We start from the raw sequence: 115343 nt of genomic DNA, 5'->3' as shown, positions 1-115343 counted from the left end.
CCGACGTTCTGCCCGAATCAAAACCGGCGGCTCCTGCAGCTGAAGCCAAAAAGCCCTCTATCCGGCCCCTGGCGCCAAGGCCTGACGCCGCGAAAGTTGAACCAAAGCCGGCGGAAGACAAGCCAACGGCCGACCACGACACGACTAACGATCGCGTAAAAGAATTAGAAGCTCAATTATCCACCGCCAAAGATGAGCTGACGCTCATCAGATCAGAAGTCGGCGACGCCAATACACTTAGAGATTCGATTAGCAACTTAAACGGCGAGCTAAAAACGGCGCGGGAAAAATTAACCGAAGCCGAGGCAAAGCTTAAAGAGCAGGCAGGGGCAAGCGCCCTCCTGGAGAAAGCTCGCGAAAACATGCTTAAAGCAAAAGAAGAAAGTGAAGGGCTCACAGTCGAACTGAAAAAAACTCAAGCGGAACTGCAGGCCGCGCTGGCCAAAGTCGCCGTCGAAGATTTGCTCGGTAAAATGGAAGCCGAGCTGGAAAGCGTCCTGCTTGAGTGGAAAAGCGTCGCTTCAAGCATCACCGAATTGACGGCTAAGGGCGATGAGCTCTCGTCCAAAATGGCGGTCTTGCGCAACGATCTGGAAAGCTATCGGAGCGACGTCGTAAAAATCAATCAATATTATCGAGCCCAAATGAAAAACGAAGCGCATGATTATCGGGCCAAGGTGCTTAAAGATCATCCCGGTTTTGCCCGCTCGCTGGCGCGGCTCAAAGAATTAAAAGCGGCGCAGGCCGAGCCCGAAGCGATCGCCGAAGTCAGGGAACTGATCCAGGCCAGGAGCGCGCCTCTCATTCAAAAGATCAAGCATGATATTTTAGCCGAGCTGAAAGCCGCTAAAACCGGCGAAACAGCCGCGATCGAAGCCGCCATCGGCAAGATCGAAACTCGGTTGAATGGGGTCAGGGCCGAAATAAAATTGATCAACGAATTATTGCTGGAGCTCGAACAGAAAAAGAGCGATCTGTCAGCGCGCGCCGATTCTCTGCGCGGCGAAACCGGAAGAATACGCGCCGAACAGCTTGGCCGGATGAGCGGCATCAGTTCACGTCTGGATAATATAGCTAAGGGCGTCTCCACGGTCCTGCCCGAGAAGAAATCATAAAATATAGTGAAATTTCGCAGATAAGTGACCGATAATCATATGGATAGGATTGGTCCGTCCTCAAGAACGGACAAAACGGAGGAATAAACATGGTTGGAGGAATAAACATGGTTGAAAGTATAAGTAATCTGGTTAAAAGCGTGACTGCCTCGATAGTCAATAAAAAGGCTGAAGATGTAACAATAGGAGACGAAGCTAAGGTCATCGGCGGAGGTATTGTCGCCGCCGTTACTTCTCCGATTTGGGCCCCGATCGCGCTTTCATCGATCCCGGTTGTCGCTCTATTAACTATACCGGGCTGCGGCGAGAAAGATATCACTCCGACACAAGGTCCCGGTGGAGAAAAGTTGAAGCAAGACGGCGGAGTTGAAATTTCACCCGATGGCGGCTGGCAGATGCCGACGCCCGACTCTGCCGCTGACGCGGCCAAAGATACCGCCAAGCCCGATGTCATCACTCCCGAAGCGGCGGCCGATGGTCCAAAAGTTCCCGAAACCGGCTACGAGGATGTTCAGCATCCGCCGATCCCTTTCTTTCAATCATTTTCGCGCGGTTTCATTCTCTTGGGCTGTGACCCGAACCCGACTCCGGACGCAGGAACAGGGAACGGCGTGGAATTTTACGCGAACTGCAACGCAGAATATCAGGTCAAACAGATGCCCGATATCGATATCCAATATTCCGGCCTTGGCACACTTAACAAATTGACCCTGACTATAACAGCTAACCCCAAGCTTTTTGATCCCAAGGCCCCCTGCCTACCCGGAGCCATGGCAGAAAATTGCCAAAAATCGGACGCTGGAATCAAGATAGAAGATTATACTTGTTCGTTGAACCCTGATATCAATCCGGAATATCCAAGCAACCGCTTGCCTGTTGCTCCGTACGCTTACGGAGTTATCGACAATGTGGCCAAAAAATCTTATCCTATTAACAACTATGACTCGGCTCAATGGTGGAACAACCAGTTTGGCGCCCAATGCAAAGCCGGCGATGGCGGCACAGAATCTTCCGGCAACCCTATCAAGATCGTATTGCCGGCTGATATAATCCATCATGATAACGGCCAGGGCACCGTGAATGTGGACACCAAGGTCCTGTGGGCCAATGTCATCGGCACCAGCAATTATAACGGCCTGATGTACGGCTACAGACAGGAAGGCACTTTACAGGGTGAATAAGATCATACAGGGGGAAAAAGATGAATAAAATGAAAAATATTTTAAAGATCGGAGGGTTGGTGTTCGGGCTGGCTTTGGTCCTGATGGCGGTCGCGGGTTCGGCTAACGCTTCCGTTGTTATCCCCAGCAAAAGCGTTATCAATCCGGTAACGCAAACCGTCTATGTCCCGAACAACGGCGCTTCTCCTTCCGAAGTCAGGATCTATTACCGTTCCGGCAATGGTTTGAATTCCACTTGGCTAGAAACAAGGAAAATAAGCATTACCACCTCGACCACCGCCAAGGTTTACGGCCTGGCGATCTCGGCGGACGGCAAAAGATTGTTCGTTTCGATCAACGACTCTTATCAATCCCAATTGAGAATTTATGACCTTGATATAAATAACTACGGGATCCCCACCTACAATTATAAACTCGCCCAGTGGACCCCTGCCAGTAACAGTTCGCCAGCGGGTGTTACGGTTGTCGATAATCGCGCCTATGTGGCGGATATGGGCTCGGCACGCGTCCATATTTTTGATTACGACGGCTCGAACTGGAAAAAGACCGGCGAGATCACTGAAGGGCTGACTGGTTTAGGCGCCATCTATGATGTCGCAACAGGCCCTAAAGTAGATAATAAATTTGGCTATAGTTACCCGATCTTTGTTTCCCGCAAGACCATTGCAGATGGAGTCACCAAACAGCTTTTCATGTATTCCTATAATTACGCGATCAACTTTCAAACTAAAGTTGTCACCACCTCCATTAACTTTTTATCTTCGGCCAACGTCGAAACTCCGACTTACATGAAGGTCGCGAACGGCAAGCTTTATGTCGCGGTCAAGGATTCCACCGCCGATGTGAAGATATTCGATTACAGCGGGGGAACACTGGTCGAAGACACAACTCCGATCAACAACGGCACTAATTTCTATTACGGCTGGGCCGGGCTTGACCTCGCGCCCGACGGCAGCGCTCTTTACTACACGCAGGCGCAGAATTCAAACGAAAACCCGACCAAGCTGATCAAAATCGTGCTGCCCGGCACCAATCCTATTATCAAAGGCAGCCATGCCGCCCCCTATGACGGTCTGGTCATCTCAACGGATAATATGTACGCTATCTCGACCTACAGCTGGAGCGGCACGATCCAAGCTGACGTGATAAACAACGATCCGATCCAACCGGTCATTACCAGCGTTTCGCCGACCCAAAGCGTTTACGGAGTGAACGTCGAGGCGACCGTAACGGGCAAAAATTTCATAAACGGTAGTACATCGATATTTTTTGGCAGTATGCAAATGCCAGTCAACGTCGTTTCATCGACCCTGGCCAAAATAACTGTTGATAATGGCTTCTATAGCCAGTTCGTGTCACAGTCACAGGTCAAACATGTTTTCGAGCTCTGGAGCAGGAACGAGGGCGGTCTCGCACTTTTCAAGCCGTCGGGTGTCTTTTTTACCGTTAATCCGTCGACGGCTAACTGGCCCACCGTTACCTCGATCGACCCGAACAACGGCGTGCAGGGGCAGACGGTCAATATCGTTAATTTAATAGGTACGAACTTTGTTAAGGGAACTACGCCGGCTGATTCGACCACGGTCAAACTTTATCGGGCCGGCACCAATACCACGATCAATGCGCTCGTTACGGTGGTCGACGACAAGCATATCATCGGCGCGATCCCGATCAAATTAGCCGATCCGATCGGTTCATATGATGTGGTCGCAACCAATCCGGACTCAAACGTTGGCACACTCCCCGCCGGCTTTACCGTTTTCGCTCCGGGTACCGCGCCGACTGTAACTAAGATCGATCCCAACCTCGGGCTGATCGAGAGCAGTATTTCGGGTAAAATAACCGGCACGAATTTCCAGGCCGGCGCGACCGCTTATCTTTCCAAAGCCGGACAAGCCCCTATCCCGGTTAACCTATCAAATATCACTCCGACCTCAATGGATTACAGCATCGCCAATCTGGGCGACATGATCGGTCTCTGGACCGTCAACGTCAAGAATCCCAACAATCAGATCGGCTCGCTCTACAATGGCTTCAACATCGTTGTGAACGCGGATAAAGTGCCGACCATCACGGCGGTCTATCCGTCCAAGGCGCCCAACACCGTGGACACCAATATCATTATAGAAGGCACCAATCTCGATACAGCCACTGCGGCCGATATCCAGATCAATCCGACCAAGCCGTTAACCAATCTTAAGGTGATCTCCGCGACCAAGCTGTCGGCCACCTTTCCTGCCTTGACCTACACTCTGCCGGCTGGGACTTATCATATAACCGTTTCCAACAAGTTTGGGACTTCGGCCCAGACCAAGGCCGACGTTTTCGAGGTGACGAAAGGGCTGGAAGACCCTGCTCAACCGTCGCAGATTCAAAATTTTACCGCAGCCGATAATGAGGACAAACAATCGACTTTACATTGGTTCAATCCGGCCGATAATGACATGGCAGCAATCGAAGTCCGTCGCTACGCCAGCGCTTATCCCGCTTCTTATGATTCTTCGGGCACGCCGGTTTATGGGGCCAATATTATTCCCAAGCCGAGCGAAGAGATTACCTTTCCTGACGCTCCGCTGACTAACAACACAACTTATTATTATGTTGCGTTCATTAAAGACACGTCCGGCAACTGGAGCACGGTGCAGATCGGCAAGAATGCCGATACGGCAACCCCTGGGACTGGTGGTAGCGCCGATGTCCCGCGCAATCTAATGGCGGTGAAGTCGGGAAATGATGCTATACTTACCTGGGATGCGCCTCAAGCAGGCGAACCCGGAGGTGGCTATCGCGTGTACCGCGGCACCAGCCCAACCACGATCACTAATTTAGTTGGAGAGGTCCTCGCAGGAACCCACACATTACCCGATACAGGAGCAGTTATGACAACTGACTCGTACTACTATGTGGCTAAGGCATTTACCGGCCCAACCGAATCAGGGCCATCGAATATGGCTAGTATAGTTAAAATCAACCTTGTTAAAAATCAAACTACCGGAAGTAAATATTGGATTTCGATCCCTTATTTAAATTCATATGCAACATTGGCAAGCATTATTGATGATATGAATGGGATTGGAGACATCACAACTGGCGCCGGATTAACAACTGCGCCAACAAATTGTGATTACATTGCCAGATTAAATCCGACTACCCAGCAATTTGAGGCAGTATGGTGGGACGGCCAAGTTTGGAACTCTGCAACAGATGACGGTAATACCCCTGCACTCGAAACCCCGGCAAATATAATTGGGGAAGGATTTGAAATCTCTGTGCTTAAGAATTTCACAATGGCATTTGCTGGCGGCAATGATCCTAATTTCACCTTTACTTTGACCAAAAATGCAACCATTGGGAATAAACATTGGATATCGATTCCCTATACGACAACTTATACCACTATAGCAAGCATCATTGGCAATATTAATGGGATTGGAGACATCACAACTGGCGCCGGATTAACAACTGCGCCAACAAATTGTGATTACATTGCCAGATTAAATCCGACTACCCAGCAATTTGAGGCAGTATGGTGGGACGGCCAGGTTTGGAACTCTGCAACAGATGACGGTAATACTCCTGCACTCGAAACCCCGGCAGTCGTAATTGGCGAGGGATACGAAATGTCGATTCTAAAAGATATAAGCTGGAAACCGCTTAGTCTGTAATATATTCACAGGAGGAATAAAATGAAAAAGATTAAATTATTTGCGATTATTTTGGGGGTGATTTTGGTTGCGGCAGGAACAGCCTTTGCGGCAGGCGGGAGCCATCCTGTTAAGGGGTATATTTTACCGACTGCGACAAATTATACACCTGCTAACTATCAAATGTGGAAATCAACAGATGCCACAAAAACAAGTTCAGGCGCCTGTTCGTATAATGCGGCTCTGACTAAAACCCAATATTTGGATAACGTTGGCAATTGGTATGGTGCTTGGAACAATGGAGATGTATTAATTGCCAAAGTCGAAAAAGCCAATGCTGCTGAAGTCGGAGCAGGTCTTTACGGCGTAAGTAATTTAATCTTATCAGATGGTACGCCTTCCCAAAATTTCGCGGACATGGCTGCGCTTGCGAATATTCCGCAACCCACTGCTACACCAAATGCCGGTGCAGGAAGAATTGATCTTTCCTGGACTGCAGCTTCTGGGCCGGCTGGAACAATTGCCGGTTACAATGTTTACCGCAGCACTGACGGAACAACCTGGGGCTCCCCGTTAAACGGTGGCACGCCTGTAAGCGGCACAGCTTATAACGACACGTCCGGGACCTCTGGTGCAACTTATTATTATGCCACCAAAATCGTCTTTACCGGTGGTGTTGAATCAACTTATCGTTCTGTAAAAGCGGGCCCGGTAACTTATCCGGCCGCACCACCGGTTATCAGCGTCGCTCCGGCTAGCTTGACTTTTAATGCAGTAGCCGGCGGCTCTAATCCGGCCAGCCAGAACCTTAACATCACCAACACCGGCGGCGGCACGCTCACCGTTTCCAATGCGACCAAAACCAACGCCTGGCTGACCCTCAATCCCACTTCGGGAACCGCGCCGTTCAGCATCGCGGCTTCTATCAATATTGTCGGGCTCACTGCCGGAACGTATAACGATACGATCAATATCACCTCGAACGGCGGCAACAAGGCGGTGCCGGTGACCCTGAATATCACTGCAACACCGCAACCGACGATCACTAGGAATCCAACATCATTTGATCTAACCGTGACTTTGGGACAAAATCTAACTAACCAAACCTTTACGGTCGGCAACAGCGGGACAGGGACGTTGAACTATACGATCACCAAAACCGACGCGTCATCCCTTATCTCTAATATCAACCCGGCCAGCGGCAGCATACTTTCGGGCGGAGCGAACCAGACCATCACGCTCACCTTCAGCACTGCGGCTTTGGCTGTCGGCAATTATAGTGCGACGATCACTATTACTGACGCCACTGCGACCAACAATCCGCAGACCATTCCGGTAACAGTTCACGTAACCGCCGCAACTCTTTCTTCCATTGCCGTTACGCCGGCAAACCCGACGATCAACGTCGGCGCAAATCAGCAGTTCATCGCGACCGGAACATATTCCGACAGCTCAACCCAAAATATCACCACTCAGGTAACCTGGACTAGTGGTACACCGGCCACTGCCACCATCAACACCAGCGGTTTAGCGACTGGTGTGGCGGCGGGATCAAGCCAGATATCAGCTGCTCTCTTGGGCAAGACGGGGACGGCAACTCTTAATGTTAGTTCCGTCGCAACCAATTCCCTGACCCTCACCTCTCCGAAAACCGGGGATATTATTTATGGCGGGTCGGCCGTCAAACTTTATTGGACCTCGACTGGAACGATCGCCAACATAAAGATTGAATTATCACCTGATGGCGGGTCGACCTGGGGAGCCTTTGGAGCTACCGTGCCAAACACCGGAAGTTTTGAAAGCAGCATGACCTGGGCCAACACGACAGAAGCGATCACAACCATGCAATTGAGGATCAGCGATGCCACTAATCCGGCTACCTCAAGTACTTCCGGCAACTTTACTCTAGCTCCCGCTGTAACCCCGACCGCTATCGTCATCGACGATTTTGAAGGCGGGAGCGTCGGCACCTGGCAGGCGCCTAACGACAAATCCGGCTACTACGCCTTCGGCAACGGCATGATCACGCCTGACAAGGACCATATCACGGCGGATGGACCGGCTGCTGCCGCGGCCAAGAACGGCGCCAAGGGGATGAAAGTCCAATACTCTTACGTCCATAATGCCGACCCGAACAAAGATTGGGGTGACGGCTGGGGCGCCAAGCTCATCAAAACCCTTGACCTGACGGCGCTGAAGAGCGTAACCATGAACGTCAACTGGGACGGCTCCAGCAACAACATCAACTTCTCGCTCAAGGACAGCGACGGCACGGCCATGGCCGCGAATGTTTCGAACGCGACTTTGCTGGCCCTCGGCGGTTATAACAAGGTCTCGATCGCCAGGTCGGCCTTCGCCTACGACGCCGGCGGCAGTGACACCGGCGCCAACAACACCTTCGATTGGACCAAGGTCGCCAGCTATAACTTTGTTTACAATACCAAGGGGACCACGGCCAACGCTCAAAATATCGACGATATTACGGCCGTGCTCACCGACGAAGCGGTCCTGCCGCCGCCACCCGCGACCGGTGAGGCCCCGGCGATCACCACGATCAGCCCGACCGCGGCTCCGGCCGGCACCATGATCACCGTCACCGGCGTCAGGTTTGGCACCCCGCAAGGCGGCAGCCACCTCGACTTCGAGAACCAGACGACCAAGGTCTCGTACCAGGCACAGATCACCGCCTGGAGCGACACGTCAATTACCGCCTACGTGCCGAAACTGGCCGCCACCGGCACCTATGAAGTGAAAGTGGTCCGCGTCGCCATCGCCGCCGGCACCGGCACCATCACCGCCCTGCAGTCGAACCCGGCTAATTTCCAGGTTACGGCTTCAGGCGCTGGCGATCTCGCCATCATCTGGCCCAATCCGTTCAACCCGAACAGCCAGACAGTCTCGATCGCCGTGACCGACACGGCGGGGGCGAGCCGGCTCGGCTTCTACATCTTCGACATGACCGCCAAGCTGGTCTATAAAGAGGTCATCACCTCCGGTAACCAGATCAGCTGGGACGGACATGACCAGGCGGGAGCGATCGTCGCCGACGGCGCTTATCTCCTGCGGGCCATCAATGATGAGACCAAGTCCCTGCTCGCCAAAGGCAAGATCCTCGTGATCAAGCATTAAGGTGAAATTTATGAACAAATCTAACGATAAATATACGGGAGATAAAATCATGAAAAACAACACCTTGACCAAAAACCATATGGAGCCTGCGACTAAACGTCGCGGCTCCATGAAAAAAGGAACCGAGACGTTCAGTCTCAGGTTCCTTTTGATAGCACTCATCACTCTCTGTTTCACCTCGGCCGCCCTGGCCGAAGGATTGCCCGACCCGATGATGATCGGTGTCGGCGCCCGCTCGCTCGGTATGGGTAAGGCCTATGTCGGCGTAGCCGAAGACGGCGACGCCATCTTCATGAACCCGGCCGGTATCGCCCGGATCGCCACGCCGAAGCTCTCCAGCATGTACACCTCACTCCTCGGCGATGTCAATTACATCGTCGTCGGCGGGGTTTATCCGTACGGCGAGCGGTCGGCCATCGGGGCCGGCTACATCGGCGCCAGCGTCGGCGAGATCCCCTTGACCAACACGACCGGCGCTTCGCTCGGCTCCGGCAGTTGGGGAAACAACGTCATGTTTCTCTCCTACGGTACATATCTTAACGAGCTCCCCGGCTTAAAGCTGGACTTCGGCCGCGACGTCCTCGTCGGCGGCAGTCTCAAATATTACAGCGTCGGCGGCACTGGCACCGGCGTGACCGACGGCTCCGGTTCCGGCTACGACGCCGACCTAGCCGTCCTCTTCCCGGCGACCAATTATATGACCGTCGGGCTTAACGCCCAGAACTTCCTGCCGGCCTCAATGGGCGGCAAGATCACCAATAAGTCGACTGGCCAGTCCGACGGCCTGCCGCTGAACGTCAAGGTCGGGACCAAAGTTGCCCTGATCGGCCCGGACGGTTCCGCCATTTCCACGAACGGCAGCCGCAAGCTGAACGGGTTGGTCGATTACGACACCCTCGGCGGCGCGCTCCATGCCGGAGCGGAATTCTGGCCGACCGGCAACCTCGCCCTGCGCGTCGGTTCCGACGACCAGAACCTGACCGCCGGCGTCGGCATCAAGGTCTCCGGGGTTGAGTTCGATTACGCTTACCACCCCTATGCCGGGATCAACGAGAACACGACCCACTTTATTTCGATCAGCTACCTCGGCGAACCGCGCAAGCGGGAGCTGAACATCAGCCTGGAAGGGCCAAAAGACAAAGCGGTCATTTATGAAGACCACGTTACTGTCAAAGGGAAGGTCGAGATCAAGGAAGGGGACGAAGACGCGCCTAAAGGCCCGCTCTCCGTCAAGGTCAACGGTGTCAGCGTCGTCACTAATCCCGACGGCAGCTTCACTTCCGAGATCCCGGTCGAGGCTTACGGCAAGAAACTGGTCCAGGTGGAGGCAGTCGACACCGCCGGCAACGTGGCGCAGAGTGAAGCGCGGCTCGTCCGCCTGACCTCGTTCGCCGACGTCCCGGACGGTTACTGGGCCAAGGCGCCGATCGAGAACAACGCCACTGTCGGTTTGGTCCAGGGTTACCCTGACCAGACCTTCCGCCCGGAACGGGCCCTGACCCGCGCGGAGCTCGCCACCCTGCTGGTGCGCGCCAAAGGGATCAAACTCCCCGTAACCCAGGCCCGCCAGGTCTTCAAGGACGTCAAGCCGGGCTTCTGGGCGGCCAAGTACATCGAAGTCGCCCAGCGCGAAGGGCTCGTCAAGGGCTATCCTGACCGGACCTTCCGCCCTAACAACAAGATCAATAAGGCCGAGGGGATCGCGGTCTTGGTCCGCTTCGACCAGCTCCGCCTGGCGGAAGTTGATTCGAAACCATACTGGGACATCGGCACCAACCACTGGGCGGCCAAGTATATCCAGGCGGCCAAAGATAACGGTATGCTCAAGTTCATCGAACGGAACCGCCTGCGGCCGAAAGAGGCGCTGGTCCGCTCCGAGTCGGTCGAGATGCTAGGCAAGACCAGCCTCGCCGGCGGCAAGATCAAGGACCTCTATACCTGGGAGAAAGGGTTCAAGCCAGGGACCGAGACCCGGCCGGACATCAAGGCTTCGCTCGACTAAGCAACTCACCCCCCAGCCCCCTCTCTTAAAAAGAGAGGGGGTGGAAGAAGCCTGTTAGAGCCCCCGGGAAACCCCGGGGGCTTTTTGTTACACCCCTAACCCCTCTTCTCCCCTTCCCCCTTACTAAGGGGGAAGGGGATGGGGGATAGGGGTTTTAAAATTAAACTGAAATTTCCCGCCAACTTATCGATAAATACCCGGGAGTGATTTAACCATGATAGGCAATATCTCACACATACGTTTCGATTACCGGCCGACGGCTTTTAATCTCGGTCTCAACCGGGCGTTCAGGAGCGGCGGCAGCGGCGCTGTCTCGGGGGCAATCTGCCCGAGATTCCCTGATGACAAAGTGCCAGGGAAAAAAGGCGTTTACACTATATTAGCGCCGCTGACAGACTTTAACCCCGACGCCGAGGGGGGTATGTCAAAGGTCTATCTGGCCCTAGACCCGGAGGACTACCAATGTGTTTTAAAGGTCATGATCGACATTTCGGGCTTCCTGCCGGGACCGGCCAAGGAAATAACCTTGCGGTTCGTTGAAGAAGTCAATACCACGGAAAGGGTCAACCACAAAAACGTGATCGGGATAATCGACCGGGAGCCGAGCCGCGTCCCCGAATATTACTTCATGGAATACGTGCCGGAGAACCTGCGCAACTTTATTGAAGAAAAAGAACAGGCCAAGCCGCTCGCGGCCAGCCATATTATCTTAAGGATACTCCGGGGACTGATCGCCTTCAGCAATGCCTTCGGAGCGGACAGCCCGGACAAATGCGCCCACCGCGATCTTAAGCCGGAAAATATTTTCATAGAACGGGACGAGGACGGCAAGTCGATCATCAAGGTGAAAGTGGCCGATTTCGGCCTCGTCAAAGTGCCGGACAGCGAAAAGACCCGGACCGGCATGATCACCGCGACCCCCGAATACTGCGCCCCGGAGATCATCCTCAATGGCTCCAAAATAGCCGATCAGCGCTCGGATATATTTGTTCTGGGGCTCATACTTTATTATCTTTTGACCGGCAAAGACGCGCTCGATCTTGGGGAAAATAAGCGGGATTTTAAGGCGTATCTTGATCAGGTCCGAACCCTGCCCGAGCGGATCAAGAACAGAGAGTTCGGGGAACTTAAGCATCCTGTGCCCGATGAGTTTTGGAATATTGCTTTAAAAGCAGCGCAAATGGAGCCGAACGACCGGTTCCAGTCCTTCCAGGAATTTAGCGGAGCGGTCGAAGCGGCCATCAAAAAATTCACGATAAAACGCTGAACCCGCGCAGGGCTTGGCAAATAAACTGAAATTATCCTAAAGAGCCGTCGAAATATAAACGGATGGAATCTGAATGGCGGTTTGGAAACCTGCGAATAAACTTCGCGGTTTCCAAACCAAGAAGAAAAAAGCGAGGAAACCGAGACGTTCAGTCTCAGGTTTCCGAGAATAGGAGAAAGCATGAACGTTAGAGTGAGACCGGTACAAGCAGACATGATGAGGGCCAGAACAAGTCATCCCCTGGTGGCGTTAAAGCGAACGGCAACCTATTTGGGCGCCGCCGCCCTGATGGGCTGTGGAGCGGAAATGGGCGCCCCCGCGACACCCTGCCCCACCCCCTCTGCCGCTCCGGCACCGTCAGCTTCCGCTTCGGCCGCTCCGGTTAAAGAGGAAAGGGAATGTTCTTCAATTGAATTGAGAAAAGCGGCCGACATCATTGTTTTTGACAACTACGTCCCGTACCTTCCTCCTTATCACCAGAAAGTCCTGATCGAGGCAATTCTAAATAAAATCGGCGATATAAAGGATTCACTCTGCGATCATGAACAGTTTCTGGCTTACTCTCTCCCCCGCGATAAAAATTTCACCGTTGCAACAGCCCTGGAAGTTGTGCAATGGGCAGGGCAAAAAGTCGAAGCGGGGACCGAAAAAGTTGTCCCGGGCAAAGATTCTAAGATAACGCTAAAACTTAATCCCGAAAAAGTGGCGGACAAAACCGTCCCATATGACCCTGATTGGGGCTATGAAATCGAAGTTGTTTCGAATGTCGTTGGCCCGTCACAGCGAAGCTCCTTTTTCCCGGCCGAATTTAAAGGCAACACCTTAACCGCCGTGGTCAAGCTTGATAAAGAGCAATTAAAAAAACATAATGTTAATGTTTATTATTACCCTAAAAAAACAGTCAAGGACGGACGATTTTACATCGCTTCCCTGGGAAACCCCTTTGTTGCCGGCCCGGCCGCCAAACCGGCTCAAAAACCGGCCCAAAAGCCCGAGAAAAAACCCGAAGCCAAATCCACGACTACGACAACCGCGCCGGTCAAGAAAACTCATTGCAGTGAGCACCCGGAGGATTGTTTATAAAAAGCCGATCTCGACCAATAAAACAAATAATATGAACACAAAATTTAGTAGAATGAATTTAGTTACATTGGTCGGAATGGGCACGGTCTGCTTCGGCGCGGCTTATGGCGCCAACCGCTGTTCTTCCGGGAATAAGTCCGCCGTGCTACCGGCTCCGTCAGCTTCTGCCAGCACCTCGCCTGCTGCGCCATGTAATCTAAAAGAGCTTTATCCAACCATTAACCTCACAACTTCAAGCAAAGTGCAATTAGGCGTATTTAAGAAAATTGAAATTAATTTGCCGTCCGACGCTCAACCCCCAAAAGACGCGCGTTATTTTCTTGCAATCCAATATGAAAAAGATAGTATAGTGAATGGGCCGGTTTTTCAGGCTGAATATAACTCACAAAGCAATACCCTGACCGCGAATGTCCTCATTGATAAATATATGTCTAACTACTACCAAGTCAGTATCTATTACACCATAGCCCCTTTGCCAAACCATATTTTATTCTTGGGCGAACTACCACCCTTTACTGTTCAAGAGAAATCGGTGCCGATTCCTACGGCTTTAGCCACAACCAAAACGCCTCCGCCACCAACCGCAACCCCAACGGCAACTGCGACAGCAACAACGCCGACTACAACTATAAAAAAACAAAGATGTACCCCCAACGACCCAAGCGAAAAATGCAATTTTTAAAAAGAGTGAAATTATTGCCGGATTCTGTCGATAATAATATGGGAGAGAAATAGGAGGAGTATGAAATGGCTTTAGAAAGAGTTGGATTAAGGTTAACAAGGAATTTACGCGCGGCGGGCTTTGCCCTGGGCTTAGGGGTCGTGGGGCTGGCGGCCGGCGGCTGTCAGTGTTCCAAGACGCCGATCGTCAAACAAGGCGACGCGAAAAACATATTAATATACGATCGCGAGCTTTTGCCGGTCATCGAAGACAAGAATGCTCTCGGCCGCGAACGCTGTAATGGTTCAGAACCCCTCAAGGAGCTGAAACTGGAAGATACGCTAAAATCCGGGCAAACTGTGGCGGCTACCCTGGCCCGAATTGCTCTGGAGAGAGAACAAGGGGACAAATTTACCGGCCTGCCCATGGGCAAACAACTTGTCGCTATCAATTATCTGGCGGCAAAGATCGGCAGCGACAATCTTTTGGATAGGCTTGACGGCAAGCAAAAAAGCGAATATGCCGATTATTGTTCGTCTCGCGAGGCCAAATGGGAAAAGACAGTTGGCCAATTTCCGTCCCAGATCGATCTAAAAGTCAGCAAAGATGAGATCGATAAGGCCATGGAAGCGGCCGGCGTCAAACCTTCGGGACAGCAGCCGGCGGTTGCCTACAAGATCATACGGCCTGCGGCTCCCGTGCCGGTTGAACTCAACGAAGAAAAAGACATCACGCTGGTCATCTCGAACAAACTCACCGATGCTTATCCGGACAAGGCCAAATTAAGCATCGAGCCGGTATCCAATGTCAGCGTTACAATTTCTGACGTCAAATACTGCGATCCGGCCGCCAAGTGCCCGCCGATCGATGGAGCAGATGTCAACAATCAGACCCTGGTTGCCCTTAGAGTAAAGCCGAATAGCAGCGCCGTGCCGGGGACCAAGGTATTTACTTTGAGCTATAACGAGACTCCGGACAAAAAACAATCGATCGACAAAAAGGATGTCATCAGAGTGGTTGGCCCGTCGGTCCCAACGGCTACGGCCTCGGCCAAAGCGCCTCCGACAGCTACGGCTACGGCGACCGCAACAACTACTGCGCCGCCTCCGACGGCGACGGCAACGGAAAAAACACCGCCACCGCCAAAATCGGGTCATTGCAAGGAACATCCGGAAGATTGTTTATAATTACCACCGAAGGAGAGAAATAAAATGGATGGATCAGTTTGGTTCAAAACAGGGGCCGTAGGCAATCGCCCCCCACTGGGGAAAATTGTTGGCGAAGCAAAAACTAGATTTGAAACTAATCAGTGGGACACTTCTGAATTAACGAACATCGGTACGTTTGCTGAAGAGGAAGGGAATCCAATAATCAGCAAGGAGATAGATGGTCTAACCGCTCCGCAAAAAGAGGCCTATAGTGAAGCCCGCGTAGAAGTTTTCAGGGAGCGCTGCGCTCAAATAGAATCCACTCAAAAGCCGATTCGACCTTCCATTTTGGAGATCGTCGAACGCGCAAAACAAAAATTCACGAAAAAAGGCTGGCCGACAACTCGTCTTGACAGGATTAACTCCTATGTCGAAAAGAAAGGAAACGACAAAATCTCTTCTCATCTTGGCAATTTAACCGGCGAACAAAGGACAGAATATACCACTACCGTCAAACGCGTTTTTGCCGCAAGCTGTGGCTACGAAGAGATCAAGGCGCCGTCAGTTACCGGCTCAGTTGAGATCAAGGCTGGAGAAACCAAGCAAGTCACGCTTAAGGGCGCCGATTTCATTGAAGGCTCGACTGTCGTCCCGGCTGACAGCTTAAGATATCTGGTCAAGATCGATTCGGTTGCCGTTAATCAAGCCAAAGACGAAATTTCGTTCAGGATCAGCGCCGACGCCAAAACGCCGGCCGGTCAATTAGCTCTCTATATTGCTCCACCCGAGCCGTATATCAGCCAGGAAGCGGGCGCCGGCCTGATTGCCCAGGCGCCGCTGAAAGTGATAAGTTCCGCCATTGCCATGACCACCGAGCCCTCGGCCATCAAGGTCGGCGTCCCCGAAACGATCTTTATCACACCGGCTAAAGAGGCCGATCCCGCACTGCTCAAAACGGTCAAGAAGATCGCTATCTTGGACGAAAAGAACAACATCATCAAGGAATTTGATGCCCCGGCCATCAAACCGGGCGAAAAATTCTGGGTGGATACGATAATTGAACAGGAAAAATTTGATAACGCCGATCTTTCGGCCTCTCCCGTGGCCAATGTCTATGGAGGGGCCAGAGTGGTCATGTTGGCCTATCGTTCCACGAAAGAGCTGGCCAGCGCCCCGCTTGGCCTCATCGGTAAAAAGCAGAGCAATGAAAAGACCTGGTATCAGCGGCACGAATTACAGTTAAAACTCCTGCCCAATATCCAAGTTTCTCCCGATCCGAACGGTTACCAGCTGCCCATTATCGCGGCGGCCCGGCCCAACATCAAGCTCGGCCGGCAGTTGGAATTGTTTGCCACGCCTCACGCCATAGCCAGCGTCAACGGCCAGAATAAGGACCATGACGTTTTTCAATGGGGAGCCGGCCTGGGTCTCGGCGTTTCTTATCTGCTCAATCCCAAAGGTAAAGTTACTGTTGCTCCAGTTTTGACCGGGGGCTACAGCTACGCGACCGGCAATTTCTTGTTCCAGAACCCTTATTCTTACGCGGCCGGCCGGCATCATCTGCCGGTCCGCTTTGGCTTTAATATCGACGCCGGCAATGACAAGAGTAAGAATCACTGGCTGCATATACAGCCCTACGGCGAAGTAAGCACCACCTGGTTCAAAAACGGCGACACCGTCAGCGGCCATGACCACCGGGTCAGGGTCGGAATCGACTCAAAAGTGGTGTTCTACCCCGATCCCAAAAGAAAGCCCGGCGTGCCCAATATATACGTTAATTTCGGCGTCGTCCCTTCGGCCAACACTTATACAAAGGACAAAGCTTATCCCGAAGTGATCAATGCCGGCAGTTATCATTACAGCGGCCAATCCGTCCATGAACAAAGCCGGAAATTCAGCGGCGTCGATCTGTTGATGGCACTTAGCTGGGACAAAGCCGCGCAACACATTTATTTTAATCCCTCGCTCTGGGCCCAGGTCGGCAATACCAGCTCCGACGGCGTAACCAGGGGAGCGATCGGCGTCGGCCTTGATTTCAGCCAGCTGGTCGGCGGGGCGATCGATAAACTTATTGGCGGCTCAAAAGCCAGCGCTTCGGTCAACACGGAGAGTAATTCAAAACCTGCGACCGCAAGCAAACCGGCAGCTCCGGCTGATCCTAAAAAAAAACAACCGTAGAGCCGCCGAAACCGGAAAATAAGACCGCGGCCACACCGCCGGCCGAGCCCCCAAAGGCCGGCAGCAAGCCGGCCATCGATAGCAACCTCCTTTACCAGGGCGCTCCCAAATCGCTTTATCAAATAATTACCGATGACAGAATTGCCCGCCCCTTTGCCGACCTCGGCACTCCGCCTCTGGTTTCCAGCGTCAAAAAGATAAACGAGGAGACCTTTGAGATCGTAATGGCGGAAAATCGCGGCCCAATAACCGTCTACAACTCCAACGTCATAACGGACACCAAAAAGATCAATGTCCAAACCGGCTACAGGATCATGATCGCCGACTGGAAAATAACCCGGATAACCGACCGGAGCGGCACGGTTAAGCATGAGTACAAAGGACCGAACGGCTCGGGGCTGGCAAGCATCGGCAATACCGGCGGCTCCACTCAAAGCTTCTCGATCGATCTTTCCGCCAAGGATTCTTTTGCTTCGCCGCCGATCCAGGCCGGCAACTATTCCGACACGAGCAGTTACCGCCGGGCGGTCCTCGGCGTCATCGCCCGCTACGGCAAAGAAGGGAAGATCCCCCGCAATATCACAAAGATAGCGGTCCTGTTCACTTTAAAGAGGTTGCCGACCGATGAGGAGGTCAAAACCTGCAATTCTATGGACACGAACAGACAGCTCAAATCGTTGATCGAAATGTCTCCCGTCAAAATCGTTTTTAATGACGGCAAAGCCGACGATAAAAGTTTTCGGGAAACTTTATTGAACGACGGCGACCTGAAAGCGCTCCAAGACAAGATCGGCTGCGGCGTTTTTGTCCCCAAGAACCCGAACGATTCTTTCTTCAACCCGCTGGTTGTTTTGGCGGAAATAAAGCACGGCAAATAGACTGGAATTTCCCGCGCCATTTTTAGGCGCCCCCGGCCAAGAACGCTTAATTCTTTGAGAAATTAAGGCCGAACTTGGGTGGTTCGGGCGAGTCTTTGACCGGCCCGAAATTCTTCTCGAACCTCTCCAGATTCTCGCGCAACGCCTTGAGCAGCCGCTTGGCATGGGCCGGCGAAGTGATGATCCGTGAGGTCACGACCCCCTTGGGGGGATGGGCAAAGATAAAGTCCAAAATGAACTCGTTCTCATTATGGGAAATGACCGCCAGGTTACTGTAGTGCCCGGCCGCCGCTCGTTCGTCAATGTCTATCCTGATCTCTTCGCTCATTATAGGGCTCCTTTTCTTACTATTTAGTCGTTAAGCCAAGGGGGAGGCCCTTCTTCGCCACTTTGCGCTTCCACCTTCTCGGTCGCGACCGCGGCTTTCTTTTTCGAGGAAGCTAACCGCCGATAAACCTTTCTGACCTCGCCCCGGGTCGCCTGGGGAGCTACTTTGACCACCTCTTTCTTGACCAGCAGTGATTTGACCTCGGCCTCCTGCTTGGCTTTAATGGCGGCGATCTCCGCGTCCTGTTTGGCCTTCAACGATTCGAGCTCCATCTGCAGTCGCGCCCTTTCCTCTTCGGCCGCGAGCTGACCGGCCTGTTCATTGGTCGTGGCGATCTCCAGCCATTTGTCGCCGTCAAATAACCAGCTCTGGCCGCTTTCGGTGTCGATCTTAACGGGAGTATCGGCAATGTCGGGCTGGGACCCTTTTATGATAGCCACCTGGTAGCGGCCAACTTTAACCGGCGGTTTAGACAAGAGCAGACCGGAAACAACGAGGATCAAGACCAGGGCGACGGCGAACAAGGACCAAGGCAACGCATTCTTCATCATTAATCCCTCCCTGTGGACGTAATGGGGGGTTAATCAGGAGTTAATCACTGGTCATTACTATAGCATCTTTAACGCAACGCGTCAAAAGTTACGTCGTAGACGTTGCGGGCGTTCCAGACCAGGAAACCGGCCACCTTGGCGTCGTCGCACGCCCGGACCTGTTCCCGGATGTAATTCGGGCCGTAATTCGGCGACTTCATGTTGAACCCCTGGAGCCAGGGGACAAGCGCCGTCGTCTCGCCGGAAAGGAGTTCCTGGGCTTTCAGCAGGCCGGTATGGATAAAATAGTAGGGATAGGAACCGGGATTGGCATAGCCATCATAGCCGTTGTGGAAATGCGAGGGATACAACATCGGCGAGATGACATCGAGGTAGGGGGCCATCCGCTTGAGGTCCTGCCCCAGGGTCTCGATATCGACCTTGCTCTGCCAGGCGGTCACGCCAAAAATATCGACCGCCAGCGAGGTGTTGTATTTGGCGACCCGCTGGCGCGCCCCCTTCAGGAATTCGCAGATGATATCGACCCGGCTGACCCCCTCTTTCTGGTGGGGATAATTGGCGTAACGGGCGCTCCCCTCGGCCGGGAAACGGATGTAATCGAACTGGACTTCGTCCACGCCCGATTGGGCGGCACTCTCGGCGATCAATTCATTGTATAAGCGGACCTCATCGGAATAAGGATCGGCCCATTTTCCCCCCTTGCGGTCGCGATAGAGGCCGCCGTTCAAGTGGACCCCAAGATCGGGCCTGGCCAAGACCAGGTGGTCATCTTTAAAAACAACGATGCGGGCGGTCAGGCGGAGCCCGTCCTGGTGCAAGTCGTTCGCCAGCTTGGCCAGCCAGGGGCTGGGGGCCGCCTTAACCTCCGGCGTCAATTTTCTTTGCCGGGCCAGGGCCAGATAAGGTTGGCTGATCACTTCTTTGGCATCGATCACCATGGTGTTCAGCCCGGCCCGCTTGGCCGCGTCTTTTAAGGCGTTGAAGCGGACCGGCAGTTGGGCCACGTAAGCGGTGACATAGATCCCCCGCCCCGAGATCCGCTTCTGTTTGGGGAGAAGTTCCTGGATATCCGGCTTAAAATTGAACGAAAGCAACGTAAGAAAGGCCAAAAACAGGATAAGGCCGCTGAATATTTTTATGACCGCTCGTAACATCGAAGTAATTATAACACGCTTCGTGTTCTTAGCACCCTCCTCACCCCCTTCCGTCCCCCTCTCCATCGAAGATGGAGAGGGGGAAACCCCGAATGAGAATGAGGGGAGGGGGTGAGGAGGGTTGCTTTCACTAAAGTTTCATGCGAAAATAAGCACCTGGAGGTGCCCAGTATATGTCTAAACCGGTTGTCATGGTGGTTGACGATGAGGTCGATGTCGCTAATTCTATCGCTAATGTCATTAAAGATACCAGCCGCTACGAAGTGATCACCGCCTACACGGCCAAGGATGCCCTGGAACAGCTGGGCAAGAACAAGGTCTTCTTCGGCCTTGGCGGCAACCGGATCCGCCTCATCCTGCTCGATATCAAGATGCCGGAAATGGACGGGCTCCAGCTCCTCGAACGGGTCCGCAAGGACTACGGCGAGGATATCGGCATTGCCATGCTGACCGCCTGGGAAGATGAAGATAAATGGGACCGCGCCACCTCCGGTTTTGTCGTCAACTATATCAAGAAGCCGTTCAAGACCGATGAGCTGGTCGGCACGATCGACAGTTATTTCGAGGGGAAAGAAGGGAAGATGGTCCTCGACACTTTCGAGAAGCATATTCAGAAACGGGACGAGTGGAAAGCTAAGCCGTAAGTCAGAAGATCAGTTTAAGCGTCGTCCCCTGCCCGATCTCGCTCTCGACCTTGATGTCGCCGCCATGTTCGCGCACGATCCGGTAAACGATCGATAACCCTAACCCTACCCCGTCATGCCGCGTGGAAAAGAACGGATCAAAGATCTTTTCCCTGATCTCGGCCGGAATACCTTTACCCGTATCTGATACCTCCACCGCTACATGGCCGTCATCCCGATATGTCTTCAGGGTTAAGGTGCCGTCTTCTTGCATCGCCTCGAGGGCGTTCTGGATCAGGTTAACAAAGACTTCTTGTATCTCGTCCGGGTCGCCCTTGATCGGCGGAACGGGCCGAAGATCGCGGACTACCTTGAGCCGGCCAAAGGCAAAGCATTGCAGGGTCGTTTCGATTATTTCATTGAGGAAGACCTCGGTTTCACAGTGTTGTTTTTCTTTGGCCAGGCCGAGCATCCGGTCCACTATCCCGGCGATCCGGTCGATATGTTTCAGGAGAAGCGCCTGGTATTGCTTCAGGTAATCAAGGTCGCGCGGCTGATTGGTCAGGCGTTCCGTCTCGGAGCGGATGACCGTCAGCGGGTTCCTGATCTCATGCGTCACGCCGGCGGTCAGGGTCCCGATCGCCGCCAGGCGCTGGGAACGGTTCAACTGCTTCTCCGTCTCCTCCAGCTCGGTCCTGATCTTTTCGTAAGAACGGGTGTGATCCAAGGCCATCGCCACCTGGTTGGCCAAGATCTTCAATAGCCTGATATCTTCGTTGGTATAGGCTTCTTCAGAAAGTTTTGGCCCGAGCGCGAAGAAGGCGATCAGGCGGTCCTCAAGCAGACAGGGGATAACCAGGTCGGCGCCCAGATCTTTTTTGTCATGAAGCAGTTTTCGCCCAGCAATCAGTGCTTTGACCAACGGATCATTTAATTCGACTTTTTGGCCGTCCGGTTGGGGGGCGAAGGATTCCTTGTCGTAGACCACGTAATAAGCCGACGTTTTATCCGCTTCGGTAAAATATTCCGGCAGAAAAATGCGGGGATTGGAGATCTCCACCACCTCATGGAACGTGTCATAAAGCACTTTCAGGATCTTAGCCAAAGACAGCTTTTCCCCGACGCGCGCGCTGGCGTCAGAAAGCGCTTTATAATAATCATATTTGCCGCGCAGGAATAATTTTTCGGAAGTGGTCTGAAAGAAAGTCCTGATGCCCTGATGCGTTTGACCGACAATTATTCCGTAGACCACCGTCCAAACAATAAAAAGAAGATCAATATTTGAAGAAAGATAGGCCCGATAAAGCCAGACCAGGGCGAGGTAAATGATCCCGTGAAAAATGATCGCCAGGATTTCCGCGACAAAGCGGCTGATCGCCACCGAAATGTCCATCAGGCGATTTTTAACTATAGCATATGCCATAAACCCAATTAAAAATACGGTGGAATAAGGTCCGAATGCCCAAAATTTATCAACCCCTAACACTGGTAGCACGACATCAAAGGCTATTGCAAACAAGGCAGTTGAGAAAAAACCAAGGAAGATATATGCGATACCTATTTTCTCTCTACCTTTTGATCTAAAATGTTTTTTCAATAATATTAAAAATGCAGCCCCAAAATAAAATAAGAAGTAGATTGAATACAAGGGGTATAAGGGGCCCTGCAGGACTTCTTTCGCGCCGCTTGGGAGGATAATCACGGTTTTTATAAGTTGGTCGAGAGGAATTGTTATTGTAAAGAACAATGCCGGCAAAAACAATAACCCCACATGAAATAAAGGGTTTTCATTTTTTTCTTTTGGATAAATCCAGGCAAAAAGGAGGAAGAAGACCGTTAAATAAGCTCCTAATAAATGTGAGGCTTTTAACCATAAAAGAGATAATTCCGGGCTGCTGCTACTTGCGGCAAAAAAAACCGCGGCAGTCCACAAGCCCAAGCTTATTGCAATCGCGGAAAATAAGCGATTAATTCTACTTTCAATGTTTTTTAATAAAACGAATACTCCTAAGATAAAATTAGTTGGAACAACATATAGGGGGGGGATAAGTTCCATTCTTCCACTTAGGACAAACGAACTAGTAGCCGTGAGGGCGAACAAAACAATAAATATATTCAGAACTTTTGCCCTCATAAGTTTATAACATAATCATAACAATGTTGGACCGCCTAGTACAAAACAATGACATTCATCCTTTGTTAATTCTTACTACCATATCTTGTGTCGCCTCAGCATTTCCGTTAAGAATATTTTTACGGCTTAACATCGCAAATTCCGCAAAAGAATACCCGCCCTTTCTCGCCATTAAGGCTTCTTCGTCCGTTAACATAGGAATCCCTTCCTGTCGTAATCGCTGGAAAAGAGTTTGTGTCTCTGCTATGTAATCTTTAAATCCTCTCCATTGGTTATTATAATACACTTGCCAAGGCAAAGCATCCCAATTCTTAGGTGGGACCAAACGGCGAATTTCATACTTTGCCAAATATTGTATCAAATCTGGATGTTCATAATAGGCGGGCCCGATCAATCCAATTGAGGCAAGAAAGTTCTTAATCCCAGAGGGATATCTCATACGTATTCCATTTTCTTCCGGATTCTCTGCATAATCTGTCCCTCTAAAAACCCCCACGGGGTTACACAGCGCAGATTGCATTCCTGTTTTTCTAATAAAAGCCATATTCATCTCAATTGTTGAAGCTGTTGAAAAAGGGGCGGGATAAATAAAAGAACCAACTGAAAAAATACCTTCCCCTCGACAAGCACTTACTATTTCCTCCGCTTTACCAATTGCAATGTTTTTATTCATAGCATCCAACTCTATTTGATTCGCAGATTCGATCCCAAAGAATAAAGCAATCAACCCGCTTTCTCTTAATGTTGGCAAAATAGTCGGATCAATATCTAGGCGGGCAAAAGAAGACCAGTTAATCTTCATTGTTCTTCGGATAACCTCTTCAGCAAATTCCCTTAAATATTTCCCTGGAGAGGTTGACCCGCCAAATCTTGCCGTATTGATCCCATATTCATTAATATTGTTTTGAAATTCATCGGCCACTCTTGCCGGGCTTTTTTCCCTGCGTTGCCTTCCCGCAGCAAAACCATGGATACAAAATCTACATCCTTGACCACATCCCCTCCCATCTTCAATCACAACAACACGTATTTTCCCATCCCCCTCCATTTCTAAATAAATCCCTGGATCATAAGTTGGGAAAGGAATATCGCTCATTTTCCCGACAAAGGCATCTTGGGTATAATTAAACCCATTTGTTCCACGATCACGAACGAACGCATTGGGAACTTCCAATAAAGATCTTCCAACCGAAGCTTCGGCTAAAGGCACGATAGCGGGCTCGCCATCTTTGATGCACAATACATCAAACACTCCGTCATCTAAACTCAATCCTGGGATATGTTCCCGATAAGTGTTTACTTGCGGCCCCCCCGCCGCAATCAATAAATCAGGAAAACGCCCCCTCAGCTCTTTTGCGATATGAACTGGGCCAGAAAATCCTGGCCCATGGAATGTTTTAAAGCCGACAAGAGTCGCTTCTTCCGCCCTAACTACGCTGGTGATTTTTTCCGCTATATTTTTCTCTTCCTGCCAACGAACAATATTTAAGATTTTCTCTATGCCCCTCAACTTCATCCCCGCCATCATTAATCTTGCCTTTTGTTTAGGCGATGGTTTTTTTTCTTGCATAACTTCTAATATAGTCTTATAAGCATCTTCAATTTTTCCTTGTAATATGGGGGGGACATATTTCCTCATTTGATCGACCGTATTAAAATCCATAATCTTAACCCTTATCCCGGCTCGATTAAGGATTGCCGCCAAAGTTGCCAGGCCATTATCTGGCATAAAATTAGCAATAGAAGTTGGATAACCGGACGAAGTTACCAGCACAACCGAAGGTTTTTTCAGGGGTCTAACATGTGTCGTAATATATGCCATACTATCAATGTTCTCTTTTTTTTAAGCCCGAACCTTATCCTTCTTTAAAAGTTTTACGATCCGTCCCAATAAATTCTGAAAAATAGTCGGGAGTGCAATATTAAAAACGACAACGCCCAAGGTAGAATACCCCACCAAAAACACAGCACCTCTTTTTCCAATTTTATTATCAAATAAATCATCTAATGCCTCATACTTGCGAAACCGACTTGTTTTATAGCCAAATATATTAAAAATTGATTTGTGAAGCCAGCCTAATTTATTAACGAACTTGATTTCTTCTTCTTCTTCTCGAATTCGAACTGCCCCCTTATAAACATCCTTCATGATATACCCGTTTTTTTCTAACTCCTCAATAGAAATCCCCTCATCCTCCGATAGACGTTTAATGAGCCCCTTCATTTTTTCATCTGGGTCGGAAATTGGCGCCCAGAGATTTTTCAGCCTCAACATCCCAATTGCCGGCCGCTTGCTTTGGACTCTTACTGCAATTGGAACGCCTTTTGTCATTAAACGCCAAAGCCCCCTAAAGCCGTCGTCTTTTAATGTCTTATAGATTGATTGTTTAATAAATTCCAGCCCGCAACGGACCTGGAATTTATTTCCTCGCGCTTCTCCTTCTGCCATCATAATAGATATGTAAACAAGCTTACCTGTTACAGTGGTTTCTCGACCGACTGTTTTTAAATAAGCGGCGCCTACCGCATTTACCTCTTCGCCTCCGGTTTTTTGGCCGAACATGACATAACTTGCGCTTAAAACTCTTCTTTCAATGCCATCTAAATCAAGCGCCTCATGAATCTTTTCTGAAGATTGATCTTTATATTCATCCGTCTTACCGTAGATCCTTAACATTAATTGCTGGAGCCAATCTTTCATTTGGGAGCGGCATCTAATAAATTCTTCAATTGGTTGCGTATAAAAAGATATTTTCCTGCCGGCATAGCCTCTTTCACCGCTGCTCAGAAAAGATCTTTTGTCTAAAACTTTAGAGTCAATGACTGTCATTCCTTGTGATTGGCCCTCTTTCCCTTCATCAACTTTCACCAGACTAGTAGTAGTCGGTGTTGGCGTTGGTGTCGCTATTGCGTCTTGCCCGGGGGAAGAGTAGCTTCTTCGTGCCCCGGAGTTCTCTTCTTCCTCGGCAATTTTACGCGCTTCCGCTCGCCACATTTCTTGAAAGTCACGACCGGCGGTCAGCATGCTGATCCTCTCCCCCACTTTACGCAAAACCAGCGCATACAATTTGGAAGCGATATCCGGGTCTGTATTATTTTTAGAAAGCGGCTCCGCGGAATAGAGCCCAGGGTATCTGCCGACCAGGGCGGCGCCCTCTTCATCGTTAGGGACGCGGTTCGAACCGAGCCAAAATCCAAAGATGCTGTTTTCCCGTAGCGCTTCAATATCCTCGGCGTACCGGGCCTTGATCGTTTCTGTCCTAAAAGCAAAAACACCGTAAACCAATTTTCCGGGATTGCCGGGGATTAATTTGAACTTATCATAGTCGTCCTTAATGGAATCATAATCGGTTATCGTTTCTTTTTCTCTTCCGGCCAAATGCAACTGTTCCTGTTCTTTAAGATCGACCACCGAAAGAGTTCTTGGGTCTTTGCTCTTAGCATAGCTTCGCCTGGCCTCCTCAAAAAGACTTCTCAAAGATCTCCAATCCGCATAGTTAGATTCCTTCGCGTCACGCTCGATCCCGGAAGCCAGTATCGCCAGCTTTTTTTGCGGATCATACAGATACAGCCTCGGAGCCACCCAGAGTTCCGACATTATCTGCGTGGCAATGTTAAATACAGCATGAAGGGTCGAGGCTCTTTTCAGTCCCCGATGCAAACCGGCCGCGGCATCCCCGATCAATTGTTCCTGATCAACGGCCTTGAAAGTATCGTTTTCATCGTCTGGTTGAATATTCTGGACCTGAACCATATATTTGCTCAACAAATAATTAAGAAGGGTTTCATAGTCAATGGAAATTCTTTTTCTACCACACCATTCTTTATATTCCTTTTTAGTGAAGATCCCATTATTACTTTCACTCATGTCAGAGATTAAAGGCATTATTTGCGTCGCTTCATCAACAATAGATAAAATTGGCCTGGCTACAGGCGTAGTCCGGCCGGTCATGAAAACGGTTTGCATTTCAAGATCACGCGCGCTTTTAATAGGAGCGGTCGCCAATGCCGGCTGAAGAGCGGCGGAAGGATTAAGGCCTTGAAGTTTTAGTGCTTTGACCCCTTGGCCCCTTGTCTGATTATATATATGGCTGTATGCCTTGGGATTGAGCGTCCACAGATAATTTCTAATCGTTTTTGGCATGATTTAAACGTTTTTCCCCTCATAATGTTGTCGGCCGCAATTTCAGGAAATTTCACTCAAAATTGAAGAAAAACAGAGTTCTATGGGCCGGCCAGGGATAGGCGGGTTCAGGCCTTAGCGTGATTTTGCTATTCTTAACTTGCCTGCCGGGCGCTTTTATGTGAGAATTAGGGCCATGAACCTATATGCCTTGCCCCCACTAATAGCGGGAGTCATTATTTCCCTGATCGGGTCATTCGGTTTGGCTGATGAGAAAAAAAACACGGCCAATGCCCTCTTCAGCCTTTGTTGTCTAAGCTTGGCGGCCTGGTTTCTAAGCTATTCCCTGATGTACCTGAACGACTCTAGCCCCTTAATGGCTTTGCGTTGGGCCAGGATCGGATTTTTCGGAATAAGTTTCCTCCCGGCCCTAGCCTATCATTTCGCTAATGCCTTCCTTGGCCGCGCCCCGGCCAAGTGGACTTTGCCGTCCCTCTATTCCCTGGCTTTCTTATTCACTTTTTTTAGCCAAACGGACCTGATCTACCGCGGCGTGGACCATTACTTCTGGGGCTATTACCCGGCGGCCGGGGAACTTTATTCTTTTTTCCTGATCATGTTCGCCGCCCTCTGGAGTTACGGCGTTATTCTGCTGCTGTTCGCCTGGAAAGAGGCCAGTCGGCTGGGGGAAGGGACAAGGTCCCGGCAAATTCTCTATGTTCTGATCGCTTTTGCCGGAGGAACAACCGGCCTGGTCGACTTCACTACCTTCGGCCGCCCCGGCAGTTACCCTTTCGGTTATCTTTCGGCCCTGTTCTTTGCCGCGGTGATCGCTTACGCCATATTGCATCGCCAATTGGCCGCGATCGAGTCGGTCATCAAAAGGACCGCTGTCTATTCGTTACTGACCGCCGTCATCACCGCCCTACTGGTCCTCTTGATCTTGATCAGCCAGCAGTCGTTCAACAGCCTTTTCGATTTTAGCCCGCTCTGGGCGAGTTTGACCGGCGCCTTTATTATCGCCCTGCTTTTCAAACCCTTACACGAAGGGGTCCAGGATTTTGTTGACCATCTTTTCTTCCGCGCGCGCTATAATTATCAGCTGGTCCTGAAAAAATACAGCCACGCCCTGGCCCAGCCGTCAAAAGATCTCGACCGCTTCGTTAAGCTGGCCCCCTACCTCCTTTTGAAGACCTTAAGGCTGGACAGTGCCGCCTGCCTGGTGTTTGACCGGCCAAACAACCGCTACGTTGTCATGGGAGCGATCGGCGATCGGGCCCAGACCAACGGCCAAGCGGTCCCAGGCACCTCCCCGCTGGTCCGGGAATTGACCGTCACTAAGCTGGAGTTGAGCCGGGATAATATAGCTGACCGCGCCATCCACCAGGCGATGATCGAACTGAAGGCCGAGGTCATTATCCCTTGCGTTTCGGGAAGTGAATATTTTAAGGAGCCGACCTTACTAGCCGGGCTGGTCCTTGGCCACAAACTCTCCGGCGAATCCTTCTCGAGAGACGACCTCGATTTCCTAAAAGCCTTAGTCGATCAGGCCGCCGTGAGCATTGAGTACGCTTTTATGTTTCAGGAGTTAAAACAACGCTAGGCGTTTCAAAAGATTGGCGGGAGGACGGAACATCAACAATAATATTTTAAAACCCATTCGGTCATTTATCGATTGGCTCTTCGCTTTATTATATAAACGGACCGCCGCCTACTCGCTCCAGACCATTCTGAACAAATACAGCCACTCTCTCGCCCGCCCGATGCAAGACCTTGACCGCTTCGCCAGGTTGGCCCCCTACCTCCTCTGGAAATCGATGCGGCTCAAGAGCGCCTCTTTCCTCGTGCTCGACCGGGAGAGCAAGCAGTATATCGTCCGCGCCGGGAACGGTGCGGCGGGTGCCCTGGTGGGGAAAACGATCGCGGCCGACTCGGCTATCATCCGGGAACTACTCTCTAATTTCAAGGAGATCAACCGCGAAGAGCTCGACATCCGGAGCGAAGCGCTCGCGGAGCTGAATGAGCTGGAGGCCGACCTGGTCATCCCGAGCATTTCGGAGAGCGAATATTTCAACCAGCCGACCCTCCTGGCGGCCCTCGTCCTCGGCCGCAAGATGTCTGATGAATCGTTCTCCAAACAGGATATTGACTTTCTGGAAACCCTGGCCAACCAGTCGGCGATCAGCATTGAATACGCCTTTATCCTGGAAGAGCTGAAGCGGAACCAGGCGCAGATCGTCAGATCGGAGAAACTGGCGGCGCTCGGCACCACCACCGCCGGCATCGCCCATGAACTGAAGAACCCGCTGACCTACCTCTGGACCGTCAGCCAAGCGCTGGCCGACAGCTGGGACAACCCCAGCTTTAAAGAGAGCGTCGTCAGGCTGCTCCCGTCCGAGGTCGAGCGGATGAAGCTGATCATCGAAGGGCTCTCCGATTACTCCAAACAACATGAGCTCCGCCTCGAGCCGACCGACCTCATCCCGGTGCTGGATAAGACCCTGGCGCTCCTCGCTTACGAGATCAAACGGAATAACATCGTCATTATCAAGCATTATCCCGCTGACAATCGGGCGGTCGCCCTGGCCGACAAGGACCGGCTGGTCCAGGTCTTCATGAATATCATCGGCAACGCCATCCAGGCGATCGGTGCCAAGGGGGGCGACGTCTCTCTCACCGTCCGGGTCGAAAATAACGAGGTTCGCGTCTCGATCACTGACAGCGGCCCCGGCATACCCCCGGAAGTGCTGGCCAAGATCTTCGAACCGTTCTTTACCACCAAAGAATCAGGGACCGGCCTCGGCCTCCCGATCACCAAGCGGCTGATCGACGAACACCACGGCTCGCTCTATATCGACAGCCACCTCGGCAAGGGGTCCACCTTCACGATTTGTTTGCCCACGGCATAAATGCTAAAATAGGTACTTCTTATGGAGTACAAATCGACCCTTAACCTGCCGCAAACCGACTTCCCGATCAGGGCCAACCTGGCCAAGGTAGAAGAGGAAATGCTCGGCAAGTGGGAAAAAGAAGATATATACCACAAAATTCTAGCAAAGAATAAGGTGCCAGGGACCAGGGGCCAGGTACCAGGGACCTATATTCTGCATGACGGGCCGCCCTACCCGAATGGAGACATTCACCTTGGCCACGCGCTGAACAAGACCCTCAAGGATATCATCGTCAAATACAAAGCGATGCAGGGCTTTTATGCGCCATATATCCCCGGCTGGGACTGCCACGGTTTGCCGATTGAAACCCAGCTCTTGAAAGAACTTCAAACTTCAAACTTCAAACTTCAAAATATTCTAGAATTCAGAAATAAATGCAAAGAGTACGCCTTGAAATACGTCGACCTGCAACGGAATGAATTTAAAAAACTCGGTATCTTCGCCGATTGGGCCAAGCCGTACCTGACGATCGACCACACCTACGAGGCCAAGATCATCGAGCTCTTCGGCGTTCTGGCGGCCAAAGGGTACGTCTACCGCGGCCTCAAACCGATCCACTGGTGCCCGACCGACATGACGGCCCTGGCGGAAGCGGAAATTGAATACGAGGACGACCGGTCACCCTCAATATACATAAAATTCGAAATACTAAACCCGAAATCCGAAATAAATTCGAAACTTAAAAACCCCAAACTCCCCTTGGACAAGCCGTGGTCATTGATCGTCTGGACAACGACCCCCTGGACCTTGCCGGCCAACGTCGCCGTGGCTGCCCATCCGGAGTACGAATACGTCTTCCTAGATGTCGGCCCGGAGGTTTATGTTGTCGCTGAAGGGCTACTCGACAACTTTGTCAGCAAGCTGGAGCTGAAGGAACACCAAATCATCGATAAGACCAAAGGGAAGTTCCTCGAAGGGATGCTCTGCAAACATCCGTTCATCGCCCGCGAAGTGCCGGTCGTTAACGACGAATACGTCACCCTGGAACAAGGGACCGGCTTTGTTCATATCGCCCCCGGCCACGGCGCGGAGGACTATCAGGTTGGCTTGAAATACAAACTGCCGATCCTGATGCCGGTCGACGAAAAGGGTTATTTTGACGATACCGTCCCCGACTTCATCCAAGGGAAGCATTACGACGAAGCGAACAAGCTGATCACGGAAAAGATGAAGGAGAACGGCTCCCTGCTCAAGCTCGAGTTCTTCAAGCACCCCTACCCGCATTGCTGGCGCTGTAAGAAGCCGGTCATCTTCCGGGCGACGGAACAGTGGTTCATCGCGGTCGACCATAAAGAGCTGCGGCAAGAGGCGCTTAAGGCGATCACTAAAACCAAGTGGTTCCCCGGCTGGGGAGAGAACCGGATCCGCGGGATGATCGAGACCCGCCCCGACTGGTGCGTCTCGCGCCAGCGCTCCTGGGGGGTGCCGATCCCGGCCTTCTATTGCGTTAAATGTAAAAAGCCGCAAATGACCGGGCTGTTCAATCAAGCGATCGTCGAGCTGGTCAAAAAAGACGGGACCAACGGCTGGTTTGCTAAAGAGGCTAAGGATATCCTGCCGGCCGGGACAAAATGCCCTGATTGCGGCGGGACCGAATTCACCAAGGAGACCGATATTCTCGACGTCTGGTTCGAGTCCGGATCCTCTCATGCGGCGGTGCTGGAAACGCGCGAGGAGCTCTCCTGGCCGGCCGACCTTTATCTGGAAGGGTCCGACCAGCATCGCGGCTGGTTCCAGTCGTCCCTCCTCCTCGCCATCGGCTATAAGGGTCGCGCCCCTTTCAACGCCGTCCTGACCCACGGCTTTACGATCGATGACAAAGGAAAGAAAATGAGCAAGTCGCTGGGGAACGTCGTCGATCCACAGGATGTTGTGAAACGCTACGGAGCCGATGTCCTGCGCCTCTGGGTCGCTTCGACCGACTTCCGCAACGACATGGCGGCGTCGGAGAAGATACTGAAGCAAGTCCAGGAAGCCTATTCCAAGATCCGCAATACTTGCCGGTTCTTGTTAAGTAATCTTGGGGATTATCAGGTACCAGGGACCAGGTACCAGGTACCAGGGGAATTACTTGAAATTGATAAATGGATCCTATTGAAGTTAAACCGCCTGATCGAACGGACCACCAAAGCTTATAACGAGTTCGAGTTCCACCTGGTCTATCACGCCCTCTACGACTTCTGCGTCAACGATCTCTCGGCCTTCTACCTCGATATGTCAAAAGACCGGCTCTACTGCGGCGGGAAGAATTCCGTGGAGCGCCGCTCGGCCCAGTTCGCTATGAACGAGATACTTAACGCGATGATAAAACTAATGGCTCCGATACTTTCTTTTACTGCTGAAGATCTGCTTAAATACAGAACACTGAACTCGGAACTCGGAACACAGAACTCGGTTTTCTTGCTCGAGATGCCCAAAGCTGACCCGAAGTATCTCGATACGAAGCTCGAGGAACGCTGGGAGAAGATATTGAAGCTGAAAGAAGAGGTCTATCGCGAGCTGGAAGCGGTGCGCGGGAGAAAAGAGATCGCCGCGTCAACCGAAGCGCTGGTCGAGATAGGCACCAAAGGCCGCGAGTGGGCCAAAGAAATTGAAGCCTTACTGCCGCTGGTTCTGATCGTGCCCCAGGTTAAATTAGTGGCCGGCGAAGCGATCACCGTCAAGCACGCCGCCGGCGAGAAGTGCGTTCGCTGCTGGCTGTGGAAAGAAGACGTGGGGAAAGAACCTGAACATAAAACTTTGTGCGGGCGCTGCGCGAACGTAGTAGCAAAAATTACCCCCTAAGCGCTTAACCCTGATAGTATCATATGATACTATCACGCCATGTATTCACCTTTTCAAAACCATTTCGACCGCAACCGCCAGCCGCAACCTGCTCTTTGGGGTCAAGCAAAAAATTCTTAAAAAAAGCGGGGCTAGGGCCTTAACCCAGTATCGGTTTACCACCACGCCTTGAAAACGCCCTGCGGGCGCTGCGCTTCGGTGGTAAAGGCGCAGCGATAGCCTTCATTGAGCTCGGCTAATTTTTCATGGTATAATTGAACTCAAATTCAAAACTAAGGAGATAACAATGATCAAATACGATATTAAAGATAAAAAATTGGCGGCCAAAGGTAAATTACGGATCGAGTGGGCCGAGCGCGATATGCCGGTCCTCTCCCAGGTCAAAGAAAAGTTCAGTAAAAACCGGGTGCTCAAGGGATTAAAAATGAGCGCCTGCCTCCACGTCACCGCCGAGACCGCGAACCTTGTCCGGGCCCTAAAAGCGGGCGGGGCCGATGTCGTCCTTTGCGCTTCCAACCCGCTCTCCACCCAAGATGACGTCGCCGCTTCACTCGTCTTCGACTACGGGATCCCGGTCTACGCCATCAAGGGCGAAGACAACAAAACATATTTTAAACACCTGACCGCCGCGATCGAGCACTCGCCCGTCGTCACCATGGACGACGGCTGCGACCTCGTCTCCGCCATTTCGACCAAATACCCGGCGATCGCCCGGCAGATCATCGGCAGTATGGAAGAGACGACGACCGGCGTCATTCGCCTGAAAGCGATGGAGCGCGACGGCGCCCTCAAATTCCCGGTCATCGCGGTCAACGACGCCCAGACCAAAAATCTTTTTGATAACCGCTACGGGACCGGGCAATCAACGGTCGACGGGATCATCCGGGCGACCGACATCCTGCTGGCCGGTAAAAATGTCGTTGTCGCCGGCTACGGCTGGTGCGGCAAAGGGTTTGCCCTCCGCTGTAAGGGGATGGGCGCCAACGTCATCGTCACCGAGATCAACCCGATCAAAGCGATCGAAGCGGCCATGGACGGCCACCGGGTCATGTCGATGGCTGAAGCCGCCTCAATTGGTGACCTCTTCTGCACCTTGACCGGCGACATGCACGTTATCCGGCCGGAACATTTCAGGAAGATGAAAGATGGGGCGGTCGTCTGCAACTCCGGTCATTTTGACATCGAGATCGACCTCATCGGGCTGGCCAAAATGGCCAAGAAGGTCCGCAAGAACGTCCGTAACTTTGTCGATGAGTACCACCTGGCCAACGGCCATCGGGTCCATATCCTGGCCGAAGGGCGGCTGGTCAACCTGGGTGCGGCCGAGGGGCACCCCGCCTCCGTCATGGACATGAGTTTCTCCACCCAGGCGCTGGCCACGGAGTATGTGGTCAATAACCTTGGTAAATTGCGCGCCAGGGTCTACAATGTCCCCGAGGAGATCGAGAACTGGGTCGCCACGGCCAAACTGAAGTCGATGGGGATCACGATCGACAAGCTGACACCCGAACAAGCCAAATACCTCGCTTCCTGGCAAGAAGGGACCTAATGGAAGACGAAAAATTACTCGAAGCCCTCGAACAGGTCCGCCGGGACAAGCATGAGCCGTGGCGTTATATTCTCTTCACTTTTTTAAACGGCATCGCCCAGGGGCTCGGTATGGCGCTCGGTATGACCCTGATCCTCGGTATTTTGATCTACTTACTGACCATTATTCTATCGCACATGATCAACTTCCCGGTCGTCGGGTACTATGTCGGCGAACTGATCAAGATCATGGACACAACCATCAGGCAGGGCGGCAGGGCCCACTAAGTCAATGTTTTTCTATCTTAACGCCCTGGTCGTCTTTGCCATCGACCAATTCCTGAAACACCTGGTCCATAAGTTCATGCATTTTGGCCAGTCGATCCCGCTGTTTACCGACATCGTCCGGCTGACCTACGTCCGCAACACCGGAGCGGCCTTTTCGCTCTTCGTCGGCTTCTCCCCCTATCTGGCGGTCGTCGGGGTAGTCGTCGCCATCGGGGTGATCTATTTTCACTACAGGATCCCGGCCAACAATTATCTCCTGCAGACCGGCCTCTCCTGCCTCCTCGGCGGGAGTATCGGCAACCTGGCCGACCGCCTGGTCCGCTCCTACGTCATCGATTATATCGACATTACCATCTGGCCGGTTTTTAACTTTGCCGATATAATGATCAATGTCGGCGTTTTACTTATCGCGCTCAATTACCTCCGTTCACCCGACGAAGGGAAAACTTAAGATGCATCCAATCTTGCTCCAGCTGGGGCCGCTCACCCTCCATTCTTACGGCCTGATGGTCGCGCTCGGTTTCCTCTCCGGCATCGCGCTCAGCATCTACCTCCTGACCAAGTCGGGGCTGGACGGGCCGAGCTACCTCGACCTGGCGATTTACATCATGCTGGCCGCGATCGTCGGCGGACGCGCTTTTTACGTCATCGGCATGTGGAATTATTTCGCCGTCAACCCGCTGGAGATCATCATGGTCCAGACCGGCGGGCTCGTTTATCTCGGCGGTCTTATCTTCGCTGTCCTGACCGCGGTCGTCTACCTTTTGGTCCGCCGCCAACCGGTCCTCCAAGCGCTCGACGCCATTACGCCAGGGACAGCGCTCGGTTATGCCATCGGCCGGATCGGTTGTTTCTTGACCGGCTGCTGCTTCGGCCTGCCGACCACCCTCCCCTGGGGGATAGTTTTTCCGCCCGCCTCGCTGGCCGGCGAGTACTGCCCGGGCCAAGCGGTCCATCCGACCCAGCTCTATTCATCAATAACCATGTTCATCGTCGCCTATGTATTGTACCGGCTCTGGCACCGCCGCCATAACCCTGGCGAGGTCCTCTGTTGGGGCTTGTTCCTTTATTCACTCTACCGTTTTCTGGTCGAGTTTTTGCGCTACAGCCCGATCCACTGGGCCGGGCTGACCCCTTCGCAATGGCTCGGGCTGGTGATCGGCTCGGGAGCCGCGGCCGGACTCTTCTACCTGCGCCGCCAACATGGAAAAGTTTGAACTGACCGTCGCGGCCGAACAGGTTGGCCGGCGTCTCGACCAAGCCTTGGCTGACAACCCCGCACCACCCCTCTCCCGCTCCCGGGCCAAAGGGTTGATCGACTCGGGAAATATCACGGTCAATGAAGAGGCAGTCGCGCCAAGTTATAAGCTAAAAGCTAACGACCGGATCAAGATCACTCTCCCCCCGCCGGTCGGTTCGACAGTCAACGCGGAAAAGATCCCCCTGGAGATCGTTTATGAGGATGACCAGATCATCGTGGTCAACAAGCCAAAAGGGATGGTCACCCACCCGGCCCCCGGGCATTACTCCGGCACCCTGGTCAACGCCCTCCTCGCCCATTGCGACCACCTGGCCGCGACCGGCGCGCCGCTCCGCCCCGGCATCGTCCACCGTCTGGACAAAGATACTTCCGGCCTAATCGTTGTGGCTAAAACCGACCCAGCCTATTATTCCCTGATCAAGCAGTTCAAGGACCGGACAGTGGAAAAGACTTACTTCGCGCTGGCGCAGGGGATCATCAAGAATGACCAGGGAGTGATCGAAGCAAGCATTGGCCGTCATCCTGTTAACCGAAAAAAAATGACCGTCGTTCGAACCACGAATCATCCCTCGCCTTCGCTCGGGACAAGCGAATCACGATCCACTAAAGGCCGCGCAGCCTTGACGGAATACCGGGTACTGAAACGGTTCAAAAAACACACGCTGGTCGAAGTTAAAATAAAAACGGGGCGGACGCACCAGATCCGTGTTCATCTCAGCCATCTCGGTTATCCGCTCGTCGGCGACCCGACCTACGGGGGGCAGAAGAACACGCTCGGGGTCACCGGACAAATGCTCCACGCGGGCCAATTAAAGTTCGTTCATCCGCTGACCGGGGAAAAGTTAGAGTTTACGGCCGCGTTGCCGGTCGAGTTTAGAGCAGAGCGTAACTGGTAAAAACGGCGAGAGAGAGCGGCAGACCGACCATCACCACAATATCTTTCAGGCCGATCCCCAGATGGAAAAAGCTAATAATAAAGTAGAGCCCGAGCGCGGCGATCGCGGCTAGGGCGACCGCGTTAAGAACCAGCTGGAAGTGGTTCTTCGCCGGCGGGAGCTCAACCGGGGCCTGACGCTTCGGCGGCTGCGCCTTGTCCGCCGGCTGGATTATCCTGACCACAACATCCTTGCTGTTCATATGATTGGTACCAGAATATTGTCGGCCGATCCAGGAAAAAATTTCAGGTAAACCTCTAAATCAGAGTTTTTTGATGTGGGGGGTCAGCGGGTAAGATAACCGATCAACTTATAGGCCAGTTTGGCGATGGTAAAATCAGCGGCAGGATCGCCCGGCCGGGGAGCCAGCTCGACGAGGTCAAAACCGACCACCTCCCTTTGGGTACAAGCCGCCTGGAGAATATTGAGGAGATCGGGCCAGAACAAACCGCCCGGCTCCGGCGTACCGGTCGCCGGGATGACCGACGGGTCGAACACATCAACATCAATGGTAATGTAGACTTGTTTCTTCAGCTGGCGAACGATCCGGCCGGTGTCCATTTTGCCGGCAAAATGGACCTTCGCTAGTTGGCCGCTCCCCTTCGCCCAAGCGTACTCCTCGCTGGAGATGCTCCGGATGCCGGCCTGCACGACAGGACAGATCTCCAAGACCCGGCGCATGGCGCAAGCATGGCTATGCTTCGTCCCCCGGTAAGAATCACGCAGGTCGGCGTGGGCGTCGAGTTGCAGGACGGAAAGATCTTTATACTTGCCCGCGACCGCTTTGACCGCGCAAGGGGTGATCGAGTGCTCCCCGCCAAGAATGACCGGGAGCTTATTATCCTTGATAACTTTGGCAACTGTCGACTGAAGAGTGCCGATTGACAACTGTTTTAAAGTATAGATCCAGCCGCGGCGATAAGGCTCGTACCCCAATTCGTGGTCAAAAGTCTCCACCTGTTGCGATGCCCGCAGGATCGCCGCCGGACCCCGCCTCGTCCCCCGGCCATAGCTGACGGTCGCTTCATGCGGACAGGGGATGACCACAAACCTCGCTTTGTTAGCGTTGTAGTATTCGGGCTCGATCTCCAGGAAACGAGCTGGGCGTTTCATCGCTCGTATTTAATTCCCAAATTATCGTCTCCCCAGGTGAAGCGCGGTTTCGGCCGCCGAGTAGCCAGCTTTTCTTTTTCCGCCAGCCCCTGGGCCAGGAGCGGCAAGCCGATCGTGACGTCGCAGGAACACTGCACCGTCTTGGCGTGGCGGGCGATCTTCCCCCAGCTCTGCGCTTCGGCAAAAGTGCAGCCGGAGAGGCCGCCGAATTGCGGGCTGTCGGTGGTCAGCTGGATGGCGTATTCATGTCCCGGCAGGCTATGGCCAAGGATCAAACTCAACAGCTCCGTCTGCTGGATAAAGTTCTTCGGCACGCCGCCGCCGAGGTAGATGACCGCTGAATGCGGCGTCTTCTCGGCGATCCGGACCGTCTCATCGGTATCTTTCATCTGGTCGATATAACGGAAAACTTTCTTCCCCGTCTGTTTAAAGGTCCGGCCGTCGGCCGCGTCGCTGATGCCGCGCCGGGCCATGACGAAAGAATAGCCGATCGAACTGTCGCAGAGGGCCGGGGCAAAGACCGGCACCCCGGAGCGGGCCGCCTGGACGAGGAAAGAATCGCGCGCCTGGCCGTGCTTCCCCAAATACTGTCCGAGGAGGAAGAGGAATTCGCGCGAGGAATACTGGTAACCCTCGTCCAGCGTCTCGATAAAATGCTGGATCTGCCGGTCAACCCGGCGCTGTTGATGTTCCTGGACCAGAACGTCGTAGAAGCGATCGATCCCTTCGGCCAATAAAGCCTGATCGTCGGCCAGGGCGGAACCGCGATAATGGACCACGCCGAGCGCTTCGGCCGCGTCGTGGAAAACCTGGGCGCCGGTCGAGACGATCACGTCGACGAACCTTTTTTCGATCAGGTAAGCAATGATCCGGCGCATCCCGGCGGGGATGATCGCCCCGGAGATCCCCAGCCAGATGGTGATCTTTTTCTGGCGGAGGATCTCCTGCCAGATGGCAAAGGCCTCGCCGAGCGCCTTACCCTGGAAACCGGTCAGGAGCATCTCATCGAGGATAGTCGCCGCGGTCTTGCCCGGTTTAACCCGGAAGGGGACGGTCGGATGCTTAAGGAAGGAGGAAGCCATCAACTAATGGTAGACCCTGGGCCGTTCGCCCAGGCCGACCCGCTCGCGGTTAACGAGATCGGCCGCCCGGCGGATATTTTTCGGGAACTCGACGCCGCGGTTGAGGAGGATCACTTCGTGGTGGGTCGCTTCAAAGATATTGAGCAATTCACGGCGGGCGTAATCGGTGTCAAAATCCTTGCAGGAAAAGATGTCGATGAAGGCGTGCTCCTTGTCGGGAAAAGTATGGATCGAGATGTGGGACTCGGCGATCAGGACGACGCCGGAGACCCCCCAATCTTCGGGCACTTTGCCGACGTATTTAAAAACGTACGGCGGCATGATCTTGGTCATCTTGATCTTAGCGGGAAAGTCGTCGAGGGTGCGGCAGATCAGGTCCATGTCGGCCAGTTTCTCTTTGGGACAACCGTAACAATCGAGCATCAAATGCGGGCCAAAACCGTATTCAATTTGATTCGCCGTTTTCACTCAATTAATTGTATGACTTACAGAATATTTGTCAAGCGGAACTTTGGCCCCCCTTATCGAACAAACGAACATTGTCACGGCTCCGTCAGACGAAGTGCGTTGCGCGTTCCGCCCGACGCGCTTCGCCCCCGTTAACCGCCTTTCGCTCCTCCATGCTGGGGAACCACCGTTTCCCTTTTCCCCACCTCAAACCCGATCGCCTCAACTATTGGCGGATCCAAGATCTTGTTGATCTCGTCAATGATCTGGCTGATCGTTTCGTCATGGTCGCCGACCCTGGCCTCCAGAACCCCAACCTTCTCCGCCAGCTCATTATTGAGAGCCAGGGTTTGCCGCAGACGGACAAAGGCTCGCATAATCATGATGTTGACCTGGATGGCTCGGTCGCTGTTTAGTATGCCCGAAAGCATCGCTATTCCCTGTTCTGTAAAAGCGAACGGCTTTGCGCCACCTAAGCTTGACCTGTAGGGTGTGCCAAATTGGCACACCAGTTCAGCAATCTCTTTTTCGCTTAAAATAAACATAAAATCATCAGGAAATCGCTTGATGTTTCTTCTAACTTGCCTTTTTAAATGCCTTGTTTCAACCATGTATAGGGTAGCCAGGTCATGATCCAGCATCACCTTTAGCCCCCTAAGTAAATAAATCTTGCTCTCGACCCTCTCGATCGGCATCATTTCGTTCATTTTTGCCTCCTTAGCTCCCTAGCACATAAGCAATAGCAAAGTTATTGCCAGCTCCGGCACGAGGAAAAGAGGGCTAAAAACGACGAAATCTCGTCACTTGTGGCGGAGGGGGCCCGCTTCGACGAGCGAAGCGAGGCGAGCAGGTAGTCAAATAATGTTACAATTGGCAAGCTGGTATTAATTACCAATAACCAAGATACAATTACCAAACAATGAAACGATTAGCTAAACTTTTACTGTTTCTGTCGGTCATTCCGCTCTTGTCAGCCTACCCCACCCTAGCCGCCCCTGTAAAGTCAGAGCATATTCTTTATGGACTTCCTGGGACAAATGGAACAATCCTCTACCGTAAAGGGTACGCGCTGGCCCACAATAATGGGAAAAAGGTTGCCTCTTGGGTAAGCTATCACTTAACCGATGCCTATCTGGTCCATAATGTCCCTAGATCGAACGATTTCCGGCCCGATCCCGATCTCCCCAAAGGCCAGCGGTCGGAGCTTAAGGACTATAGAAAGAGCGGCTACGACCTGGGCCACTTGGCACCGGCGGAGGATATGAGGAGGGATGAACAAACAGAATCCGAGACCTTCCTCCTTTCAAACATGGCGCCGCAGGTCGGGCTGGGCTTCAATCGACGGATCTGGAAGAATCTGGAAGCCAAGGTCCGAACCTGGGCCAAAAAGCGCCATAATATCTATATCATGACCGGTCCAATCTACTCTGATAAGAATTATCCGACCATCGGGCCGGATAAGGTCGCTGTCCCCTCCCACTTTTATAAGATCATCGTTTCCTGCACACACAAAGGAGACAATCTCGATGTAATCGCCTTTATCATGCCCAATAAAGACCTGGGCGCAACGCCGATTAAGAGCTACATAACCACGATTGATGAGGTGGAAAAAGAAACGGGGTTAAACTTCCTGCGAGGGCTTCCCGACCCTATCGAAAAGAAGCTAGAAGCAAAGAAGGCGGGGATGTGGGAGTAAAGGGGATCATTGATTCCGATATTAGGGAGATACCCAGAAAAACAAAAAGAAACAAGTAGGACTATGTAGCATGACGTTACTCGCTCGAAAAATCCGCCAGATAATATTTTTACTCGTTCACTATCACATTCGCAATTATTCTTGATAGCATTGGAGGGACCGCGTTGCCAATTTGTCGAGCTATAGTTACGACACTACTCCCAATAAATTTGTATCCTCGGGGAAATGTCTGAAGCGTCGCCCCCTCTCTCAAAGATAAACCCCTGTTTTCTTCTGGATGAGCAAATCGTCCATTAGAAATACTGATAAATTTAGTCGTTATTGTTGAAGACGGCTTATCCCAGCTTAATCTGCCATATGTATCTCTGAAAGTATTGTCCTTGCCGCAATATGCGGGGATTTGCAATTCGGGATCATCTTTCCAAGAAAGTCTGTTCCCGCCATTTTTAGGGGTACATTTTAATCTTCTTATATTTGTCTCAGACAACCTGGTTGTCGTATGCATAAAATCAGTTAAATCCTTAGTGCCCGCTTTTATTTTCGGGAAATTATTATGCACGCCTATAAAATATTTCACCTTTGCGTACTCCGAGTTATTAAACTCCGGGATAGTTATTTTTGCCCTAACACGAGATGCTACGAGCAAAAATCTGACTCTATTCTGAGGGACCCCGCAATTTCTCGAATTAATAATTTTATAATCCACCGAGTAACCCATTCTATTAATCGCTTCCAGAAAAAAAGGCAAATTACTTGTAGCGGATTTCTTAAATATACCGGGGACGTTTTCCACGACAATATAACCAGGCATGTAATATTCTACAAATCTCAGGAAATCCATAAGGAGATTTTTAGATTTTTCAGATTTTTTTTTGCTTGTAACAAGACGCGTCCAATATTGACAGGGGCTACATCCAATAAAGACCATATTCTTGTCATTTTTCTTTATTCTTATGCTTTCAGCAAGCTCTTCAACTTTCATTTGCGTTATATCTCTCAAGATATATTTCGAGGATGGATTATTTGCTTCGTACGTTCCCTTGCATTCGGGATCAATATCTATTCCGGCGATCACATCAATTCCGGCGGAAGACATCCCAAAGGTCATGCCACCCGCACCGCAGAAAAAATCAATCGCCCGCAACTTACTGCGCGCCATTCTTCCCTCTCACTATATAAATAGAATAAAGATAAATCATCGGGCGTCCTCACTCTTTATTTCATCTCTCCACGAAATAAAATCCCTATCCGGCAACCCAGGGCGACAAGCAGACTGCAAATAGGCCCATGAAATAAAATTTCGAAACGGGTTGTCCAATGATGCTATTCTAATGTAATCTTTTTCTGGGCCGATATTCTCTATGGGGATCAGATTAAGCTTCTTTAAGTCAACCCACATTAATGGGATCTTGTTAGTTAATTTTGGCATGGGAACATATTCCATATAATATCCTTGGCTAAGAACCAGTTTGTTAAGCTTTTCGAGTAACCAACCACGATCTGTTCCACATAACTGTAATTTAGCTAATATTTTATCAACCCCAACCTTGACGGTTACGCATTCTGCCACTAAAACCTTTTTCACCTTAGAATGTCCAGTTACAAGATCACACGAAGCAGTTAATACGAGCCTAAAATTACTTGGATTGTCATTTGGCGTACCTTTAAGTTGAAGCAAATCGCCAAGATAAATTTGTTCTGGAAAAGGAGGATATATATAACCTTCCCAACTCGCCAGATTACCCTCCGGGGTATCCATCGATGCGGCCAAACGCCTTCTGGCACTACGCAATACTCCATCTTTTTGTTTCTCTGGATCGGTCTCCTGCGCAAAGACTTGGGGGGCGACTTCTTTAACTTGCATGTTTAATGAATTCTGAATATGTTTCTGTGTAACATTAAGCGCCTCAATATGATTGTTAAGGTTTTTAAGCTCTGTCTCAACCGCTTTCTCGCTATCTTTTCCTTTCTTGACTATTTTAACAAACGGATGGTTGCCCCAATCACCGGAAGCCAAAGCCTCCGGGAAAGCAGAATAAATAATTACCGGGCAAAATCTACTGTTCCAAATAAATCCCATTGTTTCATTGCCCGTATATTCCGGCCGAAAGCCGCCATCCTGCTTAAGATCAAGGATTACCACGTCTGGAACAAAAGCATTTATTTGTTTTTCAGCTTCGGCAAATATTTCACAGAATTCAACAACATACAAATCTTTTCGGCTACCCAATAAAGCCATAACAGGTTTAACGCTATTCTCATCATCGTCAATGAATAATACTTTAACCATTATCTCCCCTATCTCTCGCCATTAAGTAGTTAATGGGACATCAAAACTAAAAGCGATGCCCATCTTTGAAGAATTGGACTCGTTATACATTTTCCCGCCGTATTCCGCAACAATTTCCGAAGCTACGGTCAATCCCATTCCAATCCCCCCCGGCTTCTTTGTGTGACCAGGCAAGAAAACAAATTCTCGATCTTCTTCTGGAATCCCGGGTCCGTTATCTTCTACGGAGATTAACATTCTTTGATTACTGCTTGAAAGATGTTTCCAAACAACTCTTATCCGTCTTTTGCGATCTTTTATTTGTCCCAACCAATAAATGGAATTAGCGATAAGGTTTAATAGTATCGCATCTAATTCGCCCGGATCAACCGCAACTTTTGTTTGCCCGGTTTTTGGCAATTCAAAATCAATCTCTTTAGATTCAAGCTCGCCCTTCTGCAAATCTATGCAGGCAAGTATTCTCTCTTCAAGTATAGAATGACGCATGCGCCGCCTGAAGCCCCTACTGGCCAAAGGAGCAAAAGTATCCGCCAATCTCTCAAGAGAGTTTACGCTGTCATCGGCCAGAGTATATTTTTGCATAAATAAAGCGTCTTTTGCTAAAGACGCTATTTCTTTTACATGTGCTAAAAGGGCCCCCAATGCGGTCGTTCTGTTTCTAATCTCGTGGACCAACATTTGCGCAATCGTGCCAACCGTGGCCAAGCGGCTATAGTAAACAAATCTTTCTTGGATTGCGATTTTTGTCTTTTCTAATTGCGCATTATGACTTTCTACGGCCGGCAATACCTCCGAGATATTGGCCCCCTCTTTTTCTAATGCGGAAACTTCCGCAACAAGTTTATCGGCGGAGATTTCGTCAAACAGATTTTTAAAAGGCTCAATTTTTTCTCGTTTATCTTTGTCAATTTCTCTTTCTGTTTCTAACAATCTTACAATTTCCATGAGAGTTTCTTCAAATTCCCCAACAGCAAGATTAGACACTAACCGTTCACGATCACTAGTATCCTTGATATCAGGATTGTTATCTGCAGACAAATCAACATATCCAACTATCTGACTGGTGCTTAAACGCCGTCCAAGTAGACTTATTCTTCGCAAATCTAATCCGAGCCAATCACGAGCCGTCTCCGATTTTGGTAGAACTAAAATTTCATCACGATAAACGGAAATCCCCTTATGAACGCGAATCGCTTGTCTAATCTTCGCTTTTTTTATCCCATATTTATCGGTAATTTCCTGAGTATCATCAGAGCCAATATCCCAAGCACGTATTTCAAATTGAAACTCACCGCAATGAAATTCTTTCGGAGAAAAAGGATATCTGGTTTTGTCGTTGATGGCACCAAATGTCTGCTCCCAAGAATGCTCAAGCGTTGTTGAACGGGGCTTTCCATCTCGAACAGGAAAATATTTGTATAACGCCTTAATACGCCCTTTATTATCCACCTTCCCGGCAATACTATACTTCGGCTGCCTAATAAATTCTGGCGCTAGTATTTCAACGGGCTGGGGATTCTTATCGTTTTGCGAACCGAAGTAAACATGAAAATCGCTGGTTTTTGAAAATGGCGAAACCAATCGAGACATATTATCTTTCAAATCGTCGACTTTCGAATCGTCCCATTTCTCGTTTAGGTCATATATTCTCAAAATTGTCCCTGATTTCTTAAACGGCGACTCATTTTTATATTTCAAGCAATCAATCGTTGATGAAGATATTGTTTTGTTTTGTGAAAGCTCTTCCCAATTTAAGCGTATTTCCCAACAAGGATTATTTTCGTACTGAGTCAACATTTGCAATTGATTCCCAATGCGCGCCATCGAAAGACGACCTAACCCCTTTTCCCCTACCACCCTTCTCTGCTTCTTCCCTACTTTTGAGAAAGGATTATTTTCTCTAAACGGAGTGGCTACGACACACCAAGCCTCTTGTATAATCTCTTTTGTCATACCTAAGCCATCGTCTTCGATTTCTATGTAGTCTCCTTTTTCCGAATCATTTTTAAACCGGACATACACATTAGACGCAAAAGCATCATACGAATTCTTAACTAATTCAATAATGGCAACAACATCATTAGTAACTAGATCCGACCCGAGAGCCTCGAACACCCTAGGATGAATACCTAATGACAACTTCTCTGGCACATCTTGTCTTTTATCAGCCATATATTTCGCCTCTCATGTTATTATCACATAATACAATGCCACATTCCACCCGCAGTCGCATTACACAGTGCATCTCGGGCTTTGAAACATACGAAGAAATTTGCTTGGCAACTTGCCCCTGGCGATATTGCATTCCCGTATGCGAAAAATCCGCCAACCCCGCCTTCTAAGAAAGGAAGAGACCGTGCCGTCTCGCGCAATGTTGCGAGCTATTTTATTGCGCCAAAACGAGCGATTAACTTTTGGCTTGGTGTTTCTACAATTATGCCCGTGCCAAAAACAACCATCGGCAAACACCGCCACCCGCTTTTCCGGAAAAACAAAATCAGGCTTGCCATATAATGGGTATGATCTTCTCCATCCTCGCAGTTTCAGCCTTCGGAATATACTTGCGAGAGCGTTTTCAGTCGATCTGTTCCGCGAAGAGCGAACACTGGCCATAATGCGAGACCTTACGCGCTTTGTAACCGTATCCATACTACTCAACCAAGATTAAAGGATGTGCAAGGGCTCATTTATTCCGCTCCATACTGCTATAGAAATATCTTAATTAAATCATCGAAATGTTTTGGTTGATACTTGTCCCAACCCTCTTGTTTTACATAAAGCATTTTGTAAGCAATTTTCTTTTGGCGGGCATTTGCGTCATCACACCATTGGGCAAGCCGCTTGATCTTTAAGGGATCATCTAAATCTTCTCGCCCCTTTGTTTCAACGATATACACAGTATTCTGGTCCACTTTGATGAAGAAATCCGGATAATAATTGGCTATTGTGCCATCGGCATTTTTGTAATCAATTTTAAAATGCACCTCATAATAGTTTTTGGCATAAGAAATGATCTCATCTTCTCCAAGCCGTTCAAGAAAGTCCGCGAATTCAAGCTCAAATTGGCTATCGCCAACAATCCTGTTAAAGGCGCTTCTTTTAGGAACCAAGTATGCTCGATCATTAACCACGAATGGCCGGCTGTCGCTGATCTTAATGAAATTCTTTATCTCGGCGTTGCCAACGTCCTTCACAGTGAGTGCGTTTATTTCTCTTTTGAATGTCTCAATGATAGTTTTTGTCGCTTCGAGCTCGGAAAGATTTCGCAAAATGTTTTTATCATCAAGCGTAATGGCCGATTCGAACAAGTACGATTGAATATATTCTTTAACTTTCCCAAATAAAATATCATAGCAACCGAATAACCGAAGTTCCCTCATTATGCTTTGAGCAAAGAACCCAACAACGCTCTGGTAATTAGGATCAATGTTGCCGTCCAGAATGGTCGTGTGATGGATATCATCTTCAACAACACGCTTAAATACAATTTCTCTTTGTTCTTGCTCATTAAATTGTTTAATTTTGATCTTTGGGGCTTTAAAGGTTGCGGGATCCAAATCGGACAAATTCTTATACTCCCGTTGAATCCTAGGCGTTAAGATTGGCAGTTCAATATCCAATTTTTTAATGTCTTTCTTTGGATTCGCATGATCAATTTCAATCACGGTTGGAGTTACGGCTTTTGTCGTGCCGTCCATCTTTCTCTTTTCCAACTCAACGCCCTCGGCCTTGATGGACTCGACAAATTCCATAAAAGCAGGGGTTCCGGTCACGCTAACATATTCCTCTACGTCATCCCTCCCAAAAAACATCCGCCTTAAACCGCGACCGAGCGTTTGCTCCGGCAAAATATTTGCCGCCGCCGAATACGCTCTAAGTCCAACAATAGTCGTTACATTCTTAACATCCCACCCTTCTTTCAGCATAAGGACCGAAACAATTACGGTATAGGGACTCTCGATGCTATCAATGATATTCGCTTCTCTGCGGAGTCGATCAAGTTCCTCTTTATCCTTCCCTTTGACCTTTTCCGATATATCGCCGCTTTTGTTGGTGTGGATGGTCAACACCTTACCTTTTAGATCGGGATAATTTTTTTCCAAGTATACTTGAACCTCATCACAGTTCTTTGTATCGTCAGTCATAATAAACAATATCGCCTTTTTTCTGGTCGGTTTAAGTTCTTTTGACGTCTTTCGCCATTCTTCAATCCCAAGATTAATATAATCTTCATATTTTTCGGTAAAAATGGCGCTTTGCTTTTCCTGCAATTTTGCCCGGCTCGCCTGATCTGGAAGTACGGGCGTTTTAACTATTCCTTGATGGATCGCCTCAACAAGAGGGTAATCGGATATGGTTTGGACAAATATGCCTCCGTTATCGTGTTTAGGAGTAGCGGTACAATCTAATTGCAGGGATATTTGCCTCCCCTTCTGTTTAAGTTTATTATTAATATCTTGAATCGACTTAAACCAGGCCATTTTGGGATCATGAATATGATGGGCCTCATCGTTAAAAACAATAAGCTCATCAATCTCTCTAACAACACTACTCAATTCAACCAGTGATTCGTTTGTTTTTGAGACCGGTTTTGCACCTAAAAAATATTCAGTTAAATCATCGTCACTAATAGACGCTTCTTTTATGTCCCCTTCATATACGCGATGGATATTGGTTAGAAATATGTTCCCAGTAGGAGATATTGCAGTTAAATCATCTTGCAGATGCAGTGTTATCTGAAAGTCATCTTGCCAGTTCCTGCCCTCATATCCATTTTCTGGCAATACAGGGTCTTGATAGAATATCTTAAGCCCGCCAAAATCAGTTTTAATGCGTTCAAGAACAATAATATTGGGAGTAATAAGAAGAAAGTTTCTAGCCAGCTCTGAATCGATCTCATAAAGCTTATGAAAATAAGCCCAAGCAAGAAGCAAGCTCATTACTTTAGTTTTTCCGCTTCCGGTAGCCATTTTAATTACCAAGCGGAGCCAATCCTCATCAAACATATTGGGGCTTACGCGGCCCAGCGTGTCATATTGAAGCAGATCGTACTTATTTCTCGCTCCGGCGACCTCATATAGCCAAATAATAGTTTCTACTGCTTCTCTCTGGGCAAAATAATACTGGAATGAAAAGGCGTTCCCGTCCACCCCATAGGTCAAGTGTTCTTGTTTAAACCACCAATTAAGAAGAGCTTTTGATGTGTTGCTTGCCCCTTCGTAGTTCTTGTCCCTCCAATCTTTAACTCGTTTTCGTAGTTCGGGGACAAATGGGGGAAGCAGTTTTTCATAGCCTTTTTCACGCAAAGCCTCCTCCGCAGGAAACCAGCGTATTGAAGGATCAAGTATTTGAAATTTGTCTTTTGGAAAGTTTTTATGTAATGCCATAATATTTTACCTAAGAGATCCTATAAATCAAAGCATCTCGAATAAATAATCCATTAATAATACTAGACGTGAATCTAATTTCTGCAATTGATAATGGCGCTGTTCTAACCGCTAGTTTAAGAAGATTAACTAAATTCTCATTTGTTGGGAAAAGCGATATATCACCGATATAAAGCCTCACAAATACTTGATCTTGTATATTTTCAAGAACCTCTCTGTAGCATTCTTGAGGAGTTTTATTGTTGAAATATGGGGATGATATTATTAATCTCCAGCTTTTTAAATCCTCAAAATAAAACCACAAAGCCGCAGAAGGCTTTATTTCTGTATTATCTAATGCCTTTAATATTGTTTTCCCATCTTCTACTAAAGACGGATCGAGTTTTATAATTTCTTCATTATCCATATTAAAATCCCATATCTTTTATTATCAATTGCATCCAAAAAGTCCCTTGTTATTTCCTTTTTTGTTATTAAATATCTCGATTCTTCGCTCCACTTCGTAATAACCCCCCATTTAGCCCCCAAATCATGATTGGTTTTAATATCATTCAAAAGTGATTCCTTTAATCCGCACGACAGTAATAATGTTTCGAGGTTATGACAATAAAGATCTTTAGTATCCTTTGGCGGGAAACTCATTTGTTTGCAATAATAAGCTTTTAAAGCCAACTCAATTGAGTAACCTGCCAAGTAGTAGGCGCCGCTAAATTTTCTTTTAGCGAATAAAATGCGAGACTCTCGAATCCTTTCCCTTGATAATTGTTTTAATATATTAAAGTTTGTTTGCTCTTGCTTCGCCATAAATTAAATATTAATTTCAATTACCCTAGTTGTATCATTCCCAAAGATATCAACCACTTTAACTGCTATCTTCCTTCGCCCCTTAGAGATCTCTTTCTCGGCAGAAACAAGATCGAGCTTCCTATCCTTTTTTGTCCTAAAAGACTGCCATTCATTTTCAAATATGTGCCCACCAGTCCATTCTTCTTTTTCTTCATTTGTCTTGGGATCTATTGAGCGAATAACCTCCTTGCGGCTTTGAAAGTCATAATCAACGGCCCAATAATCAACCCAATCGGCCCATTTCTTTGTTAACACTTCTTCCTTAATAATATCTGAGCCTTTCTCCTTAAAGAGCTTTATAACCTTTCCGTTTTCAACCTTAATCTTGCTGCCACCGGGTTTTAGGCTTTCTTCGATCTCGCCGGTATTATCCTGATTATAAAATACGCTAAAATCACAAAGCTCAACGCTGATAGTTTTGTTGTTCCCTTTGCCTTTTACAATGGGTTTTACGTCGATATATGCAACATCATAAAACTTCACATATCCTTTTTCGACAGCTCGACGATCAAAAACTTCACGAGGTATGATCTTAAACTGGACATCGACGCCTTGAGAACGCAGCTCCGAAAAATCTATCCCCATTTCGTAATCAAAGCCAAGAACATCAAACTTTGTAATGCCTTTTTCTTTAGCTTCTTTTATTGCGGTATCAACAAAAGCCGCTGACACGGGAGCATCAATTGGCCCAACTGCAACAAGCCGGTCTCGCTTTTTACCCACAAATAAATTGAACGAGTCAATCTTTTGGGCACTATAAGCCACAAGGATTAAATCAACAAATTGTTTTTCTTTGTTTTCTAATATTTGCTGTTTTTCCTTTTCCCTCACATCAACATCTACGTTTACATAGTGCTCACGTTCATATTTGCCCAAATTAAGTATTTCAAAGGCTCGGAAGTCTTTTCCCTCCTGCTTCATTTCACGTTGAACCTGAATCAGCCGTTTGCGTGACGTGTGAATCGCAAACCTCCCAAGATCGGATCCAATCCACTTCCTGCCCAGTTTTTCCGCCACTGCCAAAGTCGTGCCGGAGCCACTGAAAAAGCCGGCAACTATATCGCCTTCTTTTGAGGATGCCTTAATTATTCGTTCAAGTAGTGATTCGGGCTTTTGAGTTGGGTAGTCAACCTTTTCAAGCCCATTGCCTTGAATCCGATAAATATCAGCCCACCAATCTTCAGGTATTTTCCCGGCTTCTTTTAATCGATTTTTGTGTTTTTGTTCAGCATCATTTTCTCCGTATAAACCTGCGCCACCCGCACCTCTCCCTGTCCTCGCTATGGTTTCCTCTGAATATGGTATCGCCACTTCAGTCCAATTAAAGACTGAGTTATTATTTTTCTCAAAAGCTAAAATAGTCTCATGTTTTTGGATAAACTTAGTTTTTGCTTGTGACGCCCCCGTATAACACCAGATTATTTCGTTTCTAAAATTATCTTTCCCAAATACCTCATCTAACGCTAACCTCATATAACTATTCACTCGCCAATCGCAATGGACATAAATACTGCCATCATCTGCCAAAAGACCGTGCATCAGCTTCAACCGCTCATAAATCATAGCAATAAAGCTGTCGGCGCCCTTGCCCCAAGTATCCCGATAGGCGACCTCTTCAATAACAGACGGCTTTTTAGTAAAGGATTCGTCTCCAATCTCAACATTCATAGAAAAATCAGCCCCCACATCGAACGGCGGGTCAATGTAAATGAGCTTTAAGCCACCCTGTTTTTCAATTTCCCGCCGTATAGGACCATTTTTTAGAGAGGAAAGGATCAGCTTGTTATCACCCCAGATAAGTTTATTTGTCCACCCGCGAATTTGTCTTCCGGATGTATCAAATAAGGCCAGCTGGTCTTTACCTTTTTCAATCTTTTTGGTTCTTGGCTCATCAATATGCTCGATTGTTTGAAAGGGCAGAACAAGGTTGCAGGCCTCCTGAGTTTTACCATTCCATACCAGTTCAACCTCCCGGTCACCGGAGAATAAAAGAAATCGGTATTTGTCCGGCAAAGGTTTACCTTCTTGAATTAGCTTTATTGCGTCTCGTCTTTCGTTTTCTGTTAACCTCATAATTTATTTCCTCATTTCAGTATTGATATTATTGCAATAACAATGGCTATAATACCTATTAAATGCGAAGTTAACACGGCCTTGCGAGTTTCCCTTCTTAAAAACTCATTCTGATAAAATTGAAGTCTTATATTTATGTTTTGAGTACTTATATCAGAAGGATAATTTTTGAAATAGGTATCCATTAAAGTATTATATTTTTCATAAAATTCTTTGTCTGAAATCTTTTCTAGGGATCCGTTCTTTTTTAATGGCATCATTTTATTAATAAGGCCCCTATTTATGCAGAGTTGCATATATTCCGACCGCAACAGCTGCCCCTCGACTCGTCCGCCTCGACTCACTTCGTTCGCTCGGGACAAGCAATTATCGCGCCAAAAGTCGGGGTGTTGGCTTCCGGGGCAATTATAACACCGTAAGAGGTTGCTAAAGTAGCTATTTTACTATTTAATCACGAAATCAAATCAATTAATTACCAATAACCAAGGTACCTGCCTACGGCAGGCAGGCAATAACCAAACAATGTCGGGGAATTATCTAGACACCGTCGAATATATCCCAACCATGACCGCAGTCGCGGTTATGATTTTGTACCAGTTATCTTCAAAGAAATCGGGCTTTTTGCTCATGGTCACTCTATATAAGTTGCCGTGCTCAACAGTTAAAGTTGGGTCTATATCCGCATAGGCCCTGGCCTCATCAACCGATCTTGCCATTTTGACTTCCCAGGTATCTTTCTTGAGGTCATATTGAACCACATAGATGGGCTTGGGAGTAAGATTGATAACTAGCTGGGGATTATCAATATAGGCCGAATAACTGCTGGTTAGGAGCTTTTGCAGCCCGTTGAGCGTCTGCCCTTCTACCGAGATCACCCCTAGCATAGGGAGTGAGGCCTGCCCGTCCGGAGTGATTGTCTGTTTTGTTTTCAGCTCCGGGTGATTAACAATCTCCAGTTCGATGGTATCGTAGGCGCTAAGCTTATAAGCCTCGGCAAATGATGGGGTACAGAAGGACAAATGCCTGCCTACCGGCAGGCAGGTCAAATGAAGGATGGCTATTAATACAATACTGATTAGTTTTTTCATGATACCCCCTATTGTCTTATGTAGACTTCTCCCGAAAACAGGAGTTTTTGGTCATTTATCTTCGATTTCAATTCCTCTACCCTGATATTCACCTCCTCGAGCTGACTTTGCAGCACCGAAAGCTGGACATCTTGCTGGTAATGATCTTTTTTGTCCATGAGAAGCTTTTTGCCCAGGGGGGTTAGATCGTTATCGGTTTGAATTTCCTTGATCTGGGACTGAAGCTTTCTTTGCTGAGCATGGAGCTTAGCCAATTCGGCCCGGTCCAGTTTGCTCTGCAAATCAAAGTTGTGGGAAGAAGTTAGCTTAGCGATCTGGTCTTTTGAGGCGTAGGTTAGGACTAAATCCTGGCCTTTTTGTTCCATGATCTGAAAGCCGCCCTCATTGATCGGCAATTTAATATCCAGCCCCTCGGGTAAATGAACGACGCCGGAAATTAAGGCCCCGGTGGGGATACGTGATAGTAGATCACCCCGATTGGCCTTTTGAAACTCCTGACGCTCGACCACGATAGGGAAGGCGGTCTTTTTAACCCGAACGTGAGAAGCCAGAATATCCGCAGCCAGCGTGTCGCTTAGAGTACAAACATTGTCTTTATAAAGGATGATCAAACGTCCATTCTTGGCGTCCAGAATCTCGCCTCTGCCGACGACTGGTACGCGGGTTTCGTTCATAATGCCCTTAAATTCAACGTAGGCGTGGGTTTTTAAATACTTCGATTCCTCGATCGCTGATCCGGGCGTGGCCAAGAGCCAGTGGAGCGAGCTGATCAGCCCATACTTGGAGATCGGGAGGGCCAGGAACATTAAGCTTAACAAAAAGAAGAAAATGAACAGCTCAACTTTTGACCCGGAGGCGGGCCTAAAATTAGGACTTTTGGGAATAACGTCACGGACCGGTTCCGGCCAAAGCATTTGGCTCCCTCTAGGATTAAACATGTCTAACAACAAGTGAGAGAAATAGCTGATACTAAAGGCTGCGATCCAACGCGGGGCCAAATCCCAAGAAACAAGAGACAAATTACAAACAAAACCCAATAACCAAGTTACAATAAGCAAAAATGAAAAGATCACGGTAAAAATGAGCCAGCCGATCAGAGAGTGAGTGATGGTGCGGTGGCCGTATTTACGCTCGAGAGGAATAGAGATAAAGGGAAATATTCTGCCGATCGTCGAGCGGGGATGATCGATGTCGGGAATTATCGCGCCAAGGATCGACCAGAGAATGATCGTCCAGTGCAAGCCCCACTCTACCCCGAAAACAGCTAAGATCGTTAACGTTAAGAATATACCAAAAACACTATGGGTAGGTGCGAGCATATTATTTAACCATCTTCATAAAACGGATCACGGTCATTAGACTGGCAATAAGAGCGCCGGCCAAGATGTACCCTTCGAAACTGTGCGTGCCTAAAGCGACAAACCGGAAGAGCATCGCCGCTCCCCAAATAATAATTAACAGCGGGGTCCAGTCCCGATAGCGCGTACCCGCTTCGTGATAGATATCTCTGACCACCTCTTTGGTTATCACCGGCTTATGGCTGATCTGGCTGATCATGTCGACCATGGCCAGAGGAAGACGGTTGGAGACCGTTAAAATCCGCGTTTCGAGCATTTCGTAATCGCTGATAGCCAGGTTCTGGGTTAGATATTTGATCAGTTGTTTGGCGGATCCTTCGTTCAATGGGTTGAGCCTGATCTGCTTAAACTTCCACCAGACTTGTTCCAATTTTGGCTTGAGCGCGCTGGTCGCGGCCAAGATCGTGCAGTGTTCAAAAAGGGAGATAAACAGATCGGTGTCCGAACTCCTCAAGTCGTCCAGATTATCAATAATTAAGATGGGTGCCGGGTCTTGGGTACTGTAGGATCTTATGATAAAGTCGATCATCTCTCGGGCGGAATAGCCGGCCTTGAGCTGTTTCCGCCAATCGGGACCAACTTTGTCGCAAATCTGGCCCAGCATGCTTTTTAGCGGCTTGGGGGAAGCGAGATATAATGGATTAGGGCTGAATAGTCTGGTCAGATGTTTTAAAAGGTGGGTTTTGCCGATCCCCAACGGCCCGATCAGCAAGATGGGCTGTTTTTTTGCCAGGAGCAATCTGACATCATCAATAACGCGCTCCCGGCCAAAGACCAGCTCTTCGTGCTCGGGCAGGATATGCTCCTTCCGGCTGTTTACCAACTGGGCGATCTTTGGTGTGGTTGGGAAATATTTTGTCACCAGTTTAGCCAGTCGCGGGCGCGTATCGACTTTGGTTAAATCTTCGTTCAACACTTTTACTATGGGCGACTGTTTTGAGGCCAGGATATACCGGTTGATAGATTCATGATCGGTTATCCCAAGGATCGCCGCGGCTTTCGCGATCGAAACTTCCTGGGAAAAAAGCCGGACAGCAAAAGTATTCCGTAAGGTCTGGGAATTGACCCGTTTTTTAATCCCCGCTTGTTTGGCATATTTTGGGATAAGTTGGTTAATGCTGCGGAGAGATAAAGCGTTCAGCGCCCCTCGGCTGGTAGTAAAGAAGGCGGAAACCTGGGAATCGACCCGCTCTTTTGACCACCGGGCTAAAGCTTCGAAGGCCTGATCATTGAGGGGGATCTCCCTGGGGCGTTTCCCCTTCACGGACAGTATCTTGCTTTCCCATTTGATCCAGTCGGTTTTAAGGCCAACCGCTTCTTGTAAAAATAACCCGGTATTGAGAAAAAGGGCAACAACGGCTTGGTCGCGCGGATGATCGATCACCCTAAGCAGAGCATTGGTCTCGTTGATAGTTAGATATTCAATCTGGTTCGGCATGCTACAGCAAGAGCAATACTATTGCCAGTTCAAGCAAAGCCATTATTATCCATTTTTACGCAAAATATTGATTTAAGATCGCGACCTAACCTGGCGATATTTCGTCACAACCGGCGAAATATCGATATTATTCCTGTCAACCCAAGATAGAAACATATTGAAATCTTCCAAGTTTTATGCTATTATTTCCCCATCATGGCCGAAGAATACAAAGCCACTTCCATTGACAAGACCAAGGGTTCAGCCGAGTTTTCCGAGGTCGAAGAGCTGATCCGCCAAACCCTGGCCGAAAGCAAAAAGCTGGAAAAGCCGGCCCAGGCCGCGACCCCGCTGACGACCCCTGTCCCAGTCACGGCTGAACCGAGAAAAGAAGAATTCCGGGCGACCACCTTCACCCCGCCTAAACCGGCGCAACCGGTGGCGGCTCCGGTCGCTCCGAAACCGGTCGCCAGCGGCCCGGCCAAGGAAGTCCCCCAGGCCTCCGGTTATGAGGCGACCTTCAAGGAATATAAGATCGGCGATATTGTTAAGGGGAAAGTCCTTAAAGTTGACCCTTCCGGTATCCTGGTCGACATCAATTATAAGGCCGACGGGCTGATCCTCCCCGAAGAGATCACCGACCGGGCCTCGGACGAGCATCTCAAGGTCGGCGAGATCATCAACGTTCTGATCGAGAACCTCGAGAACAAAGAAGGCTATGTCGTCCTCTCCAAGCGCAAGGCCGACTTCGAGGTCAAATGGAAAATTGCCCAGGACGCCTTCCGCGATCACACGGTCCTGTCCGGCCAGGTCATCCAGGTCCTGCGCGGCGGACTGGTCGTCGATTGCGACGGTCTGCGCGGCTTTGTCCCGGCGTCCCAGGTCAGCCTGCCGGCCGGAGCAACTCTCGAAAGTCTCGCCGACCAGACGATCCCCGTCAAGGTCATTGAGGTCAATAGCCGGCAGGGGAAGATCGTCCTTTCGCACAAGCAGGCCGCCGGCCAAAAAGGCCAGGTCGACACGAACAAGCTCTTCAACGAACTCGAAGTGGGACAGGTCCGCCACGGCAAGGTCGTTAATCTCAAAACTTTCGGCGCCTTTGTCGATCTGGGCGGCGTAGAGGGACTGATCCACCTGACCGAACTATCCTGGAAGCGGGTCAAGCACCCCTCGGAAGTGGTCAAGACCGGCCAGGAGTTAGATGTTTTCGTCCTCGGGGTCGACAAGATCAGCAAAAAGGTTTCGCTGGGATTGAAGGAATTGCAGCCGGACCCTTGGGCCAACGCGACCCAGCTCTACAAGCCCGGCCAGATAGTTAAAGCCAAGATCCTCCGCTTCGCCAAGTTCGGCGCTTTTGCCGAATTGGAACAGGGGCTGGAGGGGTTGATCCATATCTCCGAGATGTCCAAAGAGCCGGTCGAGAAACCGGAAGATGCCGGGAAGATCGGCGACGTGGTTGACGTCAAGATCCTCCGCGTCCTCCCCGACGAACAGCGGATCGGCCTCTCGATGAAAGCGGTCCGGGTCGCGGAGGAACGGGAAGCGAATAAGGCCGCCGCCAATCCGCCGGTCGAAGAAAAGAAGATCACCATCGGCGACATGATCGCCGACAAAGAGCGGGCCAAAGCCGAACGCGACGCCGAGTTTGAGGTTGAGGTCGAATTACCACCCGCCGCGCAATGAAGTTCGTCGAACAGCTCGACCGGGCCATCACCCAAAACAATTCCCAACTCTGCGTCGGCCTGGATGTTGACCTTAGCCGCTTCCCCCAGAAATATTTATCGAGCGACGATCCGATCTTTAATTTCAACCGCGAGATCATTGCCGCGACCAAGGATCAGGTCTGCGCCTACAAGCCGAACAGCGCCTTCTACGAAATGTACGGTGTTTACGGCTTAAGCGCCCTCCTCAAAACGATCGAGTTCATCCATCAGGAGACGAAAGTACCGGTCATCCTCGACGCCAAGCGGGGCGACGTCGGACACTCCTCGGCGGCCTATGCTAAAAGCGTCTTTGACGCCTGCAAAGCCGATGCCACGACCGTCAACCCGTATATGGGCCACGACTCGGTCCAGCCGTTCCTCGATTATCAGGAAAAAGGGGTTTTTATCCTCTGTTTGACCTCCAACGTGGGGGGAAAAGACTTTCAGGCAGCGGGGAAAGAGCCACTCTATATTTCGGTCGCCAAACATGTTAAAGAATGGAACCACTACGGCAACTGCGGCCTGGTGGTCGGCGCGACCAAACCGGAAGAGCTGAAGGAGATCAAGGCGCTCGCCGGCGAGATGCCGATCTTGATCCCGGGCGTCGGGGCGCAAGGGGGCGACCTCAAAGCCGCCGTTAAGTTTGGCGGCCAGCGGGCGATCATTAACGCTTCACGCAGTATCATTTACGCCGCTGACCCGGGAGCCGAAGCGAAAAAGCTAAGGGACGAGATTAACCAATGGCGCTGATCGAAGTTGTGGACAATCAATATCCCGATCGGGAGTACACGGTAAATATCGAGTTCCCGGAGTTTACTTGTGTTTGCCCGAAGACCGGCTTGCCGGATTTTGCCACGATCCTGATCGATTACGTCCCGGGGAAGAAATTAGTGGAGTTGAAGTCGCTGAAGCTGTATTTTATCTCCTACCGCAATGTCGGTGCTTTCCACGAGCATGTCATTAACAAAATACTGGATGACTTTGTCGCCGCCTGCCGCCCCCGCTCGGCCAAAATAATCGGCGAATTCAGCGTCCGCGGCGGGATCATGACGACGGTAACAGCTAGTATGTAGAATCAGCCTGCTGTAGTATTTTTAATTCAATGGGGTCGTCTTCCGCAAAGGGCTCGACGCGGGGATCGTGTTTCTTGACCATCAGGACGATCTCGGAAGATTCCCCCAACCGCGCCAGCATTTCTGATCCGATCGCCCCATGGTGCTTGTGGATGTAGTAGCGGCGCCAGAGCCGGTTGGTTTTCCCCTGTTCGGCCAACCAGGCGTATAGTCCTGGGAAAAAGAAACGAAAAATGACCAACCACGACTTAGTCAGGACAGAATTTCTTTCCGCCACCTTCCCGATGTCGTGGAGCAAACCAAGCTTGACCAGCTTCTGCGGATCAAGCTCGGGATTATAAAGAGCCAGCTCGAGCATCTTGCGGGCCACGATCACCGCGTGCTTTTTCTCGAACCCCGGCAGCTGGTTGAACAGTTCCATCTCCTCGGCGTTGAGATAGCTCCGGGCAAAGGCCTCGTCCGCTTCGCCGTAAACCGCGGTCATCCCGAACCAGAACTGTTTCCAACGATAGGCCAGGTTAGCCAGCATCTAAGGCGTCTCGCAATTTCTCGACCAGCTTGATCATCTGGCCAACCTTCTTCTTGGCGATCAGGTCAACCAGGGCCGACCCGACGATCACGCCGTCGGCGTACCTAGCGATCTCTTTGGCTTGGACTGGCGTGGAAACGCCAAACCCGACCGCCAGCGGCAACTTGGTCTGCCGGCGAACCCGGGCGACCAGCTCGGCAATATTCCCCGCCACCCCCACCCTCTTCCCCGTCACTCCCTTGAGGGAAACGAGGTAAACGAACCCGGACGACCGGGCGGTGATCAGCTTGATCCGGGCATCAGAACTAGTGGGCGCGACTAAATATATTTGGTCGACTGTCGACTCTTCCGGCGGTAAATCCGGGATTATCACGCCGTCTACGCCAAACCGCTCGCAATCGGCGTAGAACTTATTTTCGCCATATTGATAAACGAGATTGTAGGCGAGCATAAAGCAGAGCGGGACCGCGCTCTTCCGCCGGACTTTCTTGACCAGTTTAAAAACATCCGCCAGAGTAACATTCTTTTTGAGGGCCCGGACATGCGAGGCCTGGATGACCGGGCCGTCGGCCAGCGGATCGGAGAAAGGGATACCCAGCTCAATAATATCCGCGCCGGCCGCCGCCAGCTGATAGACCAGTTTTTCCGACACCGCCAGCGAGGGGTCACCGGCGGTGATATAGGTTATTAATGCTTTACGTTTTGAAAAGGCTTCTGACAGTTTCGACATCTTTATCTCCTCTACCCGACAAACAAACGATGATCGTTTGGTCCCGGCCCAGCTGGGGAGCCAGTTTTTTCAAGTGAGCAATGGCGTGAGACGATTCCAGCGCCGGGATGATCCCCTCCGTCCGGGAGAGGAGCCGGAAGCCGGCCAGCGCCTCCCGGTCGTTGATCGTAACATACTCGGCCCGGCCGGTTTCTTTGAGATAACTGTGCTCCGGTCCGACGCCGGAATAATCAAGCCCCGCCGAGACCGAGTGGGTCGTCTCGATCTGGCCGCTCTTCGTTTGCAGAACATAAGCTTTGGCACCGTGGAGGACGCCGATCTTACCCCGAGTAAGCGAAGCGGCGCCGGCCGCCTCCACCCCGACGATCTTGACCGTCGGTTCTTCCAGGAAGGGATAAAAGAGCCCGATCGAGTTACTCCCGCCGCCGACACAGGCGACCAGGTAGTCCGGCTCTCTCTTTTCCAGAGCAAAATGCTGGCCCTTGGCCTCCCGCCCGATGACCGACTGGAAATCGCGCACCATCATCGGATACGGGTGCGGGCCCATCACGGAGCCAAGACAATAGTATGTATCGTCAGGGTTGGCCATCCAATCACGGAAGGCCTCATTGACCGCGTCCTTGAGCGTCCGGCTCCCGCTTTTGACCGGGACAACTGTCGCGCCGAGTAATTGCATCCGGAAAACATTAAGCGCCTGGCGGTGAACATCTTCTTCGCCCATGTAGACGACGCACTCCAGACCGAACAGGGTCGCCGCCGTCGCGGTCGCCACCCCATGTTGCCCCGCTCCGGTCTCGGCGATCACCCGGTGTTTCCCCATCCGCCTGGCCAGGAGGGCTTGCCCCAGGACATTATTGATCTTATGCGAACCGGTGTGGGCGAGGTCTTCCCGCTTGAGATATATCTTCGCTCCGCCCAGTAGGGCGCTCAACCGCTCGGCATAATACAACGGAGTTGGCCGTCCGGCGTAGGACTCCAGGAACGCGTCAAGTTCCGCCTGGAATTTTGGATCGGCTTTGGCCGTCAGGTAGGCGGTGGTCAATTCTTCCAGCGGTGCCATCAAGGTTTCCGGCGCATAGCGCCCGCCGAATTGGCCAAAATGGCCGGTGGCGTCAGGGAGGGAAAAGAAGTTAGGCATAACCATGTTGGCTTTATTATAGTTTATCGAAAAAGCGCTTGCAAACTTAATTGGAGCCATTATAATTACCTGCAAGGGGGGTGAGCCCGATAAAACCTTGGCCCCTAATATTTTCAGGAGGTAAAAAATGAAGATTTTAGTCGCGCTTCTTTCTGTTGTTATCCTGGTTTCCGTCGCTTCCGCCGAGCTCTTGACCACCGCCAATCCGATTGGCCAGGGTAAATGGGCGTTTGCCGGAGCGGCCATGCAGGATTTAAACGTTACAAACAATACCAGCTACAACCTTACTTCTCTTGGCTGTTACGCGGCTTATGGAGCAACCGACAAGCTTGACCTTTATCTCAACCTCGGCACGGCCTCGATGGGCGGCCTGCCATCAGTCGCCGGAGTCCAACTGGCGACAACGCTGACCGCGCTCGGGCTGACGGCAAAGTACGCGATCATTGAAGAGGGGAAAGACATGCCAGTCTCGGTTGGAGTTGGAGGGGGTTATAAAGCGCTCACGACCAACACCACCGCGCCGGCGATCCTGGGCGGCAATACAACGGCCAATGGGTCACAGATTTTGGCCGGGGTTGGCGTCAGCAAGGTGATAATTCCTTTCGTCCCTTATGGTGGATTGGTTTATCGCAGCAGCGCCTCTGGCGGCGCGACCACATCAACCCAGCTTGACCTGACAGTCGGCAGCGCGATCGCCTGGTCGAAGCAAGGGGCGGTCTTTGTTGAATATACGATGCAGTCGATCACCCCGAACGGCGGGACCGTTTATACCAGCGGACAGATCGGGCTCTCCGTAGCGTATGCTATCTAATAGCTAAACAACCAGCTGTCTCAAGAAACAAAGCCCTCCCTCGCGGAGGGCTTTTCTTTTTGTTATGTTATAATAAAAACGTGAAACAGCTTGCCACGCTTATTACCCTCTGCCTGGTGTTGATCGCGCCTCTCTCCGCCTTAACCCCGGAAGAACTGGTGGATAAACTGAACGCCAATTTTTCCCGGATGAAGGATGGCCGGACCGAGATCACCCTTGATACCTCGCTCCAGCTTCTCGGTTGCGGCGGGCTTAACCGCCAGACCGGTTATCTCTGGTTCAAGGCCCCCGACAAGGTCAAAGCGATCGTCGGCAAAGAGACCTACTTCATCCGCGGGAACCGGATCAGGAAGATCGACGGCCAGGGAAAACGTTTCTACGTCACCCTCCTCCACGCCCCCGATTTCACCCCCGGGTTCAACCCTAAGCTGATGACCTACAACTTTCGGCTCAAGACCATAAAAGAGAGCTCGACCGAAGTGGTCCTGGCAGGGATCCCCAAACCGGGGACCTTGAAGAACGTACGGAAAGTCCTCTTTCGGATCGACCCGGTCAACTGCCTCCTGACCGCGATGGACCTGACCTTGAATGGCGGCTTGAGCGGCCGGGTCAATCTCAAATACGAGACGGTCAACGGGATCACTGTCCCCTACACCTGCTACGGCAAATCAGCCCTCGAGATCTTTTCCGGTTCACTGGTCGGCCTGGTCTTTAACTTGAGCGGTCAGAAACTGGTCATTAACAGCGGCCTCCCGGACAGCCTCTTCGACCCCGGCTTCTAACTGAATGGTTGACATTTTCATTGATAAGGTTTATCATAGTTTCCAATGTCAAGCTTTGAGCGTTTCCTGCATGACAGCGAGAAACCGGTCTACACCATCCGGATAGCGGCCCATCTGGTCGGCATCCACCCGCGAATGCTCCGCATCTATGAGGAACGGGGGTTGATCAAGCCGCGGCGGACCAGGAAGAACTACCGCCTCTACTCCCAACACGACCTGACCATGGTCAAGCGGCTCTCTTCCCTGATGGACGAATGGAGCTTGAACCTGGCCGGGGTCAGCGCCCTCTTTGCCATGGCCGAACGCTTCCATATTGAGTTGGAACGGTTACTTGACGAAATGCTGGGTTAAACTATAATAACGAGGGAGGACCAAAATAAATGCTTTGCCAGAAATGTAAGATCAGGCCGGCTTCGGTCCATATCACTAAAATAGTCAACGGCAAGAAAGTGGAGGGGCATCTCTGCCAGCAGTGCGCCGCCGAAGAAGGCTTCGTGCCGGCCGGCCAGGGATTGGAAGGCTTTGGGCTCTCCGAGTTCCCCGGATTCTTTGAATTTCCCGACCTCTTCGCTTCGCTTCTCAAGCGCCGCCCGTCGGAACGCTTCTTCGATTACTTTTCCGATTCGGCCAACAAGATCCTCCAGGTCGCCAACGAAGAGGCCAATCGCCTCGGGCACGACCATGTCCGGACCGAGCACCTCCTCCTCGCCCTGATCAAGGCGGAAGGGACCGCTTCCCAGGTCCTGCAAAAGCTCGGCGTCGACCTGGTCAATCTTTTCTCCGACGTGGAATCGCTCATCGGTCGCGGCGAGGGTGCGCCGCAAAAGATGACCCTGTCACCCCGCGCGAAAAAAGCCCTGGAACTAGCCTACCAGGCGGCCCGGGAACTTGGCTTCAATTATGTCGGCGAGGAACATCTCCTGCTCGGCATCATCCGCGAGGGCGAAAGCATTGCCGCCCAGTCGCTGCACAAGAGGAAAGTGAACTTCGACAAGGTCGCCCGCGAGATCATCGCCGAAGCGGAAAAAACGCTCGGCTCGGCCGCCGGGGAAGAAGGCCCGGAGGAGCTGCCGGAAGGGGAAGAGCCGGAAATCGGCGCCCCGGAAGAGATGTTCGGTTTCCCGGGGCTCGGCCTCGGCGCCGCCCCCAAGCCGGCCAAGCCGGCCCTCTCGACCTTTGGCCGCGACCTGACCGCCATGGCCAAGAAGGGGGAGCTCGACCCGGTCATCGACCGCGAGAAAGAGATCGAACGGATCATCCGTATCCTCTCCCGCCGGACCAAGAACAACCCCGCCCTTCTCGGCGACCCCGGGGTCGGCAAAACAGCGATCGTCGAAGGATTGGCCGAACGGATCGTCAAAGGTGAAGTTCCGGAGACCTTGAAAGATAAGACAGTCATCGCCCTCGACCTAGGTGGAATGGTCGCCGGGACCAAATACCGCGGGGAATTCGAAGCCCGCGTTAAAAAAGTGCTCGAGGAGATCCTCGCTAAGAAGCGGCAGATCATCCTCTTTATCGATGAACTGCACACCCTGGTCGGCGCCGGCGGCGCCGAAGGGGCGATCGACGCGGGCAACATGCTCAAGCCAGCCCTGGCCCGCGGGGAGTTGCAGGTCATTGGCGCCACCACCGTCGACGAATACCGCAAGCATATCGAAAAAGACGCCGCGCTCGAACGCCGTTTCCAGCCGGTCCTGATCAACGAGCCCTCGATCGAGCTGACCATCGAGATCCTGAAAGGGATCCGCGACAAATACGAGGAGCATCATCACGTCAAGATCCCCGACGCGGCCATTGTCGCGGCCACCACCCTCGCCCAACGCTATATCTCCGATCGCTTCCTCCCCGACAAGGCGATCGACGTCATGGATGAAGCGGCCGCCAAGGTCCGTCTGCTGACCATCGCCCCGCCAGCGGAATTAAAACTGCTCAAAAAAGAGCTGGCCGCGGCCCAGAAAGAGACGATCGCCACCGGGAAGATCCCCGAGCTGGAAAAGAAGATCAAGGACCTGGAAGAAAAATGGCAAGCCGCCCGGGGGGAAAGCGAACCGACCGTGACTGAAGATGATATTGCCGCCATCATTTCCGACTGGACCGGGATCCCGGTCGTCAAACTGACCGCGGCCGAAACCGAGAAACTGATCCACATGGAAGCCGAGCTCCACAAGCGGGTCATCGGCCAGGACGAGGCGATCACCGCTGTCTCCCAGGCGATCCGCCGCGGCCGCGCCGGACTGAAACCGCCGCAACGCCCCGTCGGCTCCTTTATTTTCGCCGGACCGACCGGCGTCGGCAAGACCGAAGTGGCCCGCCGCCTGGCGGAATTCCTTTTCGGCACACAGGAAGCCCTGGTCCGGGTCGACATGTCGGAATATATGGAAAAACATACCGTTTCGCGGCTGATCGGCGCCCCTCCCGGCTATGTCGGTTACGAGGAAGGCGGCACCCTGACGGAAGCGGTCCGCCGCAAGCCGTATTCGGTCCTCCTCTTCGATGAGATCGAGAAGGCGCATCCCGACGTTTTCAATATCCTGCTGCAGATGATGGACGACGGCCGGCTGACCGACAGCAAGGGGCACGTGGTCGACTTCAAGAACACCGTCATCATCATGACGACCAACATCGGCCAGCGCGAGATCGTTATGGGCGGGGCGATCGGCTTTATGGCGCGGGAAGACCGCGAAGCGACCTACGACAAGATCAAAGAGACCGTTATGGCCGATCTGAAAAAAGGTTTCCGGCCGGAATTCCTCAACCGGGTCGACGAGATCATCGTCTTCCACCCGCTGACCGAGGATGAGCTGAAACAAATTGCCGGTTTGATCCTGACCGACCTGCAAAAACAGGTCGCCGACCGCGGGCTCAAGCTCGAGGTGAGCGAGCCGGTCAAGACGCTGGTGATTAAAGAGGGCTACGAACCAAAATACGGCGCCCGGCCGCTCCGGCGCGCCGTCCAGCATTTGCTGGAGAACCCCCTCTCCAACGAGTTGATCGCCGGCAAGTTCAAAGCGGGCGACATCGTTTCGGCTGAAGAGGATAAGGGGAAGGCGATTTTCAAGACGGTAGGCAAACTACCGGTCATTCAGGTCAAAGAAGAACCACCAAAGGAAGAGAAACCAAAAGAAGAGAAGCCCAAACCTAAAGGAGAGAAGCCCAAAAAGGCGCGGGGAAAATGAACGACTACTCCCCTGCGCAACTCGAGCCAAAGTGGCAGGCCGAATGGGAAAAGCAGCGGCTTTTTCTAACCCCTGATATCCCAACAACCGGATCCCCTGATAACCAGAAATATTACGACCTCGTCATGTTTCCCTATCCTTCCGGGAATCTCCACATGGGGCACGTCCGGAACTACGCTATCGGCGACGTGATCGCCCGCTACAAGCGGATGCAGGGCTTCTCTGTCCTTCAGCCGATCGGCTGGGACGCTTTCGGCATGCCGGCCGAGAACGCCGCCATTAAAAACAAGACCCACCCGGGCCCCTGGACCGACAGCTGTATCGACCGGATGAAAAAACAGCTCAAACGGCTCGGCATTTCCTACGACTGGGACCGCGAGGTCAACACCAGCAAACCCGAGTATTATAAATGGACGCAGTGGCTGTTCCTTTTGATGTACAAAAAGGGCCTCGCTTATCGCAAGAAGGCGACGGTCAACTGGTGTCCGAGCTGCGCTACCGTCCTGGCCAACGAACAGGTTGTTAAGGAAGACAAGTGCTGGCGCTGTGAAACGACTGTCGAGCAACGCGAGCTGGAGCAATGGTTCTTTAAAATAACTGACTACGCTGACCGCCTGCTGGCCGATCTGGAAAAGCTGTCGGGTTGGCCGGAACCGGTCAAAATAATGCAACGAAACTGGATTGGGAAATCAGAAGGTGTAGAGATTGACTTCCCCCTCCCCTCTCCCTCTGGGAGAGGGGATAGAGGGGTGAGGGCTCTCAAAGTATACACGACAAGGCCAGACACCTTGTTCGGGGTAACTTACATGGTTTTAGCACCCGAACACCCTTTAGCGCTGGAATTATCTAAAGGAACTCCTCAGGAAAAAACCGTAAAAGAGTATATAGAAAAGGTCAAACACGAAAGCGCGCACGAGCGGGCGATCTCGACCGCCAAAGAAGGGGTCTTTACCGGCGGCTACGCGATCAACCCGGCGAACGGCGAGGAAGTCCCCATCTGGATCGCTGATTATGTCCTGATGGCATACGGCACCGGCGCTGTTATGGCAGTACCCGCGCATGACCAGCGCGACTTCGAGTTCGCCAAAACCCACCAGCTTCCTCTTAAAGTTGTTATCCAAGCCGGAAACCGCGACGTTCAGTCGCAGGTTTCCGATGACAAAGCATTCGTGGACGAAGGGATCATGGTTAATTCTGGGGAATTTGATGGCTTGACCAGCAGCGAAGCCCTCGAAAAGATCGGCGACAAGTATGGCGAGTGGCAGGTTAAATATAAACTCCGCGATTGGCTGGTTTCCCGTCAGAGATACTGGGGCGCTCCCATCCCGATCATATATTGCGAAAAATGCGGCACGGTCCCCGTCCCGGAAGCCGATCTTCCCGTCCTTTTGCCTACAGATGTTAAATTTACCGGTGAAGGGGCTTCACCGCTAACCCAGTCCAAAGCTTTCCTGGAAGCGAAATGTCCAGATTGCGGAGAGGTTGGGCGGCGAGAGACCGATACTTTAGACACCTTCAACTGTTCATCGTGGTACTACTTCCGTTACGCCGACCCGCATAACGATAAGGAGCCGTTCAGCAAAGATAAAGCGAAGCAGTGGCTCCCGGTCGACCAGTATATCGGCGGGATCGAGCACGCCATCCTCCACCTCCTCTATTCCCGCTTCTTCACCAAAGTCTTATTTGACGCCGGCTGGTCGCCGACCGACGAGCCCTTCACCAACTTGCTGACCCAGGGGATGGTCGTCAAAGACGGCGCCAAGATGAGCAAGTCCAAGGGGAATGTCGTCGACCCTGATCACATCATTGAAAAGTACGGCGCCGACACCGCCCGGCTCTTCATCCTCTTCGCGTCGCCACCGGAGAAGGAACTGGAGTGGAACGATCAGGGAGTGGAGGGAAGCTATCGTTTTCTCGGGCGGGTTTGGAGGCTCGTTACCGAGAACATCCAACCTCAAACATCAAACCTCAAAACAAATACCAATGAACAAATCACAAAACTCAATCGAAAACTGCATCAAACCATCAAAGCTGTCACCGAAGATATCGAAAGGTTTTCCTTCAACACGGCCATCGCCAGATTAATGGAACTGACCAATACGATGTATGAGCTGGGAACGACCAAAGAGTCCCTCAATTCCCTCCTACTCCTTACTACTCCCTTTGCCCCACATCTGGCTGACGAACTCTGGCACCAACTTGGCAATAAAGATAGCATTTGTAAACAGCCCTGGCCGGCTTACGATCCAGAGCTGGTCAAGGAGAGCGAGATCACGATCCCGGTGCAGGTCAATGGCAAATTGAGAGATACTATTCTCGTGGCGGCAGAAGCTGGTGAAGATGAGATCAAAACAAAAGCCCAGGCCAACGAAAAGGTCAGGAGCTTTGTTGCCGACAAACAGATCGTCAAGATCATCTACGTCCCGAAAAAGCTGGTCAACATCGTCATCCACGGCTAAAGCTGGTAGGCCATCCCCATTTGCAGGAAATAGCCGGCACAGGTGACGTCGCCCGGGACCGCGCTCCGGCCGTTGTAAGTAACATACCCCGCTTTAACCGCCAACTTCTGCCCCTCGGCTATCTGGCGGAGCGCCTCAACATAGACCAGGTAACCGAGCCGGCTGGAGATGCTGATCAGCGTCCCGCCGCCCGGAGTAAAAACGCCATAGTTCAAACCGAGCCCGGCGCTCACTTTGAGCGGGCCGGCCCGGAAGAGGTCTTTGCCAACCGTGATGTAGGGCGAAGTGATCGCCATCTGCGCTTCGCCGGAGCCAATCACGATCACCGCCGGATAATTCAGGAAAAATCCAAGGTCGAGATTAACATCGATCACCGGCAGGACAAACTTTACTTCGGTACCGACACCATATTGCGGCCGGTAGGTCAAATTATAGGTTGAGGTGCCGGTCGTCTCGCCGTACCCGACCGAAGTCGCGCTGCCAAAGATCAAAACATGGTTCGGTTTCCTGATCTTCGACAGCAGTTCCTCGTTCGGTTTGGCGACAATGATCGTCTCTTCCGACTCGCGGACCTCAACAATGCCGTCCTGGATGTTCTTGTCGTCCTTGACCACCCGGACGTAATGCTTGCCGGCCGGGATACTGGAGATCGTCGCCCGGTCCTGGCCGACATATTTCGCGTCAACATAGATGTCCGCGCCGTTCACATCAGAATAAACCGTCAATTTACCGTAAGCCGCGTCAGGGTTGAAGGTCGGCGCCTTGGCCGCCCAACCGGGAAGGGCCGATAATCCTATCAAGATCAGGAATCCTGCGACTAAACGTAGCGGATTCCAGCTTGCAAGGAGGCCGCGAAGTTCATTCGCTGGTTTCCTTGCATTATTTGAAGTTTGAAGTTCCACTGTTCACCTCTCCGCCGCGATTATAACACCCGCGTGTTATAATGCAATTATGCTCGAAACCCTTATGGATCAAATACTTCCGCTGGTCCAGAAGCCGGCCAGATACATCGGCAACGAGCTCCATTCTTCACATAAAGATTGGGCTAAAGCCGCGGTCAAAGTTTGCCTGACCTATCCCGACACCTATGAGATCGGGATGTCGAACCTCGGCCTGCAGATCCTCTACCATATTATTAATGACCAGCCGGACTGCCTGGCCGAGCGGGTCTTTTGTCCTCTGCCGGACATGGAAAATCAACTTCAAACTTCTCCGCCAAAGGCGGATCCGCCTCCGGCGGAAAACCTCAAACTTCAAAGTCTGGAATCGTTTAAACCAATCAATGAATTTGATATCATTGGCTTTAGTTTGGGCCACGAGCTGACGTACACGAATATCGTCACGATCCTCAAGCTTGCGGGGCTCCCGCTGTACAGCAAGGACCGGGGCGAAAAAGATCCGCTGATCCTCGGCGGCGGACCGTGCGCCTTTAACCCCGAACCGGTCGCCGACTTCTTCGACCTCTTCGTCCTCGGCGAAGCGGAGGAAGTCATCATCGAGATCGTCAAAATATTACGAACCACGATCCACGAACCACGATCCACAAAACTACCAGCCTTGGCTAAAATTCCCGGAGTTTACGTTCCTGGGATAAGCGGCAAAGTGACCAAGCGATATATTAAAGACCTCGACACCGCCCCCTTCCCCACTAAACCGATCGTCCCGTTCGTGGAGGCGATCCACGACCGGGCGGCGCTTGAGATCATGCGCGGCTGTAAATGGGGTTGTAAGTTCTGCCAGGCCGGCTGGACCTACCTCCCGGTCCGCGAACGGAGCGAGGAGTTACTGCTCAAGTCTGCCGACGAACTGATCAAGAATACCGGGTACGAGGAATTATCCTTGCTTTCCTTATCCAGCTCCGACTATAGCCACATTGAAACGCTGGCCCGGACCCTAGCCAAGAAATACGAGGCCAAAGGAATAAATATCGCCCTCCCCTCTCTCCGGACCAACTCGTTCTCGGTCAAGCTGGCCCGCGAGATCGCTCGCGTCCGGGTCGGCAGTCTGACCCTCGCCCCGGAAGCGGGAACGCAGCGGCTCCGCGACGTCATCGGCAAGAACATGACCGAGCCGCAGATCATGGAGGGGGTCAAGGCGGCCTTCGATGAAGGGATCGACGCCCTCAAGCTCTACTTCATGCTTGGTTTGCCGACGGAAACAGAAGAGGACCTCTTTGGGATCGTTGACCTGGCGAACCGGATCCACCAGCTCGGCCGGAGCTATTCGAAACGGGTCCGGATCACAGTCAACCTTTCCACTTTTATTCCCAAGCCTCATACCCCGTTCCAGTGGGAACAACAGATCGGAATCGAAGAAACCTTGGCCAAACAACGGCTCATTAAGAAGAACCTGACCGCCCGGGGGATCGAACTGCGCTGGCACCAGGCGGAAGCCAGCTTCCTCGAAGGGGTCTTTTCGCGCGGCGACCGCCGGCTGACGGCGGTGATCGAGCGGGCCTGGGAACTAGGGGCAAGGTTGGACGCCTGGTCGGAACATTTCAAGTTCCCCCTCTGGCAGCAAGCTTTCGCCGACTGCGGCCTCGACCCAAACACCTATCTGGCCGCTAAACCCAAAGACCAGCCCCTCCCCTGGGATTTCATCGAGACTGGGGTAAGCAAGGAGGCCCTGCTTCGTGCCAAGAATAAAGATTGAATACTCCAAGGGCGAAGAGGTCAAATATCTCTCCCACCGCGACCTGATGCGGGCCTTTCAGCGGGCGATCAGGCGGGCCGACCTGCCGATCGCCTTCTCCCAGGGTTTTAATCCACACATGAAGATCTCGTGGGGCCAGGCGCTCAAAGTCGGAGCGACTTCGGCCGCTGAGCCGGCGGAACTGGAAATGTCAGAGTGGGTCAAACCGGACGAGTTGATGGCCCGCCTTAACGCCTCCCTCCCCAAGGGACTTGCAATCTCCGCGGCTTTTCTGGTATAATAACCAACTGTTATGTACGCTATCATCGAAACTGGGAGCAAACAATACAAGATCAAGGCAGGCGATATCATCGATGTCGAGCTGCTGGACAACCAGCAGAGCGTCACTTTCAGCAATGTCCTGCTGCTGTCTGACGGGGAGAAACTCGAGGTCGGCGTCCCTTACGTCCCGGGGGCCAAAGTTTCCGCCAAGGTCATCGGCAACGTTAAAGATGACAAAGTGACCACCTTTAAATATAAGAACAAGACCAACTATCACCGGACCATCGGGCACCGGCAGAATTACACCCGGGTCCAGATCGAAGGAATCAAACATGGCGCATAAGAAGGCCGGCGGGGCCTGCCGCAACGGCCGTGATTCGGAAGGCCAGCGCCTCGGCATCAAGCGTTCCGGCGGACAAAAGGTCAAGGCCGGGGCGATCATCGTCCGCCAGCACGGCAGCACCTTTTATGCCGGTTTGAACGCCGGGATCGGCTCGGACTTTACCATCTTCGCCAAGACCGCCGGTACGGTGGTCTTTACCGGCAACCGGATCAACGTCCAGCCGTAAAAAGCTGGGCCGTTTATGGCTAAAAAACATACCTACCAAACGATCGTCATCAAGATCGGCTCCAGCACGCTAACAACCCCCCATGGCACCCTTGACCTGGCGAACCTCCGGCGGATCGTCGCCGAAGCAGCTACTCTGGTCAAGCAACAGAAAAAGGTCATCATCGTCACTTCCGGGGCGATCGTGACCGGAGCGCAGGCCTTAGGTCTAAAAGAAAAACCGAAAAGCATCCCGCAAAAACAGGCGGCCGCCGCTATCGGGCAGTCCCGGCTGATGCGCCAGTATGAAAAAGCGTTTGAAGAGCGCGGGATCATCGTCGCCCAGGTCCTGTTGACCCGCGACGCCCTGGCTGACCGGCAGCGCCACCAGAACGCCCGCAACTGCCTCCACACTCTCCTCGCGGAAAAGGTCGTCCCAGTCATCAACGAGAACGACACCGTCGCCGTCGACGAGATCCGGATCGGCGACAACGACACCCTGGCCGCGCTCACCGCCCGGCTGGTCGGGGCCGATCTCTTGATCGTCCTGACCGATGTCGACGGCTTCTTCATGAAGGACAAAAAAGGCGCTCCTTTCCTGGTCTCGGCAATCAAGCGGATCAATAAGGCGGTCAGAAGCGCCGCCGGACACTCGGCGACCCAACAAGGGACCGGGGGGATGATCACCAAACTGGGCGCGGCCGAGATCTGCCTTAAGGCCGGGATCGATCTGGCTATTATCAATGGCCGCAAACCAGGGCTGATTGCCGGGGCCGCCCAAAAGAAGATCAGCGGCACCCTCTTCACCGCCAAGAGTTAACCTTCATTGCTTTAGCGTCGTTTTTGTAGTATAATTTTACTGTCCCAAAAGAAAAAAACATAGAGAGGGGGTTCCATTGTGAAAATTAGAAAAATGTCCGTCCCTTCCTTGTTGTTCATTGTTTCATTGTTAATTGGGTCATTGGTCGCCGGCTGTGCGCCGGCCAAGAAGAGCGGGGGCGAAAAAGTCATTGAAATGTGGGTCATGCCTAACTCCCTCAACCCGATCACCGACATCGAGACCATCCTCAAGCCGTTCGAAGAGAAGACCGGCATCAAGGTCCGGATCACCTCGGTCGACTGGGGCGCCGGTTGGAGCAAGATCACGACCGCCGCTACCTCGGGCGACGTCCCCGATATCGCCCAGGTCGGCTCCACCTGGGTCTCTGCCCTCGTCGGCATGGGGGCCTTGGAAGATCTCTCCAAAGAAGCGATCGCTTCGCTCGGCGGGCCGGGGGCCTTTGTCCCGGTCGCCTGGCAAACGGTTGGCATCGAAAACTCCGGCAAAGTTAACGCCGTGCCGTGGTTCGTCGACGCTCGCGGCCTCTTTTTCCGGACCGATGCCCTGGCCAAGGCCAAGGTCAAGCCCGGTGATATGGCGACCTGGGACGGTTTCAAGTCCTCGCTCAAAAAACTCTATGACGCCGATCTCGTGTTCGACGGCCAACCGATGGCCCCGCTCGGCATTTCCGGCAAGAACGACTGGAACGTCATCCACGCTCTGGCGCCCTGGATCTGGATGGCCGGCGGCGACATTCTTTCCGCCGACCGCAAGAGCTGCGCCCTCGACAGCGATGCCGCTTATGAGGGAATATCATATTTCATCAGCCTGGCCAAGGACGGCTATGTTCCGATCGAATACCTCGAGCTGAACACCGCCCAGGTCAGCGCCAACTTCAACAGCGGCGCCTGCGCCATGTATTTTGACGGGCCCTATGAGATCAGGACACTCACCCGCCCGGTCTCGGAGGGTGGGGCGGCTGATTCGCCGACCGCCAAGAATTTCGCCGTGGTCGGTTATCCGAAAGGCCCCAAGGGGAGGATCACTTTTGTCGGCGGCTCGACCCTGGCCATCTTCAAGCAAAGCAAGAACAAGGCGGCCGCGTTCGAAGTGATCAAGTATCTCGCCTCAAAGAAGCCGCAGGTGGAGTACGCCAAGGTGACCGGTTTCCTGCCGGCGCGCAAGGAAGGGTTCAGCGATCCCTACTTCGCCAACGACCCGAACCGCAAGGTCTTTAAAGAAGCCGTCTTCTACGGCAAGACCTATCCCGCCATCCCGAGCTGGGGACTGCTGGAGCCGCTCCTGACCCGGCGCCTCGGTATCCTTTGGGATTATGTCACCTCCGGCAAAGATGTCAGCCCCGAAGTTATTAAAGAACAACTGAAATTGGCCAAGAAAGAAGTCGAATCTATTCTGTCGCAAAACAACAGGCGGTAAACCATGTGCGGAATAGTTGGTTATGTCGGTTATAAGGAAGCCCTCCCTTTCCTGGTCGAGGGCCTCAAGAAGCTGGAGTACCGGGGCTACGACTCGGCCGGGGTCGCCACCTTGGACGAGGGAAAGCTTTTTGTCAGCAAGTGCGTCGGCAAGATCGTCGATCTGGAAACTTTGCTGGCGGGCCAACCGATCAACGGCCTGATCGGCATCGGCCACACCCGCTGGGCTACCCACGGCCAACCCTCCCACATCAATTCCCATCCTCACGTTGACTGCCAGTCGAAACTCGTTGTCGTCCATAACGGCATCATTGAGAACTTTCTCGAACTCCGCAAGGAATTGATCGCCCGCGGCCATACTTTCCGCTCGGCGACCGACACGGAGGTCTTCGCTCACCTGATCGAGGCCAATTATGCCGGCGACCTCCTGACAGCGGTCCGCACTTCGCTCGGACAGGTTCGGGGAACCTACGCCCTGGCGGTCATTTCCGAACACGACCCCGAGAAGATCGTCGTCGCCCGCTCCGGCAGTCCGCTGATCATCGGCCACGGGGAGAACGAGTCGTTCGTCGCCTCCGATATCACCGCCATCCTTAAATATACCAGCCGCGTCACTTATCTCGACAACGGCGAACTGGCCGAGATCTCCCCGGCCGGAGTCAGGATATTTGATGCTAACGGCCGGCCGGTCCTGAAAGAGACCAGCCTGATCTCTTGGGACCCGGAGTCGGCGGAAAAAGGGGGCTACGCCCATTTCATGCTCAAGGAGATCCACGAGCAGCCGAACGCCCTGCGCAAGACGATCGAGGGACGGGTCCAGGCGGAAAGCCATAAGATCCATTTTGACGAATTGAACTTGAGCGATGAAGAGATCAGGTCGATCAACCGGGTGGTCTTTACCGCCTGCGGCACCTCCTGGCACGCTGGGTTGATCGGCGAATACCTTTTCGAACAATTCGCCCGGGTCCCGACCGAGGTCGAATACGCCGCCGAGTTCCGCTACCGGCATCCGATCATCGATAATAAAACACTGGTCATCGCCATCACCCAGTCAGGTGAAACGGCCGACACTTTGGGCGCCGTCTGGGAAGCCCGGGAGCAAGGGGCAAAAGCGGTCGCCATCTGCAACGTGGTCGGCTCGACCATCGCCCGCGAAGCGAACGGGGTCGTCTACACCAGCGCCGGCCCGGAGATCGGGGTCGCCTCGACCAAGGCCTTTACCACCCAACTGGCCATCATCTACCTGCTGGCCATCCTTTTCGGCCAGAAACGCGGCGTGTTAAGCGAGGCGGCCGCGACCAAGCTGATCAACGACCTGATCGAACTCCCGGAGAAGGTCGAGCGGACCTTGCTCGGCGAACCGATCGTCGAAGAGATCGCGGAAAAATATCGGGGCACGACCAACGCGCTCTACTTAGGCCGCGGCAAAGGATTCCCCATCGCCCTGGAAGGGGCGCTCAAGCTGAAAGAGGTCTCCTATATCCACGCCGAAGGTTATCCCGCCGCCGAGATGAAACACGGGCCGATCGCCCTGATCGACCGGAACATGCCGGTCGTCGTCCTCGCCCTGGCCGGCCGCCGCTTCGAGAAGATCCTCGGCAACATCGAAGAGGTCAAGGCGCGCGGCGGACAGGTTATAGCCGTAACGACCGCCGGCGACAGCAGCCTGGCCGAACGGGTCGACGAGGTCATCTATATTCCCCAGACCTCCGAAGCGCTCTCCCCGCTCCTGGCGGTAGTGCCGCTCCAGCTTTTCGCCTACTACATCGCCGTCAAACGGGGCTGCCACATCGACCAGCCGCGCAACCTCGCCAAGAGCGTCACCGTCGAATAGCCGTTTTTTTGACTCACGACGCTTAACCCTGTAGAATACTAACGAGATGTTGAAGCCGAAATACTATATCTCTTCCGAGAACGAGTTCGTCATCGAGAATTACAATTCCGCGCCAACCTTCTCCAGTTTTTTTCCGGGAGTGGCCGGCACCTTCGGTTGCCCAATGTGGGTTTTCTACGCCAATCGCGGGCAATGCATCACCTCGGCCGGTTTCCTCGATAAAGACGACGCCATCATGGAGTTCCAGGCCGCCAATAAAGCTTATCGCGACGTGGCGCTCAACGGCTTCCGCACCTTCCTCAAGATCGACGGGGTCTTCTATGAACCTTTCTCGGAACGATCGGACTCGCCCAAGGAGATGCGGATCTCTTCCCACGGGCTGACCCTGATCGAGGAAAACCAAAAGCTTAAGCTCCGGGTCGAGGTCGATTTTTTTACTGTGCCGAACGAGGCTTTCCCCGGTCTCGCCCGGGTGGTTAAAGTGACCAACCTCGGCCGGCGCCCGCGCCAGGTCGAGTTGATCGACGGCCTGCCGATCGTCATCCCGTTCGGTTTTGCCAACGATTTCCTGAAACGGCTCAGTCAGACGATCGAGGCTTGGTGCCAGGTCGAGAACCTGGAGCGCCACGCCCCGTTCTTCCGGCTCAAGGTCCTGCCGGCCGACGTTTCGGAAACCAAGTTGATCGAGAAAGGCCATTTTTTCCTCTCCTTCGCCCAACAGGGGAACAAGCAGAGCCAGGTCGATCTGATCATCGACCCGACGCTCATCTTCGGCGAGATCTCGAGCCTCGAGTTCCCCGACGGCTTTGCCGTCTCCAACCGTTTTAAACTGCCGCGCAAACAACTGACCCAGGGCTTTATCCCCTGCGCTTTCGCTCACAAGAAGTTCCGCCTCGGCCCCCGGTCGACCTTTGAGCTCTATTCCCTCTTCGGCCAGGCCGACAATGTCCACCTGCTTAACCAACTGAAGCGGCGGGTCTCCAGCCGCAAATATTTCGCCCGCAAGGCGCTCGGCAACCGGACCCTGGTCGATCAGGTTTGCGCCGCCTTTCACATGGAGAGCGCCTCGAAAAGTTTCGACCTCTACTCCCGCCAGACCTTTCTCGACAACGTTCTGCGCGGCGGGCTCCCCGTCACCGTCGGGAATAAAGTGATCTACACCTACTACCGCAAGCACGGCGACATGGAGCGCGACTATAACGACTTTAAGCTGATGCCCACTTATTTCTCCCAAGGGAACGGCAATTACCGCGACATCAACCAGAACCGGCGCGACGACGTTTTCGTCAACCCGGATGTGGGCAACGACAACATCATCCGCTTCTTTAATCTGATCCAACTGGACGGTTTCAACCCGCTGGTCGTTCTCGGCAGCCAATACTGCCTTAAGTCGGCCCGCCAAGCCGAGGCGCTGGTCGCCAAACATTTCAAGGCCCCGGACCAGGCCCTGGTCACCAAACTGACCGCGCCGTTCCTCCTCGGCGAGCTGATCAAAGAGAATGAGGAGACCGGGGCGGAATACAAGATCTCTCGCGAAGAGTTTGCCCGCGAGCTGGTCACCCTAGCCGTCGTGGAAGAAGGGGCGGTCCACGGCGAAGGGTTCTGGATCGACCATTTCTTTTATAATCTCGACCTGCTGGAAAGCTTTGAATGTCTTTTTCCGGAGCAGGTCCGGGAGATACTCTTTAATAAACCGGTCTTTACCTATTTCGACAACGAACATGTCGTGGTTGACCGCCGGGACCGTTACCGGCTGGTCGGGGGAAAGGTCCGCCAGTATGAGGGTGTCCGGCACGATGTCGAGAAATCACATTTACTGAACAGCCGCGGCCAACACCGCCACTTGGTCCGGACCGGACTGGGCAAAGGTGAACCCTATTACACCACCCTGGCCGGTAAGCTCCTCTGTCTGGCGGTGAATAAAGCGGCTTCATTCGACGCCGAGGGGATCGGCCTGGAGATGGAAGCGGATAAGCCAGGCTGGTATGACGCCCTGAATGGTTTACCCGCGCTCTTTGGCTCCTCTCTTTCTGAAGCGCTCGAGCTGAAGCGGCTCGCCCTCTACACCCTCAAACATCTCCGGGACGACGACTCGATCGCCCTGCCGGTCGAAGTCGCCGAATTCCTCGAGGGGGTCAACAATAACCTCCTCGCCTTCTTCAATAGCCACGACAACTTCCAGTACTGGGACGTCACGGCCGGGTTAAAAGAGACCTTCCGCCGCCGCGTCCGGCTCGGGTTGAGCGGCGAAGAGGTCAAGCTGACCGGCGACCAAACTGGCAAATTCCTAAAAAACATCGTCAAGAAATGCGACGCCGGGATCCGCCGCTGTCTCGACAAGTACGGCAATTACTACACTTATTTCATCAATGACGCAGTTGAATTCGAGACCCAGAGCGGCAATACGATCAAGGTCCGCCGCTTCGCCCAGCAGGCCCTCCCTCTTTTCCTGGAAGGTTTTGTCCATGCCCTGAAGGTAGAACAGGACAAGCGGATCTACCAGCTGGTCAAACAGAGCCCCCTTTACGACCGCGAGCTGAAGATGTACAAGGTCAATTCTCCCCTGGAGACCGCGCCGATCGAGGTCGGGCGGGCCCGCATTTTCACCCCCGGCTGGCTGGAGAACGAATCGATCTGGCTCCACATGGAATATAAATATCTCCTCGAACTGCTCAAGGCCGGGATGTACGACGAGTTCTTCCACGATTTCAAGCACGCCCTGGTCCCCTTCATGGACCCGAAAAAATACAAGCGGAGCACCCTGGAAAATTCTTCTTTCCTCGTTTCCAGCGCCCATCCGAACAAGCAGAGCCACGGCCGCGGGTTTGTCGCCCGGCTCTCCGGCGGGGCGATCGAATTCATGGATATGTGGCTGATGATGACGACCGGCAAAAAGATCTTCTCCCTCGACGCTGCCGGCAAGCTCGTCTTCTGCCTGGCCCCGCTCCTCCCCGGCTGGCTTTTTAAGAAAGGAAAACTGGTCTTTACCCTCCTCGGCTCGATCGAGGTCACTTACCTGAACAAAAAAGGGAAGAACACCTACGGCGGGGAACCTGCCGTCAAACCGCGCGCCTATCGCCTCTGCTACGAGGATCGCGAGGTGGAGATCAACGCACCGGTCGTCCCCGAACCGCACGCTCGCGCCATCCGCGACCGCAAGGTCAAAAAAATCGTCGTTACGCTCGATTAGAACTCCGCCCTTTTTTTTGCTATAATGTTCGGGCTATGTTGCCTTTTGGCGTCACTTTCTACCCCGACCAATGGCCGGTAGAAACGTGGGAAGAGAACTTTAGAAATATCAAGAAAGCCGGCTTTAACCTGGTCCGGTTCAACGAGATGGCTTGGGATTGGATCGAGCCGGAGCCGGGAAAGTTCAATTTTGCCGGGCTCGACCGGGCGCTCGATATTTGCGCCAAACACGGTTTGAAAGTCCTGCTCGGGATACCGACCTCGCAAGTCCCGCCCTGGTTCTACCGCCTTTATCCCGCTTCCCGGCCGGTCGCGCAGGACGGAACGCTTTATCCGGAATTTGGCCCCCGGCCGAATGTCTGTAAAGACAATTCCCGTTACCGGCGCCTGGCGGAACGGTTAACCAAGAAGCTTGTGGCCCGTTATAAAAATCACCCGGCGCTGCTCTATTGGCAGGTCGATAACGAGCCGGTCTATCCTCCGCTCGACCACACGACCCAGAACGACTACTGCCACTGTGAGGATAGCCGCCGCGCCTTCCTCGTCTGGGCCAAAGCACGCTATGGTTCGCTTAAAAAACTGAACGAGGTCTGGGGGACGAGTTTCTGGACGAACCATCTCTCTAGCTGGGAAGATATCCGGACCCCCAAAGCGGGGATCTGGGAAGCGGTCTCCCCTCATATCTTCCTCGACTGGTTCCGCTTTAAGACCGACAGCCTCAAGGGTTGGATTGGCCATTTGGCGAAGATCGTCCGGAGCACCGACCAGAAACATCCCGTCGGGACCAACGGCTTTATCGGGATCTGCACCCGGGTCCCCGACCACAGCCGGCTGTGCGAGGGACTCGACTGGTACGGCCTCGATATTTACCCGAAGGGGGGCCGGATGGACGAGCGCGGCCTCGCTTTCATGCTCGATATCTGGCGGAGCTTTACCCGTGCCGGCAAAGCGGAATTCCACGTGACTGAAATGCAAGGTGGCCAGAATGTCCGCTGGGGGTGCCCGGATTATGTGGTCGGGCCGGAGATCAAAGGATGGACCAAGCAGGCTTACGAACGGGGGGCCAAGGCACTCCTCTATCATGCCTGGCGCCCGCCGCTCTTTGGCGCGGAAACGGGCGGATTTGGAATTTTAAAAGCTGATGGATCACCAACGAAGCGATTGGACGTCATCAAGAAGCTTGCCAAAGAAGTAGCGGCGACCTTCAGGTCGCCAAAACATGGCGGTCTAAAGACCGCCTCTACGGCAATTGCCTACCTCCGCTCCAGCGAGGTTCAAACCTACCAGGAACAGGGCCCGCCACGCGGCATTGCCGGACAATGGGAGGCGGTTCGGACCGACATCGGGCTAACTCACGCCCTGGAATCTGCTTCCGGCGCTTACCAGCTGGTTTATAAGAAGAATAAGGAGCTGATCGATTTTATTTTCGATCAGGACCTGGAGGGAGGAAAGCTCCCCTATAAGACGATCCTTCTCCCCAATCCTTATCTTCTTTCCCGGCGCCAGCACGAGAACTTGAAAAAGTGGGTCGCCACCGGCGGGCACTTAATAACTGAAGCCCGTTACGGTCAAAAGGACGAGAATGGCCATCTTTATCCCCAGCCCTTGCTCGAAGACCTGCTCGGGGTAACTTATGACCATGGAGAAATAACAGAGGATGGTTTCTTGGACGTTATTGCGGGCAAGCCGCGCAAATATTTTATTTTGGTAAAGAAAATAGGCCGGGGGAAAGTCAGTTACGCCAACTTCAGCCTGTTTTTAACAATTAGAAAGGGAGCGAGCAAATGGCAAAATACGGCTACTTTGATACGGACAATAAAGAATTCGTTATAACCCGGCCCGATACCCCCCTGCCGTGGATCAACTATCTGGGATCGGAGGACTATTGCGGCCTGATGTCGAATACCGCGGGGGGTTACAGCTTCTATCGCGATCCGAAAGAGCGGCGCCTGACCCGCTACCGCTATAACAACGTCCCGATGGACCGCGGCGGACGCTACATCTATCTGCGCGACAACAGCAGCGAAGAGTTTTGGTCGGCCTCCTACCAGCCGGTGATGAAGTCGAACAAATACGAGTGCCGCCACGGCCTCGGTTACACCGTGATCGAAGTCGAATACGCCGGCGTCCAGACCAAGACGACCTATTTTGTCCCGCTCGGGGAAAACCTCGAAGTTTGGATGATCGAGGTCAAAGCTCAAAAATCACGCGACCTCTCCCTCTTCCCTTTTGTCGAGTTCTGTCTCTGGGACGCGCTGAACGATATGACCGATTACCAGTACAATCTGAACATCGGCGAGACCGAGGTTAAAGACGGGACCATCTACCACCTCTCCCGCTACCGGGTGGAACACAATCTCCTCGCCTATCTCGCCTGCGCCAACGCCACCCCCAAGGGCTTTGACACCCAACGCCGCGACTTTATGGGGAACTATGGCGATTTCTCCGCCCCTCGGGCGGTCGTGGAGGGAAAGATGAACAATTCCCTCGCCTGCGGCTGGGCGCCGGTCGGCGCGCTGGAGATCCCCTGCAAGCTGAAGGCGGGTGAGACCAAGACCTTTATCTTTGTCCTCGGTTACGCGGAAGATAAGAAAGCACCGCCGCAAAAGATCAAGAAGTTCGGCTCCAAGGCGGTCATAGAAAAAGAGCTGCAGCGGTTGAAAGAACACTGGGAGCGGGACCTGAACAATTTCTCCGTCCGGACCCCGGACGAAGAGCTGAACTTAATGGTCAACACCTGGAACCAGTACCAATGCCGCACTACTTTTAACTGGTCCCGCTCGGCCTCGTATTACGAATCGGGGATCGGCCGCGGCATGGGTTTCAGGGATTCGAACCAAGACACGCTCGGCTTTGTCCACATGATCCCGGAGAAGGTCCGCGAACGGATCCGCGATCTCGCTTCGACCCAGCTGCCCGACGGGAGCGCCTACCACCAATATTCGCCGCTGACCAAGAAGGCCAACCCGTCGGACCACAAATACGGCGACGATCATCTTTGGTTGATCTATTCTGTTGCCGCCTATATCAAAGAAACCGGCGACAAAGCTTTCTTGAAGGAAATAATTCCGATCGCCGGCGGCCGCGCGGTCGACCTTTTCACCCACCTGGAAAAAGCAATCGCTTTCTCGATGAATAATCTCGGGCCGCACGGCTTGCCGCGGATCTTCTTTGCCGACTGGAACGACTGTCTTAACCTCGACCAGGGGAAAAAGAAAGCGGAGTCGGTCATGGTGGCGCAGATGCTCGTCGCCGCCGCGAGTGAAATGGTCGAGCTGGCTAAATTGTACGGCCAGCCGGCCAAGTCAAAGAAATATGAAAAGATCGCCCAAGGGATGAAGGCGACGATCAACGAGACCGCCTGGGATGGCGATTGGTACCGGCGGGCTTATACCGACCGGCAAGAGCCGGTCGGCTCGAAAACCTGCCCGGAGGGGAAGATCTACTTGGAACCGCAAGCCTGGGCGCTGATGTCGGGCGTGGCCGACTACGAACGGGGGAAGAAATGCCTCGACGCGGTCAACCGCCTCCTCTCGACCGATCACGGAATAATGATCCTGACCCCGCCCTACTCCCAGTTCCAGCACCAGTTGGGAAGCATCGGCGTTTATCCGCCCGGCTTAAAAGAGAACGGCGCCATCTTTTGCCATCCCAATCCGTGGGTCATGATCGCCGAGTGCCTCCTCGGTCGCGGCGACCAGGCTTACCAGTACTACCGGGCGATCCTCCCGGCGGCGCGCAACAAGATCGCCGATATCCACAAGACCGAACCGTATGTCTACTGCCAGATGATCGCCGGTAAGGCCCACAAGGATTTCGGCGAAGGGAAGAACTCCTGGTTGACCGGTTCGGCCAGCTGGAATTTTGTCGCCGTCTCGCAGTACATCCTCGGCATCCGGCCGGATTATAACGGCTTGAAGATCGATCCCTGCATCCCGAAAGAGTGGAAGGCTTTCTCGGTCAAGCGGCATTTCCGCGGGGCGGATTATTTTATCACCGTCCGCAATCCTTATGGGGCCAGTAAAGGGGTCAAGTCGGTAGTGCTCGACGGTAAAAAGATAGCGTCAAATGTCATCCCGGTGACCAAAGGGAAAGAGCATCACGTCGAAGTGATCATGGGCTAGCGCCCCGCCCGGGCCCTTACTTAACGCCGAAACGGGTCAACCAGACCCCGCCCAAGCCACAGAAGGCGGCGATCATTTTGATCAGGAACCCGCCGACCGGGATCAGTCCGATAAGCGAGAGCAAGATGACGCCGATCAGCGTTTCGGTCATCATCGAACGCCCTTCGATCCTGAAAGCATGCAGAGTTTTCTTCCCCAGCAAATGGCCGACGGCAATGTAGCCGAAAAGACCGGCCGCCGCGAGCAACATCCCCCAGACCGGTATCAGGACAATGCCGATGAGCGAGACCAGCAGGACAATGGTTATCGGGATGAACAGGACAGCGATCAGCAAGCCATAGAGGAAGTTCTGTAATAGATCTTTTTCCAGAACAGCGGACACCCGGCCGACCTGGGAAGTGAACACGGCGACCAAAATGATCGCCAGAACGAGGAAGCCGAAGAAAGAAAGAACATTGAACATGGCGACCCCTTTTAAGATCCCTCCCTTGGTGAAAAACGAGACCGTCGGCGAGATGCCGGCCACGGCCACTTCAACTATATCCCCACGGACGATCGCCCCCGGTTCCCGCATGATCTTCCCGCCAACCGCCACCACGTCGCCGCCGACCGTCGCCGGGTCCTTCAGATAGACCGAACCGCCGACTGAAACCACATCTTCGAGCACCTTGCCGTAAACCGTGACCGAGCCGCCAACGCTGACGGCCGACTGGATCTCGGCCCCTTCCGGGACGACGACGCTTTCGCCAACCTTGACCAACGCTTGTTTCTGTTTTTCGAGCCCTTTGATCACGGCAAAAGCGGCGGCCGCGGCAGAAACGACGATAATGACCACTAGCAGTAAACCTAAGATCTTCTTTAACATCAAAACACCTCCATGGGTATTCGCGAACTGATTATACGGCGGCAAAAGAAGCTTGTAAAGGGTTATTTGCTCTCGCCGTTGCCGTTGACCGGCTCGATGATCAAAACGGCGGCGGCGATGACCGTGCTCCAGAGGCCGCGCTGGCCGATGGCGCTCTGGGTCACGTGCGAAGTGCGGACGATCTTGTCGGACAATTTCCACTGCTCCTGACGTTCGTCCCAGCTCGAATCCTCCTCGAACGGGATACCGAGGACCGTGGCTAGCATCTGGGCCGCGATGTCCTCGGCGTACTCACCGCACTCCTCGTCGGTCATCCCGTTGCCGTGGTGTTCGCTCAAATAACCATAGGTGTTGGGGTCGGCCGGCAGGGCGATGCCGATCGAAGCGGAGATCAGGCGATGCGATTCGTTGGTGTCATTGCGCGACATGACGATAAAAGCGATCTGGCCCGGCTTGATCAATTTCAAGCCTTGCTCGCGGGGGATCTGCTTACAACCGGGCGGGAAAATGCTCGAAACCTGGACGTAGTTGACCGCCTGGATCCCCGCGTCGCGCAGTGCCATCTCAAAGCTGGCCAGCTTTTCCTTATGCCGGCCAACCCCTTTGACAAAAAATATCTTATCCGGAACCATGTCGTTCATAAGCTTGATTATACTCCCTTTTAAGGGTTGGCTGCGAGTCCTTCTTCTTCTCAAACCTTTTCAATAATTTTACCTAATACTTTTCACGGCAGCAAGCGGCACTTTTGATCCCTTTTCCCCGGAGCGGCCCGGCCTTTTAAAAAATGAAAAAAGAAAAATATTTATTGGTTTTAAAACCCCGCCCCAAATACAAACTAATAGTGATATGATTACATAAGACTTACAAACATATGAATAAAGAAGGAATCCAAAAAGGCAAAAAAAGACTTGAATCTTGCAAACATAGATTCAGCCCTCGAATTTGCCCTAATTATAATAAACTAAAAACCGGAAGAATGTATCCAATCCCTTACGAAGGGGCTCCCCCATACGAAGACACAGAAAAGGATATTGTTGACGATGCGATATTATGTTTTGGTTGTGGTACGTTTGAAAAATATTAATGTTTATTTTAATTAACAGATTCTGTCTTTTTTCAACAAAAACCTTGAGTTCAAATATTAAGGGAGTATACTTGGGGCCAGATAGCTGTGGGTTTTTAGCGGGGAATACGGTTGCTTGAACATCTTTATGAATAAAATGACATTGCCTTTCATGCTTATTTTATTATTTTTTGTTGGCGGATGTGTGCCTTCTGATAATTACTTACAACCGATTTCCAATTCTCCTGATATGGAAATCGTAGATGCGAATGGGATAAAAACTATTTCATACAAAGGCATGAATTATAATATCATGGTGTCAATTATGAAATTCAAAGAAGATTATTTTGTGGTTTCTTTACAAATGGAAAACAAAAAAGAAAACGATATAGCTGAAAATAAATATGCTGCCCATCTTTTTGACGGCTCTGATTTAAAGCCGCTAAATTATTGCAGTAAAGCCTTTTTGGAAAAGATAAAAGGAATTTATTCAGAGGCAAAAGAGATCAATATTGAGCCTGAATATAAATATTCGTATAGTGGCAGTGATTCTGGCTCCAAATGGACCGGAGAGATGCAAAGAGCAGAAACTGAACAGAGCAAAAAGGATCGGCTAATTGTAAGTACCATATCTTCATCGCAGAGGGCATCTGTCGAGCGAGAATTTAATAACTATATCGATAATTATTTTCAATTTCGACCTTTGTATCCCCATAAGATTCGTCAAGGTTATTTATGTTATTACCCGAATTTCAAGCTAGAGTACCCCCTAATTTTCGTGGTTGTAATTGAAAACGATAGATTTGAATTTAAGTTTAAGCCCTCCGGATTAATGCTTGATGATAAAACAAAAGGACAAGATGAATCACAAAATATTGAACAATTTGATTCTGCCGATAAATATTATGAAAAAGGACAGTCTTTTTATACGGCAAATGACTATAAAAATGCGCTGCCGTATCTCAAAAAAGCATTAGAAATTAATCCTGGCTATGCCATTGATTATTCTATGTTAGGTTATTGTCAGCAACAACTCGGCCAATATAAGGAAGCCGTAGATTCATATAATCGAGCTATTCAAATTAATCCTGCTGACGTTAGTGCCTACCTAAATCTAAGCGGCATTTATTCAAATACATACCATTTTCACAACAAAGCAATAGAAATATTGAATCAAGGCATAAAATACAACCCTAATAATGCACGGTTATATAACAATCTAGGTTTATCATATTTTGGGCTGGGCAATTACGACGAAGGCAAAAATATCCTCAATAAGGCAATTGAAATTCAGCCAGATCTTATTCAGGCGCATGCAAGTTTAGGAATTGCTTTTTTTGAATTGGGTCAATACAATAAATCGATAGGAGCTTTTAAGCGGGCGATTAGTCTTGGTTCAGTCAATGAGACGGATTATCTCATCTTGGCTCAAGCTTATTATAAGATTGAACACTACGAAGAAGCAATAAAATCTTTTGAGCAAGTAATTTCCCTTAACTCTAATTCTGAATTTTCTGAATTAGCACATATCGGTTTGAGTAATGCTTATTTGAAACTTGGTCAAATAAAAAACGCCTTAGAATTTAGCAAGCTAGCGATTTATATTAATCCAAGCAATGCTAATGCGCACCTTAACATGGGGATATGCTATTTATCGCTGGGCGAGAAAGAACTCGCTCTTAATGAATATAAAACTCTTAAGGCCTTAGACAAAGATATGGCCAACAAATTACTTAAAGAAATTAACCAGAAATAATTTTTATAGTATCTTATTTACTCCCAGCTATCCCATTCTAGCCTTTTTTCGCTTTATCGCTGTCAGGGTCGGGGGATTAAACGGAAAGTTTGCGATAAGATAGTGGCTGACCATCGTGAACAACATTAGAACCGCCAGCCAACGGCCAACTAACTATATTTATATACCAAATTACCAAGTACAAATTACTAACTAATAAGTTTGGCTGCGGGACCTGGATTTGAACCAGGATTGCTTCTGCCAAAGAGAAGTGTGCTACCGTTACACTATCCCGCAACGAACTTCGTTCGCAATGACCAATGGCCAATTCTCAATGACTAATGGAGGAATTAATTAAATCGATAAGCAGTACCATCATTTGACATTTGTCATTGGTCATTTGACATTCAAGAGTATATCACTTTTTGTTGAAATTATTCAATGAATAAGACGATAACCAATTTGAATGAAAATAGGGACAAAACCACCAGCGCATCACCATCAAATCCCGGCGGAACCATTCCTTGCCCGCGCGGCTCGGGGGCTTTTTCCCCAGCCAGCGGTAATTTATCGCCCTGTCTTTGCGGCCGGAAACCTGCAAATCCCTTCAGCTTCCATTGTCCTCGCCCAGGCGGAACTCCCCTCCGGCGGAGGGGAAAGACCGGAACCCAAACCGACAGCTCCCCTTAAGCAGGACCTTTTTACCTTTTACCGGGAAAATCTGCCGTCCGCCAATCTGATCAACTTAAAAGCGGCGTTTGAGCTTCTGGAAGAACTCTCTCTGGACCTTGAGCCAAAAGCCCTGGGAATTGAATTGCTGATGAGCTGGGGAACATCTCCCGACACCGTCGCCGCCTATCTGCTCCTGGACGTTGATCCCCCGCTTGTCGGTAAACGGGGCGGCCGGGCTGTAATCGACTTAATTGACAGAAAACACCTGCTTGACGAATTCGACTTTCAACGGGAATTTGGCAATGATCAGGGCGGATTATACATCAAGATGCTGACCGCCCGCGAGCAAAATATGGATGTGCTGCTGCTAAAGACGGCCGAGATTTATACCGCTTTGTCCAGAAATATCGGCAAAAGATTGGAGCCGTGCGCGCCCTATGGGCGGCATGCTTTTGCCCCCCTTTTAAAGGTCCTGCGCCATTCCCGCCACGCCCAGCAGTTGGAAGACCTGGCTTTTTTTAACATGGAACCGGAAAAAGCCGCTCAAACCGCCTCCACGACTTACAGCGGGGTTTATAAACTTGGTCCGCGCTATTTCGCCGAAGAAATGAGGACGCTGGGAGAGTGCTTAATTGCGAGATTCCCTCAATACACTTTCAACTGGCGGGAAAAAGGGCTGGTCCAGATCGCCAACAAGCGCCGGGCGCTGCATGATCTTATCGCGCTTGAATGTATTGTTGAAGACACGGAGCAATGTTATACCGCTTTAGGCGAGCTGATAAAGGAAATGGAAACCTGGCTTTTCATTTATGAGCCGGCCGAATTCGATGATTACATCGCCAAACCGAAAGAGACAGGTTATCAGGCCTTGCACGCTACCTTCGCCGCTAAAGAAGGCTGGGAAGTCGAGATTCAGATCAAATCAAAAGCCATGCACCATCAAGCAACGGTAGGCGATTATTCGCATATCCGTCTCAAGCTGACCGATCAGGGTTTTGATTCTTTTATTCTTGAAGCGCCTAATGCCAGGGCCGTCTACGAAGCCAATCATTTTGAGTTGAATAACAAAGGATATGTCTATGTCTACGATGAAAACGGCCGGATTATTGATGTCGGGCCCAAGCGCGGGTCCGGGGCCGTCACCGTGCTCGATTTCGCTTTCCGGCTGGGAATCGGTGTCGGCAGCCGGGTGCTTAGCGCCGTTGTCAGGCGCCTGCAATCTGACGGTTTCTGGCAAGATGAAAGGGCTAACCTTGACTCTCCGATAAAAAACGGCGACATGATAATACTAATTCTGGCCAAAGATCCCCAGCCGGCCAACAAGGCCAGGCTCAAGGCCGCCAATACCCAGCTGTCAGCCGCCTCGCTCGATTTAATCGCCGCCGGGGTAACGGGCGGAGCAAGGGGCAAGTTAAGCCAATTCATCGATCGGGGGAAAATCGCTCTGGAAGAAACTGTGATCAAGGTTTGGAAAAAAGAAGCTTTCTCTCTTTTTGAGGCGCTCTGCCCGAGGGTTTGCGGCCAGACCCATCAACTTCACTACTCTTCTGCCCGGCTCTATAATAAAACCGGCTTTCGCGACGCCGAGACTTTTCATGCCGCCCTCGGCGTGGGCGCGGAAGCTGGGGGAAAAAATACATTGCTGCAGCGCGCCGGAGGGATATTGCAAGACTCTTCCGTCGTCACCGGCCGTGACGGCGACAGTATTTATGTTATGTTCAATAATAACCATCACGGGGCGTTCAAACGCCTGCTCGATTTTCTCGAGGCCGCTAAATTGGAGCTTAAGGGGATTAATTTTTTGGGCAGTGAACAGAATTACACTCTCGTGCAAATTAAAGCTTCACCGCTCGAAAAGGAACCAATAGATTTCTTCGCCAAAAGGCTCAACGACCTTTACAAGCACACGGCTTCCGCCGACCCTTTCCCTGCGCGCCGCCAGTTAGTGGAGATTAAATTCAAGATCGATCAGGAAATGTTGTCGCCAATGATCGCGGCCATCATAAATCTGGGCGAGAGAGTCGTCACGCTCTCAACCGTATCTAAATTTCTCCGCCGGGGAGTCGAGGTGCGCGCCGTTGTTTTTTCCCCTTCCATCTCCATGGAAAAAATGGCGGCCCAGCTCAACCGCGCCGGCAACAGCCAGGTCAAAAAGCTCAACGTTAACCACTGGAAAGGTTGAATAATTTCTTAAGTAATGTCTCTTCGCCGGCGCTCATTTTTTGGCCGCGGCGGCTCATCGCGTTTTTCCCGGTCGCTATGAACTTTTCAAGCTCGACTTTTTCCTTGGCTCCCCAGCTGAAGGCCGGCACGGCTTTCGGCGTCAGGCCGCCGCCAAAAATATTGGCCCCCAGCCCGATCACCGCCCCCGTGGGGATCAGCGTCCCTATCCCCACTTTCGCGTGATCGCCGATCAAACAACCCAAAAATTGTTCGCCGGTGTCGAGTTCTTTGCCGTTGAGCGTCATTTTTACCGTCCCATAAGTATTTTTTAAGTTCGAATTGGTCGTCCCCGCCCCCAGGTTGACCCATTCACCAATATAAGAATGGCCGATAAAACCATAATGCGCTTTATTGGTATAGCCGTGGAAGATCGAGTGGGTCACTTCGCCGCCGATCCGGCATTCCGGTCCGATCGATAAAGGGCCGCGCAGGTAGCTCTGCGGCCGGACTATTGTATTTTTACCGATATAGATCGGGCCGCCGCGGGCATCGAGCACCGCGCCGGCCTCGACTTCGGCTCCGGCTTCGATCAGCATATTTTCCGGAGCGTAGAGCACGGCTGACGGATGCACCAGGCCCAATATCCCCGCCCCCAAGACCCGGAGATCGCTTTCCAGATCGGCCCGAAGATTAACGATCAGTTCCCAGGGATAGCTGATCTTACGCTCGGCATGGTTTTTTAGGCTCGTCGCCCCGCAGCGAAGTTCTTCTGCCGGCTTCAGCCAGATAAACTTTAAAAAATCATCCATTTTCATTCGGCTTTCCGTTTGTACTTGGGATTTTCGAAGGAATAGGTGAAATGGGTGTGGGTCTCATAGCGTCCCTCGAGGATCGCCACGACATCTTCGATGAAGACGAGCTCCTCGTCGGTCGGGATAACGTAGATCTTGATCGGCGAATCGTCGGCGGAGATCAGCGATTCCCGCTCCCGGCTGACGGCCGCCGCGTTCTTTTTGGGATCAAGGACCAGACCGAGCCCGGCCAGGTCGGCCAGGACCGCCTCGCGCAGTTTCCAGTTCAACTCGCCGGCCCCGGCGGTAAAGACCATGGCGTCAATTTTTCCCAGGGCCGCCAGATAGGCGCCGATATACTTTTTCAAACGATACACTTCGATCTCGATCGCCAGCTGGGAGCGCCGGTCGCCTTCGGCTGCCGCCTTGTCGATGTCGCGGCGGTCCATGTATTTGCCGGTGATACCGAGCAGGCCGCTCTTCTTATTGAGAATAGAATCGATCTCTTCGGCGTAGAAACCCTCTTTTTCGATCATAAAGAGGATGATGGCCGGATCGATATCGCCGCTCCGGGTTCCCATGACCGCCCCTTCCAGCGGGGTCAACCCCATGCTGGTGTCGACCGAAATCCCCCCCTTGATCGCCGAGATGCTGACCCCATTGCCGATATGCATGGTAATGAGATTGGTCTCGAGCGGCTTCTGGCCCAGGAGGGCGGCCGCCCGGCGGGAAACGTAGAGGTGCGAAGTCCCGTGGAAACCGTAGCGGCGGACACCGTACATGCCGTACCATTCGTAAGGAACGGCATAGAGGAAAGCGTGTTCCGGCATCGTCTGATGGAAAGCGGTATCGAAAACGGCGATATGCGGGATATCTGGCAGGACCTCCTGAGCCGCTTCGATGCCGGCGATATTGGGCGGGTTATGGAGTGGGGCCAGAGCCTGGACCTCCTTGATCGCGTCGAGTACATCGCTATTGATCAAGGTCGAGCTCTTGAACCGCTCACCGCCATGCACCACCCGGTGGCCGACCGCACGGATATCGCGGAGCTCATGGACCACGCCATGCTCCTGATGGACCAGCGTGTTAATGATCATCTGCAGCGCCGTCCGGTGGTCGGGGCATTCAAACTCGATCTTCTGCTCCCCTCTCCCCGGAAGGCTAAAGCTGATGAACGAACCAGGGATCCCGATCCGCTCCACAACCCCTTTGGTGATCGTCTCGCGCTTCTCCCAGAAGAAGAGCTTGTATTTGACCGAGGAGCTACCGCAATTTAACGCCAAGATTATCATTTATTGTTCCGTTTCTATCTATGATGAACGATTTAGCTCGAAACTTTTGCAGCAATTTCAGCCCGTCAACGGGGCCCAGCACGAAGACAGCAGTTGATAAAGCGTCAGCTAAGGCTGCATCTTTAGCGACCACCGTCACGCTAAGGCACCGGTCAGCCGGACGACCGCTCCTAGGGTCAACAATATGGCCTGGCTGTTCGTACTGTCCGGAGGTCGACAGCGCGTCGCCATCATTCAGAGCCACTACTCCAATAAGCTCCCTGGTACCAGATACCGGGTACCTGGGGTCCCGTATCCCCACGCGCCAACCATCACCGATCACGGCGATCGATGAATGCGCGTCAATTATAGCACTTTTGACCCCTTTCTTCAGCAGGAGCCGCCGGGCCGATTCGACCGCGAACCCTTTACCGATTCCGCCGAGATCAATCCCCTGTGTTCCGTGCTCCGTGTTCCGTGTTCTAAGTTCAACTTTCCTGTTCTTCTCATCTAAAATTAAACTGCCAGGATGGCCCAGCGTGACGTCAAACGCCCCACCTGATGCCCGGTTGACCGCCTGGGCCAGCGTCAGAACGTCAAAGGTATCCGTGGACACCTGGAGCGGCGCCCGGCCGCCCAGTTTATTGATCAGGCTGATCTCACTGGCCGGATCATACTTATTGAAAAGCTTTTCCAGCCGCTTGATCTCAAAGAGCGCCCGGTTCGCCCAGTGCGGCGCTCCCCACCCGTTGACCTTGACCCGGACGGTCGTTCCCATCACCATCGCCGTACGCTCGGCCGGGAAGGGTAGGCAGCTTTGATAGCTCTCGATCATCAGCCAGACCAAAAGCAGGAATATTGTCGCGATCCCAAGGGGTGTTCTCATGGTGTATTCCGCCGCGTCATGATATAATATTTAGCGGTAAGATTCAAACGTTATGAACAAGGTCAAAGGGCTTCGATCAAAAGACCTCCTCGGCCTCAAAGAGCTCTCCGTTGAGGAGATCAATCTGATTTTAGAGACCGCCCGCTCGATGAAAGAGGTCATCATGCGCCCGATTCCCAAGGTCCCCACTCTCCTCGGCAAGCATATCGTGACTCTCTTCTATGAACCGTCGACCCGGACCCGCACCTCTTTCAATACCGCCGCCAAGGTCCTGTCAGCCAATATCACCAACGTCCAGATGTCGACCTCGAGCGCGGTCAAGGGCGAGTCGCTCATCGACACGGTCAAGAACCTCGAGATGATGGGGCTCGATTGCGTCATCATCCGGCATGGCCTGGCCGGCGCCCCCCACCTGGCGGCCAAAAACTGCCCCGCCCCGGTCATCAACGCCGGCGACGGCTGCAACGAACACCCGACCCAGGGGCTGCTCGATATCTACACCATGATCGAAAAGAAAAAAACTGTCAAAGGGAAGAAGGTCCTGATCGTCGGTGATATCGCCCATTCACGCGTCGCTCGTTCTAATATCTGGGGCTTAAAAAAGCTCGGGGCCGAAGTGGTAGTGGTCGGCCCGCCGACCCTGATGCCGAAGGACATTGAAACGATGGGGGTCAAGGTTTCCTATGACTTTGACGCGGAGCTCAAGGATGCCGACTTCATTAACATGCTCCGCATCCAGCGCGAGCGGATGGAAAAAGGGCTCTTCCCCTCGATCGAAGAATACTCCGAGCTTTTCGGGCTCAATGCCGAACGGCTGGCCAAGGCCCGCCGCGACGTAATCGTCATGCATCCTGGTCCGATCAACCGCGGGGTGGAAATAACTTCAGAGGTGGCCGACGGCCCTAATAATGTGATTTTAGAACAGGTAACCAACGGGGTTGCCGTACGGACCGCTATCCTCTTTTTGCTCCTCGGGGGAAAGTCCGCGGAATAACTATTTCAGCGTGATCGCCTGAACGGGACACGCATCCACGCATCCGCCGCTGCCGTCGCACGCTTCCGGTTTCACCAGTTTCGCCACGCCGTCCACAACCTCGAGCGCCTGATTCGGGCAAACATCAACGCAGATGCCGCATCCGGTGCAGGTCGAAGCATCAACTACCGCTTTTTGTCCAGCTGCCATATTATTTCCCTCCCTCTTTGATCACCACCAACCGTTTAGTGGTCAGGGGATACCAGATCATTATAACAAATGCGAGCAGTAAGGCCAAGCTGGGACACCCGGCCAATAGCCAGCGCAAACCGACGGCAAAACTCTTCGGCTGGGTATAGATGTACGGGCTGTAGCCGCTCAGGATAAAGATAGTGCTTAGGCTGAACGTCTCCAGGGCAATGGCAAAACGGGTGATAAAAGCGTTCATCCCGAAGAAGATACCGGAGCGCCGCGTCCCGGTCCGGGCGGCATCTTCGTCAATGATATCGGAGATGAGCAGATCGGCGATCAGGACAAAACCGGCCAGCGCGCCGCCGATAAAGTAGGCCGCGATCACCGCCTGGCCGACTGTGGTCAGAAAAAAGAGCGGGAGCAAGGCGAGCGCCAGCAAGAGCATGGAGGCCATAAAGCAATATTTGGCCCCCCAGCGGGCGGTCAGGAAGCGCCAGACGAAAAGCATCGGGATGGCGGTCAGGAAGGCGGCCGCCAAAATCGACGTCACCCCTCCCGGATCGGCTTGCAGGACATATTTGGCAAAGAACGGCAGGGTCGCCAGGATCAGGGTGAAACTATACTGGACAAAAAGGTTGGCCGAAACAAAGGTCAGGAAGGAACGGTCCTGGAGGGTCGCCTTCAAAGCGGTCCAGAGCCCAAGCGGTTTGGCCACGATCTCCTCCGGCCGCTCGAAACTGCCGGCTAACGCGGTCAGGATCGCCAAAACAATGATCACGCCAAAGACCAACCCCATTACCCCCCAACCGTAAACACTGTAGATGAGGGGGGGAACAGCGATCCCGATGAGCAAGCCGACTAAGCCGATAGATTGGCGGTAGGCATTGACCTGCGCCCGCTCGGCCAGGGTCCGGAACATTTCCGGGAAGAGCGCCGACCAGTTGATAACGGTCAGGGAATAGAGGCCGTCGAAAAGGCAGATCGCGGCCAGGAAATAGGCAAAAAGCAGATTGACCTGGCCAAGGCCGGTGAACGGGGCCCACCAGAGAGCGCTAAAAGCCAGGCCGAAAGGGACCGCCCCAACCGCCAAATATGGGATCCGCCGCCCCCAGCGGCTCCGGGTCGAGTCGGAGAGATAACCGAACAACGGATCGTTGACCGCGTTCCAAAAAGCGAAAATGAGCATCCCTAGCCCGGCCAGATAGACCGGCAGTTTCAGAACATCTACGTAATAAAAAATGACGTACGTGGCAAAGCTCTGGTAGGAGATGGCGGCCGCCAGCGCGCCGCAGCTATAGGCGAGTTTTTTGATCAAGCCCGCGTACCTTTACAGGTTGATCGCTTCGACCGGGCAAGCTGTGGCGACCTCTTCCATGCTGTGCTCTTCGCAAGCTTCCTTGATCGCTTGGGCTTTCCCTTCGGCGGTCATGGTGAAGACCTCCGGGCACATATCAACGCAGACGCCGCAACCGATGCATAATTCGTTGTCAACAGAAACCATGGTTATTCCTCCTCGCAAGTTGGGCCTGGGCCAATTATATCACGGCTTAAACGCGCTTGAGTAATTTATCCGGACGGTGCTTGATCACTTTCCCCTCGACCATATAGACGACATCCTCGCCGATGTTGGTGGCGTGGTCGGACATCCGCTCCAGGTGCCGCGAGATGATGATCAGCGGCAGGGCGCGCGAGGCGTTCTTCGGATCATGCTGCATAAGTTCGACCAACTCGTCGTAGACCATATCACGATAACGGTCGGCCTGTTCCTCGTCCTGCCAAAGCTCGCCGATCACCTTGGGATCGCGCTTGACGAAGGCATCGAGCGCCCGGCGGACCATCCGGCTGGCCAGTTCGGCCATTTTCGGGATGTCGACCAGCGGCTTAAGCAGCGGTTGGCCGGACATTTCGATCGTCCATTGGGCGATATCGACCGCCAGGTCACCGATCCGCTCCAGGTCCGAGCCGATCCGCATGCCGGTCGTGATGAAACGGAGGTCGTTCGCCATCGGCTGCTGCGTCGCCAGCAGTTCGAGGCACAGGTCGTCCGTCTCCAGTTCCACCCGGTCGATCGCGTCATCGTTCTTGACCACCTTCTCGGCCAGCGCGGTATCCATTTTTTTCAATGACTCGACCGAATTGACGATGCTCTCTTCGACCATCGCCCCCATTCTTAAAATGAGGTCGTTCAACCGGGCCAGCTCCTTTTGGAAATGTTCTCTTCCATCTGTCATTAGCCAAACCTCCCTGTAATATAGTCTTCGGTCCGTTTATCTTTCGGATTAGTGAAGATCCGGCCGGTCTCGCCGAACTCGACCAGTTCGCCGAGCAGCATGTAGCCGCAATCGTCGGAAATGCGCGCCGCCTGCTGCATGTTGTGCGTCACAATAATGATAGTATACTGCTTTTTTAATTCAAGCATCAATTCTTCGATGCGCTGCGTGGCCAGCGGGTCGAGCGCTGAACACGGCTCGTCCATCAGCAAAACCTCCGGCACCACCGCCAGGAGCCGGGCGATGCAAAGCCGCTGCTGCTGCTCGAGCGACAGAGTCAGGGCGTTGGCGCCCAGCTTGTCCTTTAATTCCTCGAACAGGAGGACAGCCCCCAGACTTTTGACCACTGCTTCGTCCAGCTTCTCCCGCGACTTGACCCCGTGGACCTTGAGCCCGTAGGTGACATTGTCAAAGATCGAAAGCGGGAACGGGTTCGGCCGCTGAAAGACCATGCCCACTTTCTTGCGCAGCCGGATCAGGTCGGTCTCTGCCTTGAGTATCTCCTCGCCGGCCACCAGGACGCTCCCGGTCGTCTTGACCCCGTCGATCAGGTCGTTCATCCGGTTAAAGACACGGAGCAGGGTCGACTTGCCGCAACCCGACGGCCCGATCAGCCCGGTGATCTTATTCGGTAACACTTCCAGGTTGACGTTGATTAACGCCTGGAAAGTCCCGTACCATAGGTTCAGTTTATTTGTTTCGATGATCACGGGCATTAGCCGAACCTCCCTGTTATATAATCCTCGGTCCGTTTATTCTTCGGCACCGTGAAGATCTGTTTAGTTTCGCCGATCTCGATCAGTTCGCCCATTAAAAAGAACGCTGTCCGGTCGGACGCGCGCGCCGCCTGCTTGACGTTATTGGTCACCAGCACCTGGGTGTATTTTTGCTTTAATTGTTGCATCGCCTCTTCGATCTTTAATGTCGAGATCGGGTCGAGCCCGGAGCACGGCTCATCATACAGGATAACTTCGGGCTCGACCGCCAGGGTCCGGGCAATGCATAACCTTTGCTGTTGCCCCCCGGATAGCTTAAAGGCGTTGGTGCTCAACCGGTCCTTGACCTCATCCCAGATCGCCGCCGCCTGGAGTGAAGCCTCCACGATCTCGGCTAACTTCTCCTTGCTCTTAACCCCGTGCAAACGCGGGCCGTAGGCGACATTGTCAAAGATGGACAGGGGGAGAGGGAGCGGCAGAGCGAAGACAACCCCTACCCTTTTCCGGAGGAAGTGCTTGTCGATCGCCGTAAAGATACTTTGGCCGTCCAGCAAGACCTCGCCGGTCGTCGTGGTCCCGGGATAAAGCTCGTTCAGCCGGTTCAAGGTTTTCAAAAACGAGGTTTTCCCGCTGTTCGACGGCCCGATCACGCCTAGTATCTCATGCTCCTGGACATCCAAAGTTAAGTCTTTTACGGCATGATTTTTCTCATACCACACATTGAGATTTGTGATTTGAATTTTGTTTTGAAGTTTGATGTTGGATGTTTGAGGTTGTTCTACCATGTTTTCCTCTTGCGGAAGACCGCTCTTAGCCATGAAGCTAAAATATTCATGATAAAGACCATGCCAACCAGGACGAGCACGGTGCCATATTGGACCTTGACGCTGACATTAGGGACCTGGGTCGAAAGGACATATATGTGGTAAGGAAGGACCATCGCCTGGTCGTAGACCGAACGAGGTAAGCGAGGCAGATAGAACGCCGCGACCGTAAAGAGGATCGGCGCGGTTTCGCCGGCCGCCCGGGAAAGCCCGAGGATTGCTCCGGTAATTATTCCCGGGATCGCGTTAGGCAGGACGACGTGTCGAACGGTCTGCCAGCGGGTCGCGCCAAGTGAGAAGCTGACTTCCCGGAACGAGCGCGGCACGCAGCCCAAGGCTTCGCGCGTGGCCGTAATAATAACCGGCAAGGTCATGATCGCCAAGGTCAACGAGCCGGCCAGGATCGACGCGCCAAAGTTCAGGAAGGTGACGAACAGGCCGAGGCCGAATAAACCATAGACGATCGACGGAACACCAGCCAGATTGATGATCGCCAGCTCGATCAGCCGGGTCAGCCAGTTGCGCTGGGCGTATTCATTAAGATAGATCGCCGCCAGGATGCCCAGCGGGATGGAAAACAAAGCGGTGCCAACCGTAAGATAGATCGTGCCAACGATAGCGGGAAATATTCCGCCCGCTCTCATTCCGGAACTAGGCATCTGGGTCAGGAATTCCCAGGATAGCCCGGGCAGTCCCCTAAACAGGACCAGCATAAAGATCAGGACGACCGGCAAGATCACAAACATGGTCAGTAGCTGCAAAACCCCAAAAGCGATCTTTTCTTTTAGTTGTGGGTTCATATTCATATTACGCCTTACTCGCTACCCATTACGCGTTACTCGTTTCCTAACTTTCCTGCTCCGGTGAAGAAAGAGGTCGGCCAGCAGGTTAATGATAAAGCTGATCACAAAAAGGATGATCCCAATAGCGAACAAAGCGTAGTAATGTTCGCTGCCAGCGACCGCCTCCCCCATCTCCGCGGCAATGGTGGCGGTCAGGGTCCGGACCGGCTGGAGAAAGCTGGTCGGGAGGATCGCGGCGTTGCCGGTGATCATCAAGACCGCCATAGTCTCCCCGATCACCCGGCCGATCCCCAACATGATCGCCGCCATTATCCCCGCCGAGGCCGCCGGGATCGTGACCCGATAAATGGTTTGCCAGCGGGTCGCCCCCAACGCCAGCGAGCCTTCCTTATAACTTTTAGGTATGGAAACAATGGAATCTTCGATGATCGAAACGATCGTCGGCAGGGCCATAAAAGCGAGCATGATCGAACCGGCCAGCGCGGTCAGGCCGCTGGACAGATTAAAAAGCTGTTTCAGGAACGGCGCCAACGTCACGATGCCGATAAAACCGAGAACGATGCTCGGGATCGCCGCCAGCAGTTCGATCCCGGTCTTCAGGATATTGGCGAACCACTTGGGCGCGACTTCAGCGATATAAACCGCCGCGGCCAGACCGAGCGGCACGGCGATGACGATCGCTCCCAGCGTAACAAAAAGGGATCCCAAGACCAGCGGCACAATGCCAAATTGCGGCGGGTCGGAGATCGGATACCAGTTGACCCCAAACAGGAAAGAGCGGACGCTGACCTGGCCAAAGAGCGACAAACCTTCTTTCAGCAAAAAGATAAAGATCAGGATAACAAAGACGATCGAGGCGAACCCCGAAAGGAAAACCAGCTTCTCAATTATAAAATCAAAAGGTCGTCTCATATTTATACCCACCTCCCCCTCTCTTTCTAAGAGAGGGGGTCGGGGGGGGTGAGTTATTTTAACGGCACAAAATCCATTTTCAAGACTATGGCCTGACCGGCTTTGCCTAAAACATAATCCACGAAAGCTTTCACTTCGCCGCTCGGCGCCCCATTAGTGTAAAAGAGGAGCGAGCGGGAGACCGGATATTGTTTCGCGGTGACGGTCCGGATCGTTGGCAGGACGTAAGGCGCGCCGGCGGCTTTGGCAATCGCCAGCGGCTTCTCTTTTTTGGTCAGATAACCAAGGCCGATATAGCCGATCGCCGCCGGGTTGGAGTTGATCTCTTCGATGATCGCCTGGGAAGAAGGCATCATCAGGACCGACGGCTCAAATTCATTGGGATTTTTCTTCTCGCCCAACTTAACGACATGTTCCAGGAAAAAGACGTGAGTCCCGGAGTTCCGTTCCCGGGAAAGGGCGACGATCTTCTTGTCAGCCCCGCCCAGTTCTTTCCAGTTCGCAATCTTACCGGTGAAAATATCAGAGAGCTGTTTGATCGTCAGCTTGCTGACCGGGTTAGCCGGGTTGACCGCCACCACGATCCCATCATTGGCCACGTGGATCTCCTTTGGTTCGACCCCTTTTTTCTCCGCCTGCAGGACCTCTTTCGGCTCCATATTGCGCGATGATTGGGCGATATCAGTCGTTCCGCCGAGCAGCGAAGCGATCCCGGTCCCAGACCCGCCCCCGGTGATCGCGATCGAAACAGTCGGATTCAATTTCATAAATTCCTCAGACCAGGCCTGACCCAGGTTGACCATCGTATCGGACCCTTTGATCTGGAGTGCCTTCTTGCCTCCGCCGCAGCCAAATAAACTGACAACTAACAACAAACAACTGACAACTAAAGTGGTTTTTTTGAACATGTTTGCCTCCCTTAACATTATTATTATCCCTTTTTCCGATTACGCCATCATTAAATCAATGTTAAATCCAGGTTAAATCTTCAGGCCGGTGTTTAGGATCGCCGCCGCGCTATTGGCCCAGGCCTGACCGACCATTTTCCGTTGCGCGCGCCAGAGATAGCCGAGGTTAAACTCGGTTTGCCCCAAGGCCTTGAACGTATAACCGGCCGACAGGCGGTTTTCATCCGCGAAAGCCCCGCTCACATTATAAAAGAACTCATCGGCTAAATAGTACCCGTTGACCTTAAGCTGCAGCTGGTTCCGGTATTTAACAACTGCGTTGGTCAGATCTACTTCGAAACGAAAGCGATTGCTGAATGGCTTGAACGAATAAGCGAGGTCCAGATAACCAAGATTGCTTTGTTTCCAATCACTGCCGCTCTTCTGATATTTTAGGCCATAATAAACATTCAGCTTTAAGTTCTTATTCAGCTCCCAAACCGGACCGATGTAGGTTTGAAAGTAATAAAGGTCCGACAAGTTATTCTTGACCCTGATCTCTGGGATCACATTCACCCCCCATTGCGTCAACTGGGCGGTATCGGTCGACCAGAATTCCACCTCGGACCGGGCAGTCAAGACTAGGCCGGATAAAGCCAGGAGCAGGAACATGACCGTCAATCTTTTTACCATTTTCGCACCTCCAATAATTCTTTGGACATGCTCATTATGGCGTTTAGAGATTAACGGATGATGAAAAGAAGGTTACGGGAAAGTAAAATTTACTGCCGGGGAAAAATGAGGGTGAACTTGGAGCCTTTGTTTTCTTCGCTGGTCACCGCAACTGAACCATTATGTAAGCTCATGACATGCTTGACGATCGCCAGACCAAGCCCGGTCCCGCCCAGGTCCCTTGACCTCGCCTGGTCAACGCGGAAGAACCGCTCAAAGATCCGCGACAGTTTTTCGGCCGGGATCCCGATCCCCGTATCCTGCACCGAAACCTCAATGTTGTTGGCTGACGGCTGGCAACTAACGGTCACTTTGCCGCCGGCGTCGGTATAATTGATCGCATTATCAAGCAGGTTAAGAAAGGCGCGGTAGAGATGGTCCTCTATCCCCAAGATGATTAACGGTTCGGCCGGGCAATTGGCGACCAGCTCTACCCCTTTTTTTTCCGCCTTCCCCGCGACGGTCTCGATCGCCCGGTGGAAAAGCGGGACCAGGTCGAGAGGAGCGAAGGCGTTGGTTTCACGCTTCGACTCTAGCCGCGATATTTCCAGGATATCATCGATCAGGGCCGAAAGGTTGAGAGTATGCTTCTCGATCTTCTGGAGGAATTCTATATTGTGCGCCGGATCGTTGATCGCCCCGCCGAGGAGGGTCTCAACGTAGTTGCGGATAGCGGTCAGCGGCGTTTTCAGCTCATGCGAAACATTGGCCACGAATTCTGTCCGGTAATTTTCCAGTTTTTTCAGCTCGGTAATGTCGTGCAGGACGCAGACCGCCCCGATCGTCGTTCCAAGACTGTCCTTGATCGGACTGCCGCTGGCGGCAAAGCTCGCCTGGATCGGTGAAACGATGGCGATCTCCCGCTCGACCATCGTCCCCTTCCGCAGCAGTTCCTCAAAGAGATCGGCGATCTCGTTATTGCGGATACTCTCCCGCACCGTCAGCCCTTTGGCTTCCGGCTGCAGGACGCTGAAGAGCGTTTCCGCGGTCGGGTTAACCAGAATGATCTGCGCGTCACGGTTAACGGCGATGACCGCCTCGGCCATATTCCCGAGCAGAGCGGCCAGCCGCCCTTTCTCGGTCGACAGCCGATAGAACATCTTGTCCAGCTCGAAACTCATTTTCTCGACAGAGTCCTCGAGCTTACCGATCTCAAAATGCGCTTTGTGCACGATCCGCTGCGGGAACTCACCAGCGGCAATCTTGCGCGCCGTCCGGGTAAGGCGGGCCAGCGGCACGGCAAACTCGCGCACCAGCCAGGTGCTCAAGCCGAGCGCCGTAATGATCGGGATGGCCAACGCCAGGATCGGGGTCCGCTTAAAGATCAGGATGGAAATGATGCTGACCAGGGCCATCAACAGAAAAGCGGCAAAGATGATGACGCGGAAACTGCGCAGTTTGCGGAATATCCTCATGAGAATTTATACCCGACCCCGCGCAGGGTCACGATATGCTTGCCCGCCCGGCCAAGCTTCTCTCGCAGGCGCCGGACATGGACGTCGACGGTCCGGGTTTCGATCGCCACTTCGATCCCCCAAACCGTGTCCAGCAACTGTTCCCGGGAATAGACATGGCCCGGATTGCTGGCCAGATAAAAGAGAAGTTGGAATTCTTTAGCGGTCAATTCGACCAGTTTGCCGTTGGCCTTGACCTCATGCCGTTCGGTATCGATCTCCAGGTCCTTGAGTTTAAGCGCCACCGAGGCGGCTGCCGGTTTTTTCTCGTAACGGCGAAGGATCACCTTGATCCGGGCGATCAGCTCTTTGATGCTGAACGGCTTGGTCAGGTAATCGTCGGCGCCGACCTCGAGGCCGACCACTTTATCGGTCTCGGTCCCCTTGGCGGTCAGCATGATTATCGGGATGCCGGCGGTCCGGTCGTCTTTTTTAAGTTTACGGCAAATATCGAGGCCGCTTAAACCGGGGAGCATCAGGTCGAGAAGGATAAGTGAAGGTATTTTACTCTCGGCCATTTTCAAGCCGCTGATACCGTCGTAGGCCTTGGCGACCCGATAACCTTCTTTTTTGAGGTTATATTCCAGGGTTTCGACGATATCGCGTTCATCCTCGATGATAAGGATTTCCGCCATTGTTTTACTATTATAGCTCAAAATGGTAAAATATAGTATCCTCAATGTCCACCTTTATCGACGAAACGAAGATATTAGACCTCCTCGAGAAGGCCAAACAGTCAACCCGGAGGGAAGCCCAGTCGGTCATCCGGAAAGCGCTCAAATTAAAGGGGTTAACCCCGGCTGAAACAGCCCTTCTCCTGCAATGCCAGGACTGGACAGTCACGAACCAGCTTTTTAGGGCCGCCCGAAAGGTCAAAGAGGAGATCTATGGAAGGCGGCTGGTGATCTTTGCCCCGCTCTACATCACTAATTACTGCGTCAATAACTGCCGCTACTGCGGTTTTAGCTGTGCCAATAAAACGCTCGAGCGAAAACGACTGACCCAGCCGGAGATCGCGGCCGAGGTCCGGATCCTGGAACAGCAGGGCCATAAGCGGATCCTGCTGGAAGCGGGCGAAGACCCCCAGGCCGGTATCGCCTATTTAGAACAGGCGATTAAAACCATCTATGCGACTAAATATAAAAACGGCGAGATCAGGCGGCTCAACGTTAACGCCCCGGCTATGTCAGTCAAAGATTTTAAACGGCTGAAGAAGTGCCAGATCGGCACCTACCAGTTGTTCCAGGAGACTTACCATCAAGAGACGTATCACAAAATGCATCTCTCCGGCCCCAAGGCTAACTATCGCTATCATTTATACGCCATGCACCGGGCACAGGAGGCTAAGATCGATGATGTCGGGATCGGCGTCCTCTTCGGCCTATACGATTATAAATTCGAGGTCTTGGCGCTCCTCTGCCACGCGCTGGAACTGGAGAAAAAGTTCGGGGTCGGTCCGCACACCATTTCGGTCCCCCGGATCGAGCCGGCCGCGAACATGGAGCTGACCCTACAACCGCCCTACCCGGTCTCGGACCAAGACTTCAAAAAGATCGTCGCTATTTTACGGCTGGCTGTCCCCTACACCGGTCTGATCCTCTCCACCCGCGAATCAGCCAAGATGAGGAACGAAGTGATTGGCCTCGGCATCTCGCAGATCAGCGCCGGTTCTTCCACCGTCCCCGGCGGCTATAAAAAGTCGCTCGGGCGGAAAAAAGCCGCCGGCCAATTCTCGATCAGCGACAACCGGACGCTGGCCGAAGTGATCAAGGATATCTCCAAGCTCGGTTACAGCCCGAGCTTCTGCACCGCCTGCTATCGTCTCGGGCGGGTCGGCGCAGATTTTATGGATATGGCCAAGCCCGGGTTAATTAAAAACTTCTGCTTGCCTAATTCCCTGCTGACATTTAAAGAATACTTGCTGGATTACGGTGACGTGAAGGCCAAAAAGCTGGGCGAAAAGGTGATTAAGGTACATTTAAAAGACATTCCCAGCAGCAAGATAAGAGAACAAACAATCAAGAAGCTGAAAAGACTGGAACAAGGCCTGCGCGATTTGTATTTTTAGGCCTCTGATTTTCGGCTCGCCAGGGTCCGGTTTCTTGACCTTGAGGCATCAATATATATTCATGTTATAATACTGATATGACAACTAAGCATATTTTCGAGAAAATACTGAAGAATAAGGCGCAGATCAGGGGTTTTGGGGTAAAAAGATTAGGCATTTTTGGCTCATACGCGGCTGGCCGCCCGACTAAATCGAGTGACATTGACGTGCTTGTTGATTTTAGCAAGAAAAGTTTTGATAATTACATGGATTTAAAGTTTTTCTTGGAGTTGTTGTTCAAGAAGGAAATCGACCTGGTTACCCGCGCCGCGCTAAAACCTTTGATCAAACCGAACATACTTAAACAGGTTAAATATGTCAAGAAATTATAGGCTCCTCCTGAAGGATATTTTGACCGCGATCAAGCGTATCGAAAAATACACTAAAGGCTTAACGCTCATCAAATTCAGCGAAAACGACTTGGTGCTTGACGCCGCGGTACGCAACCTGGAAGTGATTGGGGAAGCGTCTAAAAACCTCCCGGACGAGGTCAAGGCAAAATACAAAGATATCGAGTGGAAAAAGATTGCCGGTCTAAGGAATATTATTGCCCATGAATATTTTGGCATCGATGTAGTTATCGTTTGGGATATCATCAAAACCAAACTGCCTGAACTGAAAAAAGCCCTGAAACAATAAGCCAAACCCTTCCCTCACCTCAGCTTTATCTCCATCACCGCCAGCTGATCCCCACCGGCCAACCGAATATCCATTGAACCGCATTTCTCGCAGTTGAGGCGCATTTTCAATTCCCCTGAAATTATCTCATTAAAACGCAGATTAAAGATTGTATGACAATCGATATCTCTACCAAACTTTATAGCAAAGCGATGGGTTATGTCCGCCCGATCGTGCCGGGCGTTCTGTCGGGCGCTGAACGGATGATCGGCCGCAGCCCCCGCCTGCAAAGATTTCTTTTAGGCGCGATTAACCGGCCGGAAGGGTTGAACGATCGCGAATTGATCCTTAAGCTTCTCCCCTCCATCTTTCATAGCATGGTTGGCTCTCTCTTTGCTATCAATGGCACCTTCAATGTCATAGAAATGAAATTTAAAAAAGGGATTTATGGGAATGCGGAAGAACTTCAGTCCGACATCCAACGATTAAAGGGGCCTTACGCTAATCTCAGCCGGATGATCACAACGATCAAAGCATTTTTTGATGAGGGCTCGGAAAGGACCCAGTCCCACTATATATATTACACGTTGATGCAATACGAAATACTTTCCCCAGAATATTATCGTGAACGCGGGATCTCGTTCGAAATAGATTACAGCGGGCTCAATGAACATCGCGACCGGATAGTGTTGCCCGGAAAAGATCTGCACGCCATTTTAACGGGCCTGATCATGGGGCCGGCCGCGGCTTGCGTGGGGCGGATTAAACCACGCGTAAAAATCGTCGCCGCGACAGAATCAAGGGCGGGAAAAGATTTTATCAGGGTAACTACAGAAGATAACGGCGCGGCCCGGCTGCATCCTCTGGCAAAAACAACGTTGGAATTAACACAAAAACATGGCGGGTTTATCGAGATAGATGCGCTGCCTGGCGGCATCACTAAAGTCTCTGTCTATTTCCCCAAAAATCGACCGGTTAGCCGAGCTCTTTAACGATCAATTCATTCCCCGAGACCATCTGGATGTTCGTTGAACCGCACTTTTCGCAGTCGAGCCGCATTGTCTTGGGCTTAAACTCTGTTTTGCATTCGGCACAGATCGTTTTGACCGGGAGGATCTCGATCTCCAGTTTGATCCCGCCAGAGATATCAGCAAACAGCTCCAGCAGTTCAGCCATATGGGTAAAACGCGATTGCCCCAGCTGAATTTTTGCGTAATTCACCCTGGTCCCTGGTACCTGGCCCCTGGTACCTGCTTCTTCCTTTATTTTCCTAAGTATATCCTGCGCTAAATGAAGCTCGTGCATATTTCATCCACTCCTTTTTGAACCTCCGGGCTTAAGCCTTCTCCGAAGGCGACCGTTTTCGGTTGAATACCAACAATTACCACCTTCAACTGTGGCAGGTCTTCTCGCAGATAATTAATATACGTCCGCATCGACATGTTGTGAGTCGTAAACCCGGTATCGCTCACTCGCGCTTCGTCGATCAATCGGACCTCGCCGGGCTGGCCTTTAAAATCCACCGCGTCGACAATGACCAAAGTGTCAGGCGTTAACCGTTTGATCTCCCCCGTCAGATTCTCCGGCGCCGACCCGCCATCAATAAATACAAATCCTTGTTCGGATTTCGGATTTCGGATTTCGGATTTTCTGACAACCTCCACTCCTGCCCCATCATCTTTCTTAAGAGTATTGCCTATACCTAAGACGACCACTTTTCCCGTTAAGTGGGTCGTCAGGTCTACCACTGTTCTTTAACGATCATCTCGCGGCGGCAATTGGGGCAGATGAACTGGAGATGTCCGGCGCGGGGATGCGGGCTATTCACCGGGATCTCTTCCCGAGAAAGGAGGTTCAGCTCGGCGTGCCTGGCCAGGAGCAAGGTCGGGTTAGTGTAGAGAAGCGCCCCTACTTTCTTGGCCAGGAATTTGAGATGGTCCAGCGGCGCCACGATCTCGCCGCAATGCTGGCAGATCACCAGCTCTTTGCTACTTTGAGTGATCCCCCCCTTGCGGTCATAACGAGCCAGTTCGAACTCCTTGGTCAGCTTGATCCCCTTCTCCGTAATACAGGCCCGCTCGCACTGCTGGCAAAAGATGCACTGATCTTGATGTTGGGTAATGACCCGAAGCTTTTCTTCTTTGTTATCGACATGGTCAATCGCCCGCCCCGGGCAGACCTCTTCACAAGCCAGACAGCCGACGCACTCTTTCTCGTCATATTCCGGTTTGCCGCGGAAACCATCGGGGACCGTGAGCGGCCGGAACGGGTACATATTAGTAAAGGGACGCGAGAACAACGACTTGATCGCTTCCCCCAGTTCACGCAACTTAGGTAGTTTCACGTAATTCCTTCTCCTCTTGAGAATCGCCCAACCCGCTCTTTTTCCAGGCTTTAATGCCGGAGAGGTAGGCGGCCCGCGACAGCGCCTGCGCGCCGGATGGGGCGGTCAGCAATAAAAACCCGATCGCCAGCAGCGCCTTGATCCCGGTCCCCGAAAAGCCGTTGATCAGAAAAACCCCGAACAGGGTGCCGCTCACCCCCAGGGTCACGCACTTGGCCGCCGCCTGAAGCCGGTTATAAACGTCCGGCAGGCGGATCAACCCGATACAGCCGAAAAGGTTGAACGCCACCCCGATACAAATAAAAACGTAACCGATCTGTTCATTCATCGAACTTCTTCCCCTCCAGATATTTCGCCAGCGCCAGCACCGCGATGTAGCTCTGCAGTGTCCAGGCGATCGCCAGGTCCATCAGGAACCCTTCCTTGGTCTGCAGCGACAGGATCGCGCAAAAGCTGATGACCACTATCCCCAGGATATCGACCGCCACCGACCGGTCCGGCGCCGTCGGCCCTTTATAGATCCGGTAGAGGCAGAGCAAGCAACAAATTATCAGTCCAAACATCAATATTTGGATCATCATTCCAATATCCTCGCGATTATTTTCTCGAACCGCTGCGCCGTCTTCTCCGCCTGGCGGTTGATGTCTATGCAATGAACGTACAGGTATCCTCCCTTAATCTCCACCGTCGTGTTCCCCGGCGTCAGCGTCAAAGAGTTCCCCAGGAGCGTCAAAGCGACCTCGCTTTTCAGCTCGGTCCTGATCTTGACCAACCCCGGATCGATCGGCAGCGCCGGATGCAGTACCCGGTAGGCGACATCAAGGTTCGCTTTGACCATTTCCCAAAGGAAGACCGGGAGGTAATAAAGGAACCAGAGATAGCGCCGCGGATCGAGCGCCCGCTCCGGGGTGACCGTCAGGATCTCGCCGAATAAAGCCGAGGCTAACATGGCAACCAGCAAGCCGGCCAGTACGCTGACCGGCTCGAAACTCCAGGTCAGTGCCAGCCAGACCAAAAAACCGACCAAAAAGACTATGGTTTGGCTCCCTCTTTTTACCATCTTAGGGCCCTCCCATGATCATCCGGCCGTAACCGACGCCGTTGGCGACGGCCACTACTGCCGGATTAATAACCAGGGCGATCACATACGGAAAAGCCAGCCCAACCGCCAAACAAAGCAACGCCATGACGACCGCAGTCGTCCCCATGATCCAGGGAGCTTCCCTGACCGCTTTGAGGTCCGCTGGTAGCGGCCCAAGGAAAACGTCCCGTTGCGCTTTCAATACATAGGCCAGCGTCATGATGCTGCCGATGATCGCCACCAGCGCGAACCACAATTGGCCGGCCTGGACACAGGCAATAATGATAAAAAGCTTGCTCCAAAAACCGTTGAACGGCGGGAGGCCGGAAATGGCCAGTGAGGCGATCAGTGAAGTGTTCGCCGTGACCGGCATTTTACGCCCTAACCCGCCCAACTCATTCAGTTGTCTGGTCCCGGTCGCGTATTCTACCGCGCCGGCGTTGAGGAACAGCAGCGGCTTGAAGATCGCGTGATTGAACAGGTGAAAGAGCCCCCCCATGATCCCCAGCGGGGTCCCCAGGCTAACGCCCAGAACAATATAACCGACTTGGGCAATGCTGGAATAGGCCAGCATTCGTTTCAAGTCCCGTTGGCCAAGCGCCAGGAAAGAACCGCCCAGGATCGAAGCCGCCCCCAGCAGCATCAGGATAAGAGCGACCGGCGGGCTCATCCCCAGGACGTTATAGAACACCCGGATGATCGCGTAAACGCCGAGCGCTTTGATTAAAACGCCGGACAGGGTCGCGGAGACCGGCGCCGGGGCGACCGGGTGAGCGTCGGGCAGCCAGGCATGGAACGGCATCAATGCCGCCTTGGTGGCAAAGCCCGCCAGGAAAAGCGCCATGATCAAATTCTTGGCGTGGTTGGCATTGGCCGGGAACAAGCGCGCCACCTCCGCCATGTTCAACGTGCCGGTCAGGCTGTAGGTCAGGGCGATACCGAACAGGATCAGGACCGAAGCGACCGTACCCATGATCAAATACTTGAAAGCTGCTTCCATTTCTTCCGCTCCCGTGCCAAAAGCGACCAGGGCGCAAGAAGCGATCGCCGCAAGCTCTAGAAAGATAAAGAGGTTGAACAGGTCACCGGTCAGGACCGCGCCGTTCATCCCGGCGATCATCAGTAAAAAGAGGGTGTAATAGCGCGCCTTGCCCGTATATTTCTCCATATAAGCGATCGAATAGAAGGTGACCAGGCCGGCGACCAGACTGATCACCAGCAGGAGCAAGTGGCTCAAACCGTCCAGGACCAGGTTGATCCCGATCGGCGGCAGCCAGCCGCCCAGCCGGTAGTTAAGGACCGTATTGAACGGCCGGAAGTAATAGATCCCGAGCGTCATCACTAAAAGGAAAATGGTCACCAGGTTCGCGACCAGGTCGGGTGCCCGTCGGCTGACCCTGGCCAGCAGCGGCAGCAAGAAAGCCGCGCCGATCGGGACCGCGATGAATAACGGCAGCAGGTTGATCATCCTTTTAAATTCCTTATCTTGGTAATATCGAACGTGCCGAATCGTTCATAAATACGCATGGCGATCGCCACCAGGAGCAGCGTGGTCGCCAGTCCGATCATGATCACCGACAACGCCATCGCCTGTAGCATCGGGTCAACGCAGACCTTGGCCGCCATCCCCGGCAAGACGATCGGGTCCACTCCGCAACGGCGGTAACCGAGCACGACCAGAAAAAGATTAACGGCGTATTCCATGATGACCAGACCGATGATGATCTTGATCAAATTTTTCTTGACGGCAACGCAGTAAATACCGATCAAGAGGAGCGCGATACAAGCCAGATAAATGATCATTTGTTGCCTACCTCGATTTCCTCGCCTGGTTCCGGCTTGACCTCGACCCGGAAAGCAATAAAGGTCAGGAAGACCACGAACAGCCCGGCACCCAAGAACAGCATGATCGCCAGGTTGAAGAACGGTATCACCCCGGCGCTCAATAATTTCCCCGGCTCTCCGGTCGGCAGGAAATTTCCCATAAAGTATCCCTGGCGGTAGCCGGCCAGTGCCAGAGCCAGGAAAAGAAGCGCGCCTAGCGTCATGATCGCCAGGGCCCTTTGCCGGCTCAGGCGTTCCTCGGCCTCCGTCCGTCCGTAGGCCAGAACATAAAGAATGTAGGCCAGGGCAACAATCACGCCACCGGCGATCCCGCCGCCCAGCGTCAAATGGCCGTGGGCGGCAATATAAGCGCCAAAAACAAAGATCACGCCGACGGTCACCCGGGTGACCGTCTTAACTATCAAGCTCATCCCGTTCATTTGTTTCTTTCCTCCCCCGACCCCGTAAAATTACCAGCGCGCCGATCACTGCTGTAAACATGGCCGCGACCGCGCCGAGCGAATCAAAACCCCGAAAATTAAGGGCGACCGCCGCGATCAGGTTGGTCGCGCCGGTTTGCTGCAGGCCGAGATCAAGGTAATTCTGGGCGACCCGCAGCTGCGGCGCGCCAAAAGCAGGCAGCTGGCGCAGAGCAAAATAAGCCACCCCGGCCAGCGCCAGGATAAAACAGGTTACCATGCCGTAGGCCAACCGTTCCCGCCCCCGGTAAGTTTCCGGCACCGACTTGGCCAGCGTGGCGCGGATCAGCACGATCAGGGCCAGGATCTCCACGACCAGCTGGGTGATCGCCAGCTCCGGTGCCCCGAGCAGCAAGAAGATGATACACAAACCGAGCCCGACCGCTTCAACCGAGACGACCGCGGAAAGCAGGTCATGGCTTTCGACCGCTACGACCGCGGCCATAAGAATAAAACCCATTAATAAATACAGTTCAATCATTATTTACCTCATTAACAGGAACAGGATGATCATCATCCCCAATAACATCCAGGCCAGGTACGTGTGCAGCAGTCCGTTGTGCAGCCAACTGAGCAGGCCGGACAAAGCCAAGGCCCCTCTGGACCCGAGCGCATAAAGGTCAAAATTTCGCCGATCAGCGATCTTATAGATCGCGTTAAGCGGCCCCCATTCCTGGACCGAATCGTAAAAATCGACGCCGGAAACCCTAATCTCTTCTTCGGCCAGGAGTTCGCCACCGATAAAGGGGGGCCGGGTCGTCACCGCCCCCACTTTGCCGATCAGATAAAAGAACAAGCCGACCACCAGGCCAAGCAGTAACATGACCGTCGCCAGACCCGGCTGCCACCAGCCGGTCAGGCTAATCGTCCCAACCGTCGGCAGGACAAGAAATTTAAGCGGCAAACTAAAAGCAAATAGCCCGAAGAGCAAGCAGAGCGCCACCAGGATGATCGTTGGCAACCACATCGGCCATTCCACTTCTTTGGCTTTGGTCGTGTTCTCGGTCCACTGTCCGAGGAAGATCGCGTGCAGCAGTTTCATGAAGCTCGCCAGGGTAAAAGCGGAACCGAACATCGCCGCCGCCAGCCAGACTATCCACCAGTTGTTCCCGTAACGTCCCAACTCGACCAGCGACTGGTAGATCATCCATTTGGAGACGAATCCGTTAAAGGGCGGGACCCCGGAGATGGACAAAGCGGCCACCAGGAAGGCGGTAAAAGTAAGCGGCATGAATTTGGCCAAGCCGCCTAATTTAGCGAGATCGGTAGTCCCAGCTTGTTTCTCGACCGAACCGCCGCAGAGAAAGAGGCATGATTTGTAAATGGCATTGTTGAACATATGGAACAACCCGCCGGCAACCCCGATCGGCAGGCCGGTCCCGATCCCCATGACCATATAGCCGACCTGGGAGACGGCGTGGAAGGCGAGTAGTTTTCGGAAATCATGTTGGACCAAAGCGCCTAGAACAGCGGCCAGGATCGTCACGGAACCGATCGCCAAAAGAAAGGTCGAAACAACCGAACCAGGTTCGATCAGGAAAACGTCTAAACTCAATCTGGCCAAAAGATAGATGCCGAGGAGTTTATCCAGCGAGGCCGGCAGTAAGGCCATGACCGGAGCCGGCGCCACTTCGGCTGAATCCGGTATCCAGCCGTGGAACGGCATCACCCCCGCCTTGGCAAACGCGCCGGCGGCCAGCGCCAGGAAGGCGATGATCGTTAAGGGATTATTAAGCGGCAGGTGGGTCGGGCCGATGGCGATCGATCTGGTCAACAGCCAGACCAGGCCGGTCCCGAGGACCATCAGGGCATCGGCTCCGCCGACAATAATTAAACTTTTCTTTGCCGCGGCTGTTGCCTTGTCGCCGCCGATGCCGACTAACAGATAGAGAGCGACCGCAACCACTCCCCAGAAAAAGAGGAGGGTAAAGAAGTCTCCGGCAAAGAAGGCGCCGGCGGCCGCCCCGATGGTTATCAAGAGATAAGCGTAATATTCGCCGATCCGGGCCAGCCCGGGGAGCGCCTTCAGGGAATAAATGACGATCAACAAGCCAATGAGGGCCGCCGCCAGGAAAACCGCCGTGGCCAGGGGGGTCGTTTGCAAGGCGAGAAACGGGCTGAACAACCGGCCGCCGGCAAAGATCTGGAGCGCCAGGGTAATCTCGGCCAGCATCGCCAGCAAAGCGACCGCTCCGGCCAGCCGCCGGAAGAGCAGGCAGAGCAACGCTGCCGCGAAAGGGGCTATTACGGCTATCAATAATATATTCATCGTTGTTTGAACTCGGCCATTCTGGCCTGGGACATTCGGACTAATTCTTCACCGGTCATTAAAATCTTATCCGTTTCGGGGTCGACGACCGCCATCCGTTCGGTACAGCAGTAGCAAGGGTCGACCGCCGCGGTGATCAGGGCAGCGTCGGCAATATGTTCGCCGATGACTGTTTTCTTGAAAGAGGGAACGTTCATGAAGGAGGGGGCGCGAATCTTGTGGCGTTCGGGATAATTGCTCCCGTTACTGCGGAAGTAGTGAATGACTTCGCCGCGCGGGGCCTCATGCTGGCCGATCCCCTCGCCCACCCCGATCTCGCGGACGTCGGCCTCGATCGGACCGGGCCGCAACTGCTTCAAGCACTGGCGGATGATCTTGACCGATTCAATGGTCTCGAGGAGCCGGACCGCGGTCTTGGCAAAGATGTCGCCGTCCTGGAGGACGATCATTTCAAAGTTGACCAGGTCATAGGCGGCATAGGGGTGCTGTTTGCGAATATCAAAGTTAACGCCTGACGCGCGCGCCACCGGGCCGACGACCCCCATGGCAACCGCGTCCTGCCGCTTCAGCACGCCGACATTTTTGGTCCGCGCCTGGATCGCCGGGTCGTCCATGACCGCTTTGACCAGCATGGCGCAGAATTTTTCCACGCCGTCGATCGCCGTGATCAGCGAGGGAATGTCGCCGTCATTGATATCGCGCCGCACGCCGCCGACCTTGAACATCCCGTAATGGTTCCGGTTCCCGGAGATCTTCTCGAATATGTCGAGGACCGGTTCGCGGTATTTCCAGGCCCACATGAAAACGGTGTTGTAGCCGATAAAGTGACCCGCCAGCCCGACCCAGAGCAGGTGGCTATGGATCCGTTCCAAATCGCCGATGATCGTCCGGATGTAGCGCGCCCGTTCGGGAACAATAATTCCCGAGATATCTTCCGCCGCCTGGACCATGGCAAATGGGTGCGAGGTCGAACAGATGCCGCAGATCCGCTCGACCAGGAAGACATCCTGGTCAAAAGTCTTGCTCTCGGCCAGTTTCTCGATCCCGCGGTGGTTGTAGCCGATCCGCACTTCGGCGTCGACGATCTTCTCCCCCTCGACGTAGAACTTAAAGAACTCCGGCTCTTCCAGAAGAGGATGGTACGGGCCGATCGGTATAAATGCCTGTTTTCTGTTCATGTTTAAAAAAGTAGCGGCGGTCTTTAGACCGCCATTTTTTGGCGACCTAAAGGTCGCCGCTACATATTAATTCTCCCTCATTTCATTTTCGGCCTCTGACTCAAAGGTCTTTTTGCGGAGCGGAAAAACCCCCTGTGGCCAGTCGTCCGGCAGGAGGAGGGTTTCTAACTGCGGGTGGCCGATAAAGTTGACTCCGAACATCTCGTGGATCTCGCGCTCGACCCATTCGGTCGCCGGCACGAGCAAGGCGGAAGTCGGGATGACGCATTCCGGTTTGGCAATAAAGGTCCGGAGAGTGATCACGAGCGATAATTTATCGAACGCGACGTGATAGAGGATCTCGATGCTCGCCCGGTTGTCGAGAGCGGTCGCCGTAGAGAAGCGTCCGCCCAGGTCAAGGCACATGTAACCGAGTATTTCAGGGATATTCTCACTGATCACCGAGACAAAGGTCCGGCGCGAGTTCTTCACCCAGACCTCGCCGATCTTATTCCCGAATTGTTCTTGTAATTTTTCGATCATCGTACTTTCTCCAGCGCTTTCAGGACCGCGTTGATCATCGCCTCCGGCTTCGGCGGGCAACCGGGCAAGTAGACATCGACCGGGATCACTTGGTCGATCGGTTGGTTGTAATTGTAGCTGTCGCGGAACATATGCGCCGAGCAGGCGCAGGAACCGATGGCGATCACCAGTTTAGGTTTCGGCACTTCCTCATACAGCCGCTTCAGCCGCGGCGCCGTTTGCCGGTTGGCTACCCCGGTCACCAGCAAGACATCGGCATGGCGCGGCGAGCAGACCAGGACGATCCCGAACCGCTCCACGTCATGGCGCGGCGCCAGGAGATCGATGATCTCGATGTCACAATTATTGCAGGCCGACGCTCCCGCATGATAAACGAAGAGCGACTTCTTAAGCCCCCAGTTAAATATCTTTTTTAACATATTAATTACCAACCGGCCAAAGCCAGGGCAAACCCGATCATGGCCACCACGGTCACCGGTCCCCAAAAGAACCGGATCGCCTGGTCGATCCGCAAACGCGGATTAGTGTTCTTGATCAGGATGACCAGGGTCAGGACGGCTATATATTTGACGATGAACCAGACATCGATCCCGCCGAGAAAGAGCGTGACCAATAAACTTGGCAGGATAAAGTAAAGCATCGCCCGGGTCAGGCGGAAAACGGCCAGCGCCGGACCGGAATATTCAATGAAGGCCCCACCGGCGAG

The 115343-nt window shown here is 52.4% G+C and carries 105 protein-coding genes and 1 tRNA gene (2 of these 106 cut by a window edge); 47 read left to right on the top strand and 59 right to left on the bottom strand.

The window, feature by feature from the left end:
* From WC903_01405 to WC903_01355, 11 genes are all read left to right on the top strand, one after another.
* A protein-coding gene (locus WC903_01405) for a hypothetical protein (protein ID MFA5892614.1) crosses the window boundary here: on the top strand, positions 1-1115 show its 3' portion. Its footprint begins 283 nt before the window's first position; 1115 of the gene's 1398 nt are visible here — the last part of the coding sequence; its start codon lies off the left edge, out of view; it ends in the stop codon at positions 1113-1115.
* A gap of 107 nt (positions 1116-1222) precedes the next feature.
* Positions 1223-2296: a hypothetical protein gene (locus tag WC903_01400; GenBank protein MFA5892613.1), complete on the top strand. Its 1074-nt coding sequence runs from the start codon at positions 1223-1225 to the stop codon at positions 2294-2296.
* Between the two features lie 29 nt (positions 2297-2325).
* Positions 2326-5961 (top strand): IPT/TIG domain-containing protein, encoded by a 3636-nt coding sequence (locus WC903_01395; protein MFA5892612.1) that lies wholly within the window; start codon positions 2326-2328, stop codon positions 5959-5961.
* Between the two features lie 396 nt (positions 5962-6357).
* Complete coding sequence (locus WC903_01390; protein ID MFA5892611.1) at positions 6358-9069, top strand: Ig-like domain-containing protein; 2712 nt, start codon at positions 6358-6360, stop codon at positions 9067-9069.
* A 49-nt stretch (positions 9070-9118) separates the two neighbouring features.
* The gene (locus WC903_01385; GenBank protein ID MFA5892610.1) at positions 9119-11071 is read left to right on the top strand and encodes a PorV/PorQ family protein; all 1953 of its coding nucleotides are present in this window, start codon (positions 9119-9121) and stop codon (positions 11069-11071) included.
* A 214-nt stretch (positions 11072-11285) separates the two neighbouring features.
* On the top strand, positions 11286-12338 hold the full coding sequence (locus WC903_01380; GenBank protein ID MFA5892609.1) for a serine/threonine-protein kinase: 1053 nt from the start codon (positions 11286-11288) through the stop codon (positions 12336-12338).
* 180 nt (positions 12339-12518) lie between these two features.
* Positions 12519-13421 carry a hypothetical protein gene (locus WC903_01375; GenBank protein ID MFA5892608.1) on the top strand — a complete coding sequence of 301 codons (903 nt, stop codon included), beginning with the start codon at positions 12519-12521 and terminating at the stop codon, positions 13419-13421.
* Positions 13422-13473: 52 nt separating this feature from the next.
* Positions 13474-14103, top strand: coding sequence for a hypothetical protein (locus WC903_01370; GenBank protein ID MFA5892607.1), 630 nt, complete (start codon positions 13474-13476; stop codon positions 14101-14103).
* Positions 14104-14168: 65 nt separating this feature from the next.
* Positions 14169-15269, top strand: coding sequence for a hypothetical protein (locus WC903_01365; GenBank protein MFA5892606.1), 1101 nt, complete (start codon positions 14169-14171; stop codon positions 15267-15269).
* A 24-nt stretch (positions 15270-15293) separates the two neighbouring features.
* The gene (locus tag WC903_01360; protein MFA5892605.1) at positions 15294-17408 is read left to right on the top strand and encodes a hypothetical protein; all 2115 of its coding nucleotides are present in this window, start codon (positions 15294-15296) and stop codon (positions 17406-17408) included.
* Positions 17409-17632: 224 nt separating this feature from the next.
* Positions 17633-18286, top strand: a complete 654-nt coding sequence (locus WC903_01355) for a hypothetical protein (protein ID MFA5892604.1) — start codon at positions 17633-17635, stop codon at positions 18284-18286.
* A gap of 46 nt (positions 18287-18332) precedes the next feature.
* Here the strand turns inward: WC903_01355 and WC903_01350 are convergent, their stop codons facing one another.
* The 3 genes from WC903_01350 to WC903_01340 all read right to left on the bottom strand — a co-directional run bounded on the left by WC903_01350 (position 18333) and on the right by WC903_01340 (position 20319).
* Entirely contained in the window at positions 18333-18614 is a 282-nt protein-coding gene (locus tag WC903_01350; GenBank protein MFA5892603.1) for a DUF3467 domain-containing protein, read from the bottom strand.
* Positions 18615-18637: 23 nt separating this feature from the next.
* Positions 18638-19165, bottom strand: a complete 528-nt coding sequence (locus tag WC903_01345) for a hypothetical protein (GenBank protein MFA5892602.1) — start codon at positions 19163-19165, stop codon at positions 18638-18640.
* A 68-nt stretch (positions 19166-19233) separates the two neighbouring features.
* On the bottom strand, positions 19234-20319 hold the full coding sequence (locus WC903_01340; protein ID MFA5892601.1) for a putative glycoside hydrolase: 1086 nt from the start codon (positions 20317-20319) through the stop codon (positions 19234-19236).
* A 173-nt stretch (positions 20320-20492) separates the two neighbouring features.
* Between WC903_01340 and WC903_01335 the strand changes: the two genes are divergently transcribed.
* Positions 20493-20963 (top strand): response regulator, encoded by a 471-nt coding sequence (locus tag WC903_01335; GenBank protein ID MFA5892600.1) that lies wholly within the window; start codon positions 20493-20495, stop codon positions 20961-20963.
* Between the two features lies 1 nt (position 20964).
* Here WC903_01335 and WC903_01330 read toward each other — a convergent pair whose 3' ends face one another.
* From WC903_01330 to WC903_01320, 3 genes are all read right to left on the bottom strand, one after another.
* Complete coding sequence (locus WC903_01330) at positions 20965-22998, bottom strand: ATP-binding protein (GenBank protein ID MFA5892599.1); 2034 nt, start codon at positions 22996-22998, stop codon at positions 20965-20967.
* 133 nt (positions 22999-23131) lie between these two features.
* Positions 23132-24898, bottom strand: a complete 1767-nt coding sequence (locus WC903_01325; protein ID MFA5892598.1) for a radical SAM protein — start codon at positions 24896-24898, stop codon at positions 23132-23134.
* A gap of 21 nt (positions 24899-24919) precedes the next feature.
* Positions 24920-27220, bottom strand: coding sequence for a hypothetical protein (locus WC903_01320; protein ID MFA5892597.1), 2301 nt, complete (start codon positions 27218-27220; stop codon positions 24920-24922).
* Positions 27221-27395: 175 nt separating this feature from the next.
* Here WC903_01320 and WC903_01315 point away from each other — a divergent pair, with 175 nt between their 5' ends.
* From WC903_01315 to WC903_01280, 8 genes are all read left to right on the top strand, one after another.
* On the top strand, positions 27396-28802 hold the full coding sequence (locus tag WC903_01315) for a histidine kinase N-terminal 7TM domain-containing protein (GenBank protein ID MFA5892596.1): 1407 nt from the start codon (positions 27396-27398) through the stop codon (positions 28800-28802).
* A gap of 13 nt (positions 28803-28815) precedes the next feature.
* Positions 28816-30108 (top strand): ATP-binding protein, encoded by a 1293-nt coding sequence (locus WC903_01310; GenBank protein MFA5892595.1) that lies wholly within the window; start codon positions 28816-28818, stop codon positions 30106-30108.
* 21 nt (positions 30109-30129) lie between these two features.
* On the top strand, positions 30130-32934 hold the full coding sequence (gene ileS, locus WC903_01305; protein ID MFA5892594.1) for an isoleucine--tRNA ligase: 2805 nt from the start codon (positions 30130-30132) through the stop codon (positions 32932-32934).
* Positions 32935-33220: 286 nt separating this feature from the next.
* On the top strand, positions 33221-34483 hold the full coding sequence (gene ahcY, locus WC903_01300) for an adenosylhomocysteinase (GenBank protein ID MFA5892593.1): 1263 nt from the start codon (positions 33221-33223) through the stop codon (positions 34481-34483).
* Positions 34483-34749 carry a DUF5665 domain-containing protein gene (locus WC903_01295; GenBank protein MFA5892592.1) on the top strand — a complete coding sequence of 89 codons (267 nt, stop codon included), beginning with the start codon at positions 34483-34485 and terminating at the stop codon, positions 34747-34749. The genes ahcY and WC903_01295 overlap by 1 nt, the downstream gene beginning before the upstream one ends.
* A gap of 4 nt (positions 34750-34753) precedes the next feature.
* On the top strand, positions 34754-35200 hold the full coding sequence (gene lspA, locus WC903_01290; protein ID MFA5892591.1) for a signal peptidase II: 447 nt from the start codon (positions 34754-34756) through the stop codon (positions 35198-35200).
* A gap of 1 nt (position 35201) precedes the next feature.
* Positions 35202-35966: a prolipoprotein diacylglyceryl transferase gene (gene lgt / locus WC903_01285; GenBank protein MFA5892590.1), complete on the top strand. Its 765-nt coding sequence runs from the start codon at positions 35202-35204 to the stop codon at positions 35964-35966.
* Positions 35953-36906 (top strand): RluA family pseudouridine synthase, encoded by a 954-nt coding sequence (locus WC903_01280; GenBank protein ID MFA5892589.1) that lies wholly within the window; start codon positions 35953-35955, stop codon positions 36904-36906. Before lgt ends, WC903_01280 begins: the two co-directional genes overlap by 14 nt.
* Here the strand turns inward: WC903_01280 and WC903_01275 are convergent.
* From WC903_01275 to WC903_01255, 5 genes are all read right to left on the bottom strand, one after another.
* Positions 36884-37147, bottom strand: coding sequence for a hypothetical protein (locus WC903_01275; protein MFA5892588.1), 264 nt, complete (start codon positions 37145-37147; stop codon positions 36884-36886). The two genes, WC903_01280 and WC903_01275, sit on opposite strands and share 23 nt — an antisense overlap.
* Positions 37148-37230: 83 nt before the next feature.
* Positions 37231-38058 carry an agmatinase gene (speB, locus tag WC903_01270; protein MFA5892587.1) on the bottom strand — a complete coding sequence of 276 codons (828 nt, stop codon included), beginning with the start codon at positions 38056-38058 and terminating at the stop codon, positions 37231-37233.
* Positions 38055-39140 carry a deoxyhypusine synthase family protein gene (locus WC903_01265; GenBank protein MFA5892586.1) on the bottom strand — a complete coding sequence of 362 codons (1086 nt, stop codon included), beginning with the start codon at positions 39138-39140 and terminating at the stop codon, positions 38055-38057. The genes speB and WC903_01265 overlap by 4 nt, the downstream gene beginning before the upstream one ends.
* Before the next feature lie 3 nt (positions 39141-39143).
* Positions 39144-39608 carry an adenosylmethionine decarboxylase gene (gene speD / locus WC903_01260; protein ID MFA5892585.1) on the bottom strand — a complete coding sequence of 155 codons (465 nt, stop codon included), beginning with the start codon at positions 39606-39608 and terminating at the stop codon, positions 39144-39146.
* Between the two features lie 131 nt (positions 39609-39739).
* On the bottom strand, positions 39740-40294 hold the full coding sequence (locus tag WC903_01255; GenBank protein MFA5892584.1) for an ORF6N domain-containing protein: 555 nt from the start codon (positions 40292-40294) through the stop codon (positions 39740-39742).
* 212 nt (positions 40295-40506) lie between these two features.
* Between WC903_01255 and WC903_01250 the strand changes: the two genes are divergently transcribed.
* On the top strand, positions 40507-41283 hold the full coding sequence (locus WC903_01250) for a DNA/RNA non-specific endonuclease (GenBank protein MFA5892583.1): 777 nt from the start codon (positions 40507-40509) through the stop codon (positions 41281-41283).
* Positions 41284-41392: 109 nt separating this feature from the next.
* On the opposite strand, the gene WC903_01245 is transcribed toward WC903_01250, so the two are convergent.
* The 11 genes from WC903_01245 to WC903_01195 all read right to left on the bottom strand — a co-directional run bounded on the left by WC903_01245 (position 41393) and on the right by WC903_01195 (position 55763).
* Complete coding sequence (locus WC903_01245) at positions 41393-42442, bottom strand: DNA cytosine methyltransferase (protein ID MFA5892582.1); 1050 nt, start codon at positions 42440-42442, stop codon at positions 41393-41395.
* Positions 42443-42478: 36 nt separating this feature from the next.
* Positions 42479-43573: a response regulator gene (locus WC903_01240; GenBank protein MFA5892581.1), complete on the bottom strand. Its 1095-nt coding sequence runs from the start codon at positions 43571-43573 to the stop codon at positions 42479-42481.
* Between the two features lie 21 nt (positions 43574-43594).
* The gene (locus tag WC903_01235; protein ID MFA5892580.1) at positions 43595-45745 is read right to left on the bottom strand and encodes a sensor histidine kinase; all 2151 of its coding nucleotides are present in this window, start codon (positions 45743-45745) and stop codon (positions 43595-43597) included.
* A 60-nt stretch (positions 45746-45805) separates the two neighbouring features.
* Positions 45806-46186 carry a DNA mismatch endonuclease Vsr gene (vsr, locus tag WC903_01230; protein MFA5892579.1) on the bottom strand — a complete coding sequence of 127 codons (381 nt, stop codon included), beginning with the start codon at positions 46184-46186 and terminating at the stop codon, positions 45806-45808.
* Between the two features lie 92 nt (positions 46187-46278).
* Positions 46279-48960, bottom strand: a complete 2682-nt coding sequence (locus WC903_01225) for a DEAD/DEAH box helicase family protein (protein MFA5892578.1) — start codon at positions 48958-48960, stop codon at positions 46279-46281.
* Positions 48961-48970: 10 nt separating this feature from the next.
* Positions 48971-49366, bottom strand: a complete 396-nt coding sequence (locus WC903_01220) for a hypothetical protein (protein MFA5892577.1) — start codon at positions 49364-49366, stop codon at positions 48971-48973.
* Positions 49345-49764 carry a DNA-binding protein gene (locus WC903_01215; protein ID MFA5892576.1) on the bottom strand — a complete coding sequence of 140 codons (420 nt, stop codon included), beginning with the start codon at positions 49762-49764 and terminating at the stop codon, positions 49345-49347. The genes WC903_01220 and WC903_01215 overlap by 22 nt, the downstream gene beginning before the upstream one ends.
* A 3-nt stretch (positions 49765-49767) precedes the next feature.
* Positions 49768-51879, bottom strand: a complete 2112-nt coding sequence (locus tag WC903_01210; protein ID MFA5892575.1) for a site-specific DNA-methyltransferase — start codon at positions 51877-51879, stop codon at positions 49768-49770.
* 533 nt (positions 51880-52412) lie between these two features.
* A complete protein-coding gene (locus tag WC903_01205) occupies positions 52413-52967 on the bottom strand; it encodes a polysaccharide biosynthesis/export family protein (protein MFA5892574.1) in 555 nt (184 codons plus the stop codon).
* An 8-nt stretch (positions 52968-52975) separates the two neighbouring features.
* Entirely contained in the window at positions 52976-54286 is a 1311-nt protein-coding gene (locus tag WC903_01200; GenBank protein MFA5892573.1) for a metal-dependent hydrolase, read from the bottom strand.
* A gap of 1 nt (position 54287) precedes the next feature.
* Positions 54288-55763, bottom strand: a complete 1476-nt coding sequence (locus WC903_01195) for a tyrosine-type recombinase/integrase (protein MFA5892572.1) — start codon at positions 55761-55763, stop codon at positions 54288-54290.
* 195 nt (positions 55764-55958) lie between these two features.
* Here WC903_01195 and WC903_01190 point away from each other — a divergent pair, with 195 nt between their 5' ends.
* The 3 genes from WC903_01190 to queF are packed head-to-tail and all read left to right on the top strand — an operon-like array spanning position 55959 to position 58518.
* Positions 55959-57425, top strand: a complete 1467-nt coding sequence (locus WC903_01190; protein ID MFA5892571.1) for a S1 RNA-binding domain-containing protein — start codon at positions 55959-55961, stop codon at positions 57423-57425.
* Positions 57422-58195 carry an orotidine-5'-phosphate decarboxylase gene (gene pyrF, locus WC903_01185; GenBank protein ID MFA5892570.1) on the top strand — a complete coding sequence of 258 codons (774 nt, stop codon included), beginning with the start codon at positions 57422-57424 and terminating at the stop codon, positions 58193-58195. The genes WC903_01190 and pyrF overlap by 4 nt, the downstream gene beginning before the upstream one ends.
* Positions 58186-58518, top strand: coding sequence for a preQ(1) synthase (queF, locus tag WC903_01180; GenBank protein MFA5892569.1), 333 nt, complete (start codon positions 58186-58188; stop codon positions 58516-58518). Before pyrF ends, queF begins: the two co-directional genes overlap by 10 nt.
* Here queF and WC903_01175 read toward each other — a convergent pair.
* Genes WC903_01175 through trpB form a run of 3 tightly spaced genes read right to left on the bottom strand, consistent with a single transcriptional unit; the run spans position 58508 to position 60915 of the window.
* Positions 58508-59047, bottom strand: coding sequence for an HD domain-containing protein (locus tag WC903_01175; GenBank protein ID MFA5892568.1), 540 nt, complete (start codon positions 59045-59047; stop codon positions 58508-58510). The genes queF and WC903_01175 overlap by 11 nt on opposite strands.
* Positions 59037-59777: a tryptophan synthase subunit alpha gene (trpA, locus tag WC903_01170; GenBank protein ID MFA5892567.1), complete on the bottom strand. Its 741-nt coding sequence runs from the start codon at positions 59775-59777 to the stop codon at positions 59037-59039. The genes WC903_01175 and trpA overlap by 11 nt, the downstream gene beginning before the upstream one ends.
* Positions 59743-60915 carry a tryptophan synthase subunit beta gene (gene trpB, locus WC903_01165; protein MFA5892566.1) on the bottom strand — a complete coding sequence of 391 codons (1173 nt, stop codon included), beginning with the start codon at positions 60913-60915 and terminating at the stop codon, positions 59743-59745. Before trpB ends, trpA begins: the two co-directional genes overlap by 35 nt.
* A gap of 127 nt (positions 60916-61042) precedes the next feature.
* Between trpB and WC903_01160 the strand changes: the two genes are divergently transcribed.
* The 5 genes from WC903_01160 to leuS all read left to right on the top strand — a co-directional run bounded on the left by WC903_01160 (position 61043) and on the right by leuS (position 68143).
* Complete coding sequence (locus tag WC903_01160; GenBank protein ID MFA5892565.1) at positions 61043-61726, top strand: hypothetical protein; 684 nt, start codon at positions 61043-61045, stop codon at positions 61724-61726.
* 80 nt (positions 61727-61806) lie between these two features.
* Positions 61807-62508: a hypothetical protein gene (locus WC903_01155; protein ID MFA5892564.1), complete on the top strand. Its 702-nt coding sequence runs from the start codon at positions 61807-61809 to the stop codon at positions 62506-62508.
* A gap of 45 nt (positions 62509-62553) precedes the next feature.
* Positions 62554-62859: a MerR family transcriptional regulator gene (locus WC903_01150; protein ID MFA5892563.1), complete on the top strand. Its 306-nt coding sequence runs from the start codon at positions 62554-62556 to the stop codon at positions 62857-62859.
* 29 nt (positions 62860-62888) lie between these two features.
* Positions 62889-65684 carry an AAA family ATPase gene (locus WC903_01145; GenBank protein ID MFA5892562.1) on the top strand — a complete coding sequence of 932 codons (2796 nt, stop codon included), beginning with the start codon at positions 62889-62891 and terminating at the stop codon, positions 65682-65684.
* Positions 65681-68143, top strand: coding sequence for a leucine--tRNA ligase (gene leuS / locus WC903_01140; GenBank protein MFA5892561.1), 2463 nt, complete (start codon positions 65681-65683; stop codon positions 68141-68143). The genes WC903_01145 and leuS overlap by 4 nt, the downstream gene beginning before the upstream one ends.
* On the opposite strand, the gene WC903_01135 is transcribed toward leuS, so the two are convergent.
* Complete coding sequence (locus tag WC903_01135; GenBank protein MFA5892560.1) at positions 68140-68943, bottom strand: PEGA domain-containing protein; 804 nt, start codon at positions 68941-68943, stop codon at positions 68140-68142. The two genes, leuS and WC903_01135, sit on opposite strands and share 4 nt — an antisense overlap.
* Before the next feature lie 151 nt (positions 68944-69094).
* On the opposite strand from WC903_01135, the gene WC903_01130 reads away from it, so the two are divergent.
* The 10 genes from WC903_01130 to WC903_01085 all read left to right on the top strand — a co-directional run bounded on the left by WC903_01130 (position 69095) and on the right by WC903_01085 (position 83006).
* Positions 69095-70795: a TIGR03960 family B12-binding radical SAM protein gene (locus WC903_01130; GenBank protein MFA5892559.1), complete on the top strand. Its 1701-nt coding sequence runs from the start codon at positions 69095-69097 to the stop codon at positions 70793-70795.
* Positions 70776-71075, top strand: coding sequence for a TIGR03936 family radical SAM-associated protein (locus WC903_01125; protein MFA5892558.1), 300 nt, complete (start codon positions 70776-70778; stop codon positions 71073-71075). The genes WC903_01130 and WC903_01125 overlap by 20 nt, the downstream gene beginning before the upstream one ends.
* 12 nt (positions 71076-71087) lie before the next feature.
* Complete coding sequence (gene rplU / locus WC903_01120; GenBank protein ID MFA5892557.1) at positions 71088-71399, top strand: 50S ribosomal protein L21; 312 nt, start codon at positions 71088-71090, stop codon at positions 71397-71399.
* A complete protein-coding gene (gene rpmA, locus WC903_01115) occupies positions 71389-71625 on the top strand; it encodes a 50S ribosomal protein L27 (GenBank protein MFA5892556.1) in 237 nt (78 codons plus the stop codon). The genes rplU and rpmA overlap by 11 nt, the downstream gene beginning before the upstream one ends.
* A gap of 15 nt (positions 71626-71640) precedes the next feature.
* Positions 71641-72423, top strand: coding sequence for a glutamate 5-kinase (gene proB, locus WC903_01110; protein ID MFA5892555.1), 783 nt, complete (start codon positions 71641-71643; stop codon positions 72421-72423).
* 78 nt (positions 72424-72501) lie between these two features.
* Positions 72502-73860 carry a sugar ABC transporter substrate-binding protein gene (locus WC903_01105; GenBank protein MFA5892554.1) on the top strand — a complete coding sequence of 453 codons (1359 nt, stop codon included), beginning with the start codon at positions 72502-72504 and terminating at the stop codon, positions 73858-73860.
* 3 nt (positions 73861-73863) lie between these two features.
* Positions 73864-75693, top strand: a complete 1830-nt coding sequence (gene glmS / locus WC903_01100; protein MFA5892553.1) for a glutamine--fructose-6-phosphate transaminase (isomerizing) — start codon at positions 73864-73866, stop codon at positions 75691-75693.
* A 46-nt stretch (positions 75694-75739) separates the two neighbouring features.
* Positions 75740-78883, top strand: a complete 3144-nt coding sequence (locus tag WC903_01095) for a cellobiose phosphorylase (GenBank protein MFA5892552.1) — start codon at positions 75740-75742, stop codon at positions 78881-78883.
* A 35-nt stretch (positions 78884-78918) separates the two neighbouring features.
* On the top strand, positions 78919-80715 hold the full coding sequence (locus WC903_01090; GenBank protein MFA5892551.1) for an alpha-amylase family protein: 1797 nt from the start codon (positions 78919-78921) through the stop codon (positions 80713-80715).
* Complete coding sequence (locus WC903_01085) at positions 80667-83006, top strand: glycosyl transferase (protein ID MFA5892550.1); 2340 nt, start codon at positions 80667-80669, stop codon at positions 83004-83006. Before WC903_01090 ends, WC903_01085 begins: the two co-directional genes overlap by 49 nt.
* Positions 83007-83022: 16 nt before the next feature.
* Here WC903_01085 and WC903_01080 read toward each other — a convergent pair whose 3' ends face one another.
* The gene (locus tag WC903_01080; protein ID MFA5892549.1) at positions 83023-83871 is read right to left on the bottom strand and encodes a hypothetical protein; all 849 of its coding nucleotides are present in this window, start codon (positions 83869-83871) and stop codon (positions 83023-83025) included.
* 62 nt (positions 83872-83933) lie between these two features.
* The gene (locus WC903_01075) at positions 83934-84503 is read right to left on the bottom strand and encodes an arginine decarboxylase, pyruvoyl-dependent (protein MFA5892548.1); all 570 of its coding nucleotides are present in this window, start codon (positions 84501-84503) and stop codon (positions 83934-83936) included.
* A gap of 239 nt (positions 84504-84742) precedes the next feature.
* Here WC903_01075 and WC903_01070 point away from each other — a divergent pair, with 239 nt between their 5' ends.
* Both WC903_01070 and WC903_01065 read left to right on the top strand, forming a co-directional pair.
* Complete coding sequence (locus WC903_01070) at positions 84743-84955, top strand: hypothetical protein (GenBank protein MFA5892547.1); 213 nt, start codon at positions 84743-84745, stop codon at positions 84953-84955.
* A 127-nt stretch (positions 84956-85082) separates the two neighbouring features.
* Positions 85083-86690, top strand: coding sequence for a tetratricopeptide repeat protein (locus WC903_01065; GenBank protein MFA5892546.1), 1608 nt, complete (start codon positions 85083-85085; stop codon positions 86688-86690).
* 202 nt (positions 86691-86892) lie between these two features.
* Here WC903_01065 and WC903_01060 read toward each other — a convergent pair.
* Positions 86893-86966: transfer RNA gene (locus WC903_01060), tRNA-Gln, on the bottom strand.
* Between the two features lie 169 nt (positions 86967-87135).
* Here WC903_01060 and WC903_01055 point away from each other — a divergent pair.
* Positions 87136-89523 carry a hypothetical protein gene (locus WC903_01055; protein MFA5892545.1) on the top strand — a complete coding sequence of 796 codons (2388 nt, stop codon included), beginning with the start codon at positions 87136-87138 and terminating at the stop codon, positions 89521-89523.
* Here WC903_01055 and WC903_01050 read toward each other — a convergent pair.
* Genes WC903_01050 through WC903_01040 form a run of 3 tightly spaced genes read right to left on the bottom strand, consistent with a single transcriptional unit; the run spans position 89504 to position 92452 of the window.
* The gene (locus WC903_01050) at positions 89504-90313 is read right to left on the bottom strand and encodes a hypothetical protein (protein ID MFA5892544.1); all 810 of its coding nucleotides are present in this window, start codon (positions 90311-90313) and stop codon (positions 89504-89506) included. The two genes, WC903_01055 and WC903_01050, sit on opposite strands and share 20 nt — an antisense overlap.
* A 2-nt stretch (positions 90314-90315) precedes the next feature.
* The gene (locus WC903_01045; GenBank protein MFA5892543.1) at positions 90316-91587 is read right to left on the bottom strand and encodes an acetate kinase; all 1272 of its coding nucleotides are present in this window, start codon (positions 91585-91587) and stop codon (positions 90316-90318) included.
* Positions 91559-92452: an FAD:protein FMN transferase gene (locus WC903_01040; protein ID MFA5892542.1), complete on the bottom strand. Its 894-nt coding sequence runs from the start codon at positions 92450-92452 to the stop codon at positions 91559-91561. The genes WC903_01045 and WC903_01040 overlap by 29 nt, the downstream gene beginning before the upstream one ends.
* A 52-nt stretch (positions 92453-92504) precedes the next feature.
* On the opposite strand from WC903_01040, the gene WC903_01035 reads away from it, so the two are divergent.
* Entirely contained in the window at positions 92505-93446 is a 942-nt protein-coding gene (locus WC903_01035) for an aspartate carbamoyltransferase catalytic subunit (GenBank protein MFA5892541.1), read from the top strand.
* On the opposite strand, the gene WC903_01030 is transcribed toward WC903_01035, so the two are convergent.
* The 12 genes from WC903_01030 to WC903_00975 form a co-directional block, all read right to left on the bottom strand.
* Positions 93447-93635: a 4Fe-4S binding protein gene (locus WC903_01030; GenBank protein ID MFA5892540.1), complete on the bottom strand. Its 189-nt coding sequence runs from the start codon at positions 93633-93635 to the stop codon at positions 93447-93449.
* 1 nt (position 93636) lies between these two features.
* Positions 93637-94932 carry an MFS transporter gene (locus tag WC903_01025; protein MFA5892539.1) on the bottom strand — a complete coding sequence of 432 codons (1296 nt, stop codon included), beginning with the start codon at positions 94930-94932 and terminating at the stop codon, positions 93637-93639.
* Between the two features lie 12 nt (positions 94933-94944).
* On the bottom strand, positions 94945-95118 hold the full coding sequence (locus tag WC903_01020; protein MFA5892538.1) for a ferredoxin: 174 nt from the start codon (positions 95116-95118) through the stop codon (positions 94945-94947).
* 46 nt (positions 95119-95164) lie between these two features.
* On the bottom strand, positions 95165-95848 hold the full coding sequence (gene phoU, locus WC903_01015; GenBank protein ID MFA5892537.1) for a phosphate signaling complex protein PhoU: 684 nt from the start codon (positions 95846-95848) through the stop codon (positions 95165-95167).
* The gene (gene pstB, locus WC903_01010; protein MFA5892536.1) at positions 95848-96603 is read right to left on the bottom strand and encodes a phosphate ABC transporter ATP-binding protein PstB; all 756 of its coding nucleotides are present in this window, start codon (positions 96601-96603) and stop codon (positions 95848-95850) included. The genes phoU and pstB (WC903_01010) overlap by 1 nt, the downstream gene beginning before the upstream one ends.
* The gene (pstB, locus tag WC903_01005; GenBank protein ID MFA5892535.1) at positions 96603-97361 is read right to left on the bottom strand and encodes a phosphate ABC transporter ATP-binding protein PstB; all 759 of its coding nucleotides are present in this window, start codon (positions 97359-97361) and stop codon (positions 96603-96605) included. The genes pstB (WC903_01010) and pstB (WC903_01005) overlap by 1 nt, the downstream gene beginning before the upstream one ends.
* A 20-nt stretch (positions 97362-97381) precedes the next feature.
* The gene (gene pstA / locus WC903_01000; GenBank protein ID MFA5892534.1) at positions 97382-98227 is read right to left on the bottom strand and encodes a phosphate ABC transporter permease PstA; all 846 of its coding nucleotides are present in this window, start codon (positions 98225-98227) and stop codon (positions 97382-97384) included.
* 21 nt (positions 98228-98248) lie between these two features.
* Complete coding sequence (gene pstC, locus WC903_00995; protein MFA5892533.1) at positions 98249-99142, bottom strand: phosphate ABC transporter permease subunit PstC; 894 nt, start codon at positions 99140-99142, stop codon at positions 98249-98251.
* A 53-nt stretch (positions 99143-99195) separates the two neighbouring features.
* On the bottom strand, positions 99196-100050 hold the full coding sequence (locus WC903_00990) for a phosphate ABC transporter substrate-binding protein (protein ID MFA5892532.1): 855 nt from the start codon (positions 100048-100050) through the stop codon (positions 99196-99198).
* A 72-nt stretch (positions 100051-100122) separates the two neighbouring features.
* A complete protein-coding gene (locus WC903_00985; GenBank protein MFA5892531.1) occupies positions 100123-100722 on the bottom strand; it encodes a DUF2490 domain-containing protein in 600 nt (199 codons plus the stop codon).
* An 89-nt stretch (positions 100723-100811) separates the two neighbouring features.
* The gene (locus tag WC903_00980; protein ID MFA5892530.1) at positions 100812-102176 is read right to left on the bottom strand and encodes an ATP-binding protein; all 1365 of its coding nucleotides are present in this window, start codon (positions 102174-102176) and stop codon (positions 100812-100814) included.
* Positions 102173-102850 carry a response regulator gene (locus WC903_00975; GenBank protein ID MFA5892529.1) on the bottom strand — a complete coding sequence of 226 codons (678 nt, stop codon included), beginning with the start codon at positions 102848-102850 and terminating at the stop codon, positions 102173-102175. The genes WC903_00980 and WC903_00975 overlap by 4 nt, the downstream gene beginning before the upstream one ends.
* 32 nt (positions 102851-102882) lie before the next feature.
* Here WC903_00975 and hydG point away from each other — a divergent pair, with 32 nt between their 5' ends.
* The 4 genes from hydG to WC903_00955 all read left to right on the top strand — a co-directional run bounded on the left by hydG (position 102883) and on the right by WC903_00955 (position 105932).
* On the top strand, positions 102883-104283 hold the full coding sequence (gene hydG / locus WC903_00970; protein MFA5892528.1) for a [FeFe] hydrogenase H-cluster radical SAM maturase HydG: 1401 nt from the start codon (positions 102883-102885) through the stop codon (positions 104281-104283).
* A 77-nt stretch (positions 104284-104360) separates the two neighbouring features.
* Positions 104361-104654: a nucleotidyltransferase family protein gene (locus WC903_00965; GenBank protein ID MFA5892527.1), complete on the top strand. Its 294-nt coding sequence runs from the start codon at positions 104361-104363 to the stop codon at positions 104652-104654.
* Positions 104638-104961, top strand: coding sequence for a DUF86 domain-containing protein (locus WC903_00960; GenBank protein MFA5892526.1), 324 nt, complete (start codon positions 104638-104640; stop codon positions 104959-104961). The genes WC903_00965 and WC903_00960 overlap by 17 nt, the downstream gene beginning before the upstream one ends.
* Positions 104962-105113: 152 nt before the next feature.
* Positions 105114-105932 (top strand): hypothetical protein, encoded by an 819-nt coding sequence (locus WC903_00955; protein ID MFA5892525.1) that lies wholly within the window; start codon positions 105114-105116, stop codon positions 105930-105932.
* Here WC903_00955 and WC903_00950 read toward each other — a convergent pair.
* From WC903_00950 to WC903_00880, 15 genes are all read right to left on the bottom strand, one after another.
* Complete coding sequence (locus WC903_00950) at positions 105916-106245, bottom strand: hydrogenase maturation nickel metallochaperone HypA (protein ID MFA5892524.1); 330 nt, start codon at positions 106243-106245, stop codon at positions 105916-105918. The two genes, WC903_00955 and WC903_00950, sit on opposite strands and share 17 nt — an antisense overlap.
* Entirely contained in the window at positions 106227-106688 is a 462-nt protein-coding gene (hycI, locus tag WC903_00945; protein ID MFA5892523.1) for a hydrogenase maturation peptidase HycI, read from the bottom strand. Before hycI ends, WC903_00950 begins: the two co-directional genes overlap by 19 nt.
* Positions 106682-107284: a 4Fe-4S dicluster domain-containing protein gene (locus WC903_00940; protein MFA5892522.1), complete on the bottom strand. Its 603-nt coding sequence runs from the start codon at positions 107282-107284 to the stop codon at positions 106682-106684. The genes hycI and WC903_00940 overlap by 7 nt, the downstream gene beginning before the upstream one ends.
* The gene (gene mnhG, locus WC903_00935) at positions 107271-107612 is read right to left on the bottom strand and encodes a monovalent cation/H(+) antiporter subunit G (GenBank protein MFA5892521.1); all 342 of its coding nucleotides are present in this window, start codon (positions 107610-107612) and stop codon (positions 107271-107273) included. The genes WC903_00940 and mnhG overlap by 14 nt, the downstream gene beginning before the upstream one ends.
* Positions 107605-107865, bottom strand: a complete 261-nt coding sequence (locus tag WC903_00930) for a monovalent cation/H+ antiporter complex subunit F (protein ID MFA5892520.1) — start codon at positions 107863-107865, stop codon at positions 107605-107607. Before WC903_00930 ends, mnhG begins: the two co-directional genes overlap by 8 nt.
* Positions 107862-108344, bottom strand: a complete 483-nt coding sequence (locus WC903_00925; protein ID MFA5892519.1) for a Na+/H+ antiporter subunit E — start codon at positions 108342-108344, stop codon at positions 107862-107864. Before WC903_00925 ends, WC903_00930 begins: the two co-directional genes overlap by 4 nt.
* A gap of 1 nt (position 108345) precedes the next feature.
* Entirely contained in the window at positions 108346-109833 is a 1488-nt protein-coding gene (locus tag WC903_00920; GenBank protein MFA5892518.1) for a monovalent cation/H+ antiporter subunit D family protein, read from the bottom strand.
* Complete coding sequence (locus WC903_00915) at positions 109830-110168, bottom strand: NADH-quinone oxidoreductase subunit K (GenBank protein MFA5892517.1); 339 nt, start codon at positions 110166-110168, stop codon at positions 109830-109832. Before WC903_00915 ends, WC903_00920 begins: the two co-directional genes overlap by 4 nt.
* Positions 110165-110629 carry an MnhB domain-containing protein gene (locus WC903_00910; protein MFA5892516.1) on the bottom strand — a complete coding sequence of 155 codons (465 nt, stop codon included), beginning with the start codon at positions 110627-110629 and terminating at the stop codon, positions 110165-110167. Before WC903_00910 ends, WC903_00915 begins: the two co-directional genes overlap by 4 nt.
* A complete protein-coding gene (locus tag WC903_00905; protein ID MFA5892515.1) occupies positions 110604-111149 on the bottom strand; it encodes a hydrogenase subunit MbhD domain-containing protein in 546 nt (181 codons plus the stop codon). Before WC903_00905 ends, WC903_00910 begins: the two co-directional genes overlap by 26 nt.
* Before the next feature lie 3 nt (positions 111150-111152).
* The gene (locus tag WC903_00900) at positions 111153-112925 is read right to left on the bottom strand and encodes a proton-conducting transporter membrane subunit (protein ID MFA5892514.1); all 1773 of its coding nucleotides are present in this window, start codon (positions 112923-112925) and stop codon (positions 111153-111155) included.
* 8 nt (positions 112926-112933) lie between these two features.
* The gene (locus WC903_00895) at positions 112934-114115 is read right to left on the bottom strand and encodes a nickel-dependent hydrogenase large subunit (GenBank protein ID MFA5892513.1); all 1182 of its coding nucleotides are present in this window, start codon (positions 114113-114115) and stop codon (positions 112934-112936) included.
* A gap of 66 nt (positions 114116-114181) precedes the next feature.
* The gene (locus WC903_00890; GenBank protein ID MFA5892512.1) at positions 114182-114637 is read right to left on the bottom strand and encodes an NADH-quinone oxidoreductase subunit C; all 456 of its coding nucleotides are present in this window, start codon (positions 114635-114637) and stop codon (positions 114182-114184) included.
* Positions 114634-115056: an NADH-quinone oxidoreductase subunit NuoB gene (gene nuoB, locus WC903_00885; protein MFA5892511.1), complete on the bottom strand. Its 423-nt coding sequence runs from the start codon at positions 115054-115056 to the stop codon at positions 114634-114636. The genes WC903_00890 and nuoB overlap by 4 nt, the downstream gene beginning before the upstream one ends.
* A gap of 5 nt (positions 115057-115061) precedes the next feature.
* A protein-coding gene (locus tag WC903_00880; GenBank protein ID MFA5892510.1) for a complex I subunit 1 family protein crosses the window boundary here: on the bottom strand, positions 115062-115343 show its end. Its footprint extends 627 nt past the window's final position; the window shows 282 of its 909 coding nt (coding positions 628-909); its start codon lies off the right edge, out of view; its stop codon occupies positions 115062-115064.

The organism is Candidatus Margulisiibacteriota bacterium (assembly GCA_041658645.1).
Taxonomy (GTDB): Bacteria; Margulisbacteria; WOR-1; order O2-12-FULL-45-9; family XYB2-FULL-48-7; genus JBAZZV01.
This window is presented reverse-complemented; position numbering and strand designations above follow the sequence as displayed.

Coding starts and splice junctions, on each gene's coding strand:
- WC903_01255 (MFA5892584.1), bottom strand. CDS start 40,294: ATGAACGAAATGATGCCGATCGAGAGGGTCGAGAGCAAGATTTATTTA.
- pstB (MFA5892536.1), bottom strand. CDS start 96,603: ATGCCCGTGATCATCGAAACAAATAAACTGAACCTATGGTACGGGACT.
- WC903_01065 (MFA5892546.1), top strand. CDS start 85,083: ATGAATAAAATGACATTGCCTTTCATGCTTATTTTATTATTTTTTGTT.
- WC903_01205 (MFA5892574.1), bottom strand. CDS start 52,967: ATGAAAAAACTAATCAGTATTGTATTAATAGCCATCCTTCATTTGACC.
- phoU (MFA5892537.1), bottom strand. CDS start 95,848: ATGACAGATGGAAGAGAACATTTCCAAAAGGAGCTGGCCCGGTTGAAC.
- WC903_01090 (MFA5892551.1), top strand. CDS start 78,919: ATGTTGCCTTTTGGCGTCACTTTCTACCCCGACCAATGGCCGGTAGAA.
- WC903_01395 (MFA5892612.1), top strand. CDS start 2,326: ATGAAAAATATTTTAAAGATCGGAGGGTTGGTGTTCGGGCTGGCTTTG.
- WC903_00960 (MFA5892526.1), top strand. CDS start 104,638: ATGTCAAGAAATTATAGGCTCCTCCTGAAGGATATTTTGACCGCGATC.
- WC903_00910 (MFA5892516.1), bottom strand. CDS start 110,629: ATGAACGGGATGAGCTTGATAGTTAAGACGGTCACCCGGGTGACCGTC.
- WC903_00980 (MFA5892530.1), bottom strand. CDS start 102,176: ATGAGGATATTCCGCAAACTGCGCAGTTTCCGCGTCATCATCTTTGCC.
- vsr (MFA5892579.1), bottom strand. CDS start 46,186: ATGGCCAGTGTTCGCTCTTCGCGGAACAGATCGACTGAAAACGCTCTC.
- WC903_01365 (MFA5892606.1), top strand. CDS start 14,169: ATGGCTTTAGAAAGAGTTGGATTAAGGTTAACAAGGAATTTACGCGCG.
- WC903_01275 (MFA5892588.1), bottom strand. CDS start 37,147: ATGAACAGCAAGGATGTTGTGGTCAGGATAATCCAGCCGGCGGACAAG.
- ahcY (MFA5892593.1), top strand. CDS start 33,221: ATGATCAAATACGATATTAAAGATAAAAAATTGGCGGCCAAAGGTAAA.
- WC903_00930 (MFA5892520.1), bottom strand. CDS start 107,865: ATGATGATCCAAATATTGATGTTTGGACTGATAATTTGTTGCTTGCTC.
- WC903_00950 (MFA5892524.1), bottom strand. CDS start 106,245: ATGCACGAGCTTCATTTAGCGCAGGATATACTTAGGAAAATAAAGGAA.
- WC903_01385 (MFA5892610.1), top strand. CDS start 9,119: ATGAAAAACAACACCTTGACCAAAAACCATATGGAGCCTGCGACTAAA.
- WC903_01190 (MFA5892571.1), top strand. CDS start 55,959: ATGGCCGAAGAATACAAAGCCACTTCCATTGACAAGACCAAGGGTTCA.
- WC903_00990 (MFA5892532.1), bottom strand. CDS start 100,050: ATGTTCAAAAAAACCACTTTAGTTGTCAGTTGTTTGTTGTTAGTTGTC.
- WC903_00955 (MFA5892525.1), top strand. CDS start 105,114: ATGACAATCGATATCTCTACCAAACTTTATAGCAAAGCGATGGGTTAT.
- WC903_01050 (MFA5892544.1), bottom strand. CDS start 90,313: ATGGATGATTTTTTAAAGTTTATCTGGCTGAAGCCGGCAGAAGAACTT.
- WC903_00920 (MFA5892518.1), bottom strand. CDS start 109,833: ATGATCAACCTGCTGCCGTTATTCATCGCGGTCCCGATCGGCGCGGCT.
- WC903_01315 (MFA5892596.1), top strand. CDS start 27,396: ATGAACCTATATGCCTTGCCCCCACTAATAGCGGGAGTCATTATTTCC.
- WC903_01330 (MFA5892599.1), bottom strand. CDS start 22,998: ATGGAACTTATCCCCCCCCTATATGTTGTTCCAACTAATTTTATCTTA.
- proB (MFA5892555.1), top strand. CDS start 71,641: ATGGCTAAAAAACATACCTACCAAACGATCGTCATCAAGATCGGCTCC.
- WC903_01095 (MFA5892552.1), top strand. CDS start 75,740: ATGTTGAAGCCGAAATACTATATCTCTTCCGAGAACGAGTTCGTCATC.
- WC903_01240 (MFA5892581.1), bottom strand. CDS start 43,573: ATGGTTAAAGTATTATTCATTGACGATGATGAGAATAGCGTTAAACCT.
- WC903_00925 (MFA5892519.1), bottom strand. CDS start 108,344: ATGGTAAAAAGAGGGAGCCAAACCATAGTCTTTTTGGTCGGTTTTTTG.
- WC903_01055 (MFA5892545.1), top strand. CDS start 87,136: ATGAAAATAGGGACAAAACCACCAGCGCATCACCATCAAATCCCGGCG.
- trpA (MFA5892567.1), bottom strand. CDS start 59,777: ATGTCGAAACTGTCAGAAGCCTTTTCAAAACGTAAAGCATTAATAACC.
- WC903_01235 (MFA5892580.1), bottom strand. CDS start 45,745: ATGGCTGATAAAAGACAAGATGTGCCAGAGAAGTTGTCATTAGGTATT.
- WC903_00895 (MFA5892513.1), bottom strand. CDS start 114,115: ATGAACAGAAAACAGGCATTTATACCGATCGGCCCGTACCATCCTCTT.
- WC903_01295 (MFA5892592.1), top strand. CDS start 34,483: ATGGAAGACGAAAAATTACTCGAAGCCCTCGAACAGGTCCGCCGGGAC.
- WC903_00965 (MFA5892527.1), top strand. CDS start 104,361: ATGACAACTAAGCATATTTTCGAGAAAATACTGAAGAATAAGGCGCAG.
- WC903_01250 (MFA5892583.1), top strand. CDS start 40,507: ATGAAACGATTAGCTAAACTTTTACTGTTTCTGTCGGTCATTCCGCTC.
- rpmA (MFA5892556.1), top strand. CDS start 71,389: ATGGCGCATAAGAAGGCCGGCGGGGCCTGCCGCAACGGCCGTGATTCG.
- glmS (MFA5892553.1), top strand. CDS start 73,864: ATGTGCGGAATAGTTGGTTATGTCGGTTATAAGGAAGCCCTCCCTTTC.
- WC903_01160 (MFA5892565.1), top strand. CDS start 61,043: ATGAAGATTTTAGTCGCGCTTCTTTCTGTTGTTATCCTGGTTTCCGTC.
- WC903_01020 (MFA5892538.1), bottom strand. CDS start 95,118: ATGGTTTCTGTTGACAACGAATTATGCATCGGTTGCGGCGTCTGCGTT.
- WC903_00975 (MFA5892529.1), bottom strand. CDS start 102,850: ATGGCGGAAATCCTTATCATCGAGGATGAACGCGATATCGTCGAAACC.
- WC903_01335 (MFA5892600.1), top strand. CDS start 20,493: ATGTCTAAACCGGTTGTCATGGTGGTTGACGATGAGGTCGATGTCGCT.
- WC903_01040 (MFA5892542.1), bottom strand. CDS start 92,452: ATGAGAACACCCCTTGGGATCGCGACAATATTCCTGCTTTTGGTCTGG.
- WC903_01225 (MFA5892578.1), bottom strand. CDS start 48,960: ATGGCATTACATAAAAACTTTCCAAAAGACAAATTTCAAATACTTGAT.
- ileS (MFA5892594.1), top strand. CDS start 30,130: ATGGAGTACAAATCGACCCTTAACCTGCCGCAAACCGACTTCCCGATC.
- WC903_01245 (MFA5892582.1), bottom strand. CDS start 42,442: ATGGCGCGCAGTAAGTTGCGGGCGATTGATTTTTTCTGCGGTGCGGGT.
- WC903_01345 (MFA5892602.1), bottom strand. CDS start 19,165: ATGATGAAGAATGCGTTGCCTTGGTCCTTGTTCGCCGTCGCCCTGGTC.
- WC903_01320 (MFA5892597.1), bottom strand. CDS start 27,220: ATGCCAAAAACGATTAGAAATTATCTGTGGACGCTCAATCCCAAGGCA.
- WC903_01210 (MFA5892575.1), bottom strand. CDS start 51,879: ATGAGGTTAACAGAAAACGAAAGACGAGACGCAATAAAGCTAATTCAA.
- WC903_01200 (MFA5892573.1), bottom strand. CDS start 54,286: ATGCTCGCACCTACCCATAGTGTTTTTGGTATATTCTTAACGTTAACG.
- rplU (MFA5892557.1), top strand. CDS start 71,088: ATGTACGCTATCATCGAAACTGGGAGCAAACAATACAAGATCAAGGCA.
- WC903_01175 (MFA5892568.1), bottom strand. CDS start 59,047: ATGCTGGCTAACCTGGCCTATCGTTGGAAACAGTTCTGGTTCGGGATG.
- leuS (MFA5892561.1), top strand. CDS start 65,681: ATGAACGACTACTCCCCTGCGCAACTCGAGCCAAAGTGGCAGGCCGAA.
- WC903_01390 (MFA5892611.1), top strand. CDS start 6,358: ATGGCTGCGCTTGCGAATATTCCGCAACCCACTGCTACACCAAATGCC.
- lgt (MFA5892590.1), top strand. CDS start 35,202: ATGCATCCAATCTTGCTCCAGCTGGGGCCGCTCACCCTCCATTCTTAC.
- WC903_01400 (MFA5892613.1), top strand. CDS start 1,223: ATGGTTGAAAGTATAAGTAATCTGGTTAAAAGCGTGACTGCCTCGATA.
- mnhG (MFA5892521.1), bottom strand. CDS start 107,612: ATGAATGAACAGATCGGTTACGTTTTTATTTGTATCGGGGTGGCGTTC.
- WC903_00985 (MFA5892531.1), bottom strand. CDS start 100,722: ATGGTAAAAAGATTGACGGTCATGTTCCTGCTCCTGGCTTTATCCGGC.
- WC903_01085 (MFA5892550.1), top strand. CDS start 80,667: ATGGCAAAATACGGCTACTTTGATACGGACAATAAAGAATTCGTTATA.
- WC903_01215 (MFA5892576.1), bottom strand. CDS start 49,764: ATGGCGAAGCAAGAGCAAACAAACTTTAATATATTAAAACAATTATCA.
- WC903_01380 (MFA5892609.1), top strand. CDS start 11,286: ATGATAGGCAATATCTCACACATACGTTTCGATTACCGGCCGACGGCT.
- WC903_01145 (MFA5892562.1), top strand. CDS start 62,889: ATGCTTTGCCAGAAATGTAAGATCAGGCCGGCTTCGGTCCATATCACT.
- WC903_00905 (MFA5892515.1), bottom strand. CDS start 111,149: ATGATTGAACTGTATTTATTAATGGGTTTTATTCTTATGGCCGCGGTC.
- WC903_01350 (MFA5892603.1), bottom strand. CDS start 18,614: ATGAGCGAAGAGATCAGGATAGACATTGACGAACGAGCGGCGGCCGGG.
- WC903_01220 (MFA5892577.1), bottom strand. CDS start 49,366: ATGGATAATGAAGAAATTATAAAACTCGATCCGTCTTTAGTAGAAGAT.
- trpB (MFA5892566.1), bottom strand. CDS start 60,915: ATGCCTAACTTCTTTTCCCTCCCTGACGCCACCGGCCATTTTGGCCAA.
- nuoB (MFA5892511.1), bottom strand. CDS start 115,056: ATGTTAAAAAAGATATTTAACTGGGGGCTTAAGAAGTCGCTCTTCGTT.
- WC903_01150 (MFA5892563.1), top strand. CDS start 62,554: ATGTCAAGCTTTGAGCGTTTCCTGCATGACAGCGAGAAACCGGTCTAC.
- WC903_01080 (MFA5892549.1), bottom strand. CDS start 83,871: ATGTTAAAGAAGATCTTAGGTTTACTGCTAGTGGTCATTATCGTCGTT.
- queF (MFA5892569.1), top strand. CDS start 58,186: ATGGCGCTGATCGAAGTTGTGGACAATCAATATCCCGATCGGGAGTAC.
- lspA (MFA5892591.1), top strand. CDS start 34,754: ATGTTTTTCTATCTTAACGCCCTGGTCGTCTTTGCCATCGACCAATTC.
- WC903_00890 (MFA5892512.1), bottom strand. CDS start 114,637: ATGATCGAAAAATTACAAGAACAATTCGGGAATAAGATCGGCGAGGTC.
- WC903_01075 (MFA5892548.1), bottom strand. CDS start 84,503: ATGGTTCCGGATAAGATATTTTTTGTCAAAGGGGTTGGCCGGCATAAG.
- WC903_00915 (MFA5892517.1), bottom strand. CDS start 110,168: ATGATCATTTATCTGGCTTGTATCGCGCTCCTCTTGATCGGTATTTAC.
- WC903_01325 (MFA5892598.1), bottom strand. CDS start 24,898: ATGGCATATATTACGACACATGTTAGACCCCTGAAAAAACCTTCGGTT.
- WC903_01070 (MFA5892547.1), top strand. CDS start 84,743: ATGAATAAAGAAGGAATCCAAAAAGGCAAAAAAAGACTTGAATCTTGC.
- WC903_01375 (MFA5892608.1), top strand. CDS start 12,519: ATGAACGTTAGAGTGAGACCGGTACAAGCAGACATGATGAGGGCCAGA.
- WC903_01130 (MFA5892559.1), top strand. CDS start 69,095: ATGCTCGAAACCCTTATGGATCAAATACTTCCGCTGGTCCAGAAGCCG.
- WC903_01045 (MFA5892543.1), bottom strand. CDS start 91,587: ATGATAATCTTGGCGTTAAATTGCGGTAGCTCCTCGGTCAAATACAAG.
- WC903_01360 (MFA5892605.1), top strand. CDS start 15,294: ATGGATGGATCAGTTTGGTTCAAAACAGGGGCCGTAGGCAATCGCCCC.
- speB (MFA5892587.1), bottom strand. CDS start 38,058: ATGAAACGCCCAGCTCGTTTCCTGGAGATCGAGCCCGAATACTACAAC.
- WC903_01355 (MFA5892604.1), top strand. CDS start 17,633: ATGGCGGAAAATCGCGGCCCAATAACCGTCTACAACTCCAACGTCATA.
- pstC (MFA5892533.1), bottom strand. CDS start 99,142: ATGAGACGACCTTTTGATTTTATAATTGAGAAGCTGGTTTTCCTTTCG.
- pstA (MFA5892534.1), bottom strand. CDS start 98,227: ATGAACCCACAACTAAAAGAAAAGATCGCTTTTGGGGTTTTGCAGCTA.
- pyrF (MFA5892570.1), top strand. CDS start 57,422: ATGAAGTTCGTCGAACAGCTCGACCGGGCCATCACCCAAAACAATTCC.
- WC903_01340 (MFA5892601.1), bottom strand. CDS start 20,319: ATGTTACGAGCGGTCATAAAAATATTCAGCGGCCTTATCCTGTTTTTG.
- WC903_01030 (MFA5892540.1), bottom strand. CDS start 93,635: ATGGCAGCTGGACAAAAAGCGGTAGTTGATGCTTCGACCTGCACCGGA.
- WC903_01370 (MFA5892607.1), top strand. CDS start 13,474: ATGAATTTAGTTACATTGGTCGGAATGGGCACGGTCTGCTTCGGCGCG.
- WC903_01265 (MFA5892586.1), bottom strand. CDS start 39,140: ATGGCTTCCTCCTTCCTTAAGCATCCGACCGTCCCCTTCCGGGTTAAA.
- WC903_01195 (MFA5892572.1), bottom strand. CDS start 55,763: ATGCCGAACCAGATTGAATATCTAACTATCAACGAGACCAATGCTCTG.
- WC903_01035 (MFA5892541.1), top strand. CDS start 92,505: ATGAACAAGGTCAAAGGGCTTCGATCAAAAGACCTCCTCGGCCTCAAA.
- WC903_01280 (MFA5892589.1), top strand. CDS start 35,953: ATGGAAAAGTTTGAACTGACCGTCGCGGCCGAACAGGTTGGCCGGCGT.